Annotated in this window: 91 protein-coding genes, 3 tRNA genes, 1 pseudogene and 2 riboswitches (2 of these 97 only partly in view); of the genes and pseudogenes, 46 read left to right on the forward strand and 49 right to left on the reverse strand. The window is 39.7% G+C overall.

Annotated elements, in window-relative coordinates:
• Together QZL88_RS02535 and cbiD are read left to right on the forward strand one after the other, a co-directional pair.
• Positions 1–375, forward strand: partial view of an ABC transporter ATP-binding protein gene (locus QZL88_RS02535; RefSeq protein ID WP_296938451.1) — the 3' portion only. It extends 624 nt beyond the left edge of the window; the window shows 375 of its 999 coding nt (coding positions 625–999); its start codon lies off the left edge, out of view; its stop codon occupies positions 373–375.
• A complete protein-coding gene (gene cbiD, locus QZL88_RS02540) occupies positions 372–2,195 on the forward strand; it encodes a cobalt-precorrin-5B (C(1))-methyltransferase CbiD (protein WP_296938452.1) in 1,824 nt (607 codons plus the stop codon). The genes QZL88_RS02535 and cbiD overlap by 4 nt, the downstream gene beginning before the upstream one ends.
• On the opposite strand, the gene cobM is transcribed toward cbiD, so the two are convergent.
• The 7 genes from cobM to QZL88_RS02575 form a co-directional block, all read right to left on the reverse strand.
• On the reverse strand, positions 2,185–4,002 hold the full coding sequence (gene cobM / locus QZL88_RS02545) for a precorrin-4 C(11)-methyltransferase (protein ID WP_296938453.1): 1,818 nt from the start codon (positions 4,000–4,002) through the stop codon (positions 2,185–2,187). The genes cbiD and cobM overlap by 11 nt on opposite strands.
• A 125-nt stretch (positions 4,003–4,127) precedes the next feature.
• Entirely contained in the window at positions 4,128–5,315 is a 1,188-nt protein-coding gene (gene cbiE / locus QZL88_RS02550; RefSeq protein ID WP_296938454.1) for a precorrin-6y C5,15-methyltransferase (decarboxylating) subunit CbiE, read from the reverse strand.
• Positions 5,316–5,546: 231 nt separating this feature from the next.
• Positions 5,547–6,956 carry a precorrin-3B C(17)-methyltransferase gene (gene cobJ, locus QZL88_RS02555; protein WP_296938455.1) on the reverse strand — a complete coding sequence of 470 codons (1,410 nt, stop codon included), beginning with the start codon at positions 6,954–6,956 and terminating at the stop codon, positions 5,547–5,549.
• On the reverse strand, positions 6,947–8,449 hold the full coding sequence (locus QZL88_RS02560) for a PepSY domain-containing protein (RefSeq protein WP_296938456.1): 1,503 nt from the start codon (positions 8,447–8,449) through the stop codon (positions 6,947–6,949). Before QZL88_RS02560 ends, cobJ begins: the two co-directional genes overlap by 10 nt.
• 3 nt (positions 8,450–8,452) lie before the next feature.
• Entirely contained in the window at positions 8,453–10,816 is a 2,364-nt protein-coding gene (locus QZL88_RS02565; RefSeq protein ID WP_296938457.1) for a TonB-dependent receptor, read from the reverse strand.
• 17 nt (positions 10,817–10,833) lie between these two features.
• Positions 10,834–11,760, reverse strand: a complete 927-nt coding sequence (locus QZL88_RS02570; protein WP_194223440.1) for a sirohydrochlorin cobaltochelatase — start codon at positions 11,758–11,760, stop codon at positions 10,834–10,836.
• Between the two features lie 9 nt (positions 11,761–11,769).
• Positions 11,770–13,947, reverse strand: a complete 2,178-nt coding sequence (locus tag QZL88_RS02575) for a TonB-dependent receptor (RefSeq protein WP_296938458.1) — start codon at positions 13,945–13,947, stop codon at positions 11,770–11,772.
• A 50-nt stretch (positions 13,948–13,997) separates the two neighbouring features.
• A riboswitch (cobalamin riboswitch) is annotated at positions 13,998–14,308 on the reverse strand.
• Between the two features lie 121 nt (positions 14,309–14,429).
• Here QZL88_RS02575 and QZL88_RS02580 point away from each other — a divergent pair.
• The 3 genes from QZL88_RS02580 to QZL88_RS02590 all read left to right on the forward strand — a co-directional run bounded on the left by QZL88_RS02580 (position 14,430) and on the right by QZL88_RS02590 (position 18,827).
• On the forward strand, positions 14,430–15,728 hold the full coding sequence (locus tag QZL88_RS02580; protein ID WP_296938459.1) for a cobyrinate a,c-diamide synthase: 1,299 nt from the start codon (positions 14,430–14,432) through the stop codon (positions 15,726–15,728).
• A gap of 56 nt (positions 15,729–15,784) precedes the next feature.
• Complete coding sequence (locus QZL88_RS02585) at positions 15,785–16,279, forward strand: DUF456 domain-containing protein (protein WP_296938460.1); 495 nt, start codon at positions 15,785–15,787, stop codon at positions 16,277–16,279.
• Positions 16,280–16,427: 148 nt separating this feature from the next.
• Positions 16,428–18,827 carry a family 20 glycosylhydrolase gene (locus tag QZL88_RS02590; protein ID WP_296938461.1) on the forward strand — a complete coding sequence of 800 codons (2,400 nt, stop codon included), beginning with the start codon at positions 16,428–16,430 and terminating at the stop codon, positions 18,825–18,827.
• Positions 18,828–18,930: 103 nt separating this feature from the next.
• Here QZL88_RS02590 and QZL88_RS02595 read toward each other — a convergent pair whose 3' ends face one another.
• Positions 18,931–21,147 (reverse strand): tetratricopeptide repeat protein, encoded by a 2,217-nt coding sequence (locus QZL88_RS02595; RefSeq protein ID WP_296938462.1) that lies wholly within the window; start codon positions 21,145–21,147, stop codon positions 18,931–18,933.
• A gap of 47 nt (positions 21,148–21,194) precedes the next feature.
• Complete coding sequence (locus QZL88_RS02600; protein ID WP_296938463.1) at positions 21,195–23,486, reverse strand: cation:proton antiporter; 2,292 nt, start codon at positions 23,484–23,486, stop codon at positions 21,195–21,197.
• A gap of 509 nt (positions 23,487–23,995) precedes the next feature.
• Between QZL88_RS02600 and QZL88_RS02605 the strand changes: the two genes are divergently transcribed.
• Positions 23,996–26,497 (forward strand): hypothetical protein, encoded by a 2,502-nt coding sequence (locus tag QZL88_RS02605; RefSeq protein ID WP_296938464.1) that lies wholly within the window; start codon positions 23,996–23,998, stop codon positions 26,495–26,497.
• A 284-nt stretch (positions 26,498–26,781) separates the two neighbouring features.
• The gene (locus tag QZL88_RS02610) at positions 26,782–28,770 is read left to right on the forward strand and encodes a DUF4954 family protein (protein WP_296938465.1); all 1,989 of its coding nucleotides are present in this window, start codon (positions 26,782–26,784) and stop codon (positions 28,768–28,770) included.
• A gap of 113 nt (positions 28,771–28,883) precedes the next feature.
• Here the strand turns inward: QZL88_RS02610 and QZL88_RS02615 are convergent, their stop codons facing one another.
• The gene (locus QZL88_RS02615) at positions 28,884–29,144 is read right to left on the reverse strand and encodes a type B 50S ribosomal protein L31 (RefSeq protein WP_006799438.1); all 261 of its coding nucleotides are present in this window, start codon (positions 29,142–29,144) and stop codon (positions 28,884–28,886) included.
• Between the two features lie 649 nt (positions 29,145–29,793).
• Here QZL88_RS02615 and QZL88_RS02620 point away from each other — a divergent pair.
• Entirely contained in the window at positions 29,794–30,873 is a 1,080-nt protein-coding gene (locus tag QZL88_RS02620; RefSeq protein WP_296938467.1) for a lactonase family protein, read from the forward strand.
• Position 30,874: 1 nt separating this feature from the next.
• Here the strand turns inward: QZL88_RS02620 and QZL88_RS02625 are convergent, their stop codons facing one another.
• The 13 genes and pseudogenes from QZL88_RS02625 to QZL88_RS02685 form a co-directional block, all read right to left on the reverse strand.
• Positions 30,875–32,542: a mechanosensitive ion channel family protein gene (locus QZL88_RS02625; protein ID WP_296938468.1), complete on the reverse strand. Its 1,668-nt coding sequence runs from the start codon at positions 32,540–32,542 to the stop codon at positions 30,875–30,877.
• A 162-nt stretch (positions 32,543–32,704) separates the two neighbouring features.
• Complete coding sequence (locus QZL88_RS02630; protein WP_006799441.1) at positions 32,705–32,872, reverse strand: hypothetical protein; 168 nt, start codon at positions 32,870–32,872, stop codon at positions 32,705–32,707.
• A 134-nt stretch (positions 32,873–33,006) separates the two neighbouring features.
• Positions 33,007–34,416, reverse strand: a complete 1,410-nt coding sequence (locus QZL88_RS02635) for a prealbumin-like fold domain-containing protein (RefSeq protein WP_296938469.1) — start codon at positions 34,414–34,416, stop codon at positions 33,007–33,009.
• Between the two features lie 273 nt (positions 34,417–34,689).
• Entirely contained in the window at positions 34,690–34,914 is a 225-nt protein-coding gene (locus tag QZL88_RS02640; protein WP_296938470.1) for a winged helix-turn-helix domain-containing protein, read from the reverse strand.
• A 29-nt stretch (positions 34,915–34,943) separates the two neighbouring features.
• Positions 34,944–35,150: a hypothetical protein gene (locus tag QZL88_RS02645; RefSeq protein ID WP_296938471.1), complete on the reverse strand. Its 207-nt coding sequence runs from the start codon at positions 35,148–35,150 to the stop codon at positions 34,944–34,946.
• A gap of 78 nt (positions 35,151–35,228) precedes the next feature.
• Positions 35,229–36,146: pseudogene (locus QZL88_RS02650) on the reverse strand (UDP-3-O-acyl-N-acetylglucosamine deacetylase); the annotation flags it as partial.
• A gap of 27 nt (positions 36,147–36,173) precedes the next feature.
• Positions 36,174–37,121: a ketoacyl-ACP synthase III gene (locus QZL88_RS02655; RefSeq protein WP_296938473.1), complete on the reverse strand. Its 948-nt coding sequence runs from the start codon at positions 37,119–37,121 to the stop codon at positions 36,174–36,176.
• 19 nt (positions 37,122–37,140) lie between these two features.
• Positions 37,141–37,881 (reverse strand): lipopolysaccharide kinase InaA family protein, encoded by a 741-nt coding sequence (locus QZL88_RS02660; protein ID WP_296938474.1) that lies wholly within the window; start codon positions 37,879–37,881, stop codon positions 37,141–37,143.
• Positions 37,878–38,312 (reverse strand): thioredoxin family protein, encoded by a 435-nt coding sequence (locus tag QZL88_RS02665; RefSeq protein WP_296938475.1) that lies wholly within the window; start codon positions 38,310–38,312, stop codon positions 37,878–37,880. Before QZL88_RS02665 ends, QZL88_RS02660 begins: the two co-directional genes overlap by 4 nt.
• A 93-nt stretch (positions 38,313–38,405) precedes the next feature.
• Positions 38,406–39,302 carry a phospholipase A gene (locus tag QZL88_RS02670; protein ID WP_296938476.1) on the reverse strand — a complete coding sequence of 299 codons (897 nt, stop codon included), beginning with the start codon at positions 39,300–39,302 and terminating at the stop codon, positions 38,406–38,408.
• Between the two features lie 81 nt (positions 39,303–39,383).
• The gene (locus QZL88_RS02675) at positions 39,384–39,686 is read right to left on the reverse strand and encodes a hypothetical protein (RefSeq protein WP_296938477.1); all 303 of its coding nucleotides are present in this window, start codon (positions 39,684–39,686) and stop codon (positions 39,384–39,386) included.
• A gap of 105 nt (positions 39,687–39,791) precedes the next feature.
• Complete coding sequence (locus QZL88_RS02680; protein WP_296938478.1) at positions 39,792–40,406, reverse strand: TetR/AcrR family transcriptional regulator; 615 nt, start codon at positions 40,404–40,406, stop codon at positions 39,792–39,794.
• A gap of 162 nt (positions 40,407–40,568) precedes the next feature.
• Complete coding sequence (locus tag QZL88_RS02685; protein WP_296938479.1) at positions 40,569–40,868, reverse strand: hypothetical protein; 300 nt, start codon at positions 40,866–40,868, stop codon at positions 40,569–40,571.
• A 223-nt stretch (positions 40,869–41,091) separates the two neighbouring features.
• On the opposite strand from QZL88_RS02685, the gene QZL88_RS02690 reads away from it, so the two are divergent.
• Positions 41,092–41,715 (forward strand): ribonuclease H family protein, encoded by a 624-nt coding sequence (locus QZL88_RS02690; RefSeq protein ID WP_296938480.1) that lies wholly within the window; start codon positions 41,092–41,094, stop codon positions 41,713–41,715.
• 8 nt (positions 41,716–41,723) lie between these two features.
• Here QZL88_RS02690 and QZL88_RS02695 read toward each other — a convergent pair whose 3' ends face one another.
• Positions 41,724–42,317, reverse strand: coding sequence for a hypothetical protein (locus QZL88_RS02695; RefSeq protein ID WP_296938481.1), 594 nt, complete (start codon positions 42,315–42,317; stop codon positions 41,724–41,726).
• 396 nt (positions 42,318–42,713) lie between these two features.
• Here QZL88_RS02695 and QZL88_RS02700 point away from each other — a divergent pair, with 396 nt between their 5' ends.
• The 8 genes from QZL88_RS02700 to QZL88_RS02735 all read left to right on the forward strand — a co-directional run bounded on the left by QZL88_RS02700 (position 42,714) and on the right by QZL88_RS02735 (position 53,342).
• Entirely contained in the window at positions 42,714–44,459 is a 1,746-nt protein-coding gene (locus tag QZL88_RS02700; protein ID WP_296938482.1) for a phospho-sugar mutase, read from the forward strand.
• A 397-nt stretch (positions 44,460–44,856) separates the two neighbouring features.
• On the forward strand, positions 44,857–45,321 hold the full coding sequence (locus tag QZL88_RS02705; protein WP_296938483.1) for a MarR family winged helix-turn-helix transcriptional regulator: 465 nt from the start codon (positions 44,857–44,859) through the stop codon (positions 45,319–45,321).
• Positions 45,322–45,333: 12 nt separating this feature from the next.
• Complete coding sequence (locus QZL88_RS02710) at positions 45,334–46,446, forward strand: efflux RND transporter periplasmic adaptor subunit (RefSeq protein WP_296938484.1); 1,113 nt, start codon at positions 45,334–45,336, stop codon at positions 46,444–46,446.
• A gap of 36 nt (positions 46,447–46,482) precedes the next feature.
• A complete protein-coding gene (locus tag QZL88_RS02715; protein WP_296938485.1) occupies positions 46,483–49,659 on the forward strand; it encodes an efflux RND transporter permease subunit in 3,177 nt (1,058 codons plus the stop codon).
• 5 nt (positions 49,660–49,664) lie between these two features.
• Positions 49,665–51,080, forward strand: a complete 1,416-nt coding sequence (locus QZL88_RS02720) for an efflux transporter outer membrane subunit (protein ID WP_296938486.1) — start codon at positions 49,665–49,667, stop codon at positions 51,078–51,080.
• 550 nt (positions 51,081–51,630) lie between these two features.
• Positions 51,631–52,482 carry a GNAT family N-acetyltransferase gene (locus tag QZL88_RS02725; RefSeq protein ID WP_296938487.1) on the forward strand — a complete coding sequence of 284 codons (852 nt, stop codon included), beginning with the start codon at positions 51,631–51,633 and terminating at the stop codon, positions 52,480–52,482.
• Positions 52,483–52,551: 69 nt separating this feature from the next.
• The gene (locus QZL88_RS02730; protein ID WP_296938488.1) at positions 52,552–53,091 is read left to right on the forward strand and encodes a hypothetical protein; all 540 of its coding nucleotides are present in this window, start codon (positions 52,552–52,554) and stop codon (positions 53,089–53,091) included.
• On the forward strand, positions 53,088–53,342 hold the full coding sequence (locus tag QZL88_RS02735) for a hypothetical protein (protein WP_296938489.1): 255 nt from the start codon (positions 53,088–53,090) through the stop codon (positions 53,340–53,342). Before QZL88_RS02730 ends, QZL88_RS02735 begins: the two co-directional genes overlap by 4 nt.
• Positions 53,343–53,367: 25 nt before the next feature.
• On the opposite strand, the gene QZL88_RS02740 is transcribed toward QZL88_RS02735, so the two are convergent.
• Positions 53,368–55,077 carry a SulP family inorganic anion transporter gene (locus QZL88_RS02740; RefSeq protein ID WP_296938491.1) on the reverse strand — a complete coding sequence of 570 codons (1,710 nt, stop codon included), beginning with the start codon at positions 55,075–55,077 and terminating at the stop codon, positions 53,368–53,370.
• Between the two features lie 249 nt (positions 55,078–55,326).
• Between QZL88_RS02740 and rbr the strand changes: the two genes are divergently transcribed.
• Positions 55,327–55,905, forward strand: a complete 579-nt coding sequence (gene rbr, locus QZL88_RS02745; RefSeq protein ID WP_194226083.1) for a rubrerythrin — start codon at positions 55,327–55,329, stop codon at positions 55,903–55,905.
• A 73-nt stretch (positions 55,906–55,978) separates the two neighbouring features.
• Here the strand turns inward: rbr and QZL88_RS02750 are convergent, their stop codons facing one another.
• On the reverse strand, positions 55,979–57,100 hold the full coding sequence (locus QZL88_RS02750; RefSeq protein ID WP_296938492.1) for a glycosyltransferase: 1,122 nt from the start codon (positions 57,098–57,100) through the stop codon (positions 55,979–55,981).
• A 281-nt stretch (positions 57,101–57,381) separates the two neighbouring features.
• Between QZL88_RS02750 and QZL88_RS02755 the strand changes: the two genes are divergently transcribed.
• Entirely contained in the window at positions 57,382–58,503 is a 1,122-nt protein-coding gene (locus QZL88_RS02755; protein WP_296938494.1) for a peptidoglycan bridge formation glycyltransferase FemA/FemB family protein, read from the forward strand.
• Positions 58,504–58,548: 45 nt separating this feature from the next.
• On the opposite strand, the gene QZL88_RS02760 is transcribed toward QZL88_RS02755, so the two are convergent.
• The 9 genes from QZL88_RS02760 to QZL88_RS02800 all read right to left on the reverse strand — a co-directional run bounded on the left by QZL88_RS02760 (position 58,549) and on the right by QZL88_RS02800 (position 68,817).
• Positions 58,549–58,797 carry a hypothetical protein gene (locus QZL88_RS02760; RefSeq protein WP_296938495.1) on the reverse strand — a complete coding sequence of 83 codons (249 nt, stop codon included), beginning with the start codon at positions 58,795–58,797 and terminating at the stop codon, positions 58,549–58,551.
• A gap of 48 nt (positions 58,798–58,845) precedes the next feature.
• Complete coding sequence (locus QZL88_RS02765) at positions 58,846–60,294, reverse strand: two-component regulator propeller domain-containing protein (protein ID WP_296938496.1); 1,449 nt, start codon at positions 60,292–60,294, stop codon at positions 58,846–58,848.
• 125 nt (positions 60,295–60,419) lie between these two features.
• Positions 60,420–60,493: transfer RNA gene (locus tag QZL88_RS02770), tRNA-Ala, on the reverse strand.
• A 56-nt stretch (positions 60,494–60,549) separates the two neighbouring features.
• Complete coding sequence (locus QZL88_RS02775; protein WP_296938497.1) at positions 60,550–61,491, reverse strand: hydrogen peroxide-inducible genes activator; 942 nt, start codon at positions 61,489–61,491, stop codon at positions 60,550–60,552.
• Positions 61,492–61,508: 17 nt separating this feature from the next.
• Complete coding sequence (locus tag QZL88_RS02780; RefSeq protein ID WP_296938498.1) at positions 61,509–62,177, reverse strand: YggS family pyridoxal phosphate-dependent enzyme; 669 nt, start codon at positions 62,175–62,177, stop codon at positions 61,509–61,511.
• Positions 62,178–62,186: 9 nt separating this feature from the next.
• Positions 62,187–62,642: a DUF4494 domain-containing protein gene (locus QZL88_RS02785; protein ID WP_006799468.1), complete on the reverse strand. Its 456-nt coding sequence runs from the start codon at positions 62,640–62,642 to the stop codon at positions 62,187–62,189.
• Between the two features lie 335 nt (positions 62,643–62,977).
• A complete protein-coding gene (locus QZL88_RS02790; RefSeq protein ID WP_296938500.1) occupies positions 62,978–63,706 on the reverse strand; it encodes a helix-turn-helix domain-containing protein in 729 nt (242 codons plus the stop codon).
• A gap of 643 nt (positions 63,707–64,349) precedes the next feature.
• A complete protein-coding gene (locus QZL88_RS02795) occupies positions 64,350–67,601 on the reverse strand; it encodes a S41 family peptidase (protein WP_296938502.1) in 3,252 nt (1,083 codons plus the stop codon).
• 385 nt (positions 67,602–67,986) lie between these two features.
• On the reverse strand, positions 67,987–68,817 hold the full coding sequence (locus QZL88_RS02800) for a hypothetical protein (protein WP_296938503.1): 831 nt from the start codon (positions 68,815–68,817) through the stop codon (positions 67,987–67,989).
• A 241-nt stretch (positions 68,818–69,058) separates the two neighbouring features.
• On the opposite strand from QZL88_RS02800, the gene QZL88_RS02805 reads away from it, so the two are divergent.
• Complete coding sequence (locus tag QZL88_RS02805) at positions 69,059–70,111, forward strand: tyrosine-protein phosphatase (RefSeq protein WP_296938504.1); 1,053 nt, start codon at positions 69,059–69,061, stop codon at positions 70,109–70,111.
• Positions 70,112–70,122: 11 nt separating this feature from the next.
• On the opposite strand, the gene QZL88_RS02810 is transcribed toward QZL88_RS02805, so the two are convergent.
• On the reverse strand, positions 70,123–70,665 hold the full coding sequence (locus tag QZL88_RS02810; RefSeq protein ID WP_296938505.1) for an AAA family ATPase: 543 nt from the start codon (positions 70,663–70,665) through the stop codon (positions 70,123–70,125).
• An 882-nt stretch (positions 70,666–71,547) separates the two neighbouring features.
• Between QZL88_RS02810 and lepA the strand changes: the two genes are divergently transcribed.
• From lepA to QZL88_RS02845, 7 genes are all read left to right on the forward strand, one after another.
• Positions 71,548–73,335, forward strand: a complete 1,788-nt coding sequence (gene lepA / locus QZL88_RS02815) for a translation elongation factor 4 (RefSeq protein ID WP_006799483.1) — start codon at positions 71,548–71,550, stop codon at positions 73,333–73,335.
• A 13-nt stretch (positions 73,336–73,348) separates the two neighbouring features.
• Positions 73,349–73,813 (forward strand): hypothetical protein, encoded by a 465-nt coding sequence (locus QZL88_RS02820; protein WP_296938506.1) that lies wholly within the window; start codon positions 73,349–73,351, stop codon positions 73,811–73,813.
• Positions 73,814–73,823: 10 nt separating this feature from the next.
• Positions 73,824–74,330, forward strand: a complete 507-nt coding sequence (locus QZL88_RS02825) for a flavin reductase (RefSeq protein WP_296938507.1) — start codon at positions 73,824–73,826, stop codon at positions 74,328–74,330.
• The gene (locus QZL88_RS02830; protein ID WP_296938508.1) at positions 74,327–74,791 is read left to right on the forward strand and encodes an effector binding domain-containing protein; all 465 of its coding nucleotides are present in this window, start codon (positions 74,327–74,329) and stop codon (positions 74,789–74,791) included. The genes QZL88_RS02825 and QZL88_RS02830 overlap by 4 nt, the downstream gene beginning before the upstream one ends.
• Positions 74,792–74,812: 21 nt before the next feature.
• Complete coding sequence (speA, locus tag QZL88_RS02835) at positions 74,813–76,705, forward strand: biosynthetic arginine decarboxylase (RefSeq protein ID WP_296938509.1); 1,893 nt, start codon at positions 74,813–74,815, stop codon at positions 76,703–76,705.
• A 63-nt stretch (positions 76,706–76,768) separates the two neighbouring features.
• A complete protein-coding gene (locus QZL88_RS02840) occupies positions 76,769–77,521 on the forward strand; it encodes a hypothetical protein (RefSeq protein ID WP_296938510.1) in 753 nt (250 codons plus the stop codon).
• Between the two features lie 60 nt (positions 77,522–77,581).
• Complete coding sequence (locus tag QZL88_RS02845) at positions 77,582–78,541, forward strand: DUF3667 domain-containing protein (protein ID WP_296938512.1); 960 nt, start codon at positions 77,582–77,584, stop codon at positions 78,539–78,541.
• Here the strand turns inward: QZL88_RS02845 and QZL88_RS02850 are convergent.
• The 6 genes from QZL88_RS02850 to QZL88_RS02875 all read right to left on the reverse strand — a co-directional run bounded on the left by QZL88_RS02850 (position 78,538) and on the right by QZL88_RS02875 (position 84,609).
• Positions 78,538–79,593, reverse strand: coding sequence for a winged helix DNA-binding domain-containing protein (locus tag QZL88_RS02850; RefSeq protein ID WP_296938513.1), 1,056 nt, complete (start codon positions 79,591–79,593; stop codon positions 78,538–78,540). The two genes, QZL88_RS02845 and QZL88_RS02850, sit on opposite strands and share 4 nt — an antisense overlap.
• A 22-nt stretch (positions 79,594–79,615) precedes the next feature.
• Positions 79,616–80,128, reverse strand: coding sequence for a bifunctional adenosylcobinamide kinase/adenosylcobinamide-phosphate guanylyltransferase (locus tag QZL88_RS02855; protein ID WP_296938514.1), 513 nt, complete (start codon positions 80,126–80,128; stop codon positions 79,616–79,618).
• The gene (locus QZL88_RS02860; protein WP_296938515.1) at positions 80,121–80,693 is read right to left on the reverse strand and encodes a cob(I)yrinic acid a,c-diamide adenosyltransferase; all 573 of its coding nucleotides are present in this window, start codon (positions 80,691–80,693) and stop codon (positions 80,121–80,123) included. Before QZL88_RS02860 ends, QZL88_RS02855 begins: the two co-directional genes overlap by 8 nt.
• A 354-nt stretch (positions 80,694–81,047) precedes the next feature.
• Positions 81,048–81,998: an adenosylcobinamide-phosphate synthase CbiB gene (gene cbiB / locus QZL88_RS02865; RefSeq protein WP_296938516.1), complete on the reverse strand. Its 951-nt coding sequence runs from the start codon at positions 81,996–81,998 to the stop codon at positions 81,048–81,050.
• Between the two features lie 25 nt (positions 81,999–82,023).
• On the reverse strand, positions 82,024–83,031 hold the full coding sequence (locus QZL88_RS02870) for an aminotransferase class I/II-fold pyridoxal phosphate-dependent enzyme (protein WP_296938517.1): 1,008 nt from the start codon (positions 83,029–83,031) through the stop codon (positions 82,024–82,026).
• 99 nt (positions 83,032–83,130) lie between these two features.
• Entirely contained in the window at positions 83,131–84,609 is a 1,479-nt protein-coding gene (locus tag QZL88_RS02875) for a cobyric acid synthase (protein WP_296938518.1), read from the reverse strand.
• 66 nt (positions 84,610–84,675) lie between these two features.
• A riboswitch (cobalamin riboswitch) is annotated at positions 84,676–84,971 on the reverse strand.
• A 71-nt stretch (positions 84,972–85,042) separates the two neighbouring features.
• Between QZL88_RS02875 and QZL88_RS02880 the strand changes: the two genes are divergently transcribed.
• Together QZL88_RS02880 and QZL88_RS02885 are read left to right on the forward strand one after the other, a co-directional pair.
• A complete protein-coding gene (locus QZL88_RS02880) occupies positions 85,043–85,705 on the forward strand; it encodes a phenylalanine--tRNA ligase beta subunit-related protein (RefSeq protein WP_296938519.1) in 663 nt (220 codons plus the stop codon).
• A 321-nt stretch (positions 85,706–86,026) separates the two neighbouring features.
• Entirely contained in the window at positions 86,027–87,481 is a 1,455-nt protein-coding gene (locus tag QZL88_RS02885) for an NAD(P)H-hydrate dehydratase (RefSeq protein WP_296938520.1), read from the forward strand.
• Positions 87,482–87,484: 3 nt separating this feature from the next.
• Here the strand turns inward: QZL88_RS02885 and QZL88_RS02890 are convergent, their stop codons facing one another.
• Positions 87,485–89,170: a M23 family metallopeptidase gene (locus tag QZL88_RS02890; RefSeq protein ID WP_296938521.1), complete on the reverse strand. Its 1,686-nt coding sequence runs from the start codon at positions 89,168–89,170 to the stop codon at positions 87,485–87,487.
• A gap of 392 nt (positions 89,171–89,562) precedes the next feature.
• Between QZL88_RS02890 and QZL88_RS02895 the strand changes: the two genes are divergently transcribed.
• The 3 genes from QZL88_RS02895 to QZL88_RS02905 all read left to right on the forward strand — a co-directional run bounded on the left by QZL88_RS02895 (position 89,563) and on the right by QZL88_RS02905 (position 90,709).
• Positions 89,563–89,634, forward strand: a tRNA-Glu gene (locus QZL88_RS02895).
• Positions 89,635–89,674: 40 nt separating this feature from the next.
• The gene (rpsT, locus tag QZL88_RS02900) at positions 89,675–89,929 is read left to right on the forward strand and encodes a 30S ribosomal protein S20 (RefSeq protein WP_296938522.1); all 255 of its coding nucleotides are present in this window, start codon (positions 89,675–89,677) and stop codon (positions 89,927–89,929) included.
• 183 nt (positions 89,930–90,112) lie between these two features.
• The gene (locus tag QZL88_RS02905) at positions 90,113–90,709 is read left to right on the forward strand and encodes a 30S ribosomal protein S16 (protein WP_296938523.1); all 597 of its coding nucleotides are present in this window, start codon (positions 90,113–90,115) and stop codon (positions 90,707–90,709) included.
• 79 nt (positions 90,710–90,788) lie between these two features.
• On the opposite strand, the gene hemW is transcribed toward QZL88_RS02905, so the two are convergent.
• Entirely contained in the window at positions 90,789–91,919 is a 1,131-nt protein-coding gene (gene hemW, locus QZL88_RS02910) for a radical SAM family heme chaperone HemW (RefSeq protein ID WP_296938524.1), read from the reverse strand.
• A 55-nt stretch (positions 91,920–91,974) separates the two neighbouring features.
• Positions 91,975–93,786 (reverse strand): long-chain fatty acid--CoA ligase, encoded by a 1,812-nt coding sequence (locus QZL88_RS02915; RefSeq protein ID WP_296938525.1) that lies wholly within the window; start codon positions 93,784–93,786, stop codon positions 91,975–91,977.
• A 225-nt stretch (positions 93,787–94,011) separates the two neighbouring features.
• On the opposite strand from QZL88_RS02915, the gene QZL88_RS02920 reads away from it, so the two are divergent.
• Together QZL88_RS02920 and QZL88_RS02925 are read left to right on the forward strand one after the other, a co-directional pair.
• Entirely contained in the window at positions 94,012–95,535 is a 1,524-nt protein-coding gene (locus tag QZL88_RS02920; RefSeq protein ID WP_296938526.1) for a polysaccharide biosynthesis C-terminal domain-containing protein, read from the forward strand.
• Positions 95,536–95,575: 40 nt separating this feature from the next.
• Positions 95,576–97,696, forward strand: coding sequence for a S46 family peptidase (locus QZL88_RS02925; protein ID WP_296938527.1), 2,121 nt, complete (start codon positions 95,576–95,578; stop codon positions 97,694–97,696).
• 106 nt (positions 97,697–97,802) lie between these two features.
• Here QZL88_RS02925 and QZL88_RS02930 read toward each other — a convergent pair whose 3' ends face one another.
• A complete protein-coding gene (locus QZL88_RS02930; protein ID WP_296938528.1) occupies positions 97,803–98,462 on the reverse strand; it encodes a suppressor of fused domain protein in 660 nt (219 codons plus the stop codon).
• Positions 98,463–99,169: 707 nt separating this feature from the next.
• Here QZL88_RS02930 and recR point away from each other — a divergent pair.
• The 9 genes from recR to QZL88_RS02975 all read left to right on the forward strand — a co-directional run bounded on the left by recR (position 99,170) and on the right by QZL88_RS02975 (position 109,279).
• Complete coding sequence (gene recR / locus QZL88_RS02935; protein WP_296938529.1) at positions 99,170–99,793, forward strand: recombination mediator RecR; 624 nt, start codon at positions 99,170–99,172, stop codon at positions 99,791–99,793.
• A 100-nt stretch (positions 99,794–99,893) separates the two neighbouring features.
• Positions 99,894–100,349: a BT0820 family HAD-type phosphatase gene (locus QZL88_RS02940; RefSeq protein WP_296938530.1), complete on the forward strand. Its 456-nt coding sequence runs from the start codon at positions 99,894–99,896 to the stop codon at positions 100,347–100,349.
• An 82-nt stretch (positions 100,350–100,431) separates the two neighbouring features.
• Positions 100,432–100,959 (forward strand): GNAT family protein, encoded by a 528-nt coding sequence (locus tag QZL88_RS02945; RefSeq protein WP_296938531.1) that lies wholly within the window; start codon positions 100,432–100,434, stop codon positions 100,957–100,959.
• A 14-nt stretch (positions 100,960–100,973) separates the two neighbouring features.
• The gene (locus QZL88_RS02950; RefSeq protein WP_296938532.1) at positions 100,974–101,537 is read left to right on the forward strand and encodes an L-threonylcarbamoyladenylate synthase; all 564 of its coding nucleotides are present in this window, start codon (positions 100,974–100,976) and stop codon (positions 101,535–101,537) included.
• Entirely contained in the window at positions 101,534–102,100 is a 567-nt protein-coding gene (locus QZL88_RS02955) for a pentapeptide repeat-containing protein (protein ID WP_296938533.1), read from the forward strand. The genes QZL88_RS02950 and QZL88_RS02955 overlap by 4 nt, the downstream gene beginning before the upstream one ends.
• 78 nt (positions 102,101–102,178) lie before the next feature.
• A complete protein-coding gene (locus tag QZL88_RS02960; RefSeq protein ID WP_296938534.1) occupies positions 102,179–104,158 on the forward strand; it encodes a RagB/SusD family nutrient uptake outer membrane protein in 1,980 nt (659 codons plus the stop codon).
• Positions 104,159–104,325: 167 nt separating this feature from the next.
• Positions 104,326–105,384: a CDP-glycerol glycerophosphotransferase family protein gene (locus QZL88_RS02965; RefSeq protein WP_296938535.1), complete on the forward strand. Its 1,059-nt coding sequence runs from the start codon at positions 104,326–104,328 to the stop codon at positions 105,382–105,384.
• A 695-nt stretch (positions 105,385–106,079) separates the two neighbouring features.
• Positions 106,080–107,723, forward strand: coding sequence for a hypothetical protein (locus tag QZL88_RS02970; RefSeq protein ID WP_296938536.1), 1,644 nt, complete (start codon positions 106,080–106,082; stop codon positions 107,721–107,723).
• Between the two features lie 275 nt (positions 107,724–107,998).
• The gene (locus tag QZL88_RS02975; protein ID WP_296938537.1) at positions 107,999–109,279 is read left to right on the forward strand and encodes a glycosyltransferase family 4 protein; all 1,281 of its coding nucleotides are present in this window, start codon (positions 107,999–108,001) and stop codon (positions 109,277–109,279) included.
• A gap of 143 nt (positions 109,280–109,422) precedes the next feature.
• Here the strand turns inward: QZL88_RS02975 and aroC are convergent, their stop codons facing one another.
• Positions 109,423–110,499 (reverse strand): chorismate synthase, encoded by a 1,077-nt coding sequence (gene aroC, locus QZL88_RS02980; RefSeq protein WP_296938538.1) that lies wholly within the window; start codon positions 110,497–110,499, stop codon positions 109,423–109,425.
• A gap of 306 nt (positions 110,500–110,805) precedes the next feature.
• On the opposite strand from aroC, the gene QZL88_RS02985 reads away from it, so the two are divergent.
• Positions 110,806–112,290 carry a DUF3078 domain-containing protein gene (locus QZL88_RS02985; RefSeq protein WP_296938539.1) on the forward strand — a complete coding sequence of 495 codons (1,485 nt, stop codon included), beginning with the start codon at positions 110,806–110,808 and terminating at the stop codon, positions 112,288–112,290.
• 124 nt (positions 112,291–112,414) lie between these two features.
• Positions 112,415–112,486 (forward strand) — tRNA-Met (locus tag QZL88_RS02990).
• Positions 112,487–112,559: 73 nt separating this feature from the next.
• Here the strand turns inward: QZL88_RS02990 and QZL88_RS02995 are convergent.
• Positions 112,560–113,048 (reverse strand): hypothetical protein, encoded by a 489-nt coding sequence (locus QZL88_RS02995; RefSeq protein ID WP_296938541.1) that lies wholly within the window; start codon positions 113,046–113,048, stop codon positions 112,560–112,562.
• A gap of 191 nt (positions 113,049–113,239) precedes the next feature.
• Between QZL88_RS02995 and QZL88_RS03000 the strand changes: the two genes are divergently transcribed.
• Positions 113,240–113,629, forward strand: a complete 390-nt coding sequence (locus QZL88_RS03000) for a DUF1398 family protein (protein ID WP_296938542.1) — start codon at positions 113,240–113,242, stop codon at positions 113,627–113,629.
• Between the two features lie 17 nt (positions 113,630–113,646).
• Here QZL88_RS03000 and QZL88_RS03005 read toward each other — a convergent pair whose 3' ends face one another.
• A protein-coding gene (locus QZL88_RS03005) for a PD-(D/E)XK nuclease family protein (RefSeq protein WP_296938543.1) crosses the window boundary here: on the reverse strand, positions 113,647–115,343 show its 3' portion. Its footprint extends 1,195 nt past the window's final position; 1,697 of the gene's 2,892 nt are visible here — the last part of the coding sequence; its start codon lies beyond the right edge, outside the window; the stop codon is at positions 113,647–113,649.

The raw sequence follows: 115,343 nt of genomic DNA on the forward strand, positions 1-115,343 counted from the left end.
GCGCTCCAGATAGCTGATAAAATATGGCTGATGGACAAACAGAGCGGAATAAAGATAGGAACACCCGAAGACCTGTCCCTGGATGGCAGCCTCAGCAGTTTTTTTGCAAAAAAAGGAATAATCTTCGATCAGGATACGGGACTGTTTAGAATAGAGAATGAATCGGACAGGCAGATAAAGCTACTTGGACACGGACAAAAATATACAATGATAAGAAAAGCACTGCAACGGAATGGAATACTGGCTTCGCGGCAGTTTAACACCGATTCTTACATTGATATTACAGATAACGGGATAAAAATTTGTATACCGGAGCAACCGGACTTATTAATTTCCAGCATTGAAGAATTACTGGACAATATACATCAGCTATGATACTTATATTCGGCGGAACAACAGAAGGACGCAAAGCCCTATCGGTGTGTGATGGAGCCGCCAAACCATATTATTATTCCACGAAAGGTGATTTGCAGAAAGTGGTAAGTGTGCATGCTATTCTTCTCTCCGGAGGCCTTGATGAGGAGTCTATGATTACATGCTGTAAGGAGAATAACATTAAGCTTATTATAGACGCAGCGCATCCCTTTGCCGAGAACCTACACGGGAATATAGCTTCCGCGTCCGCAAAATTGGAAATACCCGTAGTCAGGTATGAACGCAGTTATCCGGAACATGCAGGTGATTTGCTTTGGTTCGATTCTTACAACGATGCAATCCATTATCTCGAAAGTAATAAGATAGATAATCTGCTTGCGCTGACAGGAGTAAATACGATAGCAAAACTTAAAGCGTACTGGGAACGGCACAATTGCTGGTTCAGGATTCTGGACAGGGAAGAATCCCGTTCTATTGCAGAGGCAAACGATTTTCCATGCGACAGAATATTATATTACAGACAGGGAGAGGATGAAACTCTCTTATTCGAAAGAATAAAGCCACAGGCGATTATAACAAAAGAAAGTGGCGACTCCGGCGGATTTAACGAAAAAGCAGATGCCGCCCGCAAACTGAATATACCCTTTTTAGTCGTCAAACGGCCTCCCTTATCTCCTTCTTTCATTTCCGTTTATGGCGAAAACGGACTACGCAAAGAAATTGAAAAATATACATCCGGATTCTTCGATTTAAGGACAGGATATACTACAGGAACATGTGCCACTGCTGCTACTAAAGCAGCACTCACAACCCTGCTCACCAATGAGATACTGGAAGAAATCGGCCTGACACTGCCAAACGGTGAATGGATACGCATTCCTGTTGCTACCACACGGTTTTCAGAAAATACAGTCAGTTGTTCAGTCATAAAAGACTCCGGAGATGACCCGGACATTACCAACGGATGCGAAATAGTATCTACGGTACAACTCTGCGATACTCATAAAGGCGTCCGTTTTTTACAGGGAAAAGGCGTGGGTACAGTAACACTTCCCGGACTGGATATAGAAATTGGTGAACCCGCTATCAACAAGACACCCCGAATGATGATAAAGCGGGAAATTTTCAAAGTCTTGCGTCACAATCAGGACAAATTGCCGGACGGGAATTTAAAGACAGGTGTAGATGTGACGATCTCCGTTATCAACGGAGAAGAAATCGCACTGAAGACATTCAATCCTAAACTGGGTATTACAGGTGGAATATCTATTATAGGCACTTCGGGAATAGTGAAACCCTTTTCCTCCGAAGCATTCATCAATTCTATCCGTCGCGAAATGCAGGTCGCTAAAGCCCTGGGATGCGAGCGGGTAGTGATTAACTCGGGAGCAAAGAGCGAACGTTTCGTGAAACAAAGATATCCTGATCTGCCTGCACAGGCATTTATCCATTACGGGAATTTCATCGGCGAAACAATAAAGATAGCGTCTGACCTCGGTTTCAAAAGCCTGACATTGGGTATTATGCTCGGGAAGGCCGTGAAACTTGCCGAAGGCTCACTGGATACACACAGTAAAAAAACGGTGATGAACAAAGAGTTCCTTACCGGCTTAGCTTACGAAAGCAATTGCTCCGAAAGGACAATTGCAGCAATACAGGAAATGACTTTAGCCCGGCAGTTATGGGATATTATTACTACCCAAGAGGAAGTTTTTTTTACACTTCTTATCAAACGATGTTATGATACGTGCGTTCCGCTTTTACCAAACGGAAAGCTGACAATTATGCTCATAGACGAAGATGGGAATATTATCCTCTGAACAGATGCTTGAACTGGTGAGAATATAATTTCGACAATCCTTCCCTGTTTCCGATCGCGTCACCTACTACAATCATGGTAGTCAGCGTCAGGTTATTTTCTTTGACAATCTTAGCCAGATCCTTTAGTTGCCCACGAAAAATCTTTTCATCTTTCCATGTAAGTTTATAGCATGCAGCTACCGGAGTTTCGGGCGGGTAATGTACCATCAGTTCCTTTTGTACCTGCTCCACGACAGTAGCACTCAGGAAGATACACATTGTGCTTTGTGAGCGCGCCAGTAAATGAAGCTTTTCTTTTTCCGGCACCGGAGTCCTCCCCTCTCCTCTTGTAAGTATGATAGTCTGCACCTTTTCGGGTATCGTAAACTGTGATTCCAAAGCAGCTGCAGCAGCCAGAAATGACGATATGCCCGGAGTGATATGATAAGACATATTATGTTTATCGAAAAAAGCCATCTGCTCCTGAATAGCCCCGTAAATACACGGGTCACCCGTGTGCAAACGTACTACCAGTTTGCCCTTGTCGTAAAACTCTTTCATCAAATCAAATTGCTCTTCCAGATCCATCGAAGCGGAACTACGCACAACCGCTCCTTGTTTTGCACAATAAGTAAGCTCCACCGGAACAAGGCTTCCTGCATATAAAATCAGATCGGCGGCTTCAAGAAAATAACGGCCTTTTACCGAAATCAAATCCGGGTCGCCCGGCCCCGCGCCTACTATCTCGATATGTCCTTGCCGGACTGCCATACGTTCGACAGCAATAGCAAAAGTAAAATCATTGCCCTGACTCAATACTCCTTTCTGTTTTTCCAATATAAGAGGTCCTCCGTCAGAACTTTTAATGGCTGTGGACTCGGAAACTCCGGCAACTGTTGTTACTTCTTTCACCTTATCCGATGGATTAGGTACTTCTATGTCTTTCAGTTCCTCTGCGTTATATATACGTACCGGGATATTCCCGAGATACGATTGTAACTCACGAAGCAGAGGCTCATCCTTTTTAATATCTATAGTAGAAATACTGCTTATGGAAGCGATAGCAATATGCTTTTGCAACAGAGTATCCGCAATATATCCGCTTATACCCTCAGGATTACAGTCCTTGCGGCATCCGATACCCAGATGCAATACTTTCGGATGATAGCTGATAACAGGTATGCCCGCATCAGGATAAAGGTATGGAGAAACTGCTATCAGCAATTCATACTCCTGTAAATCAACGTCTTCATACTTGTAATATATCTTCACATGCCCGGCAACTGTACGCTCCATAAATTGAGTTCCTTCGTCCATAATATCGAGCAGTAGTGCAGTGGGCTTTCTGTTTACATAAGCCGTAAGCGGTTCATTGAAATTATCTGCGTTGGTAGTCGTTACCCAATTATATTTTTCACCGATTGTATCCAGCGCCCAAAGGTTAGTATTATCGCTTTGGGTAGTGATAACCGCGTCAGCACCTGTAATGTTGGCGATCCTCTTTGTCAGCTCGTTAGCGCCTCCCACATGCCCCGAAAGCACGGACACCGCATAACGCCCGGTACTGTCCACATTTACAATGGCAGGGTCGGTATGCTTGTCTTTGATATAAGGGGCGATACTGCGGACGCAAATGCCCATAGCCCCTATAAATATGATCGCCTCCGATTGGCCGAATAAGTCTTTTACACAGTCGTTTATAGAAGAGATCCGATCCGTTCCTTTTAAGCCGGCTTTTGTGTATATATTAGTTTCACCTAATTCTTTCCTGATGGTTTCAGCTAAAGGATAGCTAGTTTCAGATGTTAGTATTATAGCGTATTTCATATGTTTTCAGTTACGAGTTACTTCGCCCTATGGGCAGTTACAAGTTATAAGATGCTTGCGCAATTATTAATTCATTCTTAATTTTTAATTTCATATACCCTCTCTGTAAGTCCCCCTCGGGGGATTTAGGGGGCTTGTGCTTTCATCACTTCAATAGCATTAAAATCATCCACGGCAACAGCGATGTTTTCCTTTATTACCAAATCATTATCCTTTGCCGCTGCCAGAAACATTTCTTTGCTTTCGGCTGATACAGAATTGAATACTATTGTTCCTCCCGGGACTAATACCGAAAATACTTTCGACATTATATCCTTCATGCGTCCGCCATGCCCGCCGATAAAAACAGCATCGGGACGGGGAAAGCCGGAAATATCCGTTTCCACAAAATCACCGATGATGGTATTTATCCCCGGTGTACCGAATTTCCGGGAGTTATTTTCCATAAGCCCTTGTCCTTCTTCCCGTTTTTCGAAAGAGAAAACATCTAAATGAGGAAATTGCATCTTGGCTTCAATAGATACCGAACCTGTACAGAAACCGATATCCCAGAATACGGACTTACTTCTCAAATCCAGCAAACTCAGTGAAAGCAGGCGCACCGGCATTTTTGTTATCATCTTAGCCCTGCCATTCAGCAAATCGAACTCGCTTTCAGGGATGCCGAAAGGGCGTGGACGTTCATATGTCTTTTGCAAAATAAGATTATTGGGAAACGAGAATGTTTTTCCCGTAACATCGGATAATTCCAATGTAGTTACATTCTCCTTTTCTTTATTCCCCAACAATTCACCTATATACATCTTGTAATTATCATACCCATAATACAGCATTCGTTCTGCGATAGCCGCAGGTGTATGTTCCTTATTGTCGGTAAGCACCCCTATCTTATTATATCCGCAGATTAACGCCTCATCGAAACGAAGCCACGGGCGTCCGGTAAGCGAAACGATATGCATATCGTGATATGGCATCAACAGGCGGTGAGCCAGTAATTGCAAGGAATTGAAATATGGATACAACAGTATTTCAGCCTCCGGTAACTCCCGCCGAATGGTGTTGGCAAAACCATAAAAAAGAGGATCTCCCGAAGCAAACACCACGATTTCGTCATAAGTCCGGTATTGCCCGAAAATCTTGTTCAGGGGAACAGTTATCTCTATCCACGAATAATCTTCCGGAAGGAAAGGCCTCACTATTTCGTGATGGCGTATTCCACCCGAAAAAACAGTATGCGAGTTAATCACATCTGTTATTTCAGGAGAGAAATGTTGCGACTGGTTATCGTCAATACCTATAGCATAGAATTTCATTCGTCATATTTTCTAATTAACGTATTATCTATTACCCTATTTGCAAGTCCCCCTCCGGGCAGGGCTGTTAAGTTCTATTTTTTTTCACCCTCTGTGTCATGTTGAACGGAGTGAAACATCTCGTTTTTCAGGGTCGGGATCCTTCGTTCCACTCAGGATGACAGCAGAAAATAACAGAACAAAGTAGAGAACTTAACAGCCCTGACCCTCCGGGGGGGGTAAGGGGCCAAGTTAAACATCCCTGCCCGGTTTCAATTGCTCTGCGTCATCGAATGTCAGAATGGAATTAACCAGTGTCGCCGCCAGATTACTTCCACCTTTTCGTCCTTCAACGATCAGTTTCGGCACATCTTTAAAGGGTTTGGTCATATGCTTGGATTCCCTGACATTTACGAAGCCGACCGGAGCAGCGATAATACCTGCCGGATGCGTTTTCTTCTTGCGTATGAGTTCGCACAATTCCATCAATGCCGTAGGGGCATTACCAAACACATACAAGGCATCGGGATGTTCTTCCGCCGCCAGACGGATACCTGCCTGAGTACGGGTAATCTCCTTATCTTTTGCCAGTTGCGCAACACGCTCATCATGCAGATAACATTTCACCTCAACGCCAAGACGCTCCAATGCTCCTTTGCGGATGCCCGAGGCAACCATAGTCACATCCGTAACAATCGTTTTTACCTTTCCCGATATAAATTGATTATGGAGTTTCTCAACAGCTCCTTCATCCGTATATAGTATATTCTCCATATCGAAATCGGCAGTCGTATGTATCGCATGCAGCAAAGCCCATTTCTTATCCAAAGGAATATCCTTCTTTTTCAGTTCGCTTTCTATGGTTCTGAAACTGCGGATCATTATATCCTGCCCGATACCGACATCATCTGTTTTAGACTCCCGATAATATCCTCTCGGTGTTACAATGTTCTGATTGTCGAAAATATAAGACTGGGAATTCCCGATAATAATTATGGTAAACATATCTATTTCCTCGGGGTCCAACTCTCCTAAAGTGGTTACGACCACCTCCTGCTCCTCCCGTCCCGCCTGACGTACATAGCCGACCGGGGTTTCGGGTGATCGTTCCTGGAGAAAAATTTCTATCAACCTGTATAGTTGCCAGTAACGGCCATTGCTCCTCGGATTATAAACTGCCGTTACAAAATCGGCGGAGGCCGCGGCTATAATGCGCTTTTCTATCCTGTCCCACGGTGTCATCAGATCGGATAAGGAAATAATACAGAAATCGTGTCCGACTGGTGCACCAAGTAGAGCCGCTGCCTTTTGGAAAGCACTGATACCCGGCAAGACATCGACAGCTATATCGCTTTGCTTTTCCTTTTTCATTTCGTACACCAGAGGAGCCATTCCGTAAATTCCGGAATCGCCCGAACTGATAACACAAACGGTACGCCCTTCTTCGGCATGGCGGAAAGCTTCTTCTGCCCGTTCCCGTTCTTTCTTCATTCCCGTGTCGATACAAAGCGTCCCGGGACGGAGAATATCTTCTACAAACCGGAAATAATATTTATAACCTACAACTACGTCCGATATCTTCAGCGCATCCAGTACGGCAGGAGTAATATCCTCCTGCGAACCCGGGCCTATCCCCGCAACAATAATTCTTCCTACTGACATATATTCGTATTGTTTTTTTTCTTTGAACAAATATACTTTTTTAATCTCTTTATTTTCCTCTTTATATACCTGAATCCTAACCACACTCCCGTCAGGGAAACCAATGTTCCGCCAATCATAGTTGTCCACATCACTATGTTCCAAAGGACAGGGCGTTCTGCCAGAAATTTAAATTTAAAACTATGTAAAGCCTGATAAGACCAACGTCTTACTTTGGTATTATTATTAAAATAACGTGTATTCCCATTCTTCGGGTTAATGTAATATATACTGTTGTCGGCATCTTCGACCTGTACTTTATATACAGGGAGAGGCAGGTGATCTGTCAATCCTACATAATAGTTGTCGTATTCGTCCATTAAGGATATAACCGCCGGTTCTTTATGAAGCAATGAGATACGGCTCTTAATAGCTGCTTCGTCCAGCTGCATGGCAAGCACAGATGTACCGGAAGCATCGATTGTATGCAAACGGTCATCTATTACAGCCTTGTATATTGGCTTTTGGCCGAAAAAACTCCATTCTATGGATTTTATCTGGCCGTGATATTTCTCATAAAGACGCCTGTAATCCAAGGTATAAGTACCGGACTCTATTTTTTGTTTTGAATACAGCCTTTTCTCAGCCGATGGATCATGTACTTTTACCATCCATCCGGGCACTTTGGCCAGAGACATCATGCCGCTGAAAACGAAGGTAAAAACAAATATACCGAACATGAAGCCCAATATATGATGCCATTTATATGCAAACTTCCGATAAGGGCTCTTCATCTTTTTCTTCCGGCGATATTCTTTTATATACGAACGGATGCCCAGTATCAGCCCGGCAATACACATAATGGAACCTATTCCCGAAAGCCATATGACAACATCCATCCATTGCTGCGAATTCTGACGGAGCGATGTAAAATATACCCAATGGGGTATCGCGCCCAGCCACGCCCAGAAGCGGCTGTCTTTGTCTGTAAACTGCAAGGCGTCTCCCGATACGGACGAAACATATAACTGCGACTTCCCTTCATCTCCGAAGTAGAATTTATAGATAGGAAAATCTTTTCGTAAGGGCCCGAAAGGAATCCATTGCTCCAATTCCCGCAAAGTATCTACCCTGACAATTTCCGCCTGACACCAACGTTGGGCATAGGCTTTAATTTCCTGATAATCCGGCGGGGTTTTCAATTCCATGTCCGGACTTGCGGGAATCCGGTAAATACTATCGGATGTTTTTACTTCAAAAAAAGGAGTTCCGGCATAGGATTTCAGCGAAAGTGCGGATATTTCCTCATCCTTCGGGATATTATTAGCCAGTATGGAATCAAGAGCCGGCATATCTCCCTGCAATGTATCCATGTGCTTGTTTTTATCCCGCTCGGTTGCTTTTGGAAATGTATGGTATATCATTACAAATCCGGACAGGAACCAAACGAGGAACAGGATACTGAGGATTGTCCCCAGTATCCTGTGAATAGAATATAGTATATTTTTCAGCATATTCTACAGGCTGTATGCCAGCGTAAACAGATAATTGCGAGGCATGCTCGGCACCATCTGAGTACCCAATGACTGATTATAATATTTCTCATCAAATACATTATTGACATTCGCCCTTAGCTGTATTCCATTTTTCAGTTTATACGAGACACCCAGATCGGTCAGCCAATATGCGGGATATACGACACCTTTGTCGACTGTCCTGTATACATTATCTGTGTATGACACTGTCAGATTGAAACCCAGATTGCTGAACATCCCTTTAGATATCCGATAGTTTCCCGCCGCAAAAAACGTATTTTTGGGAATTCCTGCCAGACGCATCCCTTTTTGCACCTCTTCTTCCATGTATTCATTCTTCTTTATATCGCGGATAGTAGCATCGGTATAACCATAACCGAAAGACAGGGCCGCATTATCTACAGGTGTAAGGGTCAGTTCCAACTCAAAGCCTTTCGATTCCGATGATCCGACAACACCTACTACACTTTTGGTTACTCCGTCTTCGACCACTCCTGTTTTCAATGTTTTCTTCTCATTGTTTTTGCGGATATAGAATGCGCTTGCTGTTGCCTGTAAGATATTATTGTGAGAATATCGTACACCGATTTCCCCCTGATATCCCGTCTGAGGTTTGAATGCCTGATCTCCGTCTTTGGGTTCGAACCTGTTACCATCGGCATTGATATAGATAATATTAGAACTTACTATATCCCGGTACGGCATAAAGAAATTGGCAAAAGATCCATATACAGAAAGATTTGTAGCAGGTAAATAAACTGCGCCAAGCCTGTATGTAAAAGAGGAAGTTGTAGTTTTGTCGAATTCAGGTTGATCTGAATATTTCCGTTCTTTTGATATTGGATTTATTGTGGCTGTGGCTGTTTTAAACAAAAAATGATCGAAACGGCCGGAAGCCATCACTTTAAATTGATCTGATAATTCCAGCAAGTTCTGTAGATAAACACCATTTGTAATATTCCGAGTCGCGGTTCCCGCGCTAAAATGAGGGTCCATATATCCCATACTGTGAGGATTATAAACAGGGACTTTAGAGTTCAAGCCGGGTCCGTCAATTAAATCAGAAAGTTGATAAGTTTTGTTTGTTTGAGGATTTGTACCTCCATAACCACGATAAGTATTGCGATGAAAATAAACGAAATTGTATCCTCCCAAATAATTATATTTCATACCGTTGTCAAACTCAATTTTCCCCGATGCTTCTAGCTGTTCGTTTATCACATGCACAGTATAAGCAAAACGCAATGGATATGTGAGTTGTACAGTATCCAGACAAATATATTGCTTTGTTTGTTCCTTTGTTTTCGCATCTACTTTCATATAATAATGATTGTATATAGGATCGGCACTCTCCATATAGGATAATGTTTCGGTACTGAAATAATCAATATTATCGTAATTATACGCCAATCTGTTTTCAATCTTCAATGACTCCGACACCTTATTGCTATAACGGACTGAGACATTCGAACCGTTATTTTTCATAAAATCCGATTCATTGTTGTACCTCCACCGCCTGTTGAGGCCGGGAAGCATATCCCCCTTTGATAAATATTTACTACCATCAGCATTATAAACATCATTCGCCATAAACTGGGGCAGACCAATCTCCGTTCCATACCAGTCACGGTTAAAGCCGGCGCGTATATCCAGTTCCTGCTTGGCATCCAATTGTCCGCCCAAAGCGAAATAGCCGGAGAAACGTTTGTCGTTAGTATATCTGTAACCTTCGTTATCCGACCAGTTAACAACAGCCCTGTAATTGAACGGACCGAAAAATTTTCCACCGAAATCAATCATAGCCCTCTTATTATCCCATGACCCGTAGCTCATCAGTGCATTTAATGTGTTCTTTGATGTCGGTGCTTTTCTAATCACGTTCAGAACACCACCGACTGTAGAATGCCCGTACAGAACAGAAGCCGGCCCTTTGAGCAATTCGATAGACTCTACCGAAGACAAATCGGGTAAAGGAGCAGAATTAGTAATAGAAGTACGTTCATCTCTCACCCCATCTATCATTATCGGTGTAAAATCGAATCCCCGAACTTCAAATTGCTGATATGCACCATAGGTAGTACGCATACGGGTGTTAGGCAAGAACTTTACAGCATCCTGCATATTCACAATACCTCTCATATCCAGGGTATTTGCCGATACTGTAGTTACAGAAAGCGGCAAATATTGGAGAGGCACGTTGAGTTTGCCTACTTCGTTCTTTTTCAGATTAGTACCCACAACCTCTACTTCCCGAATAGAGAAGATTGTGTCTGTCATATTTTTATTTTGGGCAAATACATTGCCTATCATCATGGTACCGATGATTATATATAGATATTTTTTCATTTGTTTTTTGTCTTTTATTAATGCATTACTTCCCCCGTAACTTCATAGATGGCTTTTTTCTTCATTATTCCGATTTTACGGTGTCCGGCTTTAAATTTGAGATGGGAAATATACAAGTCCTGTATCGCTGGATTTTCCCCCAAGCCTTTCAACTGAAGTTCCACTGTGAATCCTTCTTCTTCCAAATCATTCTTCCAGTCTTCGGCAATATCGTTTTTTGCATGTTCACCAGCCACAAACATAAAAGGAGTCAGCACAACTTTCTTCAGACCCGAAGCTTTCAGCTGCGCCAGCATGTCTTCAAAAGCGGGATAGCCTTCTATCGTACCCACAAAATGATTTTTATGCCCCTTTGCTTTCAGCATGTAATCGAGCATTGCATATTGAGCCGTAGTAGCATCGTATGTTCCGTGTCCTACCCAGACATAAGCTATCTGACTGTCAGTATCGTCTGTCAGTATTTCTGTTACCTTTTCATAATCTTCAGGAGTGTAAAGCAAGGGATTACCGATGCGTATATCTTTAAACAAGGGCTCCACTTCGTCTACATTCTTTTCCAGTGATTCCATTTCCACTCCGTCGATAATCGTAGATGCCTGTATCAAAACATGGGTATATCCATCTGCATGTAATTGTTTCAAAGCCTCTAACGGATTCTGTTTATTTATCCCCCGTTCGCCCAAGCGTTTGATAATTATGCGCGAGGTATAAGCTTCACGCAATTCCACTTCAGGAAATTCTTTCCTCACTTTATCATTCAGTGCATCTATGGTCAGCTCACGGGTATCGGCATGTGTAGTTCCAAAATGCACCATCAGAATAGCAGCCTTATCTCCCGGCTTCATCGTTTTGAAGAAATCGGAATGCTCATAATTTCCACCACCATGAGCAAAAAACGGTAAGACTGTAATATATAGTAATATAGTTGCTAAAATCTTTTTCATATATCCTGATTATTTGCTAAACTTTAAAGACAAACTCACATAGAAAACCCGTCCGGGAGACAGTGTAGCATAATTTGCGCCGAAAGGCTTGTCGTCCACAAAATCAAAAATATTTTCGATACCGAAGCCCGGTTCTACAACAAAACCGTTGAAATTCTTCAAACGATGGCGGGTAGCCAGATTCCATTGATTATATGCGCGCGCAGGATCTTTATCTCCCATATAACGGCTGCTCTGTATCCGTCCGTTAAAGTTTATGTTCGAATCTACAATCCACCATTTTTTATTCCAGTTTACATTTCCTGTACCAATATGCTTGCTGGAACGTACCAACGGCTTACCTGTATCGTAATCCTTGGAATTTACATAACTGTAGCCCAACCCTATACTCAGTCCTGCTCCGAGATATGAATTCACGGAGGTTTCGAATCCGTTTACACGAGCTCTGGATGAATTGGTGTATACCTGTTTTTTCTTTATCCCTTCATTCTTTTCGTCTTCAGTTATCGTTTCGGTAACATCCCTTGTCTGGATAATATTCTTTATCCGGTTAATATACCCTGTAACAGAAACTGTCAGAAAATCGTTGTGGTATTCAGTATTGAGTGAGTAATAGTTGGATGATTCCGGTTTCAAATCGGAATTACCAAGGCTTAAAGTAGAACGTGTTATAGTCCTTGTATATAGTTCTTTCATATCAGGAGCGCGGAATCCGGCTGAATAAGATGCCCTGAAATTGAAATGATCGAGTGAATACATTCCCGACAACTTTGGCGTAAGCCTGTTACCGAAAGCTTCATTATAAACATAGCGGAATCCCGGCACGAATTGCAGTTTGCTATCCAGCAGCTTTATCTCATCCTGCGCATATACCGAATATGTATATACATCTCTCGAACCGTCTTTTGTATCCGACTGGCTTTCGATATAGTCCAACTGGTATTGCGTTCCTACCGAAAGACGATTGTACTTTCCTAAATTGAATATGCCTTTCAGATTGGCATCATAGTATTTCTGTCTTCTTTCTTTCGATTCTTCTCCGTTTTTATAATTTCCATCATCCTTGATGTATTCACGGTAATATTCAAAATTGTCAGTATATAAGTCCAATGTAATTACAGCCAGATCTTTAAGCATATACCTTGCTCCCGCTCCTATATTGTAATCTTCATATTTCATATTATACGCATATGACGATACTGGTCTTTTCAGCTTCTTGTCATAGAGGCTTCCTTCTGCGTATATGCTTAGAGATTTAGCCGGCTTTACTGTGAATTTCTGACTCACCACATCAGAATAATTCGTGTTCACAGCCATTTTATCAGTATCTATCAACTTATCTCCCGATGTTTCCTGTGTGTTCAACTGCCAGCCATCGCTTTGGTTGCGCTGAAAAGAAGTTGATGAGGACAGCCATTTGTAATTCACATCAGCGTTTATAGCCTGCGAAAATTGGCCATATTCGGCATAGCGGGTATCGGATGTTATATAGATGGATTCTTTAGGATTCTCAGTGATAATATTGATAACCCCTCCCATTGCCTCGGATCCATATAATGCAGATGCAGCACCTTTCAACACCTCTATACGCTTTACATTCTTCATATTTATCCGCGACAGGTCTGTATTACCCGATACATCTCCTGCCAGTTTCTTTCCATCTACCAATACAAGGATGTAACGATTGCTTAATCCGTTCATCTGCATATACGAACCCATAGCGTTAGTCATGAAAGAGAAGGATGGACTGATGGACATCATGGCATTTTCGAATGTAGGGACATTTATATTCTCCAGTTCCTTTTTGGTTATCATATCCATTGCTACAGGGGTATTCTTTAATCTGTTGTGCGTACCTGTACCTGTAACTACTACTTCATTAAGTTTTAGTGGGGATTTTTTTAAGACGAATAAGATATCTTCGCAGGAAGATGCAATATCAATCTTAGCTCCATTGTAGTCGAGTGTCGATGCTCTTAATCTGTGTTTGCCTTCGGGTACTCTCTGCAAACTAAACTCTCCGTTCTCGTCCGTCGAAGTTCCCAGTGTGGTATATTCGATCCATACACTGGCACCCGCAACAGGTTTCTCATTTTCATCCACGACTTTTCCCTTTAAGGTCATTTGGGCAAATGCCATGTTTACAATACAGCACAAGATGGCTGTAACCAATACTTTTTTTCTCATTAAAATGCGAAGTATAATGTTAGTAATTATATTCTTGGCCCCGAGAATATTTAATTTATTGTATGCTAGGCAGGTTTCCTGACTTACTCCATCTTTGAACGGCCTTCCCGACATTCAGTTAACAGTGAGCAGTTAACAGTTAACAAAGAATTGATAACAGTTGACTGATGCACGATAACTTTCAATCAGTGGTATTTGGTCTTGTTCAAAGACTTTTTTCAGAAACATTGTTAACCGATGACTGTTAACTGTTAACTGAATAGAGCTTACAGTAGCGGGCACTGTTCCGGACTTTAACCGGATTCCCTTTTATGTAAAAAGACGGATGTCTGTTTACATCACCTTAGCGGCGGCAAAGTTAATTTTTTTAAATATCAGAAAAAAGTATTTAAGGAAATAATTTGCATCTATGTTATTTTCTATATATCGATACAGGTTTCATATCTCATATTTTATACTTTTGCTGAAGAAAAAGAAGAATCATGGCATATACATCCCATTCCCTTATCTCGGCAATAGCGTCCGGTTCCGGTAAAACTACAATTACTTTAGGTTTATTGAGGGCACTCCGGAACAGAGGTCTGAGTGTACAACCTTTTAAATGTGGACCGGACTATATAGACACCAAATATCATGTCCTGGCAGCAGGAACCGAATCAGTCAATCTCGACCTGTTCCTATCGTCTGAAAACCATATAAAGAATTTGTATAATAAATATTCATCGGGTAAAGATGTTTGTATTACCGAAGGTGTTATGGGACTATTCGACGGATACGACCGCATGAATGGAAGCAGTGCGCAAATAGCGGAGAAACTGGATATCCCTGTCATTTTAGTCCTGAATGCGAAGTCGATGGCTTATTCGGCGGCGGCCCTGCTTTATGGTTTCAAGAATTTCTCTGATAGGGTGAATATCGCAGGTGTCATTTTCAATTTTGTAGCTTCCGAAAGCCACTATAATTTCCTAAAAGATGCCTGTCACGATGTAGGACTTGAACCATTAGGCTATCTGCCCAAGAATACTGATATAGAAATTCCATCCCGCCATCTGGGTTTGAATATCGACGAACAATACCGCTTCGATGATTTCGCGGACAAGGCTGCTGACCTGATAGAAAAGCATATAGATATAGATAAGCTCTTGTCCATTACAGTAAGGAGACAACCGCATATAGAAGTAACAAAAGAAACTAATGTACCCTTACAAGGTTTAAGAATAAGTGTTGCCCGAGATTCAGCATTCAACTTCATGTACCATGAAAATATCGAATACCTGAAAAGATTAGGCACAGTATCCTACTTCAGCCCGTTATCCGACAAGCAATTACCTGAATCCGATTTTATTTACCTGCCCGGAGGATACCCCGAGTTATATCTTAGCGAATTAAGTAATAACCGGACAATGCAGGACAGTATCCGCCATTACGTTGAAGCCGGAGGTAAAGTCCTCGCCGAATGTGGAGGTATGATGTACTTATCTTCATCTATCTCCCATGAGAATGGTACTGAATACCCGATGGTAAACATTTTCGACCAAAAAGCCACAATGGAGAATATGAAGCTCAAACTGGGTTACAGACAATTCAAGTATAATGGTCTGTCGCTGAAAGGACACGAATTTCACTACTCCACAATAAATAGCGAACAACAAAGCGTTGTACAACAATACACAGCCAAAGGGCAAGCCACAGATACTAAACTATTACGCTATAAGAATGTCATCGCAGGTTACACGCATCTGTACTGGGCAGATATGGACAATCTGATGGATATATTTTAAGAAAAGAGACTCCTGTGCATCTATTTAGTTATTATATTTGTAGAAATATATAACAGATGGCTATCGATATCATTCTTACCATAATAGGAGCAATTCTCATTATCACGGGCATAGTGGGTTGTATCGTGCCCGTACTACCGGGTATTCCTCTCAGCTATGCAGGTATCTTTCTTTTACATCTGACGTCGAAAGTTGAATTTTCCACTCAGTTCTTAATCATATGGGCCATTGTTGTCATCATTGTACAAATACTCGATTTCTATATCCCGGTATGGGGTACCCAGAAATTCGGCGGAGGGAAGAAGGGTATTTGGGGTAGTGCGGTAGGGATTATCTTCGGTCTGTTCTTTCTTCAACCCTTCGGTATTATCCTTTTCCCGTTTCTAGGAGCCTTTATTGGAGAACTGATAGACGGCAAAGAACCAAAGCCCGCTCTTAAGGCCGGGTTTGGAGCTTTTATCGGATTTATGGCCGGAACTGTAATGAAACTGGCTGTAGCTTTCATTCTTGCTTTTTACTTCTTCAAAGAGGTAATTGGTATCTTTTTCTGAAACTTTTATAGACGGCACTCTCTTTTTAACATTTACATCCACATATCACCCAAATGTTAATTAACAGATTTAAAATACAACTAAGCTAAACGATCCCTATATTTGTATATTATAGAGAACCCTTAATTAAAATTAAATCGTTATGCTAATGAAAAAACTAGTTCCTTTGTTTTCTCTGACAGCTATGGTACTGATAACGTCGTGCAACGGTCCGGAACCAACTGTAGAGAAGCCTTACAACCAAAGTATAAACATTACTCCTATCCCGCTCGAACTGATACAAAAGCAAGACACTTTCAAGCTTTCTAAGAGGATTGTTTTCGTCGCAGGCAATACAGATATAGAAAAGGTTGCTGCTTATTTTTCCGCAAAGATAAAGGCCTCAACCGGATATGACCTTAAAACAGTAAAAGACAAACCGGCTTCTGATTACATAAGCCTGAATATTGTACCCGACCTCACTCTCAATGATGAAGGATATACATTAGACATAACACATCAAGGTATAGATATACAGGCGAAAACGGCCCAAGGATTATTCTATGGCATGCAAACAGTTATGCAGTTACTGCCTGCCGAAATAGAAAGTCCTACCCTTATTAAAAATATAGCATGGAATATTCCGGCAGTAACAGTCAAAGATGAACCCCGGTTCAAATATCGAGGATTGCATCTCGATGTATGCCGCCATTTTGTCGATGTGGACTTTATCAAGAAGCAACTGGACGTGTTAGCCATGTTCAAAATCAACAGATTCCACTGGCATCTGACAGAAGATCAGGCCTGGCGCATCGAGATAAAGAAATACCCTAAACTGACAGAGATGGGCGCTGTACGCACCGAAGGGGAAGGAAACACCTATGGACCATTCTTCTATACACAGGAACAGGTGAAAGAAATAGTAGCCTATGCCAAAGAACGATTCATAGAGGTGATACCCGAAATCGAACTTCCGGGACATGCTGTAGCAGCATTACACGCTTATCCGGAATTTTCATGTACCGGAGAACCAATCGAAGTACGCAATATCTGGGGCGTTGCAACGGATGTTTTCTGTGCAGGGAACGATTCCGTGTTCCAGTTTCTTGAAGATGTGATAGCCGAAGTAGTCCCTCTGTTCGAGAGCGAGTATTTCCACATAGGCGGAGATGAGTGCCCTAAACTGCGTTGGGAGAAGTGTCCTAAATGTCAGGCACGCATCAAAGAACTGGGGCTAAAAGGCAATAAAGAACACAGCGCAGAAGAAAAGCTCCAAAGCTACTTCGTTCAGCGCATAGAGAAGGTACTGCTGAAGCATAACAAGAAAATGATCGGCTGGGACGAAATACTCGAAGGTGGGCTAGCGCCATCTGCAACCGTTATGAGTTGGCGGGGAGAAGAAGGCGGCATTGCCTCGGCAAATATGGGACATGATGTAATTATGACCCCGGGAGCATGGCTATATGTGGACAAGTATCAGGGAGATCCCAATCTCCAGACAGTAACCATAGGCGGATATCTGACATTAAGCAAAGTCTATAATTACGAACCTGTTCCGGGACTAATAGATGACGATAAGAAGCACCACATACTGGGGGCTCAGGCGAATATGTGGAATGAATATAATTATACAGGAGAAGAAATGGAGTATGATATATACCCACGCATAATAGCCTTATCTGAATTAACCTGGTCTGCAAAAGAAAACAAGAGTTATGAAGATTTCGAACGACGTATCGATAACCAACGTGTACGTCTCGATATGCACGGTATCAATTACTATATCCCTATGCCTGAAGACAAAAGCCCTCATATGATAAAATACTGGGGTGATTCTGTCAGCGCGCCATTCTCCTGTAATTTTGTAGTATTTACAGATCAGGCAACACTTGATTTCAAAACAACCGAACCTGCCAGAATGGTTTATACAACGGACGGAAGCGAACCTACACTGAAATCGGAGGTATTTACAAAACCATTGACATTTACAGAAAACACAACACTGAAAATACGTTCGGTACTGCTTTCTGATAAAATGAGTCCTGTACGCACAATTACAATAGAAAAACAAACATATGCGCCTGCTGTAGAAAAAGAAAAAAATGCTAAACCCGGACTAACAGCGGAGTATTATAAAGGCTATGTAAGAACAGTTGCCGAATTGAATGGAAAAACTCCAACTGAAACCGAACAGGTAGCAACACCTCAGGACACCAAATACAGAGTCAAAGACTATATGGAAGTATATGCCGACGATTTCTATTCTTATATTCTGACGGGATATATAAATATTCCTGAAGATGGAATATATTATTTCAATACGGATAGTGAATTATGGTTGGACGCCACATACTTAATCTCTAATGAAAAAGATAATAGCGGCACAGCCCGACGATTCTCCCGCAGCGACAAGTCCATCGCTCTGGCAAAAGGCCCTCATGCTATTAAAATAGTAAGGCTAGGTGCTATATTCGGAGGCTGGCCTACACAATGGGACCCGGTAATGCTATCGATACGCAAAGCCGATCAACCGGAGTTTACTCTTATGGATGCTTCTTATTTTAAATAAAAGCTTTTGGTTAGATTTTTGAAAGCCCTTGAAGAAATATTTCTTCAAGGGCTTTTCTTTTTCTTTCAAGATTAGAAATCATTTAACAGATTCAATCTCAAGCTTATCCCATTTTGTATTTTATCTGATCGAATAAGTAAGGAAATATCCTCTCATCTACACCATGGTTAATAAGAGTAACTCTATCTGCATCGAAAAGCATCTGAAACAACTCAAAATCATTATCCTGATATAACGCTTGCTTATAATATTCGACCGCTTCCTTCTTGTTTCCCATGCACATCTCCACATGACCGGCATTCAGATAATCATGCACAGTAGGTTTGCCTGTCAGTATCCGGCTGTAATATTTTTGAGCAAGATCATATTTCTTTTGTAAGAAAGCAGTCCATGCAATCGGACGCTGAGCCTTCACCCCTTTGCTATCGAGCAATTCTACTTTGAAATAAGTGTTCAATGCTTGTTCATAATCGTTCAGTTCGAGATAGCAATGACCTATATTCAATTCTATATTTATATTATCAGGAGTCAGTTTTGCTGCTTTCTTATAATATTCCAGAGATAATTCAGGTTGTTTCTGCGAACGGTACAATTGAGCGATACGCTTAATTATCCACGAGTCGTTAGGCTTCAGTAAATCTGCTTGCAGATAAGCATCGAGAGCACCCCCCAGATCATTAATCATCTGCCTGCAATAACCAACCTTCTGCCATATATCGTCGCTTTGATTATCTATAGCTATAAGCCTGTTGAAGATATTAAGTGCTTCACCGAAATTATTTTTATCAAAACAATACAGTGCGATTTTCTTCATATCTTCTATATTTGAGATAAGCGGAGCTATAGATTTCTTATCATAGAAATTGAGGCTTAGCCTGAATATATCATAGAAACTGTTTCGGTAAGGATTCAGTTTGAAAAAACGGTACAAATCCTGAATATACTGATTTGACACCACCTCTTCATCTATAGCCGGATTCATTTCTTTAGCCTCCTTTTGCAATTGTTTGATCTCTTCCGATTCGGCACCCATACGTCCGAGCATCATTTCGCGCTGGGTAGCGGGAATCTGCAAAAGACTCAGGCAGAATGAATACTTATCGGAGTTACACATATGTCCCGAATCTACAACTGCAGCCTGTAGCAGAGCACTCTTCTTCTCTTCGGGGAACAGTGTCGAAAATTCGGAGTAAGAAGGATCGAACGGTAAGAACCAGTTACCCATATCGGAGAAAAATGAAAAGTTCTTTAATCCGGAGAAAGTAGAATGGAACACATCTGCTCCTTCCATTTGCAAATTGGAATACTCCTGTAGCTTTTTACCCAGGCCGGACTCTTCAAGTTCTTTTTGCCATTCAGGATTCTTCTCCGAAAAATCGGAATCGCCTCCCATCAGTTCATCCATATTGAGTTTTCTTCCTGCCAGATTATTGAACTTCATCATCTCGGGAAGTATCTCTTCCTTGATTTTTTTGGTTATCTGTTCCGTTTCGCGGGAACGAATAAGTTGTATGATTGTTCTTAATACGGCTTTCTTAAATTCCGGTTTTTCGGAAAGTGTATCCAGTTGACTTTGTAATTCGGGATACAATGACCAACGGACATCATACATTTGCATCACAACAACCAGCCCCACGATTGCCCTGGCCCTCAGCTGTATATTATCTAAGGCTGAAGCCTGCATCAATACCTGTATTTTCCGAAAATCGAAACGGTGAAACAGGCTCAAAGTAATCGCCGACAGAAACAGGCTTTTTTCGCGTACAGGCAAACTAAAATTGGTAATAAACGAAATATAATCGTTAAAGTCATTCACATCGGCCCGCGGTGAAACAAATACCATATTGAAGATATCAGAAGCTATACGCTCACGTTTTACGGCCAGTTCCCGTTTCTTATTTGTTTTTTCCTCGCCATCTTCGAGTAAATCGACCAGGGCAATAGAGTCAGCCACATCTTTCAGCTGCGAAGTATAGCCGGACACTGTTCCGTTTTTCAGTGAATTAATACGATACTTTTCATAAAAAACATTCGAAGACTCTATTCTCAGCAACTCATCTGCCGAGTCATCTGCCAGTTCATACAATGAACGTAATAGATTATTATACACACTCTCCCGCTCTGGGTCTTCAACACCCTCGAAGAGATAATGGAGCATGAATTTATAATTTGTCTCCAACTCACTGAGGGTTTCAGAAATTTTCCAATCCTGTGTATTTATTGTCAGTTTCATTAATGACTCAAAGGCATCTTTCAACTGTCTTTTTGACAGGTTTTGAAGAATCTCTTTCTTTAATGAAATTATGTCGCGGCTATTCATACTTTAGTTACGAGTTATAAGTTGCAAATTTACCAGAGTTCCGGCAATTAATTAGTTAGGACTAAAGTAGAGGGTGCATCTTTCATTAGTCTAGGATTTCTGCTATCCAGTTCCTTCCAGCTATTGAGGCTTATCATTATCAGATCCTGCTTTTTCAGAATATCACTATCTATAGGGATATTATTATTCCAAAGCTGGAACAGATAAGGGTTTATCGCCTTAATCGCACGGACGGATTTTATAAAATCCATCGAGGTATCCATCAGCCCGATAGCATCCCAAAGGGTAATCCGCACATACGAATTTTCGGCCAGCCGTTCCATGAAATCTCCTACAAAGATGTCGTCCTCGTCGAGTATAGGAACAAAAATATTCCTCATACTTACCAGTCCTTTATCTATACCTCTATCAACAAATATGCCAACCGGCATATCGCTCTTGGAAACAATGGTACGTTGTCCTTCGTCGAGGGGAGCCAGCAGCATGCGGCTCCATTTTTTCTGATTTCCTAATTTGGTAAGTAAATAATTAGGTAAATGAAGTATCCTGTTAGAGAAGCCAAGGAAGCGTCCCAGAACATTATCTGACAAAACAGAGCCTTGATATCCTATCAGCAGGAAGTCATATTCCCCTTTATTTGCTATCTTGGCAACACTATTATTGGTATCTCCCACTACCTTGAATACCGGAATGAAATTTTGTTGCAGGCTATGTGCTTCCTCTTCCACCGGCTTAAACATTTCCTCCTCTTCTTCCTCTATACCATATTGATACAACAGGTTTCCTTCTGAAAGATGAAGCATTGTCAACTCCGAACTCGCCTGTTTCTTCCTTATGAAACTATTAGCTACAAACATCAGTTTACGCCCCATTTCAGGGCTCTGAAACCAAACCAATATTTTATATTTATCCTCCTGAACGAGATCGGTATCTGTTTGTTTTTTCTTGAATACTTTATCTATAAGACTTAATAAAGGAGATGTCATAAAAGTAGTGGTAAGTGCCATCACAACCATCATAGCAAAGACTTCGGGTGTAAGAATACCAAGATCAAGTCCAATATTAAGTACAACCAATTCCATCAGTCCCCTTGTATTCATCAATGCGCCGATGGTAAGGCTGTCTTTCCAGTTATTCCCGACAAATCGTGCGGCAATTGCGCTTCCCATTGTCTTTCCAAAAATGGCAAGGAAAACGATCCCTCCGCAGATCATCCATAAACCGGGTTCGTTGAGTAGTCCTATTTCTGTGCGTAAACCTGTAAAGACAAAGAATAAAGGCAGCAATAGTACCAATGATACGTCTTCTATTTTTTCGGTAAACAGATTCCTGAAGTTAAGATTGGGAGGCATAATCACACCTGCCAGAAATGCCCCGAACAGCGCATGTATTCCTATTACTTCAGTAGCATAAGCGGACAGAAACAGTATTAAGAAAAAGACTCCTATAACCGACTTGCTTATGGTCCTGTTAGAAGATTGCAAATCGGCTATCCGTTTCAGGAAAGGACGCACAATCTTAAACATGGCCAGTACATATAATAGCGCCAAAAGGATGATGAACAACGAGCTGGCAAATGAGCCTGCCTTAACAACGGCAATAACGGCAGCCAACAAGCACCAGGCAGTAATATCGTCTATTGCAGCACATGTAATTATGGTAGCACCCAAGGGAGTTTTATTAATTCCTCTTTCGTGTATAATGCGTGCCATAACAGGGAATGCCGCAATACTCATCGCAATACCCATAAATAAGGCAAACGGCAGAAATACCGTACTCTGATGTGTAAAATTTCCAAACAAATAGTATGCAACAAGAACCCCTAATGTAAAACAGACGGCAATACTGGTATGGCTGATAATAAGAGCATTATTGGCCCGATTTTTTAAAGTTTTCAAATTCAGCTCCATGCCTACGATAAACATAAACAGGATAAGGCCTATCTGACTGAGAAACCGTATATTTTCCAAGGAGGAAACCGGAAAAAGGAATTCGGATATCTGAGGAAAATAATGCCCAAGAAGAGAGGGTCCGAGAACTACTCCTGCAAAAATCTCACCTACGACGGTAGGCTGTCCTATCTTTTGGCATATCCAGCCGAATATTCTTACAGCCAACAGGATAACAACTATCTGCAACAATAATATAGCTACGGGCGCGGCGAAGTCTTCGCTCAGATGATGCATAAAATCGCTCCAGGCAGAAGTGGTTGACGCCAATCCGTATACGTTTTGTTTAGCTTCGAGATTATGTCTTCCGACTCTGACGATAAAATATATCAGTGCCGAAAACAGGCCTATGATAGATGTGTAAAATACAAGGTTTCTATATTTTTTCATAAACTTAATCAGCTGTTTATGAGCTCACTTTTTTCTTTCTGATGCAAAGGTACAATTTTTAAATGATAATCCGACACTTCAATCCGGCACGAAAAAATAGCAAATATTGTTTCTGCACGATATTTATCTATATATAAATAATTTGTGATATGATAGTCTGACTATACAATATTTATATCATTATTTCGTTATTTTTATTATAAAAGATGTGTCTATAAGCTTAACAGTTAATATAGCGAAGATTTGCATAGTAACCTGTAGAGACTTAAATAAGTGATAGTTAAGGAGGGGTATAAGAAGAGGCTTTATCAAGGACTTAAAACCCTTGATAAAGTGTTAAATAGCTATACATTTGTTAAAAAATAGCTTTAAAAGTATGTATTAATCCAAATTTAAACCCGAACTTATCAGGAATTTATTATATAATAATTATCTTTGCAGCGTTTTTCTATAACTATAAATATTACAAAACTTTACGATTTCGATTTTTCGAGCCAAAAATAAACTTTATGGAGAAAAAAACTTACAAACTATTATCCGGATTATCGTTTACTAGTATGTTGTCCATCCCTATTGTGACACTGACTTTGATGTTGTCGTGTTCCACATCCAATTCAGTGCGTGAAATACGGGCTTCCCGCGACCCATACGCAAATTATGTACCTCAGACTATTAAAGTCAAAGTTCCGGTTACAAAGGATGAAGCTTTGACTAAGGATTTATTTATGCAATCCCAATCCAAGCGGCCTAATATAGAACTGCCCTATATAGAAGGACAGGATAAAGGCCAGGTTGTAGTTGCCGAGCAAGTTACATACACCAATGCAGAGGCAATAAACCAAGCTAAGCCGGATGCAAATAAAGTACTCGATCTTAGCCAAGTACAACACCTGAGTGAGGTAGTAGTTACCGCCAAATCGCGTTTTACACCGGAGCAAAACGGACGGGTAAACGTAGACTTTGTAGTGAGAGTTCCTAAAGAACTGCTTTCGACTAACTTCCGGGTAACAATGTCACCTAAGTTATTGCATAATGACTCTATAGTACCTCTAAAAACAATTGTACTGAAAGGGCAGGAGTTTTCAAACAAGCAGAAACAATCCTATAAAGATTATGAGGATTATGTAAATTCCATAGTAGATGAATCGCAATACGACAGCGTATTTGTGGATTATAAAGGAGTAGAGGAAGATATAGCTTTCCAGCAAAACTTCTATTACAACCAGTACCATAAAGAATGGAGCAGACAGGCTGATTTCGAAGAATGGAAAACCAGCAAGGAAGATGCTGAAGCGTTGATGGCTGCCAAACAGACAGGCTTTGACAAAAAACTCTACTATGAGAATGTGCGTAAAGCAAGAGAGAAAGCAATGAAAGAGGTGGCAAAAGGTAAAGATACCACAGGCTTTTTTGCAAAATATATGAAAAATGTTCCTAAACCGGATGATCTGAAAAAAGGCAGAACTGTTGTGGAGCAGAAAAATGATTATCGTCTCGATTTTTATAAAGAATATTCGAATCGTGCCAAAGAACAGGTTTTGCGCGATTGGGCCACAGGTAAGGATACAATCGGAGCGTATGCCCGTTATATGAAAAACTTCGATAAGAACCTGAAAACGTTGATGCTGGAAGGTGAAGACCTTACCCGTATTCCTGAGAGGTTCCGTGATATATACAGGGAGGGCCGGGCAATGAACCAGATCAAGAACCAATATCTGACCAATCAGGACTCAATAGAAATTGCACAAAGCCGCTATAAGTTTGAAGATATAGCGCTTAACGAGATGAAGAAAGAACGACGCGAAGAAAAGAGACGCGAACTAATTATTTTTCCTTATGAAGAAAATACCCGTCTCGATACCGTGATACAGACCGACCGTGATTTCTTCTTTGTATACAAACAGGATTATCCGGTTACTCCGGGGATGAGAAGGCTTCGTTTGGCAATGAATACTAAAATAGATGCGATAGACCGCAGTAGTTTTATTACTCCTTTGTCTGATACATTGTCTTATTTCATTTCATCCTTGTCTCAGCTGGTAGATTCTACACTCATATCCAAGACTACTACAATTCACCGGGATGTGTATAATACAATGGTTGTTTATCCTAAATTCGCAACAGGAAAATCAGCTTTCAATGTAAATTACAGGGACAATAAAGAACAGGCAGATAAAGTATTAAATACTTACCGTACATTTACCGGAGAAGGCAAATTATTGATGGATAGTGTAGTCATACGGGTATCTACAGCCTTAGACGGTTCGTATGACGATAATATAGAATTGTCGATGAAACGTGCAAATGCATTGAAGGATTATTTTGTCAAGTCGTTAGGAGGCAATAAAGCAGATGTGGCAATGGTATTCAAAACACGTTACAGTGGAGAAGACTGGAATACAATGGCTCGTTTGATTGTCAAGAGAACCGACATGCCTAACAAGTCTGAAATCTTAGATATGTTAACACAAGCGGTAAACCCTGACCAATGTGAGCAGGAAATAAAGAAAAACTATCCGGCAGACTTCAAAATCATTCAGGATTCAATATATCCATTGTTAAACAAAGCGGATATTATTTTCAATATGACCCGCCCGGGTATGGCAGAAGAAATTTCGGTGAATACCGAAGTACGCCCCGATTATGCACAGGCACTCCGCTTCTTACAAGATAGGGAATACTGGAAGGCATTGGATATATTACAGGCTTATCCGGATTATAATACAGCACTATGCCTCGTATGCATGGGCTACAATGCGAAGGCTTTGGATTTATTAAATGATTTGAAGCAGACAGGGAATACCGAATATCTGAGAGCCATACTCTCTATCCGTGCCGGTAATGATAGTGAAGCTATCGAACATTTAATAAAGGCCTGCGAATTAGATCCTACAAAAGCATATCGTGCACCACTCGATCCGGAAATTGCAGGATTGGTACGCAAATATAACCTGCAAGACCGATTGAACAGCAATGCCAATACACCTGTAAGTTTACCTGATCAGGAATAATGTAATCGAGATAAAGGAAATTGAAAACGCCTCAGCTAAATAGATAGCCGAGGCGTTTTTGTGCTGAATATTGAAATGCACTTTAGTATGCAAGTATATACCTTTCCCAATAGCCATCCCAATTCACCCCTCCCCCAACCTACCGGAATATATTCATAAATACTTTATATTACCTGACTGATACTTTTTAGTATTTTATACTTACATTCTCTTTCTTTCTTGTTATTTTTACATTTTATTAGTTATCTGAATGACTTATAAATAATAAAATTGACAATCAATATATGACTTATAGAGCTCTTACCCCTCAGGAAATAAATGTACTAAAGACACAAAACTGTATTGCCGATAATTGGGATAATATAGAAGTTGCGGATAATTTTACACCCGATTATATCAGGCATGTAAATTTTTCGGGTAAAATAAAAATGGGTGTTTTCGAGGAAGAGTTCTCTCTGCCGGGTGGATTAAAAAAGCATTCGGGTATCCACCATGCCTGTCTTCACAATTGTGAATTGGGCAACAATGTACTGATAGAAAATATTCAGAATTATATTGCAAATTATAGAATCGGTAATAATGTCCTCATTCAAAATATACACCATCTGTATGTAGATGGGGAAACATCCTTTGGTAATGGCGTGGAAGTAAGTGTACTGAATGAGACCGGAGGGCGTGAAGTTTTAATATATGATAAGCTAAGTGCGCATTTTGCATATATACTTTCGTTCTATCGCCATCGTCCGGTACTCACCAAGAAGTTGCAGGATATGATTATGGCATACGCCAGAGAAAATACCTCAACAACAGGTACCATCGGTAATAATGTAACAATAGTAAATGCCGGCGCCATAAAAAATGTCCGTATAGGAGACTATGCTGTCATAGAAGGTGCCCGCCATTTAGAAAATGGGAGTATAAACAGTAATGAACACGACCCTATACATATCGGATATAGTGTAATGGCGAACGATTTTATCATATGTTCGGGTTCGCGAGTAGAGGACGGAACCATGCTCACCCGTTGTTTTATAGGTCAGGCATGCCAGTTAGGCCATACATATTCGGCCAGCGATTCTTTATTTTTCAGCAATTGCCAGGGTGAAAACGGGGAAGCCTGCGCCCTATTTGCAGGGCCATATACAGTTACACATCATAAATCGACGTTACTGATTGCCGGTATGTTTTCCTTTATGAATGCCGGTTCGGGTTCAAACCAGAGTAATCATATGTATAAGTTGGGTCCTATACATCAAGGAATTGTGGAACGTGGAGGCAAAACAACCAGTGATTCGTATATATTATGGCCATCCCGTATCGGGGCGTTTTCCCTGATAATGGGACGCCACTATCACAATACCGACACATCGAATATGCCGTTTTCGTACCTGATAGAAGACAAGAACGAAACAGTTTTAGTTCCGGGTGTTAACTTACGCAGCGTAGGTACTATCCGTGATGCACAAAAATTTCCAAAGCGTGACAAACGCAAAGATCCTGAGATGCTGGATCAGATCAACTTTAACCTGTTAAGTCCGTATACTGTACAAAAAATGTTCAAGGCAATATCTATATTAAGGGAAATGCTAGAAACATGTGGCGAAGCCAGCGATTTTTATTCATACAAAGGTTGCCGCATCAAAAACTCTTCCCTGAATAACGGGCTGAAATTGTATGATATGGCAATCAATAAGTTTTTGGGAAACTCTATAATATCGCGTTTGAGCAATTGCCCTTGTACGAATAATGAAGAAATCAGGAGCTATCTGAAACCCGATACCAAAGTAGGATTATGTGTATGGAGTGATATAGGCGGCATGCTTGCCCCCCGTTCCGAAATAGATAAACTGATTGCAGATATAGAATCGGGGAAGATCACGCAGGTTTCGGAAATAAATGCCACTTTTGCCCAACTCCACAAAGATTATTATTCACTGGAATGGACATGGGCATGGGATAAGATACAGCAATACTACGGATTATCGCTGGAAACAATAACAGCGAAGGATATCATAAACATTGTTGAACGTTGGAAAACAGTAGTCGTAAACCTTGATCAGATGATATATGAGGATGCTAAAAAGGAATTTTCTTTGTCTTCACGTACAGGCTTCGGCCTTGATGGCGACCGCAACCAGCAGAAAGATGATTTTGAACAAGTACGTGGAGTATTTGAAGAAAATGCTTTTGTAAAAGCTGTATTGACACATATAGATACGAAAACAAAACTGGGTAATGAGATTATTAACCGACTGGAAAAGAGCGTGAAGTAATAATACGCTTAATTAAACACAAGACATAAGTCTTGGACTTAAGGATAAAAATAAAAAAGCTCTAAAGTTTTACTTTAGAGCTTTTTTTAATTCTTTTGACCGATACTATACTCTTATTTTTTAGGCTGAGTACGTTTTGCGTAACGGTTCATAAACTTATCAACACGTCCTGCTGTATCCACAAGTTTTTGTTTACCTGTGTAGAATGGGTGGGACGAACTGGTAATTTCAAGCTTTACCAGCGGATAAGTAACACCATCTATTTCGATAGTTTCCTTTGCATTGATAGTTGAACGTGAGATAAATACCTCATCATTTGACATATCTTTGAAAGCTACCGGACGGTAATTCTCTGGATGAATATCTTTCTTCATTTTATAGTAGTTTAAGTTATTTCTTCTTTTTCAGCCGACAAAGATAGGCCTTTTATCCTATTAAAACAAAATATTTCCCTCAAATTTAGGATAAATATATGAATATTTCTTTTGGATTTTTATCAATATATACAAGAGTTACAAGTAGACAAGTAATAAATTGTGCCTTGTTGTGCGTGCATTAAAAGAGTATGAATGTAAGGTAAGTTTTAAAAATTCAGATAGAGGCAATGCCTGCGATTATCTGCTATCAAAATAAAGGGAGTGGAAGCAGCTGCAGAAAAATAGAAAATGTGTAACTTTTGTCACTTTTTACCCAAAAGAGATTCCTGCGGATATCCATATGGAATATCCCTTCACAAAGAGAATAAGAATACGATAATAAAAAACAGGGTAAAAAGTGTCAAGTTTGTCAAGTTTGTCAAGTTTACAGGAATATATTTCATCTCTAATTTTATCTGCTAAATATATGCCAATATAATAAATTTTGCGTTCTTTTGTTGTGTAAAACGTTTTTGAATAAGTAAATATAGAAATTATGTGTAAATATATTTTATTATCAACAGCTATTGCATTTTCCCTATTATCGTGCAATAATAAAAAAAGCGCCTCAGATAATTTGACCGATAATCAAACCGACGTTATAAATATGGAATCTATATCAGACGAAACCAGTATGTATCTCCTTGTGGGCACCTATACTGCAGGAGAAAGTGAGGGAATATATGTATATCAGTTCGATACCGTATCGGGATACTCCCAATATAAAAGCATGGTGAAAGTAGCAAACCCATCTTACCTGACTGTTAGCAAGGACGAAAAATTCGTTTATGCCGTGACCGAAACAGGTGACAATACTGCCGCTGCCAATGCTTACTCTTTCGACAAAGCAAAAGGGGAATTGAAACATCTGAATACAGAACCAACTAAAGGAGCCGACCCTTGCTACATTTCAGTGGATGCCGCGGGTAAACATGTGGTTACGGCAAACTATTCGGGTGGTAGCCTCAGCGTGTTTGGAGTGAAAGAAGATGGCTCACTTACTACGGCATCCCAAGTTATTAGTTTTACGGGTAAAGGTGCAGACCCTGAACGTCAGGCAAAGCCACATATACACTGTGTTATGTTTTCTCCTGATGGAAAATATCTCTTCGCTGACGATTTGGGAACAGATAAGATACATAAATTCGATGTAAACCCAAATGCTACAGGCGACTATCTCAAGCAAGGAACACCTCCATCATTTAAGGTTGCCGATGCATCTGGCCCACGGCATCTTGCATTTCACCCGAATGGCAAGTATGCTTATCTTATAAATGAGTTGTCCGGTGCAGTAATCGCTTTTAATTATGACGGGATAAAGGGTGATCTTACCCAAATACAATCTATACAGGCAGATACACTCGACGCAAAGGGTAGTGCAGACATACATATATCTCCCGATGGTAAATTCCTGTATGCATCCAACCGACTGAAAGGTGATGGAATAGCCATATTTTCAATCAATCAGACAGATGGAAAGCTGACCAAAGCAGGTTATCAGGAAACAGGAGTACATCCCCGTAATTTCGTAATTACGCCAAACGGCAAATATCTACTTGTAGCGAGTCGCGACAACGATACAATCCAGATATTCCTCAGAAATAAAAATACAGGCTTATTGGAAGATACATTTAAAGACATAAAACTGGATATGCCGGTATGTCTTAAATTTGTTTCTTTCAAATAGCTTAACCTTCTCCAGAAGCGTCTTCGGTTTGAGGGTCTTCGTTAAATTCATGTATGTTTACAACCCGGTTGACACGGTAATGAGGCGATAGTATTTCTATACCTGCTTCTTTGAAAACATCCTGAATATTTTTACGGAGGTCGGAATATATATCATTCATTTTATTGGCATCTTTGGTGAATACATTTAATTGATATTCCACATAGAAGTCCTCAAAGGCAGTCTGCATGATGAAAGGCTTTTGCTTCCGGTTCAGGTTGTCAGTCTTATATGCTACTTTTAGCAACAATTCATGTACCAGCCTCCATGGCACATCATAGCCGATAGTGACTGTTGTATACAGGATTAGACCATACTGGCTCGCTGAGAAAGAGTAATTAACGGTTTTCGTGCTCATTACACTGGAATTAGGAATAGTGATCACCTCATTCTTGGCTGTTTTTACACGGGTTACCAAAGCCGTTTTCTCTATCACGTTGCCAACTGTATCGTCCATTTTCACACGGTCTCCTATTTTAAAAGGCCTCATATATGTGATTACAAAGCCGGCAATGATATTTCCTATAACGGACGTAGAGCCCAATGATATCATTAACCCCAGAAATACAGATACACCCTGGAATATCTGTGAGTCCGAATTAGGGAGATAAGGGAATATCATAATGAATGTGAATACCATCAGTATGGCTATCACAATATTGTATGTAGGTTTCGCCCAATCGGGATAAAAACCTTTGAACGTAATCTTATTATCTGATATTTTATCTGTGATGGAACGTAGGAATTTCTTTACAAACCTGAATATAAAAGCGATGACTATTATTGTAAACAGATTTGGCAGATAGTTTTTGATACTGATAGCTACTTTCTTTACCGGAGATATAACATAGTTGAGAAGTTGATCCGATATACCTGTTGTATGCGGGAATATCTTGAAAAATAACAGAGTACATACAAATAGGGATGCTACGATTAAGACAAAGCGCAGTATCTTGAGCAAGACAAATATGATTTGCTCTGCTTTCTCTGCCTCGATTATACCAAACAGACCTTTGACTTTTTTATGCCGCTGTTTGCGCACGAAGATTTTAAGTCTACGGTATCCATAGCGGAATCCCCGGAGGAAGAAATACTCTCCGGCAATTATCAGTATAACGAATAAGGCTTGCATTCCTATTCGTTTCCAACTGGTTTCGTTCTGCCGCTTTTCGATAGCGCTGATTATAATATTGCGATACGAATCGGCCAAATCGAGCTTAGCTTTGCCATATATCTGAGCCTGTAGGGTATCTATACTGATTATAATTCTTGAATTCTGGTATTTCTGATCGTCGTATACTACATTTATCTGATCACTAAACTCAACCAGTTTTAGCGAATCGGGATTAAAAAGGGGGTATTCTTCGAGCGATCTTATTTTATCTTCAATAGCTGATGCTCTTTGATCTACTGTAAATGAACCGACTCCACCATGTATCAGAAACAATGTATCGATGAAAGGTGCTACCGGCGCGCCTTTAGCCTGGGTTAATACAATCTCGGTAGAATCAACCTTGGCAATAACCGGTTCTTTCTTTTTGGAGGTTTTCTTTTGAGCTGAAGCATCTACTGTGTTAAGGCACAAAATAGTAATGCATAGCAGTGTAGTTAGGATGTTATATTTGCTCATAGCTGTCTGTTTTGCAATTTGAATATAACAAATATAAATAAGTTAACTGATAAAATAAACAATAAACAGATAATAAAATCTGAAATCTGGTTTAGAAATAGGTACAGAAATAAACTCCCTGCATTTGTTCCATGCAGGGAGTTTTGTTATACAATCTTAATATCAACCTCTACTTTTCATACTGTCCTCATCCGGATTTATCTTATTGAGAGCAGCTTTTACCTCTTTTTCGCTAATGATAGCCGGATAAGAACTATTGCTTTTATCCTTGCGGGCTTCTTCATAAGCTACAAAATCCTGTGGCGACTTTACTATTTCATTCTTTTTCATGACTGATGGTAGATTTAATTAAACATATATACTAAACACGACCACAATAATTTATGTTCAGTGGAGACAGTAAAAAGGCGGGTGATTTATCGTAAGTCACCCGCCTTTGTCATCTGAACTGTGTTTAATTCTATTTACAAGATGACACTTAAATTAGCTCTGTTTTCGTATGTATAATTGTCCTCCACATTCCTTGCATAATCCACTATTTTACTTACTGTTATCGTAGACTTTGGATTATTTAGCATGTATTGCACGTAGAATCCCCGTACATATCCATGAGGTAACTCCTTGTATCCGCTTGGAGGAGGTGTATCCAAATCCAGTTTCTTTATATCTGTCTGATTTGCGTTTATATATAATTTATAGCCCAATTCTATATCGCTAAGTCTTCTGCACCAACGTACATTCATCATATGATAGCTTAGAACATCTTTGGTATCCACATAGTCATGCAACATGACCACTCCCATCGATAATTCATCATCCCAAAGCTGCACAGCCATATATGCAGAGTAGAATAAGTGATAGATATCCCCTTTCTTCGCATCTGTATAACACCCGTTTGTAGGACCCAATCCATTACACCACGGACCATCACCGTTCAATCTGGCTCCTCCCGGCATCAGGTTGAATTTATACTTATTGGTAGTATTCTTTTGGTCAAACCAGTATGTCTTATACGGGCCACCTCCCGGATTTGCAATATCATAAGCTAAAGGATTGTCACCCTGCCTTGCACCTAATGCAAATCGTACATCTCGTTCATTTAGCCGCGTATGAGGACCATCATGCGTAGTATTGAAGGGACACATCGCAAATAGTTGCCTGTAATCTTCAGGTGCAGGTATCTTCCATCCTTTGATATTCTGATTGTTCTGATCACGCATTACACCGTATTTATTCATATACAATATACTCGGATAGCTGTAGTATCTGCCATAGCTTTTTTCAAAATCATTGATATTTTGTAACTGAAATTGTGATGGTGCTATTCTGATACGTTCTACATATTTATCCAGAACACTCTGGGTAATCGGATAGATATTCTCAAAATCATTGCCCCATTTCACCGTATGGTAGAAATTCTGATCTACCCAATAATATTCTCCTACACGTACTGCATTATATTCGCCAAGTAGCTGATTTCCCTCAGTGGTATAAAAATTGACCTTCATGGATTCGGGTAAAGCTCTGGTATTTTCGTTGATATACTGAAAGACAAAATCTTCAGAATTTTTATTGAAGTATAGATATTTCTTTTCTTTTTCGTCCCCCACATAGCCACCGGGAGGTGTAACTTCTACTACTGTATAATTTCTTGCAGGCAGGTCTGTAACCTCGGTTTTACCTTTCGAAAGAGTATATGTGGCTACAACTTCATTATTATAATCGAGTATCTGGTATGTTCCTCCACCAATAAATTCATTTGTTACAATATCTCTTGCCGAGATTGTGAAGTGAGCCATTTCCATGTCGCCATTGTCGGTGCATGCATATAGTCCGATAAATGACAATAAGTAAATTATAATATTCTTTTTCATTATCCTTTTCCTTTTATTTTATTCTATATTAAAACCGTAGCTTGTAAAATAAAATGGTAAGGTACATCGCGCATAGATGTGATAGAATCTATATATCCTTATGTCTTCCCAAGATAAACATGTTAGCTTATTTATTTGTTTTTGGAATTTAAGTTAAAATGTAAAAAAATTCATCCCAATGAACTTTTTTGTATTCTTATACACCAAACTATAAAAGCAAAAAAAAGCGTTATTGAAATAAATAACGCTTTTTTCTATAATGAATAAATTTAATCAATAATATGTTTCAGATACTGAATGATTCAATTCGATATATAAATGACCATTTTCGTCAAAGAAACGGATTTTATTTTCTCTTGATAACCAACCTAGTGCCATATTTATAAGAGAATCTTTAAAATCGGAAAATTCTCCGATTTCCCTTATGGTTAACTTACCTTTTTCTGCCAGTAAATTCCATATTATACCTGCATTAATTCCAATGTCATTTTTCAGCATAATTTACTAGTTTTAATTTATAAAATGAATCATATTTCTTTATTATCGACCAGACTTGAAGCAAACCCTCCTATTAAAGCACCATAGCTGCAATTAACCCAACATTCGGCCGATAATGGATAAGTACCCCAGTAACATGCAAAATAGAACCAATAGACAAAACCTATAATTGTACCGGCGAGTATGCCAAGCAATATGGTACTATTATTCGTAATGAAAGCCAATACCTTATTCATAATCAAAATTCTTTAGGGGCGATTCCAATAAAATTGTCCGGTATGTACCGGTTCTGCTAGCATAGCAACTTTCGTCGGCTTAGATTCCTTTATAGCTTCGCGTATAGCTCTGGCAAACAGATTATTGATTTTGTGTCCCGGGCAATTTGCGATAATTTTTCCTTTTATAAAATGACCGACCAGTGCTATGTCACCTATAATATCAAGTAGCTTATGTCTGGCCGGTTCGTTAGGATAAAGTAACGGCTTATTCATGATATATCCTAATTTATTGGCATCCTTTCTTTTCACCCCCATTACATCGGCCAGATGATCAAAATTATCTTGCTCGATAGGCTTGTCATATATCACGATAGCATTGTCCAAATCTCCGCCTTTGACCAAATTATTCTGTAGCAAAGGTTCTATTTCGCGGACGAAAACAAATGTCCGGGCAGAAGCAAAGTCTCTTGTAAATTCTGACAGGTCGTTGAGGCTTGCATCTTGCCGCCTTAATAAAGCTGAATTAAATGAGATATGCGATTGAATACTGAATGACTCATCAGGCAACAAAAGCATCGAAGATCCGGTAGCTTTATCTACCACTTTGATTCTTTTCCGCTTGAATGTTATATACTTTCTTACAGCATTCTGCTGTTGTATTCCTATCTCTTTTATTTTGCTCACATAGGCTATGGAACTTCCATCCAGAATGGGGAATTCGGGAGCATCCACGTCTATCAGGCAGTTGTCGATTTCACATGCATACAATGCTGCCAATGCATGCTCTACAGTACTGACCTGCACACCGTTGGCTGACAATACCGTGCCTCGCTGTGTAGCCGATACGTTTTCGGCCAGGGCATCTATTACAGGTTGGCCCAACACATCGGTACGTCTGATTTTGTAACCATGGTTTTCAGGTGCAGGATTGAACGTGATATTGATACTTAGTCCAGTGTGCAACCCTTTTCCACTCAGTGAAAAACTATTCTTTAAAGTTCTTTGATTAACCATAACAAATCTTTTTATTGTTTTTGTATCTTAAGGCATCGTTAATAAGCAGGCACCAGCAGAATATCCTCCACCGAACACCGATATACATACCAAGTCTCCCGACCGGAACTTATCTGTATTCTGAGCATATACCAACAAAGCGCTGGCAGAGCCTGTATTGCCTAATTCTTCTATATTGGATAATATTACCTCGTCACTCAGATCGAGCTGTCTGGTTACATTTTTCAATATTCTCATGTTAGCCTGATGGCCGATGAAATAAGTTAACCTGTCGAGAGAGTATCCGCTATTCTCCACTATTTCTTTCGTATTTTGTGAGATGTAGTTACAAGCATACATAAATACATCTTTTCCGTGTGGCATTTGTAGCCCGCCATTAGCAGGAGTAAGGTGAACTCCTTGCGGCCCTAATCCGACATGCCCCAGTCCCTGAGTTGTAATATCAATAATATGAGGATCCTTGGGGCTTTGTGCTGTGTCGGAGAAGAAATATGCAACTGCTCCATCTCCCCACAGATGCCCCGACATGCAATCGGTATCATCCGAATAGGTCGAATTCCGGTCGGCACAAATTAACAAAGCCTTACTTGCTATTTGTGACGAGAAAAACGAGTATATAATTTCCATCGCATTAATTGCAGACGAACAGGCCGATGATACATAAAATACTTTAGCATCGGATATGTTATATTCCCGTTGAATATAATGTCCGGCCGTAGCAATTGTATCGGATGGTGTATACGAAGCAAATATGATCAGATCTACTTCATTGATATTGTATGGCAGTTTACCCAAAGCATTATTCACAGCTTCTGCGCACATATAGTTCATTGTTTCTTTCTCGGTAGCTCTCGAACGTGAGCGTATACCGGTTCTTTGCAAAATCCAGTCACTTGTAAGACCGTTCACTTCTGTGAAGTAATCATTAGTAACTCTTGTGGGTGGGATATAATACCCTGTTGCATTAATATACATATTCTATATGTTTAAATTCTCAATATTGGTTTTCACATTCGGGATGACGCAGCAAATATTTTTTCCAAAAACGCCTGTTATACAGATGTATTAGTTTTTGGCATATTTTTTCATCATATTTACGGATTTTTGAATATTCTTCACCAATATAATCCAGTGTATTATCATTGGCTTTGATGCGTTTGAAGCTTCTGCAACTATCCAGCAATCTGATGTTTTTGAACGACATCCGGTTGAGGTCTACCAGATAAAACTGATAGCCTTCTTCGGTTGTTTTATAAAGGATATTGCCAGGCGAATAATCTTTATGAAATATTCCTTTTTTATGTATTTCGGCTGTGAACATCGTAAAGGCCTGTATCAATCCCTTACTTTCTTCCTCTGTTTGTTTATACACTTCTTTCATCGTACCTTGCACCTCCTCGTGTATGGAAATATAGTACGACTCCGACAACAACCTGTTTTTGCATATATCTATATATGCGATGGGTTCAGGTGTATTGATTCCCTTATCGAGAACGTATAAGGCATTATTGAAAGATCTTTCAGCCTTAGACTTTCTTATATATTTATATACAAAACGATTGATCAGTATGGGTCTTTTAAAGGATTTTACATTTACCATAAAACCATTTATCCGGAACAACTTGATTGTATTGCGTGCATTATATACCATCTCTCCTTCCTGAGAAAAAATCTCAGGGATCGAATATATAAATTCCGAAAGCCCGTTATATTTAGGATTGATGGATAGTTTCATTTTGTAACTCTGTTGTAAATGATTTTTAAATTAGATTCTGGTATAACTCCCAAAATCCGTTCTCTCTCTTTTCCTTCTTTGAATACCAGTATACTCGGAACCCCTGATATACGATACTCTGCTTCCAGAGCGGCAAATTCAGTAATATTTACTTTATAATAATTAATTTTTTCTCTATCATCTACAGGTAATTGGTTGAGATTATACTCCATTTTGTCACACAAATCTGAATTTTCTTTGTAAAAAAGAACAAATCCGGCACCTGTACTGATTGCTTCTTCAAATGTTTTATCATTCAGTTCTACAAAGCGGCTATCTTCAACATTATTCGGAATACTGTTTACTGCCCAGGTCCCCATAATATTCGTAGCTATGCTTAATATTATAAGCATCAATCCGAAATGCCATGTCTGAAGTTTAAAAGTTTTCATTACTGTTTAGTTTAATAAAAAAATTTAATGCTGCACTTCCTAATAGAAGCTATCAGCCATAGTTATGCTTCAATAGATGTGATCGTACTAAACCTAGAAAAGACTGTAAAAATCAGGTTTAATACATATTCCCACCCGGATATTCATCGAATATTTATCATAATCCAGCAAACTCTCACCATATCCATGAAAGAAACGGGCAAAAATATACTGGTTCGCTTTCTCGGAAATCCTGAAACTTGCCGTGAGTGTTGTATTGATATTCCCAAATCCTTTTTTAGGATTTAAATCTGCAGATAACCACCATTTATGCTTATCGCTTATATAGTTTATCGACAGGTAGCCTAATCCCCTATAGTCGATCAGATCTTTATTATTGCCCCCATCCACATAAGGTACCCAAAATTCACCGGACAAATTGAAGCGTGCGTTGAAATAATATTTCATGGATATGCTTAAATAATTCCAGCTACGCGAATCTTCCCCGTCGCGCCCGTTCGATTCATGCTTCAGTTGGGCAAACATTGCTCCCACCAGCTTTTTATCATGAAATATATATTTCCCCAAACCCAAACCCGGGTTATAATTTGTATCCCTGAAAGGACTGGATTCAGCATATATATCCCAAAACGATCTCTGGGTATATGTCAGGTAAGCAAATGTTTTGAACGGAAGTACACTCTTTGTCAGACGCTGCCTTATACTTATCTGAAAACTGGCATCGGCCGAACTGTTTGTAATTTCCTCATTCAACGGTACACCTGTTACAAAGTATGTATCTTTATATACTGCAAACGAAGGCATCCGGTCGGCCATTTTTATAGCTTCACTTTCCGATATTTCAAAATGTCTGGGTTTGAATATATTGGGATCCCGCATGGCTACTGTGTATTGCTCCCTGATACTGTCATTAGCATACAGCAAATCGTCCTGAGCTGATAGAGAGACAGATATTATTGCTAATAAAATAAATAAATAGATTTTTCGCATAAGTTAAAAAAATCAGCTAAATGATCCCTCACTTTTAATTTTCTGAATATTTGTTACTATTAATCGAAGATAATTCCCCTATTAGTCGAAGATAAATTGATTAATAAATCTGTCGCTATGTATATCTTCTTTACATTTTGTTTTGATTCCTATTTTACTCAGGATACTTTTTAGGTCTGAGTTGATTGTATCTGCATACACCAGACTGACTTTTTTAATGGCCATCAGTAGCGAAAAGTAGTTATCTTCGGTACTTTCCAGTTTCAGACTTTCAACACCTTTTACGTTTTCATTTTCCAATTCAAATAGGTTTACTGTTGTATTTTCTTGAACCCCTTTGCTTAGTGCTCCTTTTTGAGTGAGGATAGCTATTATTTTTTTCATAAAAGTTGTCATTTGATATATGAACAATTGTTCATTTGTTTATAAAAATAAATGCCCGATTTTTATCGCATTAATGAACGATAGTTCACAGTCCTGTAAAAAAAATTAAGCTTTGATTAAACAATATAAATAATCCATCACTTCTTTTCTTCTTTCCATATCTTTTACCACATTTGTCACAAACTGGGATTCGTCACAAGCCTGGTCCGAAGTTTCCTTTACACCCGTATTATTAAATAATATGCACATTATCTCAACGTCAATATCAGCTCTCACCTCCTTGATTTCTATACTCTTAAGCAGAGCATTGCGCCAATGATCGATCAAACGCCCATAGATAAACCTAAAGCGATTGACAAAATCCGGATAATGTTTCGCTGCTTGTATTATTAAAGCCGTGTAATTCAGAAAAACAGTATGCGTAACACCGGCTCTCATAAACGCATTTGTTACGGTTTTTTGACGTCTATGCATGGCTTCAATCAATTCGGGTAATGTAATATCCCCTTTGATACCATTAAGCATTTTGTCGAATATTTTAAAGAAATACTCGTCAATAACAGCAAAGAACAGCTCCTCTTTATTCTTAAAATATCGGTACATAGCTCCACGAGACATTCCCAATTCCTCTTGTAGAACGAAAATTGATGCACTATCATACCCCTTATTCATAAAAACGTCGAAGGCTCGTCTTAATATATATTCTCTGCTGTACTTCATTAATCAATCATTTTAAATATGTGAACAATCGTTCACAATGCAAAATTGCGACATAAAATTTAATTGCACACTATTTTTAATGTTAAAAAACATTTTTAAATAGCATCAAAAGCATACATTTCCTGTAAATATTTGATTGATAGAGAAAATTTATTTTTATTATCAGGTGTTAAACTTCCAGATTTTCTCTTCTCCATCGAAGGTAACACCGAACAGGGCAGGCGAAGGTAAGCGCAGATAACTAAACTGTATATCCAGTGCTATTTTGGCGCCGGAGAGTTTCTCTACTTTAGCATTCCATTCCAGTACTTTATCGTAAAGTTCGTTTGTTTTGGCCATATCTGATCGGGAAATTGCATTGTTTAGTGTCTCAACAAGATTGCTTATTTCCAACTCTTCAAATTTCTTTGCGAGTTCATTATATTTTTCCATGTAGCGTTTTGATAGTTCTTCGGTATCCATAAGTGTTTCATTTAGATTGTTAATAACAGTATACGTATATATGCTTTAGCGTGTCATTTTTCTCTATATTAAAATAACATTTCAATGAGAGATTAAGTTTAGGCCTGAATCAAGAATAATTGATCGTAATACTCTTTAAACATCCTATTATTTCGTATTTTCCGGCTTTCTTTGTTAATTTGCATTTATAACCAATAGCTGTTTATCTAGAATAATAAAATTAGTGGCAAAGAAAAATTTTTATGTAGTATGGAATGGCGTAACTCCCGGGGTGTACTCGTCATGGAATGAGGCGAAAGCACAAATAGAAGGGTATGAGGGCGCTATTTATAAATCTTTCCCAACCAAAGAGGAAGCCGAAAAAGCATATAACGATAATCCATGGCTATATATAGGCAAAAATGCAGAAAAGAAGAAAATATCCATTCATAATATACCCGAAATCATAAAAAACAGCTTGTCTGTGGATGCCGCTTGCAGCGGAAACCCCGGCCTATTGGAATACAGAGGTGTGTATGTGCAGACCGGAGAGCAGGTATTTCATCAGGGACCGTTTGAGAAAGGAACAAATAATATAGGTGAATTCCTTGCTCTGGTACATGGCTTGGCTTTGCTAAAACAGAAGAAATTTAAAATCCCAATCTATTCGGATAGCGCTAATGCCATAAAGTGGGTGAAAGAAAAAAAGTGCAAAACAAAATTGGAAAGACTACCCGAAAATGAATCTTTATTCTACATGATAGAACGTGCCGAGAAATGGCTCCGGGACAATACATACACTACTCAAATAATAAAGTGGAAAACGGACGAATGGGGTGAAATCCCTGCCGATTTCGGACGAAAATAATTTTAGAACTAGCTAGTCCACGGATTCACTGACATTAGAAACCTCCACTTGTCTATATCATACTTATACAGGTAATATTTTCCATATGCACATCCGTACCCGCAGGTATAAACTTTATAGATAATAACATATTCCTTATTTCGCGAAAACAGAGGTACAGAATAATAATTCACATCTGTGTAATCTTTCTTCTTGGCCGGGAGCATTTTCTTGCCGGACATACCCTTATGCCAGACTGAATCCTTTATGGATATAAACTGTTCATAAAAATAATCTTTATCAGCCTGAGTAAACAGTGTATCAAGGCCGGAAGATTTTTTGAACAGGTATTTATTGTCTGGTTCCAGATGACTGATGTCATATTCTCCTATATATTTACTGATAAAATTAGTTGTATCCCACGGCAGTATCTTAACAGATACTTTTTTGTTATCCCTAAGAAACTTTATTTCAGATTTTTGATCATTATTGGTCATCCAATTCAGGAAATCATAAATTTCTTCATCGGAAATAAGTGTACTATATGTATACGTTTGTGCCTGTACAATACCTGATTGCACAAAACAGACAACAAGAAAAATAAGTAACCATCTGATCATCATATCTATTCGAGTTTGTCTCAAAGGTAATAAAAAAAATAAAATCTGAATATATTCATATCTTAATCACAAAACATAGAGATAATGGAGTGTATTCTATATAGCTTCCAAATTTTATTTATATATAACAAGATGTTAAACCTATTATTCCTTAAAACCATCCAGTTTAAATAGAATACATAGATAGAACAAAATGATATCAGAAGGGCTAAACGATCATTTTCTACCTCCGTTCCACCCCAATAATTAATTTTTTGGAAATCATTAGATATAACTTTATATAAAAAAAATTACTTATATTTTCTTACTTTTTCTTATTCCTTAACAGCAAAAAAATGCTACTTTTGCTTTTTGTAGTATTAATATTACATAGAACTATAAATAATAAAACAAACACGCATGGAAAGTAATGATTTGCTAATGCAAGTGACAGCCAAAGCCAAAACATGGCTATCAGACAAATACGATGAAGAGACGAGAAAAGAAGTGCAAGCATTATTAGACAAAGAGGATAAAACAGAGTTGATAGAGGCTTTCTACAAAGACCTTGAATTCGGAACAGGTGGTCTTCGTGGTATTATGGGAGTCGGTACCAACAGAGTTAACATATATACTATAGGAGCAGCTACGCAAGGTCTGACCAACTATCTGCTGAAAGAATTTTCTTCACTAAAACAGATAAAAGTAGTTATCGGACACGATTGTCGTAATAATAGCCGGAAATATGCCGAAATATCTGCAGACATATTTTCTGCAAGCGGAATCAAAGCATATTTGTTTGAAGATCTGCGCCCTACGCCAGAAGTATCATATGCCATCCGGAAACTGGGTTGCCAAAGTGGTATTATGATCACAGCATCTCACAACCCGAAAGCATATAACGGATATAAAGCATACTGGGAAGACGGTGCACAGGTTATACCTCCGCATGACAAAAACATCATTGCTGAAGTAAACCGTGTAAATGTTGAGAATATCAAATTTAAAGGAAACAAAAGCCTGATAGAAATATTAGGTAAAGATATGGATGAGGCATACATAAAAGAGCTGAAGACTATATTACTTTCATCGGATGCCATCAAACGTCACAGCGGAATCGGTATCGTATACACTCCATTACACGGGACAGGATTTACAGTAATCCCGCAAGCTCTGAAAGCGTCCGGGTTTACAAACATTATTAATGTACCGGAACAAGATGTATTGAGCGGTGATTTCCCTACTGTTGTATCTCCAAATCCTGAAGATCCGGCTGCAATGGCTCTTGCCGTGAAAAAAGCTGAGGAAACAAATGCAGAGCTGGTATTTGCGACAGACCCCGACGCTGACCGCTTCGGAGCAGGTATCCGCAACGATAAAGGAGAATTTATCCTGCTGAACGGAAACCAGACAATGCTGATTCTTATCTATTATATTATTACCCGTAAAAGAGAACTCGGACAACTTACCGGAAAGGAATATACTGTGCGTACAATTGTAACCAGTGCCCTAACTCAGGTAGTGTCGGAGAAAAACGGTGTAGAAATGTTTGAGTGCTATACAGGATTCAAATGGATTGCCGCTATTATGCGCGAACTAGAAGGTAAGCGTCAATATATAGGAGGAGGAGAAGAAAGCTATGGTTTCCTTGCCGAAGACTTTGTGCGCGATAAGGATTCCGTATCGGCAGCTATGCTCTTCGGTGAAATTGCAGCGTGGGCAAAGGACAATGGAAAAACGTTGTACGAAATGCTTCAGGATATCTATGTAGAATACGGATTCTCTAAGGAAAAGGGAATTTCGGTAACTAAGGAAGGACGTAGTGGTGCCGAGGAAATAGAAGCTATGATGAAAAACTTCAGAGAAAACCCGATCAAACAGATTGCAGGCTCTAAGGTGACGCTCATTAAAGACTTTGTAACCCTAAAAGCTCAGGATTTGGCTATCAATGAAGAATACACATTGGAAATGCCTACCACATCAAACGTATTGCAATACTTTACCGAAGACGGAACAAAAATATCTATCCGTCCTTCCGGTACAGAACCCAAAATTAAGTTCTACATAGAAGTTAAAGCAAAACTGAAATCCAGAGCTGACTACGATGCCGTAGATGCCAGTACAGAGAAGAAGATAGAACAAGTCTGTAAAGACCTGGGAATCTAAAGATACTAAGCAGAGCCGGATTGTTACGATCCGGCTTTTTTGCCCGATATATTTGCGAAAATAATGTCACACAATTGATTTTAATCCTTCAAGAATTGAATTCTTAAATAAATGCTCACAGTAAACAACAATTATTGAATCAAAATTGTTATGAAATATCTAAAGGATTCACACTAACAACACATTAACAATTAAACTGGAATATTTTGGCAAAGGATTATAAAAAGACTCATATCCTCTCTGCTTCACAAAACCTCTTCTGATTATTTCGGTAAAATATGTTTTATAACAGGTTTTTTTATAAAAAATGTTAAGAAAGTAAATTTTACTTACTATCCTATAAACTTATTATAAGTACACTTACTATATTTGCACCAAAATTTTTAAAAATGAATAAATGGAAGTAAACTGCAAATTAGGGAATCCAAATGAGGAGGTGGGATATCTAATCTGGCGTGTTTCCAAATACTGGCAAAGAGGTAAACACAAAGTATTGGATGAATTTGGACTAACATCATCACAGATGGAATTATTAGGAGCTATATATCATATGTCGAGGCAACAAAAAGAAGCCACACAAATCGTTTTATCGCAAGAAACGGAAATAGATCCTATGACTACTTCCACAATATTAAGAAATCTTGAAAGAAAGGGATTGATAAGCAGACGGGAAAGCGTAACCGATACAAGGGCGCGCATTGTAGAACTTACCGAAGAGGGAAAGGAACTTTTCGAGAAAGCAATAGCCAAAGTAAAAAGCGGACAAGAGCTTCTATTCAAAAATATAGATGTAGAAGTATTAAAGACACAATTAAGTATCCTTTTACAGGAAATGGACAGATTAAGTAAATCAAACAACTAAATAAATATAGGTATGAATGTGAAAAAGATTGTTATCGGAGCAATGGCTCTATTGGTTATGGTATCTTGTGGGAACAAGAATGCTAACCCTGCGGGGGGAGGTCAAGCTGCACCTCAGAAATACACGACGGCTGTTTTGGCTGAGCAGTCTGCGCAATTGGAAACTGTATATCCTGTGACTATAAAAGGTAAGGAAGATATAGAAATCAGGCCACGTATAGACGGCTTTATCGATGCTATCTATGTGGACGAAGGCTCTGTAGTAAAAAAAGGGCAAAGTTTATTCAAGATAAATTCACCTTCGGCAGATCAGGCTGTAACTACTGCGGAAGCTGCTGTTAGCAGTGCTAAAGCCCAGGTTCAGACCGCACAATTGAACGTAGACAGAATCAAACCACTTGCCGATAAGGGTATTGTGAGTGTCACACAACTAAATACATATCAGAATGCATTATTATCGTCTCAAGCGACACTGGAGCAAGCTAACGCGCAACTAAAAAATGCGAAAGCAACAAAAAGTTGGGCTGATGTAACAAGCCCTGTTGATGGAGTTATAGGAGCAATCCCTTACCGTCAAGGCAGCTTGGTAAACAGTACTAATGCACTGACTACAGTGGCTAATACCAGTAATGTTTTCGCTTACTTTTCGATGAACGAAAAAGCTCTAACTGAATTTTTGAATACATTGGAAGGAAAAACCCAGGCTGAAAAGATTAAAAATGCTCCGGAAATTACATTAACTCTTGCTGATGGAACGGTATATCCTGAAAAAGGTAAACTGGAAACCATTACAGGTGTGGTAAATATAGCAACAGGTTCGGCTAATTTCAGAGCTGAATTTCCTAATACACACGGAGAATTGAGAAGCGGTACCAGCGGTAAAATCTCAATACCAAGAACATTAAGCAATGTATTTATAATTCCTCAGGAAGCTACATTTGCCCAGCAAGATAAATTACTTGTATATAAAGTACAGGGAGACTCTGTGGTACAAAAAACAATTACAGCATTGTCAACACCTGATGGAAAACAATTCGCTGTAACAGATGGCTTACAGTCAGGTGACAGAATCGTTCTAAAAGGTGTAGCCACACTTACAAACGGTAAAAAGATTATAGCAGAATAATTGCTTTAACTAGCTTAAAATTAAAAAAGAAACACAATGTTAAAAACATTTATAGAGAGACCCGTATTATCTACCGTAATATCCATTATCATTGTGGTATTAGGGATAATCGGCCTGGCAACATTGCCGGTAGAACAATATCCAAATATTGCTCCGCCTACAGTGCAGGTGACAGCTAACTATCCCGGAGCCAATGCCGATGTGGTGATGAATAGCGTTGTTATTCCACTGGAAGAGCAGATAAACGGTGTGGAAGGTATGACTTATATGACATCCTCTGCATCTAACAGTGGATCTGCCAATATAACTGTATTTTTTGAACAAGGGATAAATCCGGATATTGCGGCCGTTAACGTACAGAACCTTGCCGCTCGCGCAAATCCGTTGTTACCATCGGAGGTCACTCAAACAGGGGTGACGGTGAGAAAACAACAGAGTAGTACAATCATGATGATCGCGCTAACCGCTGATAATCCTGATTTGGACGCCCAGTTTATACAGAACTATGCTAACATTAACATCCTGCCTCAGATCAAGCGTGTACATGGTGTGGGAGATGCGAATGTATATGGAGCAAAAGACTACTCTATGCGTATCTGGTTCAAACCGGATGTAATGGCATCATACAAAATAACTCCAATGGAAGTTATTGCAGCTCTGACAGAACAGAATATAGAGGCTGCCCCGGGTGAGCTTGGGCAAAATAGTGATCAGGCATTCCAGTACACTTTAAAATTTACAGGCCGCTTAAAAACTACAGATGAATTCGGCTCCATAATCGTACGTTCTCAGAACGGACAAATACTTAGATTGAACGATGTTGCAGATGTTGAACTCGGATCGTTGAGTTATTCGGTAATATCCCGAACCGACGGTTTGGAATCTGTTGCGATAGGTATTAGCCAGACAGCAGGGTCGAATGCACAAGAGGTAATTGACAACATCAAAAGTGAACTATCAAAAGCTTCTGTTACATTTCCTCCGGGACTTAAAATTACTTACATGATGGACGCTAATGAATTCCTTAGCGCATCTATCGAAAAAGTAATCCATACGTTGATCGAGGCATTTATACTCGTATTTATTGTTGTGTTCGTATTCTTACAGGATATACGATCTACTCTTATACCGGCGGTGGCCGTTCCGGTAGCTATTGTGGGAACATTCTTCTTCTTACAGTTATTCGGGTTCTCTATCAACCTGCTTACCTTGTTTGCTCTTGTACTGGCAATCGGTATTGTAGTGGACGATGCCATAGTCGTCGTCGAGGCCGTCCATGCGCAACTCGATGCGGGTGAAAAAGACCCGAAAATAGCGACTATGACGGCGATGAAAGAGATTGCGCCCGCTATCGTTTCCATTACATTGGTGATGTCTGCGGTGTTTATTCCGGTGAGTTTTATCGGCGGTACATCGGGTATATTCTATAAACAATTTGGTTTAACACTTGCCATATCCATCATTATATCGGCTGTTAATGCCTTGACCCTGAGTCCGGCGCTTTGTGCCCTTTTCCTTAAAGGTCATAACGAAGAAGATGACCATAAGAAGAAAAGCTTTGTACAAAGATTCTATTATAGCTTCAACGTAGCCTTTAATGCTGCGACAATGAAGTATAAATCGTCTCTCCACTTTTTAGGTAAACGTGGACACCGTTGGATAACCGTTGCAATTATTGCTGTTGCAGTAGTGATCATGGGAGGACTGATGAAGATGATTCCAACCGGTTTCGTTCCACAGGAAGACAGTGGCGTTGTGATGGGTATTATCACACTCCCTCCGGGCGCATCATTAGAGAGAACAGATTCTTTAACTAAGGATATAATAAAACTGGCCCGTGAAATACCACATGTTCAGAATGTATTGAACATCACAGGGGTAGACTTCCTTAGTGGAGGGCTCGGAGGTTCTTATGCTGCTCTTATCATAAAAATGGAACCTTGGGCCGAAAGAAAGAATACTGTAAACGACGTTGTGGCCGAAATGACTCAGAAAACGGCATCGATAAAAGATGCTACATTCCTTTTCATGGGAGCTCCTACTTTACAAGGTTTCGGACTTGGTAACGGTGTGGAAATGAAAATGCAGGACCGTACTGGTGGCGACATAAATAAGTTTTATGATATTACCAATCAGTTCCTGGCTAAGATGCGTCAGCGTGAGGAAGTAATGGTGGCGATGACTACATTTAACCCTAACTTCCCTCAAAAACAAATCGAAGCCAATATACCAAAAATAAAAGAAGCCGGACTAACCCTGACCGAGGTGATGACTACCTTGCAGGCATATGTAGGTAGTATGTATATTTCGAACTTCAATTTATATGGTAAACAGTTCCGCGTGATGGCTCAGGCATCCCCTGAATTCAGATCAAAAGTTGAAGACCTGAACGGGCTATATGTACAGACTTCAACGGGCGAAATGGCTCCGATTACCGAGTTTATCACCATCTCCGATGTTACCGGCCCTCAGATGTTGACACGTTTCAATATGTATTCATCCATGAGTTTGAACATTATTCCAAACTTTATGACAGGGAAGAGTACCGGAGACGCGCTTAAAGCTGTAGAAGAAGTAGCAGCCGAAACATTGCCGCTCGGATACGGATACGAATTCTCGGGTATGACCCGCGAAGAGGTGAACAGTGGTAGCCAGACTATCCTGATCTTCGCGCTCTGTCTCATCTTCGTTTATTTGCTACTGGCCGCGTTGTACGAAAGTTACATTATCCCGCTGGCAGTTATATTCTCTCTACCTGTTGGTTTGGCCGGAGTATTTATATTCATATTCATAGCCATGATGGCAGGTACAGGTATTGTAAACAATATATACGTACAGATATCGCTCGTCATGCTCATAGGGCTCCTGGCTAAAAATGCGATCCTGATTGTAGAATATGCCATTCAGCGCCGTCAGCAAGGTATGAGTATCGTGGAAGCTGCAGTAAATGGTGCGGTAGCCCGTTTGCGTCCGATCCTGATGACATCTTTTGCATTTATCTTCGGTCTGATGCCACTAGCCTTTGCATCGGGTGCAGGTGCCGTGGGTAACAAGTCTATCGGTATCAGTGCCATTGGAGGTATGCTTATTGGTACTATGATTGGGGTACTGGTTATTCCGTCACTCTACATTATCTTCCAGACCATACAGGATAAGATTAGTAAATCGGGAATGATTAACTCAAATGATGAGTTCATAAACAGTAAAAAATGATGACAATGATGAGAAAACATATAAAAGGTGTAGTTCTGTTGGGAGTAATACTCTCAATAGGCCTCACATCCTGTGGAGTTCTGAACAAGAATAAATACAAATCCCCCGAAGTGGATTCAGCAGACATGTTCAGAGGAGAGAATCCAACGGATACTACTACTATAGCAAATATCCCATGGAGGGAATATTTCAGCGACCCCGCTCTTCAGGCATTGATAGATGAAGGTCTTACCAACAACTATGACCTGCGTCTGGCATATAACCGTATCCAACAGGCCGAAGCCGGACTATATATTGCCAAATCGGCATATTTCCCTACTGTTGCTTTAGGGGCTCAGGTTACACATACACAGAAAAGTATCAGCAATGGCAAGGAAAGGGTACTCGGTTATAATGGCGGCGACCAATGGGCGCTGGGTTTTGTAGTACAATGGGAAGCTGATATCTGGGGTAAACTGAATAGCAAAACAAAAGCTCAGTATGCTAACCTTGTTAGTACACATGCATACCGTAATCTTATTCAGACATCTCTGGTTGCCAATATAGCTACCACCTATTACTCGCTGCTGGCACTCGACGAGCAGTTGAAGATTACATTGGAAACGATTGAATTGCTAAAGGAAAGTACTGCAACAATGCAGGCCATGATGCAAGCCGGACTCCTCAATCGGGCCGGTGTAAAGCAAAGTGAAGCTTTACTCTATAGTACTCAGGTTAGTGTGCCGGATCTGCAAATGCAAATCAATCAGTTGGAAAATTCCCTTAGCCTGTTATTAGGACGTAAACCGGGACCTATCACAAGGACAGCTATTGACAACCAGGCAGTACCAGCCGAACTAGAAGTTGGTATTCCGGCTCAGATGTTGGCAAAACGCCCGGATGTATTGCAAGCCGAGATGGGATTCAGGTATGCGTTCGAGATGAAGAATGTAGCTCAACGGTCTCTGTATCCGTCTTTGACCCTAGGAAGTTCTTCTTCGGTAGGATTCGCATCCAATACACTTTCACAGTTCTTCAAACCGACAAACATTCTTGCTAATATCGTAGGTGGACTTACACAACCTATATTTGCAGGGAATCAGTTAAGAGGACAATATAAGATAGCTAAAGCTCAACAGGAAGAAGCATTACTTACTTTCGAACAAACAGTATTAACTGCAAGTCAGGAAGTATCGAATATTATGTTTACATACGAAACTTCACTCCGCAAGAATGAAGACCGTGCTAAACAAGTAGATGCTCTTTCCCTTGCGGTGGGTGATACCCAACAGTTACTGAAAGCCGGTGAAGCTAACTATACAGAAGTGCTACAGGCAGAACAAAGTTTACTGCAAGCACAACTTGGACAGGTAAGCGATAAACTTGAACAACTACAGGCATCTGTAAATCTTTACAGAGCACTTGGAGGAGGTATCGAGTAACAACAATCTGATAACATTCTTATTTATGAAAGAGGATACTTCCACAGGGAAATATCCTCTTTCTTTTATTTCATTTTTGGGGGAATACTTTATCTATGTATATAGCTGATAACTTTTAGGTATTAGCAGATAGCTCTTTGAAAAGTTTTAAGTAATAAGTAAAAAGTCGACAGGCGAAAAACAAGAAAAAGTCGTTAGTTTGTGTCAGGTTTGTCAGATTTTTATACAGTGTCCTTCGTGTAGACCTTTGTGCCCTTTGTGGTAAGGAGTTTTTAATCATTAAGTACACAAAAAGAAATCACAAAGGGCACAAAGGTGGAAAAATCCGTTACGTTTGTTACTTTTTTGAAATAGTTACAGGTTACTGCGCCCTTCGGGCAGTTACAAGTTACGGGTTGATGGCTGTTTACTGTTTACTGAAAAGTGTCAAGTTTGTAAAGTTTCAGATTCTCTGAAATATTTGATGCGGTTAGTATGACAGAAATAAATAGTTGCCGCTAAGTTGAAAAAAATAGCTATATTAGAAGTGAAATAATAAGGAAATAAAGGAATGGAAATAAAATCTCTTAGTGAAACTGACTTCGGTGTCATATTCCATGCTTTTAATCAGGCTTTTGCCGATTACGAAATTCAACTGGACAGGCAACAACTCCGGACGATGGTAAAAAGGCGGGGTTTTAATCCCGGTTTATCTTTTGCTGCATTTGAAGGAAATGAAATCGTAGCTTTTACGCTTAATGGAACAGGAAATTTCAACGGAATTGCAACAGCCTACGATACAGGTACGGGCACATTGAAAGGATACAGGGGAAAGGGTTTGGCTACAAAAATCTTCGAATACTCGATTCCTTTCCTAAGGGAACAGAATATCAAACAATATTTACTCGAAGTTTTACAACATAATACAAAAGCTGTATCTGTTTATAAAAATATAGGGTTTGAAGTAAGCCGGGAGTTTAATTATTTCAGACAGGAAAACGAAAAGATCAAGAATGATATTAAAACTTCCGATATACCCTGTTCGATAAAACAAATCAATATCCGGGATTTTGACTTCCTGCCGGATTTCCGGGATTTTTATCCATCATGGCAAAATAGCTTCGAATCCATCAACAGAGCGAGTAACGATTTCGTGAGTCTGGGTGCATTCATCGAAAATAAATTGGCCGGATATTGCGTATTCGAACCTGCTTCGGGAGATATTACCCAAATAGCGGTTGATAAGCAATGCAGACGCGAAGGAATAGCCTCGCTGCTACTGAAAGAAGTAGTCTGCTTAAACAAAAATGATGCTGTAAAAGTTATAAATACAGATATATCATGTAGCTCGATTACAGCGTTTCTGAAATCAAAGAATATAGAGATTACGGGGATGCAGTATGAAATGATAAAAGAGATGTAACCCCCTAATCTTGAACGACACAAGCAACTAGAGATATATAGTTATTAAGGATTCCAAATATCTTGGATTATGAAAATATATATTGCAATATTTTACTGTCTCCTCTTTTTTTCATGCCATAGTTCAAACGATACAGAAATTGCTCAGGATAAAGTAGAAGATTATCTGACAAGGATACAAAAAACAGGGAACTATGAGCCAATTCTTTACGGAGAATTGGATTCATCATTTACATCGGTAAAAGAAACGGAACTGTATAAAGAATACGATCAAAGACGGGGAGCTTTCGAGGCTCTTGAAATATTAAAGAGACAACACCCTGATATATTTTCGGACGAAGAGTCAAAATCCAATATAGAAAAAGGAAAATATTATCAGGTAATTTGTGACTCTTTGGAGTCAGTATTTGTTGCAGAATTTAACGGATGGAAAATACAGCATATTTATAAATTAAAAAATGACAAGAATGAATTAGTTGTAAATAACTATATTTTTTTCTTAGATAAAGATTTACAAACAGTTATTAAAAAAGAACAAGTATACCGGAATTTACCTTTTAAGACTTATAATCAGAATACTGACTATTATGGAATAAAAAACAAACAATGATAAATAAACAGAAAATAAAAATATATCTGCGATATCCGGATATTGACTTTTTAGCCCGTGCAGGCAAAAAAGGACATAAGGCGCTATTAAGTGATGAAGATTGGTTTCTTATAGACAATTTAGTTCAAGATATTCACTTAATGAAAAATAATTTAGTTTCCGATAAAATGAGAGCCGAAATAGAACGCAGGGTCAAAGAATATACTGAAGGTGATAGCGAATTGGCACTAAAGCTTTCTTTAGTAAAATAACAAAATCGATATTATTGCAATCTATCTATTCCTGATTTCCTGCCTCACTGAGAATCTCATTCGCCCGGGCTATTGCAATATTGATATTATCGCATATATTCATCTCACCTATCATAGTAGGTATATCTGAAGTTTCTATCATGGCGTGCACCTTGAACCTTACCCCCGACAAAATAACCTGTATGCCGTCTTTCATTGACTTCTGACAGAGGCTTTCCAGATTATGCAGTCCAGTGGAATCTATAAACGGAACTTTACGCATCCGTATAATGCGTATCTTCGATTTATCTCCAATTACACGCATGCTTTCCTCAAACTTGTTGGCAATGCCGAAAAAGAAAGGACCATCGATCTCATAAACCTCTACCCCCTCAGGCAGGGTAAGGATTTCTTCATCCTGGGTAAATTCGCTTTCATCTGTCAAATCCAGTTCGTTCTTTATGACAGAGACATGTGTTACCTCGTTGATTCGTTTCATAAAGAGTACCACAGCCAGTAATAAACCCACCTCGATAGCAATGGTAAGGTCGAATATTACCGTCAGGAAAAATGTTATAAGCAATACTGCGACATCCGATTTCTGATTTCTCAGCAGAGCTTTGAATGTACGCCACTCGCTCATATTATATGACACAATAACCAGTACTCCGGCAAGGCATGCCATCGGTATATATTGAGCCAAAGGCATCAACAGAAGCAGAATAAGCAATAAGACAACGGCATGGATTATACCTGCCACCGGTGTCCGTCCCCCGTTATTGATATTCGTCATAGTGCGCGCAATGGCACCGGTAGCCGGAATACCGCCAAACAGAGGGGTAATGATATTTGCGACCCCTTGTGCAATAAGTTCGGTATTGGAATTATGTTTTTCTCCTCCTATTACACCGTCGGCCACTGTAGCCGACAATAACGACTCAATAGCTCCGAGAAGGGCGATGGTGATCGCGACAGGAAGTAAGTCGGTAATGGCTGCCATATTGATATCAGGCATTACAGCATCAGGCAGTTCCGCATTTATTCTGAAGCGGTCGCCAATAGTATCTATAGCGTTTATTCCAAAATATGTTTTCATGAAATAAACGATGGCTGTAATCAAGATAATGGCGACAAGCGAACCCGGCACTTTTTTTACTATACGTGGCGTAAGCACAATTATCAGTATACTGCCTATACTTACAGCTGTGTTCCACCAGTTGATAGTATCGAAATGCTTAATGTATATAATCCATTTTCCGATAAAATCTCCGGGAACTTTCTCCCCGCCGAAGCTGAGTCCGAAAATGTCGGCAATCTGTGTAGTAAAGATAGTGACGGCAATACCACTGGTAAAACCGACTATGATAGGATACGGGATAAACTTGATGATCTTCCCTAATTTAAAAATACCTAACAATACCAGAATAACCCCTGCAATAATAGTAGCAATGAGTAACCCTTTTATACCATGCGTTTGCACTACCCCATAGACAATAACGATAAAAGCGCCCGTAGGTCCCCCTATCTGTACACGGCTACCTCCCAGAAAGGATATGATAAACCCGGCGATAATAGCCGTGATTATACCTTGTTCAGGAGTTACACCCGACGCAATACCAAAAGCCAGAGCCAGAGGCAGGGCAACAATACCAACAATAAGACCTGACATGAGGTCGTTTATGAATTTTCCTTTATCGTACGTCTTCAGTGAAATAAATAACTGGGGCGTGAAATCTTTGAGAAGATCTTTTTTCATATCAAAACAAAAAACACTATTAACTCACATTAATAATCAGTTCGCAAACATACAAAATACTAATAAATAACCGGTTATTAGAATATAGAAACGACTAGTTTAGAATGCATCTAATTTACTTATTCAAAACAGGTTATTGATTACGTATTTTTAAGGTGACAAAGTTACAAAATGATTTGGTTTCATTTCTTTTGATTGATAATAATTATTAATTTTGTAAAAACTATCAATTTAAACTATCAAAAAGTTATGGAAAAAAGTATCAAAGGTACTGAGACCGAAAAGTGCCTGTTAAAATCATTCGCGGGAGAATCTCAAGCTAGAATGCGTTACACAATGTTTGCCAGCCAGGCGAAAAAAGAAGGTTTTGAACAAATCGCAGCTATCTTCCTAGAAACTGCTGATCAGGAAAAGGAACATGCAAAACGTATGTTCAAATTTCTTGAAGGAGGCATGGTAGAAATCACAGCGATGTACCCTGCCGGTAAGATAGGGACAACTGCCGAAAACCTTATAGAAGCCGCAGCCGGAGAACATGAAGAGTGGGCTATTGACTATCCTGCTTTTGCTGAAATAGCAGAAAAGGAAGGCTTCAAAGAAATAGCCGTAATGTACCGCATGATAGGTAAAGTAGAAAACATGCATGAAGACCGCTATAAAGCTCTTCTTGCCCGCGTGGAAAGCAATGGTGTATTTACCCGCGAAGAAGCTATCGACTGGCAATGCCGCAATTGTGGATTCGTTATCAAGAGTAAAATGGCTCCAAAAACTTGTCCGGCCTGCCTGCATCCACAAGCTCACTTCGAACCATTGAAATGGAATTTCTAAGTAAAAATCAGCGATAAACGAAAAGCCTCAGAATATATCTGAGGCTTTTCTCTTTATCGGGGAAGTTATATCTTCAGCTTTGCAGAAACTTGATGTAATTATAAATCGCATTGAACGGATTCTTGCTTCTCTTGAGCGGAACAGTCCTGTATAAATCAAGGAATGCGCCCATATGTCGTTCTAAGGTATACGAATTTGCATATTCTACCTGCTGTTCAATGAATGAAGTATCCTCATAGAATCTATTAAGATTTTTCTCTACGACTTCTTTCATATGCTTAGCATCGAAATTATCCCAGAAAAAAGCGTATTTATTACCGACTTCGGGCAAACTTGTATATCTGGACGAGAAAACCGGCTTACCAAACAACATGGCCTCAATAAGCGGTAATCCGAACCCCTCAAATTTGGACGGGAAGAGGAATGCTTCACAATTTCTGTACATCCAGACCTTCTCTGCAGCACTGATTGGACCTGTAAGAAAAACATTACAGATCTGCTCTTGGGCTATACGCGTTTCAATATATTTTGCATATTCGAATGTATTATCACCACTTATATATAGATTATACGCAGGCATGAGCTTCATCATATCTAGCAACACATGAAAGTTTTTCTTCTCTAAGACCTGTCCTATTGTAAAAAAGAATTTCCGGCTCGAATCTATACTTTCCGGCCTCACGGCTTCATCATCAGCAATACTTCGTTTCCCCACATAGTTCAATAGAACAGTTTTTCCTTTCAGATCGATATGTTGTTCGAGTTCGCTGATCGTAAAATAGGATATGGCTGTAATAATATCGGCAATATCCAGTATCGCCTGTTGCCTTTTCAGCTTCCTTTTTGCCTTAGCTGTACCCCTTTCGTACAGGAAGTTCAAGTCATGTACGCTGATTATCCTTACTGTATTGCTGTGCAATGAGATAGTTTTTACCTGCTGGGTTATACTGTGCCATATGTCATAATGTGGCAGTAGAAAAGGATATACCTTGTAATTACGCTTATATTCAAGGTATTTTATATTATTTCCAAACTTATTGATATATTCTTTGGGTACAAGAAGTGTTATATCCAAATCCTGTATTTTTTCTGGATTATCCTTAAAATAGTTACCGTAATTCAAAGCCAGTTGTCCGAAACCGTTGTTGAGGTATGCCAGATATCTTAAATCGATTAAAATACTTCTTTTTTCCATAGTTATTATTTACAAAGGTCAAATGTAGTAAAAAGCGATTAGCTATTAGCCTTTATAAATAGGATAATAATAAACAATCCCCGCTTCGTAGCCTCCTTTATGGGGAGGATGGTAAGGAACAAATCTTTAATATGATATTAACAACAAAATCACAACCTATTCTCTGAATTTTGCTAGATACTTGGAGTAATGGCTCCCCAATCGTTAAATAAAGGTAGATACCAATACTTAGATTGTTTATCCTCTTTATATTGGCTATCTTTGCGGCTATTTTGTAAATTATGACTATCGATATATTAGAAAAAGCTACACGGGATATTAATAACACGCCCATTGTACAACAAACTGCCTTTTGGTCGGAAGTGAAAACTCATCAGGGATTAGAAACTAAAGCCTTCGATTTTAAGGTGAAGAACCGTGATATATATACCAATGTGGGAGGTCATTCGTATACCTATGCAGATTTACTGGTATTACAGAAACCCCTCGATTCGCAATATAGTATAGCATATGTACCATACGGGCCGGAAATAGAACCCTCTGAAGAATATCAGGGCCGTTTTTTGGAAGAATTATCGGAAATTATGCGTTCATATTTGCCGAAAAGCTGTATTGCAATACGTTACGATCTCAATTGGCAGTCCCACTGGTGTGATGAGAGTTATTTTGATGAATCAGGCCTGTGGACAGGGCCTCCGGATAAGAAATTCCAGGAATTCAATTTAAATTACAATACAATAGAGTGGAACCTACGCAAGAGCAATTCGGACATTCTGCCATCTACAACGGTTTTTCTGGATTTATCCCTTTCGGAAGAAGATATGCTGATGCAAATGAAGCCTAAGACGCGTTATAATATACGGTTAGCCGAAAAGAAAGGTGTACGTGTATTTCAAGCCGGCATGGATAAAATATCCGTCTGGTACAAATTGTATAAAGAAACAGCACTGCGCAACGGACTTTTTATAAATGATATCGAATACTTCGTTTCAGTACTTACGGCGCGTGCGGATGATACGTCTTCTCCTGCCCATGTAGAGTTGCTGATAGCAGAGCACGAAGGAGAGCCTCTTGCCGCAATATTCCTGGTAATGTCGGGACACCGGGGGACATATCTGTATGGCGCCTCGTCGTCACATAAGCGGAATTATATGCCTGCTTATGCCTTGCAATGGGAAGCAGTAAAGATAGCTAAAGCAAACGGTTGCACGGAATATGACATGTTTGGGGTATCTCCCGGACCGGACAGATCACATCCGATGTATGGTCTTTACCAGTTTAAAACCGGATTTGGCGGAGAGCTGTTTCATCATTTGGGTTGTTGGGATTATTTGTTGGACGAGGAAAACTATAAATACTTACAGATAAGTGAGATGAATGCACAAGGGTACTATTTATCATAATAATTAATCTTACAGGATATACTCTTTATATTAATTACTCAATAGTTATTCAATGTTTTTCCTCTTAATCCACTTAATTCCAAATAAAATCAAAATACTAACTAGCACTATAATGAACATTTGCCCTATAAAATGTCCGAGGGTTAATCCTGTTTCATAATCATTTAATTCTCCTGAGAACATTTTTATCGGACCAATAATATTCCCAATAACTTCCGGCAGCCTAATTATCTCTGTAATACTAATAATAAATGCGAAGATCAGGAAAATAATACCAAATATTTTTTTTATCATTTCAATACAATTTTTCAGGTATATACCTTTCGTTTATCAACTATTGATTCACCGATTCATCCATATCACACCATTATATGTTGCAATCCATTTATTACCTTCACGGTCAAAGGCTATAGTGCTGACATAATTATCAGGAATAAATGAATTAGAGCTATCATATATCTCCCAATCATTTTTTTCAAGACGTACTAAATATTTACCCGTGCAAATCCAGACTATTTCATCATTCTCCCCTTCAAACTTTATATCAGAGACTGTAGGATTCGGTAATTCTGAGTTCTTCATCGTGTAAACAATCCATTTATTATCAGGGGTAATTTTGACTACACCACCTATATTATCATGTTTATCTGTACTTACACCTATCCATATATTTCCCTGTTTGTCACCGGTTACCATTCTCCCTCCGTCTGCAGGCATCTTTGAATTCTTACTCGTATATGTTTTCCAGTTTTTACCATCAAAGAATGATATTCCTTTATCTGTTGCAACCCATATATTACCGGATTTATCCCGGTATACACCACGTGTTGTATTACTTACCAATCCGGAATTACTTACAGTATATTCGCTCCATTTTCCATCAGTAAACTCGTAAAATCCATTGAATCCTGTTATCCAGACCGTATTATCCTGTACTTTTATTTTACCAGATCTTTTAATGGGTGAATTTGTACTGTCAATAATACTCCAATTCTGCCCATCATATACTTTAATTTTAGACATTGTTTCCGTCCAGATTCTATCGTCTTTATCAACTGCCAAATCCCACGTGACTGTATGTCCGCTTTGATTACTTTCCAGACCGCTATTATCAGCGTCGAACACTGTCCATTTTTCTCCATCAATTTTCACGATCCCTCTGTCTGTACCAATCCACACATTTCCTTTACTATCAGTTTCGGCACTCCAGCAAAGATTGTCAGGAAGCATTGAATTATCGAAGGTATATAATTTCCATGTTGAATTGGTTTTCTCAACCTTCATAACTTTAGGATTATTTGAGGTGTTCTTGTTTTTTGTATTTTGAGGTAGATCATATAATGGATTTCGTTTATCCGTTATTTCATGTATTCCCAGATTATTATCCATACCTAAACGTCGTACTTCAGCTTTACCATTTTTGAAAGTTATGTGAACTATCGCACATACAGAACTCATATTCCCCGTCCACTTGGTTGTTTCAATGACTTTACTTAGATTAAACTCCTTAGTTGGAATATTAGTTTTATTGTCTGCACTTATCAGACAAGCCTTTCCGTTCTTGTCAACATATATTTGCATCATCAGTATACCTTCAATCTTGGATAGAGAATGCCTTTTCAACAGAGACGTTAACAAGTCCTCATTCGAAATACGCGCTGAAGTTATCTTACTTTCTAATCCAAAAGCTTCGATTTTGCAATTATCAAATTTCTCCGGAAAGATGTTTTGAGCATGCATTACTCCTATAACCAGAGTAAGGAATAGAAATATGGATATGATCTTTTTCATTATAGTATTTTTTAACTTAAGGCTTGTGGTGTCTACTAAAATAAGTATAGAATATTGTAATGGGCTTGTCGTTTATAGGCCAAATATAGAAATCCCCACATTATATGCAGGGATTTAATCTTCTGTGGAGAATATCGGACTCGAACCGATCACCTCAACACTGCCAGCGTTGCGCTCTAGCCAGATGAGCTAATTCCCCGAATCGGATACAAAGATAATATTTTTTGTTATCCAATTATACTTTTACAGAAAATCTTAGATATCCACCACAAACTTTTTCAGTTCAAGGTTCAATAACGGCTGAGGTACAGACTGTTTTATCTCGGAGACAATGATGTCGAGTACCCGTTCGCGTAAGAATTCCTTACGGGTAACAAGACTCACCTCGCGCACAGGCGATACCCCTTTCAAAGGGCGTACGTTGCGTCTCTGCTTTTCATTCAGTTCCTCTATCGCCATTTCAGGGATTATGGTCAGCCCGCTGTTATTGTCTACGATATTGATCAGGGTGCTGATGCTTCCTGCTTCGTATGAGAAGAGCGAATGAGAACTCTTGCGCTTACGCATATTGCATATACGCAATATTTGCCCACGGAAACAATGTACTTCTTCGAGTAACCACAGGCGGTTGATATTCAAATCTTCCTCCTCCAGTTCTTTCTTGGCATACAGCGATGTTTCACGAGGCGAAACATAAGCATAGAACCGTTCATAATAAATCGGATGCTCCGTGATCTTTTCGTTTTTAAGCGGAGTGGCCAGTATTGCACCATCCAAAGCCCCATTGAGAAGCTTTTCTATAATCTGTCCTGTAGTGGTCTCTTCTATTACCAATACAATATCGTAGCCATTCTGATCATGCACCTGCATCAGCTTAGGCAGCAGGTAAGGAGCAATGGTAGGGATAATACCCAGTTTGAATACACCTTGCACTACACCTTTTTCTTCCTGGATGATCTCTTTTATTTGTTTCACCTGTGAAACGATTACCCGGGCCTGATTAATAATTTGCGTGCCTATTACTGTAGGCTGAACTGGCAGTTGGCTGCGGTCGAATATCTTTACACCCAACTCATCTTCCAACTTCTGAATCATCATACTCAGCGTAGGCTGGGTAACAAATGAAGACTCTGCTGCTTTAGCAAAGTGGCGGTGATTATCCACTGCTATAATATATTCCAGTTGCTGTATATTCATTTTCTTTATATTTTGTGTTAATATTCGCGTTCTCCAAAAATAGATGAGCCTACCCTTATCATTGTAGACCCTTCTTCGACTGCTATTGTATAGTCTCCCGACATACCCATTGATATTTCAGAGAAGCAATCATCCTCTGCAAAATAGTCTTTTTTTATTTCATCGAAGAATAATTTTAAACTTTTAAATTCTTCTCTGATTTGCGATTCCTCTTCGACATTCGATGCCATGCCCATTACTCCTCCAATATAAGCAAATTTATAATCTTTCCATTGGTTTCCCGATAAGAAACTTCGGCATTCTTCAAAAGAAAACCCAAACTTGGCTTCTTCCTGCGCAATATGAATTTCCAGTAAACAGCAAATCCGTTTTCCGATACGGGCTGCGGACTTCTCTATTTCGGTCAGCAGTCTCCAGCTATCGACACTGTGTATCGTATGCGTATAAGGTATAATCGACTTTACTTTGTTCGTTTGCAGATGTCCTATAAAATGCCATTCTATATCCTGTGGCAGCAAGGGATGCTTTTGGCTGATCTCCTGCATCCGGCTTTCTCCAAAAATATGCTGACCGGCATTATAAGCCACCCTGATAGCATCAACAGGATGGAATTTAGATACTGCTACCAGTTTTACATTTTCCGGTAAACGTTCCTTTATGGTATGTATATTTTCGGATATGCCCATTCTGTATATTTATACAAGAACTATTTTTTTCTTCTGGTCTTCCGAATAAGGGAATACATCCATTATCATTGTTTCACTCAGGGAGGCTATGGCATAATCGGCCAAAGTACCCTCCATGCCTTTTTCTACAACTTTCAGCGCCTCCTTCAGGTCCGAAGCCTGAGCCAGCATGTTTACGGCCGTTTTCTTCTCCGTGCCACTCTTTTCGTCCAAAGAGATAAACATCACTTTAGCTTTGAAGAAGCGGTCGCCATTGTCGTTAAAAAACAACTCGGACAATTTAGCGCGTTTAATATCCGTGATGGTAAATTCACCTGTTATATAAGGTTTTATTTCTTCTATGATACGTGCTTCTGCTTCTGTAAATGATAGAGCATCTACAAGATAAGGTTCTGTAACTTTTTTCTGCATGCCGTTTTCCAGCATTTTTTCGTAGCTTACCTTGCATTCAAACCAATTGTGCATATACTAATGTATTGTTATTATTAAAATCTATAATTTGTCGTTGCAAATTTAACAAATTTAATTTATAAAATCTATCATACAATAAAAGTTCTCTATTTAATTGATTTAAATATTGTTATAATTCGTATTCTTTGTACATACATACATATATAATCTATGTTGGCTGTATGTTTTATTTACTATATATTATAATTTGTTTTTAGCCGTTAGCTCTAGTTATAGCGTAAGTTACTCAATACTTATTTCTTTGGAACTTACTGCCTGTTAAAACCTGACAAACTTGACAACTTTTGCACTATTTCTATATTTCGACTCATAACCTTTTATCTTTCAACTCAATCCGTTCTCGATGTATATCCCGGCGGCAGAATTGGATAAGGATTCAGCCTAGGCTTTTCTACCAGAGCGGCAGATGGTTGCGTGACAGGAGGCTGTTCTGCCGCTTTATCCTGTTTGTCCACCTGCTCACTTTTCTCTTTTAGTTCTTCACTTTTTGTTTTCCGTTCTTCATTTTTCACTTTATCTTCCTCTTCCAGTTTCCTGTCCACAGCCGCCACTATCTCCGGATCGAGCGCACCGCCCGAACGGAAGCCGTTCTCCTCTAATATCATCAGTTGCCGTCTGGTTTCCTCGTCCTGTACCTCTATGATCAAGGGACGTTTTTCCTTGCTTTCCAATCGTTGCTGCTCTTTCCTCCTTTCCTCACGGTCGAGTACGTACTTTATCGCGCGGATGCTTGGCGGGCAGAATTTCTTCTCCACTACGCGGCATTTCTCCACATCCTCCACCGGATTGTTCTTGTCAGGGACGTATGTGATTTTTTCTTTTTTCTGTACATACCCTTCAAGTAATTGTTTCAGCCCGATACGGGCATTTACTATCAGCACTTCTTCCCTGCGGATAAAGGCTTCTTCCACTTCTTCCTTAAATTCCGGTTTATTCTTTTTCCAGTCGTAAAAAGTCTGGCGACTGATCCGTAATATTTTACATATTTCAGATACTCCGTAAAGATCTTGTTCAATCATTTCTACAATGCGTTCGGCGGTTTTGTTGTTATATTTCATAATGTTAAAGGTTTGCCCCTCTCATTCTCCCCACAAGGGTAGGCTACAAAAAGGGTATTGTTTGTTAATATACTATTTATAATAGCTAATAGCGATCAGCTTTTTAGTATAGATAAATGATTTGGATTTTGATAATATGAATTCGTAGTAATGTTATTAAAATATTGTTATATAAAAAACGTTGGATTTGTTCTAACGCGCCATCCGGCTCGTTTTCTTAACTTTTTCTTGATAAAAAGTTACAAAAATCAAGGCTGCATCCCCCGGTGACCCAAAACCGCAGCTCCGGTGGGGCAAAATAATACGGAATCATCTATAGCCGGATTATCAGCCGGGTATAGCAGCTACCGTATTTTGCCCTACACCTCCGCTTTGCGGATTGGGTGCCCCGCCTGAGGGACGAGGCCGGGATCGCGATGCGGCGACAAGACAGAGGCTCTTCATGCTTTAGCCCCACGTGCGTCAGCCGACTCGTAACTCGTAACTGCCCGCAGGGCGTAGTAACTTGTAACTAAAAAACGAATAATTTTATACTACAATAATCGCTTTAATGGCAAATTAGCACCAATTTAGCAGATACAAAAAAGCAGAGTCACAAATTTTCATTTGCGACTCTGTAATTACAATGTATAGTAATTATTCCTTATTTTCCTTGTAACAGGACTTCCACTGCTTTTTCCAATTGGCTGTCCTTCCCTTGTAATGTAGAAGCAGGATCATTATATATTTCAATATCCGGCTGTAATTCCTGATTTTCCAGATACTGCCCGCGCATATCTTTCACTGCTACCTGCGGAATACCGAAAACAATACCCGGATCGATCTGTGATTCCCACCATACTGCGGTCATCGTTCCGGGAACAGGCGTTCCTATTAGCTTACCTACTTTCAGTTCTTTATACAGCCACGGGAATCCATGCGCATTCGAATAATTATCTTCACACATCAATACGGCTGACGGTTTAGTCCATTTATTATACGGGTCACTGCCTATATATTGCCCGCGAGGCTCGAAACGCTGATATTCTTTTCCACTGAGGAGAGTAACCAGATCGTCGTGCAACCAGCCACCCCCGTTATGCCGTGTATCTATCACTACAGCATCTTTGTTGCGGCAACGGCCTAGTAATTCGGAATATACTTCCCTGAAACTGTCGCTATTCATGCCACGCACATGTACATAACCGATTCTTCCGTTCGATAGTTTATCTACCATCTGACGACGCTGCTCTACCCAACGCTTATAAAGCAGGTTATTTTGTTCACCGTAAGAAACGGGTTTTACCCATTCTTCTATCTCACTACCCGATTCGGATGTTTTAAATGTAAGCAGCACCTTTTTTCCGGCTTTTCCTACCAGCAAAGGATAATAATCCTGTCCCTTCACTATCGGCTTGCCGTCTATCTTCAATATAATGGTCCCCGCTCCTATTTTCGTATTCGCATTGGTTAATGGTCCCTGACTAATGATTTCCTTAATCTTGATACCATCTCCCGGATAAGTTTCATCGAAAAACGCTCCCAGAGAAGCCGTAGGCATCGGAGAACCCTGACCGAAACTTCGTGCCCCTGTATGAGACCCGTTTAGTTCACCCAGCATTTCCGACAACATTTCGGCAAAATCATTATTGTTATTGATATGAGGAAGAAAACGTTCATAAGCAACTTTATAGCCATCCCAATCCACACCATGAAGGTCTGTCACATAAAACTTGTCTTTAACCTGCTTCCAGGCATGGTTGAAGATATAGCTGCGTTCCTCTTCTGGCTGGTATTCAAACTGCGCGTTGATTTTGATAGGAGTCACGGTTCCGTTTTCCATATCTATTTTCTTGAGCTGACCGCCTCCCAGCAACAGGATATTCTTCCCAATGCTATCTGTATTCAATTCGCCCGCTCCTGCTTCTTTTACCAATATCTTAGACGACTTATCTTTCAAGTCATACACCCACAAATCATAACCTTTCTCGAAACTGGTCAGGTAATAAAGTTTATCACCCTTTTTATTGAGCATGGCATCTGCCAGAGACGAAGAATTCGGCGTCAGGCGGATAACCCAGTCCCGTCTGTTATCCAGATTGAATTTCAGAGGTTTCACTTCTTTATCTTTCTTGTCATCCTTCTTATCATCCTTCTTTCCCTTGCTGTCTTTCTTATCCTTATCTTTTCCCTCTTCTTTTTTCTTATCTTTCTTTTCCAGCTCTTCTTGCAAAGCAAGTTCTTCTTTGCTCATCCTGAACTTGTCGTATGCTTCCCCGTCGAAGAACATGATGTATGCATCCATGTATGCGCCCCAACTGCCATGACTGCGGTATCCGGCCCTGTCAGAGAACCAAATCATAGCTTTCCCGTCTTGTACAAAGCGTGGGTTAGCATCGCTATAGCCGCTCTCTGTCAGATTGGTGAGTTCCCCGCTACCGTCCGCTTTTACCAAAGCCGCATCCGTACTGTTCCAGCCTCCTATACCTATATACTGGGTCAAAAGCCATTTACTATCCGGTGCCCACCTGAACCACTGGTCCCCATCAGCGTACGAATAATTGAACTTACCATCCAGTACTGTGCGTATTTCTTTACTGGCCAGATTTAACACCCGCAAAGTCGTGCGATCTTCGAGATATGCTATCTCCTTTCCGTCTGGCGAATATAATGGCTGAAAAGAGGCCAAAGTGGAATTTGTCAGTTGTTCTTCTTTAAAATCCTTAGCATAAACGAAAGATTCGTCTTCTTTGTGTGTGAGTGTAGACTGATATACATTCCACAATCCGTTCCGCTCGGCAGCATACAATACCGAACGTCCGTCCGGACTGAAAGACACATTGCGTTCCTGTTCCGGCGTATTGGTTATCCGTCTTGTAGTACCGTATTCCACAGAAGCAACAAACACATCGCCGCGTATCACAAAGGCAACTTCTTTTCCACTCGGTGAAACAGCCATTTCTTTTGCTCCCGTAGAAAAATTGATATATTTCAATTTATTTTCCTGATTGTCGGTAGCAATCTGAATGTTCACCTTTTGAGGCTGCTGCCCCTCATTCATCGTATATATTTCACCATCATACGAAAAACAAAGCTTTCCCTGCTTACTCGATGAAAGAAAGCGTACCGGATGTTTTTCCATACTCGTAAGTTTTACAGGTGTAGATACGTTCAAACCGCTTTTATAAATATTAAACGATCCGCTTTGCTCACTCAGGTAATAAAAGTTTTGTCCGTCCGCAGCCCAGACCGGGTTACGGTCTTCTCCCCTGAAAGTCGTCAGTTTCTTATATGTTCTTTCACCACTCAAATCACACAACCACAAATCGCGTGTTATAGACGATTGGTGGTGCTTACGCCACGGGTCTTCATATCCTTTCCTGTCGTGGTAAAGGATCTTTGTCCCGCTGGGGTCGATGGATAAATCTTCCATTGTCAGCGATGAGAATAAAGACGGACGCCCTCCCGATGTATTAATCTCATAAATCTGAGCAAATAGCCCTGATGGGAACTCTCCGTCTTTTACATCCTGTATGATACTGGCCGAATAAAGCAATCGTTCATTATCGCGGAAAGCAACCGGATATTCACCCGCGGAGTGTGTAGTCAGACGCCGGGGTGCACCTCCTTCGGCCGACACGAGATATACATCAATGCTGCCCTCCCTGTCGGAAGCAAAAGCAATACTTTTGCTATCGGGCGACCATACAGGGCGGGTATCGTATCCCGGATGAGTCGTGATCTGCAAGGCACGACCTCCGGAAGCGGATACTTTATAGATATCTCCCTTATAACAAAACGCAATCTGATTACCATCCGGAGATATTGCGCAATACCGTAGCCACAAAGGGGGCTCCTGCGCTTTCAATCCGACTATGAAAAAGAGGAAAAAAGCAGTAAATAAAAGTTTTCTCATAATATTTTAATTAAATAAGTAATAATAAGCATTTGACTCTGTAGTAATCCATTATCTCCAATAAATATCATAGCATTGAAATAAAATAATAAGAACGCTAAACCTGAATATCCTATATTTTAACGTATCAAATATAGCTAGATACTAGCTATATGACGAAAGAAAAACGAAAATGTTACAAAAAATTATTCAGGAAGGGAAATACAGGATAAATGGAATCTGTTATTTTGCAGGAATAAAGCTTCCATCCTATTTTATCAAATTATTTCAGATTCAATATGGTATGATTCCCAAGGCGTTTGAATAACAAAGCAGGCCTAGAATCTTTATAAAAAATGAAGGCTGTCAGAATTTCTGACAGCCTTCTTTAAAATATATAAATGTGTTATACAGGTTTGCTATTTTGAGTTTTACGCGCTTCTTTGATTATCTCTTGTTTTTCTTTTCGGAAATTCTGACGTAAATCAGCAATTTTTTGTTTTTGTGCATCAGGAGCAATACGGCTCAATTCCACAGCTTTCTTCTCCTTCTCAAAGTTTTCACGCAATGATTTCAATTTAGTTTTGCTTGCTTCATCAAGCTTGGCCATTCCTCTCCTTCCATCGAAAGCGAAACGACGGTCTTTATTAAAATCTTTTCTGAATTCCTTCAGTTTGTTTTGTTGTTCGGGAGTATATACTTTATTCAATTCCTCACGATGTTGCTTAGCCAGATCTCTCGATTTTGTCTTAAAGTCTTCATTCAATGCCTTGATCTTTTGTTTCTGATCGTCTGTCAGATTTAAATCCTTCATACGGTCGCCTCTTCTGTCTGCCCTCAAGTCTTGGCTACGGCCATCTTTTTTGCCACGCATGCCCAACTCCTTGCCTCCTTTTTTCATGTCTCTGGTTCCCCTCTGAGCCATGAGTTCTTTCATTTTAGTTTGTTGGTCGGGAGTCAGTATATTATTTACCGCTGTTTGATGCTGCGTTCTCAATTCCTTTGCTTTTGCCTGCCGATCCTCTTTCGACAAATCAGACTTAGCCCTTAGTTCGGCCATTTTAGACTTAAAGTCCTTATTGGTAGACTCTACTTTTTCTTTCTGTTCAGCAGTCAGATTCAATTCTTTCTGAAAATCTGCACTACGCTTTCCATCCCTTTTTCCTCCCTGTGCACTAACTGATGCTGTAAGAGAAATAGATGCTATTATAGCCAATGATAAAAATAATCTTTTCATAATCTTTATTTTAAATGTTTTATAGTGGTTAGATGCGATTTCGAGACCGGGGTTTAATCCATATTTATTATTTAACTTTTCATTACATTCTGTAACCTATATATAATCCATATAGAATCAATACCATACAAAATGTTAAATAAAGGAATTTTCAATCATATAAAGACCGAAAACAAATTCTTTGTCTTGCTTACTATAACAAAGCGGAGTACCTTTGTTATCTGATAAATTACACACACAAATGAAAAAACTTATTATACCTATGATTTTAGCTTCACTCATTGCCACATCATGCGACAAGAAAGCGACGCAGAACCAAGCCGGATATACCGGGGAAGACATTTCAAATGATGTATCCATCATCAGAGACAAAACCACCAAATCTGCAACTATTCAGATATATACACAAGGTAAATGGACGCTTTATGCGGGCAGGTCTGTCGATGGCATAGACTTTTCCCAGCCTGTAGCACAAGGCATAGACAGCGGCACATTCCCGCTAAATATTACAGATTCGATACGTTCTTATTTTGAAATAATTACAGAAAAAGGAAGCGCCATCGTATCCGACAGGCATTTACCGATGACGGGAGGCTATAACTTCCGAGATTTAGGCGGATACAAAACCACTGATGGCAAATATGTAAAATGGGGTAAAATATTCCGTTCCGATGATTTACACAAGCTGACCGACTCCGATCTGGATTATCTCGCTGCCATACCGTTAATCTCCATTGTGGATTTCCGTTCGGGCGAAGAAATGGAACAGGCCCCCGATAAGAATCCTTCTTCGGTAAAGAGTAATTATCCTTATTCCATCAGTCCGGGAGACCTGATGGCAGCAGTAAAGCAAGATATAAGCAAAATTACTGCTGAACAAGCCGACCGGATGATGAAAGACATGAATATTCTTTTAGTTACCAATTCGGCTTGTATACATCAGTACAAAGAATTCTTCAAATTATTGCAGAACGGCGATAATATTCCGCTAATGTTCCATTGTTCGGCAGGAAAAGACCGTACCGGAATGGGTGCAGCATTGGTTCTATCGGCACTAGGGGTTGATGAACAAACTATATTGAAGGATTATTTATTATCAAATACATATTTGGCTAATAAATATGCGGGGTTAAAATCACAATATCCGGCCATATCTTCACTTTTCGAGGTAAAACCTGAATTTCTTCAGGCAGGACTGGATCAGATAAAAAAAGACCATGGTTCGGTAGAAAACTATCTGACAAAGGTTTTAGGTGTTGACATACAGAAAGTGAGGGAAATGTATTTATACTGATGCAATAACTTCTACTTCAATTCCCGTATTACAAAATCAGCTCTTTCCGATACAGGCAGCAGAGGTACTTCAACTGGTATATAACCTAAATCCTTATATACTTCCATCATTACTTTGTATGTATCAATAGCTGTCCGGAAATCCTGTTTTCGTTCGCTGTCTGTTTCATATATTTCTCTCCATGGTGGCAGAATAAAAACAAGAGGATTGTAACGATATTGCTCAACTGCATTTTTCAATACATCGCCAATATTAAACCCCATCAATACCTCGTATCCGTATGTATCAGGGATACCCCTGTCAAAAAAGTAAATATCCTCCCTATCTTTCAAGTTGATAAAATCCAGGACAGAACGGAAAAGCATCAGATCGGAATATGCTCTGGTATCACCCCATGGCAAAGCACGACCTCCGGCCTCGACCTGTTCTCTGATTATATTCCGGGCAGTTTCCGGAACACAGTTACAACCATTTTTCCGAAGTTCGTTCAATAAGGTAGTCTTACCGGAACCAGGACCTCCGGTAATTATATAAAAGTTATTTTTTACTATCATATTTTACACTATTTAAGTTTACTTAGTAATGAATAATGCGAATCAGTAGTTGACATTTAATGTTCATTTTGGCATTGCCCAAAACGAAGCAAAAGGCTAGCGCTTCGTCCCTCGGCGACCTGTCAACAGTTTGCCGGCTGAAAGTGACACACGGGCTATCGCCCCGTTTGATTCCTCGTCGACTTCACCGAACAGGTGCCCGCCTGGGGAACTAATGCGCGTCCGCTGACTCACAAGTGGGGCTAAAGCCTCTTAACTAAATTGGCGTACAGTTTATCAGGCGTCAGCCCGGCGCTGTATGCTTCATGGACGGGCACCCGTCAGAAGAGAAAGGCTAAAAAACGAAAACGTGTTTGAGCTTTTCTGAGTTTTCGGATATCAGAAGTTTTCCAGCGAGTTTTTTCGTTTAGCCGTCTCTGCTGTTAACGGGTCGGCCTTTGAAGCGGGCGCTAAAGCGTTTTTGGTTCCTTTTGCGGCTTTGGGCAAAAGAAACACAAGCAATCTTTGATTGCGCGTAGAAAAAATGTAGAAAATAATTGAACATTAAAATACGTCATTCATATTTATTACTTAATACAGAAACAAATTAAGTCTTCGTTATCAGGATTAAGCATACAGGATCGTATATGGGCAGGTAATTGAATTTGCTTTATAAAAGTGGGGATAAAAACAGGTGGACATCTTATAAGTAAGTCATACAAAGAAACATATTTATTTAATAAAATCAAAACCGATGAAACAATTTTTAAAAATTACCAGTTTACGCTAAGCTTGCAATGTCTGATAATTAAAAGTTGATATTTCTTTTGTATATTTGCACTCTAATTTGGGGTAGTGTTTCTATCCCGGTTTGAAGAAGATTAAAAGAATCAAATTATATAGATGAATAAAATACGGAATTTTTGCATTATAGCACATATCGACCATGGTAAGAGTACGCTTGCAGACAGGCTTTTAGAATACACACGCACTGTCGAAGGTAAAGATATGCAGGCGCAGGTACTCGATAATATGGATTTGGAGCGAGAGCGTGGTATCACCATCAAAAGCCATGCCATCCAGATGGAATACACATATAAAGGCGAAAAATATATCCTCAACCTGATAGATACTCCCGGACACGTCGACTTTTCGTACGAAGTCTCACGTTCCATAGCGGCTTGCGAAGGTGCTTTGCTTATTGTAGATGCCGCACAGGGTATACAGGCTCAGACCATTTCTAACCTCTACATGGCTATAGAAAATGACTTGGAGATTATACCGATTCTGAATAAAATAGACCTGCCCAGCGCAATGCCGGACGAGGTGGAAGACCAGATTATAGAATTACTTGGAGTAAAACGTGAAGAGATAATCCGTGCCAGTGGAAAAACAGGAGAAGGAGTATATGATATAATCGATGCTATCATCGAACGTATTCCTGCACCAAAAGGAGATCCGGAAGCCCCGTTACAGGCCTTGATCTTCGACTCGGTATTCAACTCCTTCCGTGGTATCATCGCATACTTTAAAGTGGTAAACGGCACAATCCGTAAAGGAGACCTGGTTAAATTCTTCGCCACCGGCAAGGAATACGACGCTGATGAAGTCGGAGTCCTAAAACTCGAAATGTCGCCCCGCAATGAAGTGACATGCGGAGACGTTGGCTATATCATATCCGGTATTAAAACATCGAAAGAGGTAAAAGTAGGTGACACCATTACCCATGTAAAGAACCCGTGTAAAGAGGCTATCGACGGATTCGAAGAAGTGAAGCCGATGGTATTTGCCGGAGTATATCCCATCGAGAGTGAGGATTTTGAAGATTTGCGCGCCTCACTCGAAAAACTTCAGTTGAATGATGCCTCCCTTACTTTCCAGCCTGAATCATCGGTTGCCCTTGGCTTTGGCTTCCGTTGCGGATTCCTCGGGCTACTGCATATGGAAATCATACAGGAGCGTCTCGACAGGGAATTCAATATGGATGTGATAACCACCGTGCCGAATGTATCCTACATTGTGCACGATAAAAAAGGAAATACGAAGGAAGTGCATAATCCGGCCGGATTGCCCGACCAGACATTGATCGACTATATAGAAGAGCCGTATATACGCGCGTCCGTGATTACAAACACGACCTATATAGGCCCTATCATGACATTGTGTCTCGGTAAGCGTGGTATCTTACTGAAGCAGGATTACATATCGGGCGACCGTGTGGAAATCACTTACGATATACCTCTGGGCGAAATTGTAATCGACTTCTATGATAAACTAAAAAGCATATCGAAAGGTTATGCCTCGTTCGATTATCATATGCACGACTACCGCGAGGCGAAACTTGCCAAGTTGGATATCCTGCTTAACGGCGAATCGGTGGATGCCTTATCTACGCTTACCCATGTGGATAATGCCGTAACGTTCGGACGCCGCATGTGCGAAAAGCTGAAAGAACTGATTCCCCGCCAGCAATTCGACATTGCCATACAGGCGGCTATCGGCGCTAAGATTATAGCCCGTGAGACAATAAAGGCCGTCCGTAAGGATGTAACTGCCAAATGTTATGGCGGTGATATTTCCCGCAAGCGCAAATTGCTGGAGAAACAGAAAGAAGGTAAAAAACGCATGAAGCAGGTGGGTAATGTGGAAGTGCCTCAGAAGGCATTCCTTGCAGTATTAAAACTGGATTAAAAGATTGGATATTATGAATAAGTATATTTATATTCTTTTTCTTTTTTGTATGATATTTACAAATTGCAAAAAAGAAGTAAAAGCTAATGATGAATTCAGAAATGAAATCCTTTCAAATATAGAAATACCGGCAGATACTGCACACGTATTTTATACTCTTTTAAACAAACTTGACTCAAAGGGTATTACATATGGAGCATTTTACAAAAAAAGGCTTTACGAAATAGAAGATTCTTGTTACAATGCAAATAAAATTCTGCTGGATTCATTATCTAATATAAACTCTGATTTATATAGCAATTACATAGATAGCATCAGAAACAAGGCTGCAAAAGAATATCAAAATTATTTGTCCATATCCGATGATGAGTTGGATGCTGCCATATTTGTCACAACTGTCAATACATCTATAAAACATTATTTAAATCAGAGCTATAATTTAAATTTATATATTCCTGAAGACATTTCAGAAGAATAAAGATTCGTATATGAACCAATTCAAAGAAATAAACATAAAAGACTTCTCCCCCAACCCATTTGAAATAAAAGACAAATGGATGCTGATCTCCGCTGCCAAACCCGATGGTACGGTAAATACAATGACCGCAAGCTGGGGCAGTTTCGGCATCATGTGGAACAAAGAAGTGGTTTTTATCGTTATACGTCCTCAACGTTTTACAAGGGAATTCGTAGAAAGTTCAGAATCATTGTCGCTAACATTCTTCGACGACAGCTATAAAAAGGCTCTTGCTTATCTGGGAAAAGCTTCGGGAAGAGATGAGGACAAGATAACAAAAGCAGGATTATCCGTTGCGATGGACAATGATGTACCTTACTTCGAACAAGCAGAAAGGGTAATCTTTGCAAAGAAACTTTTCGTACAGCGTATCGAAGAAGCGGCTTTCCTTGATGAAAAGATAATAGACAGATGGTATCCTGAAAAAGATTTCCATTATTTATATATTGCCGAAATAACTAAAGTTTTGGAAAAATGAAACAAGAGGAAGTAGTCTTGGACAAATTCTCTGTTGTTGGCATCTCCGTAAGGACTACCAATCAGGATTATAAGTCGCAGAGTGACATAGCCAAATTGTGGGAAATATTCCTGAGAAACGGCTATTTGGAGTCGATGCCGAAGGTATCGGATGATATTTACTGTATCTACACCGATTACGAGAGTGACTATACAGGTGAATATACCACCGTACTGGGCTATAAGGTTGCGGATGCAGAAAGTATCCCTACCAACCTGAGCCTGACTATCAAAGAGATTCCTTCCAGCAAATATTATAAATATATATCCGAAGGTGAATTGCCATATGCCGTTGGTAAAACTTGGGCGCACATCTGGCAATCGGATATAGACAGACGATACCAGGCTGATTTTGATGTATATGGTAAGGAAGCAAAAGATCCTGCCAATGCGAAAATCACCACATTTTTATCCATTAAATAATTTATCACTTTACAAGAAAGAATGAGAAAATGGCGCATCGAAGACTCATCCGAGCTGTATAACATCCCGGGATGGGGAATTAATTACTTTTCTGTCAACGAGAAAGGTAACGTTGTCGTAACTCCTCGTAAAGACGGAGTGGCTGTTGATTTAAAAGAACTGATGGACGAGCTGCAACTTCGCGATGTATCGGCTCCCGTATTGATTCGCTTTCCGGATATTCTGGACAACAGAATTGAAAAGATATCGACGTGTTTCAAGCTGGCCGCCGAAGAATACGAGTACAAAGCGCAGAACCATATCATATATCCTATCAAGGTAAATCAAATGCGCCCTGTGGTCGAAGAACTTATCAGCCATGGTAAAAAATTCAACATTGGACTAGAAGCCGGTTCTAAGCCCGAACTTCATGCTGTTATTGCCATCAATACCGACTCTGACTCGCTGATTATATGCAACGGATATAAAGACGAAAGTTATATCGAACTGGCCCTGCTGGCGCAGAAGATGGGTAAGCGCATTTTTATTGTAGTGGAAAAGCTTAATGAGCTACCACTGATAACAAAAGTTGCCAAAAGACTGAAAATAAAACCGAATATAGGTATCCGTATCAAATTGGCCAGTTCCGGCAGTGGCAAATGGGAAGAATCGGGAGGTGACGGCAGCAAATTCGGATTGAATTCGAGTGAACTACTCGAAGCTCTAGCCTATCTAGAGAAAGCAAATATGCAGGATTCGCTTCGCCTTATCCATTTTCATATAGGTAGCCAGATCACAAAAATACGCCGTATCAAAACGGCACTGCGTGAAGCCGCACAATTCTATGTTCAATTGCATACGATGGGCTTCAAAGTAGAATTTGTGGATATCGGTGGCGGACTAGGTGTAGACTATGACGGCACACGTTCATCATACAACGAAAGCAGCGTTAACTATTCCATACAGGAGTATGTGAATGACTCTATCGCCACAATGGTAGATGCTGCAAATAAGAATGATATCCCCCACCCTAATATCATTACCGAATCGGGGCGTTCGCTTACGGCCCATCATTCTATATTAGTGTTCGAAGTGCTGGAAACAGCTACTTTACCAGAATGGGACGAAGACGAAGAATTGTCGGACGATGACCACGAACTGGTTCGCGAACTCTATCAGATATGGGACGACCTCAGCCAGTCGCGTATGTTGGAGGCATGGCACGATGCCCAGCAAATCCGCGAAGAGGCACTGGACTTATTCAGTCTGGGATTACTTACACTGAAAACAAGGGCGCAGGTAGAACGTCTATATTTCTCCATTGCCCGCGAAATATTCCATATTGCAGGCCGTTCAAAGCATGCTCCGGAAGAGCTGAAGCAATTATCGAAGCTGTTACCGGATAAGTATTTCTGTAACTTCTCATTGTTCCAGTCGCTACCCGATTCGTGGGCGATAGACCAGGTATTCCCTATTATACCGATCCATCGTCTGGATGAAAAACCCGACCGCACTGCCACATTACAGGATGTAACCTGTGACTCGGATGGCAAGATCGATAATTTCATCTCTAACGGCAACCAGTCTTCTTATCTGCCTGTACATGCGAAAAAGAAGAATGAGCCGTATTATCTGGGCGTGTTCCTTGTAGGTGCATATCAGGAAATACTGGGAGACCTACATAATCTGTTCGGCGATACCAACGCCGTACATATATCGGTAGACGAGGGAGGATATAAGATAGAGCAAATGATAGACGGTGAAACGGTGGCAGAAGTACTTGATTATGCCCAGTACAATGCCAAGAAACTTGTACGCACAGTGGAAACATGGGTTACCAGCTGTGTGAAGCAAGGTTCGATAACAGTAGAGGAAGGGAAGGAATTCCTCTCCAACTATCGCTCTGGCCTCTATGGATACACATATTTAGAATAAACAATTTTATTATATTCCCTCTCCATCGGTATGTGGAGAGGGATTGTTTTTTAAACCGAAACTATGAAAAGATATTTATCCATTCTTTTTCTACTCATTACGGTATTTTTTAATAGCTGTGCCATATACGAAAATATATATTTTCAGGAAGACGGAAGTGTAAAATATGATATGTCTATCGACGCCAGCGAGATATTGTCCATGACATCGGATATGAACATGAGTATGGCAGACAAAATACCGACAGACAGTGTCATTTATCTGTCCGACATCCTCAAAGATACACTGAATATCACTGATGATATGAAAAAAGACATGATAAATATAGCTCCGTTAGCTATCAGAATGCAGAATGATGTGGCAAACAAGAAGCTTGGGATCTCCTTGTCGGGTAGCTTCAAGGATGCAGAGGCTTTCAATAAGGCTTTTGTTTCTATGAAGAAACTGGAAGACAAAATAAAATCGAAAGATGAAGAAGCACAATCACTGAGTCAAAACCTTTCTATTGATAAACTATACAATCTAACGTCACTTACATGGGATGGTTCGGTTATGACTAGAACCGTAGAAACAAATAAGGATATAGAGCCTGAAAATGGGGTGGATAATCTGTTGAAAGGCAATAATCCGTTCGGCATGTTTTTGGAAAAAGGAAAGATGGTGGTAAAATATCATTTCCCTAAAAAAATAGAAAAGATAAGCAATCCTAATGCAGTATTCTCTCAGGACGGAAAAACTGCTATAATCGAATATAGCGGCTCTGTTTTCACTAAGCCTACGACTGAGTTTTCAGTAGAAATAACGACAGAGAAATAAAATACGATTACAACCTTTTGTTGCCGACATTCCTTTACTTAGTTATTTTTTGGATAGAATATGAGTAAACATAAAATCAGACATAAGAAGACCTGCTTAAACTGTAGTGCCTTTGTAGAAACTCATTATTGCCCTAAATGCGGACAGGAAAACAGTGAGAGCCGTCAATCTTTTCACCATCTGTTTACACATTTTGTATTCGACTTCATTCATTACGACAGTTCCTTTTGGAGAACTGTTAAGTATCTGTTCCTCTCCCCGGGAAAACTTTCGATAGAATATATGAACGGCAAACGGAAATCTTATGTCAATCCGTTTACGCTTTATATATTCATCAGCTTCATCACGTTTTTTATCCCTTCTGTTTTACCGGACGCTTCTAAAAGCAATAAAAACATAGAGGTAGAAGCCGAAGTCACTGAAGCAATGAAACTAAGAGATAGTCTGATAGTTACTGATCCGCAAGGTAAACTTACAGCAGAGAAAATAGATTCTAAATACAAGACTCTGCCCAAAGAAAAGCAAATACTGTCTCCTGATGGTATAATGTATAAAACAGGACTTGCCATAGTAGAGAACTCCAAGGATAAACAAAAAAACAAAGAGGCTATTGAATTTTTAATCCACAATATGCCAAAGGTTTTATTTCTCTATATGCCTATATTTGCCTTCTGGCTGTGGTTGTTCCATAATAAAAGAAAACGCTTCTATTTCGATAGTGGCATCTTCACCCTCCACTTCTTTTCCGTAGTGTTGCTATCTATTACTATTTGCAATGTTTTCTCCTGCCTTTGTGACTGGATAGGCATAGGTTGGCCTGCAGGCCTGTTATGGACATTTATGGTCTTTTATATTACGTTCTATTTTTTCAGGGGATGTCGCCGCTTCTATGATGACAACCGGTTTATATCCAATTTGAAATCGGGAGTCCTGGTTATGATAAACAGTTTCATGATTATATTGATAACTACCCTGTATGCTATTCTGGGAATCTATATGGTTTATATTTATCACCATTAAGAGCCTGTTAAATAAGTACCAAAGTCCTCTGAAGCCTTCCTTATCAGCTTCTCCAACGCTTTATCTGGTTGAGAAAAAAATTCGGATGAAACATTCCTCTTATTCAAGAATTTTTTCCAGAGGCCAATAATCTCTCCATTATGGGAAATAGCAGGCTTGAATATTCCGTTGCTTGTTATCACCTTTTTGTGGTGAACAAGAGACAGAATCTCTTTCCGGTCTTTATAGCTCACCAATAATTCATCGAATGCAGGAAGGAAATGCACGATATCGTCTCTGTGCTTATAGCCTGATGAAGATTGATGGAATATATATGTTTGCTCGCCTGCCGTTTCGAAGATAAAATCCGGTTTTATCAATGCTACTGCGCTTCTTGCCTCGGTGGCTGTCAGTCCCGACCACCAGATAAAATCCTGTATTGTAGCCGGACCATGGCTCTGAAAATACTTATATGCCAAACGGTACAATGTTTCGTCCATGTTATAGTTCGATGTCTTTGGCACACGCTGTTCCAACAGAGCATAGGTCAGTTTCTTATCTTTTATCGCACCATTACATACCAAGCCATCTAATTCGGCGTGATACATAATATGGCTCAAACGGCGGCTATCACATTCTACATCCGCCTTCTTCAATATTACACCAAGCTCCTGGCGGGTCAGATTACTTTCTTTTTCTAATGCTTTACGGATAATAGCCTTTGTCTTACTCAGCAAATCATCGGAAAGCTCCAATTCCCTATCACTTGAACGAATAGCCAGCTTTACCCGAGGTGCACTCAACTGAAGCATCCAATGTATATCGTCTCGTGACACAAAATGCCATGTAGGGCGTAAAATATGAGTACGGATAAGCTCACCTTCGTCCACCGCTTTTTCCACCTGCTTATCGGTTATTCCCGGCAACCGTACACCAATAGCCCATTTTGCCATATTAAAATCCTGAGCCTGCATGGCGCCCATCCATGATACTATCTCGCGTGGTGTTTTATATCTGGTCTTAACAAGTTGCTGGTTAGCAAGTCGCATAGTTGTGATGTCCGCTATATTCATTGTTTGTCTATTATCTTTTTATTCACTTCGCCATCAATGGAATACCTGAAACCATCAGATAAACCTTGTCGGCTCTTTCTGCAATATACTGATTGAGCCATCCCTGCAAATCAGCAAATTTGCGCTGCACCTCATTTTGCGACATCTCCCCCATGCCTATCTCATTAGTAACAATGATGAAACGCGCATCCTGTCCTATCAGTTTATCGAATTCCGTTTTTAATGCCTGTAAGGAAGATTGAACATCTGCTTGCATATCGAAGAAAAAGTTTGTTGCCCACAGGGTCACACAATCTAACAGCACAACCCGTCCTGTGAGATCATGCAGGCTCAGTTCTTTTTCCTCTTCTATATTAGTCCATTCACAGCCCCGTTCGGCCTTATGCCGGTCGATACGCTTGCGGTGTTCATCATCCCATACACGGGACGTAGCGAGATAGACAGGGTTTGTAGAAAGGGACAATACCAGTTTCTGGGCATAACTGCTTTTTCCCGAACGTTGCCCTCCTGTAATAAGAATTATCTGTTTAGCCATTCTTCTTTCTTTTGTACAAAAAGTCCTTCCAGCGTTCTTCTATATTTCCGGCCTTATACATATCGTATCTAGCCATAGTAAAGAAAAGGTCGGACAGGCGGTTAATAAATCGCATTACCGATGCCGGAACTTCATCCTGCTTGTTCAGTGTCCATAAGCGGCGTTCCGCCCGGCGGGCAACAGCCCTTGCCAGTTGCAGGTGTGCCGAAACAATAGTGCCGCCCGGCAGTATAAAAGTTTCACTGGGCCCCATCTCATCGGTCATTCTGTCCATCCATTCCTCGCAAAGTTTATCCAAATCTTCATCCAGCGTATTTGTGTTGGTATCCCTGATCGCAGAAGGGGTTGCCACTTGTGACATGACGGACATCATTTCGGTTTGAATTTTGAATAAAAGGGGCTGCCATTCATGGTCTGCCGGAAGATTGGCTCTTACAACTCCTATTACCGAGTTGAGTTCATCGATTGTGCCGTTGGCTTCGATGCGTACATCATCTTTATCAACACGCTGTCCTCCAAAAATTCCGGTTTTTCCTTTATCGCCACCACGGGTATATATTTTCATAGGTATATTGTTTTATTTATATTTTGTTTCTTATTAAATAACTGTTATTCGTAATAACTCGAATTCTTTAGTTAATTACTGCCGCGCCCTCCCGGGCTTGTCCTTACTTTTGGCATTGCCCAAAAGTAAACAAAAAGCTAGCGCTAAGTTCCTCGGCGACCCAAAACCATTTTGCCGGCTGAATCAAACAAACGGGCTAATGCCCCGTTTGATTCTACGCCGTCTACAACGGATTGGGTGCCCCTCCTATGTCACTAATGCGCGTCCGCTAACGCCTTAGTAAGGCAAAGCCCTAAAAAAGATTATGCTTTTCATCGTCAATTGTCCACTGTCAATTTTCAACTTGCAACTAAATTATTTAAAATTTATATAATAAATAGTTTCAATCGCTACAATCAAAACCACCATTAATATTTCTGTCCAAGTATTTACCTGTATTGCCTTTTTCATATCGGCGGTGGTCAGTTCTTTTTCTTTATAACCTATATAGGGCTTATCTACCAGTTCACCAAAATAGACGTTTGGTCCACCGAAACGACAATTAAGTATTCCTGCCAGAGCAGCTTCGGGATAACCCGAGTTAGGACTGGCATGCTGCCCTCCGAACTTTTCGATAAAGGGAACCAACGATAGTCTACCACTAACTATAATCATCAGTAAAGAGGTAAGACGGGCGGGAATATAATTGGCAGCATCATCAATGCGCGCAGCCCAGCAACCGAATTGTTTATATCGCTCGTTCTTATAGCCGATCATCGAATCCAGCGTATTTATCATCTTATAGGCAAACATACCCGGAACGCCGAGTATCATATACCAGAATAGCGGAGCAATAACGCCATCGCTCAGGTTTTCGGCCAATGTTTCCAATGCAGCCGTACGGATCTGCTGTGGCGACAGGTTGGATGTATCACGTCCTACAATACGTGCAACCTGCATCCTACCCTCTTCTTCTGATGAATCTACTGCTATAAACACTTTCTTGACTTCATCTATCAGCGTTTTTCCGGCAAGGCAATAAAATACAATGATTGTAGAAAATGCGATGGAAAGCCAAGGGTATGCTTCATTCAAACCATCTGTTATAAAATAGATAAGAAAATAACACGCAAAGATAAGGACAATGGAAAATAATGCGCCTTTCAGCATCTTACTCTTCCCTTTATTCAATATTTTTTCGCCCCATGCTATTATCTTACCTTTTGCCACCACTGTATGCGGCAACCAAGCAGGGTCACCGATGAGCTTATCGATAATCCAGCCCAGAACTAAGGGTAATAGAATATATAGTAAATTCAAATCCATTTAGCTCCAATTTCAAGGCTTATTTTCAACACTGAAATTCTGATACCCCCTTCACTAGCATCGTGTTCTCTTCAAATGACTGTGTGGCAATACGAAAGTAAGACTCATCCAGTCCATAAAAATTGGCAGCATCGCGAATAAGGATACCATATCCGTCTATAAGGTACTTTTTCAGTTCAGACGCTTTCCCATCTTCAAATTTACACAAAAAGAAATGTGTATCAGTAGATTGAACGACAATTTTTTTTATTTTTCTCAGAGACTCTTGCAGTTGTATAGTATCTCGTAAATATTCTTTGATATTTATTGTTTCCATACCGTTATTCAACAAGAATTTCCCGGCTTCAATTGCTAATCCGTTTACAGACCACGGCATACGGTATTTTGCTACCTGAGCCAAAGTATCCGCATGTGCCGTAATATATCCTAGCCGCAACCCGGGTATGGCAAAATGCTTTGTCATGGAATGCAATAATATCACATTCTTATATTGCGCCGCCTCTTCAATAGTGAATAAATCACTGAGTGTGAAGTGCTCATACGACTGGTCGATAATAATATATTGAGACGGATGATTTTCAATATATGCTTTCAGTATATTTTTATCAGTTACTGTACCAGTCGGATTGTTTGGATTACAAAGCCATACCACACGGGTATCCTGAGGTACCTCGCTGAGAGATGCAGACCAGCATATCGTATGATTGTTGATAGTTGCGGCATCGCCATATTCACTGAAAGTAGGGTATATTATAGCCGATTGGGCATTGTTAAACGCCTGTGCGATCAGATAAATGGCTTCCGTGGCTCCATTGGTCACACATATATTATCCGTATTAACCTTGTACTTCTCAGCCAACAAATGAACCAGAGAAGATGCATCGGGTTCGGGATAAGAATGTATAGCACTGATATGAGCGCACAGATGCTCCTGCAAGGTGGATAAATCCTGTCCGCTGCGTATATTGGAACTGAAATTGCTTACAATCTTCTTTCCGTGAGTATATATATCGTCACCGTGTCCGAGTATCATATAGTTACAATTTATTAATGTGCCAATATTGTAAATGACAAATTAAAAAAAACATCTTTTTGCCGCTTTGCTCCATTGGCATATTAGCACATTACCTCACTAGCTAATTATCTTATACACCAGCTCCATATCCACATAACTGCGCACATGATCGGCCAGCTTATTATATTGCTCTTCTTTAAAAGCCTTGAAGTCGAACGCCGTATCCGACAGCTTATCAGCATAGGGAGCCAGCAAATAATCTATAACAGCCCCATTATCAAGAATACCATGTATATATGTACCAAAACATTTCTCATTCAGGAAGTAGCCGTCAGTACGGCCGTCCTCCAATATATTTAATGGTGAAAGGCTGGTATCTTCCATGGGAATAGTTGCCCCCATATGTATCTCATATCCTTCGCAAACGGTGTCGGAACCGAGAAAAGAAAACTGCACCTGACGGGTCACTTTTTCTCCTTCCATCTGTGTAGTTACAGGCAGCAAGCCCAATCCGGGCAGACGCTCAATATTGCTTTCCACATGATTGGGGTCACATACCTCCTGCCCCATTATCTGATAACCACCGCAGATGCCTACTACTGTAGCTCCGTTCTTATGGGCTTTCACAATACTTTGCGCTACACCGTTGCGACGCAGTTCGTACAGGTCGGATAGAGTACTCTTGCTTCCGGGAACAAGCACAATATCCGCCTTTTCTATTTCATCCGTATTATTGGTATAATACAGATGCACGCGGGGATCACGTTCCAGCACATTGAAATCGGTAAAGTTAGATAAATGACGAAGCAGGATAACAGCCACATTCACCTTGCCATGTGTTGCCTGCAAATTCTTGGTTTGCAGCATCACTGAATCTTCCTCTTCAATATATATATCCTTATAATAAGGTACCACCCCGATAACAGGGATGCCGCACAGGTCTTCAATCATTTTCACTCCCGATTCGAAAAGCCTGATATCACCCCGGAATTTATTGATAAGGATGCCTTTTACATGTTTACGTTCTTCCTCGGTAAGTAACATTACAGAACCATACACCGAAGCGAATACTCCGCCCCTGTCTATGTCCGCTACCAATATTACATTAGCCCCGGCATGTATCGCCATCGGCATATTCACAAGGTCTACAGCCCGCAGATTGATTTCGGAGATACTGCCCGCCCCTTCCATTACAATAGGGTTGTACCGCCGGGCCAGACGGTCGAATGCATCATTTACTTCCTTCCGTAATTCTTCGCGCCCTTCCACCCTGAAATACTCATAAGCATGCTGGTTTCCCACCGGTTTGCCATTCAACACAACCTGACAAACCTTATCCGTTGTAGGCTTCAGTAGCAAAGGGTTCATATCGGTATGGCATGGAACACCCGCAGCCTCGGCCTGAACGGCTTGTGCACGCCCTATCTCAAGCCCTTCGGGGGTAGCATATGAATTGAGAGCCATATTCTGCGCCTTGAATGGAGCCGGCTGATAACCGTCTTGCAGAAATATGCGGCAAAAGGCCGATGTAATAATACTTTTACCTACATCGCTGCCTGTTCCCGCAAACATAATGGGATTGAGCCGTTTCGTCATTATTTTAGATCCTCTGATATTTTAGTTCTTATGTATTTTAATATATCCCTGACCCCGGGGATATAAAAACTGAATATTTTGTCCGGCAGGTTTCCTGACTTGCTCCATCTTTGAACGGCCTTCCCATTTTCAGTAAACAGTTAGCAGTTATCAGTAAACAGTCAAAAAAAACTGTTAACTGATTACTGTATCACTGATTACTGTGAAACAGTGGTATTTGGTATTGCTCAAAGACTTTTTTCAGAAACATTGTTAACTGAATAGAGACCACAGTAGCGGGCACTGTTCCGGATTCTGACCGGATTCCCTTTTCATGTAAAAGACGAGTGTCTGTTTACATCACCAAAACAGTTACAAAGATAGCTTTTTATTGAGGTTATACAATACGAAAATTGTAACTTTGAAATTCTGTTAATCGAGATATATTATTAAAATGGTAGAAATAAAGGTATCGGAGGAAATAAGGAAATCCTGCCCCGCTTTTGCCGGAGCAGCCATTTGTGCCAAAGTAAATAATACCCCTCACAATAAAGAATTATGGAAACTGATAGATAACTGTGTCGCTGAATACAAGGCAAATCACCAGATAGAAGATATAAAGAAGAACCCGGCTATTGCCGCTACCCGTGCGGCATATAAAAAGTTCGGAAAAGACCCGAACCGCTACCGTCCATCGTCTGAAGCCCTTTGCCGCCGCATCGTCAGAGAATTACCCTTGTATCAGATAGATACACTGGTAGACCTCATTAATCTGGTTTCTATCCGTACAGGTTATTCTATCGGAGGATTCGATGCAGATAAGATAAAAGGCAACACGCTGACATTGGGTGTCGGGATGACCGATGAACCCTATGAAGGGATTGGGCGGGGTATGCTGAATATTGAAGGAATCCCGGTATATCGCGATGCTATCGGTGGTGTGGGAACACCGACAAGTGACAATGAGCGGACAAAGATAGAACTAAGCACAATAAGTTTTCTGGCTATTATAAACGGATATAGCGGAAAAGAGGGTTTGAATGAAGCCGTAAAATATATGCAATCCTTACTTAAAGATTTTGCAGATTCGGATGGTGGGGAAATTATTTTCTTCTAGTCATTTTTTTGTTCAGACTTTCAGAAAACTTTATCTATATAAATAGGTTATAATAAAATAAGTATGATCGCATGCGAGAAAAAGTAACAGATAAAAACAGAGGTAAAAGGTGTTACTTTTGTTACCCTTTATAAAAAGTGACAGGTATAAAAGTGTGTAAAAAGTGTCAAGTTTGTCAAGTTTTTTATATAGTGTCCTTTGTGCTAAGGAGGTTTAACCTCTAAGAACACAAAGAAAATCACAAAGGGCACAAGAACTGAAGATTCGTTCCTTTCGTTACTTTTTAACGAAACGAAGTTAATTAAAATAAACCTTTGATATATGAAAATACTAACAGGCGCACAAATAAAAGAAGCTGACCGCTATACTATCGAGAATGAACCTATCAGTCCGATAGAATTAATGGAAAGAGCATCCAATACCATCGCACAATGGATATGCAACAATGTAGAGAAAGATTATCCCCTGCTCTTCCTTATCGGAAAAGGTAACAATGGTGGTGACGGACTGGCTGTAGCCCGTATCCTGTACCATGCAGGATACAACTGTTCTGTGTCTATGGCATTTGATAAAGAACAACTCACCGAGGAGTGCAGATATAATCTGGAGCGCCTACCCTCCGGTGTCGCCAGCAGTGGTTTAGAGAATATAAGCAGGAATACTGTCATTATCGACTCCCTGCTGGGTACGGGAGTAAAAGGAGAGATAAAAGAGCCCTTATTATCCATTATAGACAAAGTTAATTCTCTACAAAGCAAGGTTATATCTATTGATTTACCATCCGGTATGATAAGTGAATACGGAAACAAAAACCAAAAGATTATTAAAGCTGGCATAACCCTGACCCTTGAATTTCCCAAACTGGCGATGTTATTGCCCGAAGCCGGGGAATACTGCGGAGAAATCAATATATTACCGATTGGACTCAGTTCACAATACATATCCAATGAAGAAACTTCCTATCATTATATAACACCCGGTTTCATCGGGAAAATAAAATTGACAAGGGATAAATTCGCTCACAAAGGAACTTACGGACATGCTTTGCTCATATGCGGGTCGAAAGGAATGGCCGGAGCCGCAATACTGGCGACAGGCGCCGCTTTGCGCTCTGGGTGCGGACTAGTAACCACACACATACCTGCCGAAGAACGGTATGCCGTAAATATGGTGTATCCATCTGCCATACTAAGTCTGGATGATGAATCTTATTTTTCCGATCTGCCCGCGAATGCTTCCAAATATTCATCCATAGGTGTCGGTTGCGGATTGGGGTTAGCCCCGCAAACAGCCGATGCCCTCAAGCAATTATTGGTTTCGGTTTATAAACCGGTTGTGATAGATGCCGACGCTCTTAATATCATATCGGAGCATTACAAGATGAGACACCATATTCCCGCCGGTTCTATCCTTACACCGCATATCGGAGAACTGAAAAGGCTGATCGGGGAATGGACCAGTGATGAGGAAAAAATAGAACAGGTGAAAAGGCTTGCCGCCAATCTAAAATCCGTCATTATCGTAAAAGGGGCGCATAGTATGGTATGTTTACCGAATGGTAACTGCTATTTCAACTCTACAGGTAACAGCGGCATGGCAAAAGGCGGTAGCGGCGATGTACTCACCGGTTATATTACAGGCCTGCTGGCACGCGGGTATAGTAGTGAGCACGCTGCTATCTTAGGCGTATATATGCATGGTCTGGCTGGAGATAAAGCGGCTAAAAAATATGGAACGGAGGGAATGAATAGCAGGGATTTGATAAAATATTTATGAATTTCAATATTTGAACTCATATTCATAACTACTCTCATTTCCACAGGCATCCGCAGCAGTAAATACCAGCTTATGGATTTGTCCCCGAGTCAAACGTTTCGGATCGAATTTGTAGGTATAAACAGGAGATTTCACATCATTCTCAAACAGGGCGAACGCTCCGTCGATAGTTCCACGATAAGAAGCTATACCGCTTTTATTATCCGATAGTCTTATCTTTATTTCTCCTTTAGCCACCCATTTGGCAGGGAGTACAGGAGTGATGGTGGGGGCTTGAGTGTCGATACTTACAGCATAGGTATTACCCAATTCCCTGATACGGGCGGTAATAGCGCCGTTGTTGTACTTACCACCTATCCACGATTCACGGCTGCCGGTGATGCGTACGATACCATACTGGGATTTGTTGGTCATACTGTCTTTGGTCATCTTGATGGTTATGTCGCAGGATTTATCAAGAGGGACATAACTATCGTTAACCTCATAGATGGCAGACATATAATTCTTCGACAAGGTTCTCTTCAGATTGAAGCAGAGGTCTTTATATAGTGATCCGCCGGCAATGAAAATAGAGAACATATTGCCTTCATAATAATTATCCTTGTCCCATGCCATTAGTTGAGTACAGTCTTTCCGCCGGGGGATATCCTGCTTTTTGCCGTATACATCGAAAGAATGGGTGGTCTCGTTGCCATAGAGGTCTTCGAGTTCGTATTTCAGCTTATATACCTTTTCCTCGTTTATGTCGATATAACCGTTATTGACGGTCTTATATATAGAGAGCTTATTACCCGGCTCAACAAATGACTTCTGATAGAAACTCTTTTTACGATACCAATAGTCGAAATCGATCATACTGTTTATCATCCTCGTATTCCCGAAGTCTACAGATGATATATCCGAGAAGAATATCTCCTTACCGTCGCAGAACAGGCGTACAATCTTTACTCCGTATATATTGCTTGTTCCTGTCATCCGGTCGTTTGCATAAACACCTACGCCAATCTTACCCCACACCTTTATTGAATCGGGGACGGTTTTCACTCCTTTTTTCTTTGGCGCTGCTCCAATAATACGACGAAAGGGTTCATAATTATTATTGACCGCACCTCTGCCCTCTATAGGATACACAGCAATACCTTTTATCGCAGGTGAAACATTATCTGTGATCTGACCCTTATAATATTCAAGCGCATCGAGAGCCAACTGGCTCTCAGTATCTCTTATTTCGAAATGAACATGAGGCCCGCCGGAAGAACCGGTGTTACCACTATAGGCTATCAGATCTCCTTTTTTAACGGGAAATACCGATTGATCCAATGATAAATCTACTCTGTAAGACTCCTGCTCGTATTGCTTTTCCTTCACATATTCGGCAATCTTAGGCGCAAATCTTTCTATATGGCCATACACACTTGTCTGTCCATTGGTATGAGCGACATAAATAGCCAATCCGTAGCCCGAAGGAGATACAGAAATACGCGAAACATATCCGTCTGCAATAGAATATACAGGCTTATTAATCACACCCTGAGTTTTCAGATCAATGCCCGAATGAAAGTGATTAGGACGCAACTCCCCGAAATTTGCACTAAGAATAAGCGGAATATCGAGGGGTGAACGGTATGTATTCTGGGCATTTAAGTTAAAAGTATATATAATGAGTAAAACCGAAAGAATCTTTTTCATTTGTAAATTGTATTAATAATAAATTAGAGCCGTATTTAAACGGCTGCTAAAAGTGAGATACAAAAATAGCCTTTTTTTGTATAAAGCCAATTATCATTTATCTATATATGGAAAGGAAAGAGCTCAAATTTATTTCTCGTTTTTTTACTCTTTTAGACCCTTTCATCGTTCTTTGACAATTTTATTTTAAATAAATTTCGTTTTTGCACAAATGAATTTGTATTTTCGCGACAAATAAATGACATTGAAAATCAATATCATAATAAAATAACTAAAATTAATTTCAAAAAAATAGCATCAAACATTTGCAAGTAATCAAAAATGAATTACCTTTGCATCCGCAATCGAAGGAGAAAGCAGCTGTAAAAAACAGAACAAAAACTCCGCAAGATGGCCCATTCGTCTATCGGTTAGGACGCAAGATTTTCATTCTTGAAAGAGGGGTTCGACTCCCCTATGGGCTACAAAATAAAATAAAAATTAAAAAAATAAGGATTAGTCAACATGGCAAATCATAAATCAGCAGAAAAGAGAATCAGACAAGCAGAAGTAAGACGCTTGAGAAACAGATATTCAGCAAGAACAACCCGTAATGCAGTTAGAAAGTTCCGTACGCTGACTGATAAGGATGAAGCACAAAAATTGTACCCTTCGGTATGTTCTATGCTTGACAGACTGGCTAAGAAGAACGTTATCCACAAAAACAAAGCGGGTAATCTGAAATCTAAATTGGCTGCTCACGTTAAATCATTAGCATAAGATACTAATATAAGAACTGTCAATATAAAACAGAGGCTAAGCTCCACGGAGTTTGGCCTTTTTTAAATTCACACCCGGCAGAATAAACAGACAATATTTCATTGTATTCCAAAAACTTATTCTTATCTTTGCACCCGCTAATAACAATTATGTATTAATTAATAATTAACAAAAGAAAGAAAAATGGCTACAAAGATCCGTTTACAAAGACGAGGACGTAAAGGTTATCCTTTTTATCACATCGTCATTGCAGATAGCAGAGCTCCACGTGATGGAAAATTTATTGAAAAGGTTGGTTCATATAACCCGAACACAAATCCTGCTACAATAACTATAAATTTCGACAGGGCTTTGTACTGGTTACAAGTTGGTGCTCAACCTACCGACACTACTCGTAACATCCTTTCTGAAGAAGGAGTATTGTTAAAGAAACACCTCCTTGGTGGTGTTGCTAAAGGTGCATTCTCAGAAGCTGATGCAGAACAAAAATTCGAAGCATGGAAAGCAGATAAAGAAAAAGGCACTCAGGCTATCATCAACAAAAACGAAACAAAAGCTAAAGCCGATGCTAAAGCCCGTTTAGATGCTGAAAAAGCTGCAAACAAAGCTAAAGCAGAAGCTGTAGCACAAAAGAAAGCTGAAGAAAATGCTGCTCAGGCACAAGCTGAAGCAGAAGCTGCCCCGGCTGAAGAAGTTGCTGAAACTGAAGCTCCGGTTGCAGAAGCAGAAGCACCAGCTACTGAAACAGAAGCTCCGGCTGAAGAAAAAAGTGCTGAATAATAATATTGAAAGATAATATCACAGCATAAAAAAAGAGCTCCGAGAATTCGGAGCTTTTCTATTTTATATGAGTGGCCGGTCATTCGACCCACATCAGATCGCTCATAATACCATCAGAGATAAAGATACCTTCGCGGGTCAGCTTCAACACATTGCTTTCATTAACAACAAAACCCTGATTGATATAACGCTGTACATTCTTCATACAGTAATTCTTCATTGAAGTATCAAAGCGGCTCTCTAATTCGGTTAGATTCACACCCCACATGGTACGCATACCTGTAAGGATGAAATCATTATAACTGGTATGCTTATCTAAATATTCCACTTCAATGACAGGGCTCCCCTGTCCTATTCCTTCTACATATTTTGATATAGAGGCAACATTCCACGCTCGGTTTTGTCCATCGAAAGAATGTGCGGCAGGCCCTAAGCCCAGATATCTATCTCCAAGCCAATAAGAGCTGTTATGTTTAGAATATAACCCGATCCGTGCAAAGTTGGATATCTCATAATGCTCGAAACCGGCAGCAGCTAACCGATCGATCATCGTTGAAAACATTTGCACACTCAAGTCTTCGTCTACAGCCTTTACATCGCCTAGTTTAAACAAACGGTACAGCCGTGTACCCTGTTCATAAATAAGGTGATAAGACGAGATATGCTGCACATCAAGATTTATAGCTTGTTCCAGGTTTCGTTGCCAGATATCCATTGTCTGATTTGGCAGGCCGTACATCAGATCGATACTGATATTGTTATAGCCTGACGACTTACATAAGCTGACCGCATCTATTGCTCTTTCGGCAGAATGCCTACGTTTGAGGAATTTCAGCTCATTGTCATCGAAACTCTGGATACCAATGCTCAGGCGGTTGAAGGGTAATCCCCGGAGCATTTCCAAATATTTTGTATCCAGATCGTCCGGATTGGCCTCCATTGTTATTTCAGCATTTGGAGCAACTGTAAAATTAGCCCTGATGGTGTCAAATATTTTTTGGAAGTCACCGTATGACAATTGGGAAGGTGTTCCTCCTCCGAAATAGATTGTCTTTACTACCTCATTTGAGATATAATCTTTACGCAATTCTATTTCCCTGCATACGGCCAATACATAGTTATACTTGGGAGACATATCGGTGCGGGTGTAAAAATCGCAATAAATGCACCTTGTCTTGCAAAAAGGAACGTGTATATAAATGCCTGCCATAATCAGTAAACAGTTAACAGTAAACAGCTAGCAGCCATCGATAAGAAAGCAGAATTCATTCTTTATACATCTTATCAATGATATCTTTATATTTCTCTGCTACAAACTTACGTTTAACTTTCAATGTATTGGTGAGTTCACCGCCTTCCATTGTGAATGGCTCTGGCAGCAGCCAGTACCTTTTAATCTTTTCGTAAGGAGCAAAGTTTGCCTGTAGCAATTCGATACGGCCATCCAGCATACGCAGAATATCTACATTCGAGAGCAATTCTTCCAATTTATCATATTGAATATTGTGAGCCTCTGCATATTCTTCCAATGCTTTATAGTCCGGCACGATCAGGGCGCTCACAAACTTGCGTTCATCCGCTATAACAGCTATCATGTCGATAAACTTATCTTCAGACACTTTTGTTTCTATCGCCTGAGGAGCAATATATTTTCCGTTAGCCGTTTTGAAAAGGTCTTTTATACGCTCGGTCAGGAACAGGACATCGCCCTCCAGTCGTCCGGCATCACCTGTGCGGAAATAGCCATCTTCGGTAAATACTTTAGCCGTTTCTTCCGGTTTTTTATAGTATTCGCGCATAACTGTTTTTCCTTTCACCAGTATCTCGTTGTTTGCAGGATCTATCCTTACATCCACCTCCGGCATAATAGTGCCGATAGAACCTATTCTAAATCCTTTTTCCGGATAGAAACTAACGGTCGCGCTGGTCTCTGTTAATCCGTAACCTATTATTATAGGTATATTTACCGATTGCAGAAACTCATTTATAGAGTCTGACAGCGGTGCTCCGGCACATGGAAATATATTACCGTTCTGGATGCCAACCACCATCTTCAACACGCGGAATACAGTATTATTATATAAGAAGAACTTGATCCTCAAGCCAAAAGGCGCACGTATCCCATTATTTTTATAATCGAGGTTATATCTCTTGCCTGTTCTGATCGCATGAGTATACAACCACTTCATAACTCCCTTCGAATCTGAAATCTTCTCATGTACCCCGGCGTATACCTTTTCCCAAAAGCGGGGAACACTGCACATAATACTTGGCTTAACCTGCTGTATAGATTTCTGTATTTCTTTTGCATCCTGATTGATGGCAATAGTCATACCCTTATGAAGGGCATAACATGTCCATGCCCGCTCGAAGATATGTGCCAGCGGCAAAAAATTCATGGAAACATCTTTGTTGGATGTCATTGTCAACCGCATATCGTGAATACGGAATACCTGCAAGAAACAAGAGTGAGGTATTACAACGCCTTTAGGTTCTCCTGTTGTACCCGAAGTATATATTATGCAGGCAATATCGTCTTCTTGTCTCGATTTCATCCGTACACGTACAATAACTTCCGTATTGGAATTCTCTCCTGAAGCGATAAAATCATCGAAATAAATAGATGTCTTATCTTCAGGATGAAACTTTACTTTGTTATCAAATACAATTATCCTTTTCAGGACTGAAGATCCGCTCTGCTGTACCTTAAAAGCATTATTATACTGAAACTGCTCTCCGGCAAACAATAATTCAACATTCGCATCATTGACTATATATTCTACCTGCGTAGGTGAAGATGTCGCATATATAGGCACCGATACGCATCTGTTGGCATACGAAGCAAAATCGGCAAAAAGATACTGAGGCATATTTTGGGAATAAACCGCTATTTTATCACCTTCATTTACACCTATTTCAGCCATAGCCCATGCCGTCTTCATTACATTATCAGAAAACTTCTTCCATGAAATACTCTTCCACTTTTTCTCGTAAGGGTTCCTATACTTCAGGGCTGTTCTTTTCCCATATCTGATGGCTTGGCGATGCACCAAAATAGATAAATGATAATAGTTCATGGAAATTCTTTTTGATTCGTAATTGCTACAAAGGTAGTCTTAAATATGGAAAATATATTATGTAATTGCAATTTTTATAGTTGCACAAACACCCATTGTCGGGCCAATTAAACAAAGATGTATAAACGGTTTGCCCTCTTGTTTTCGGCAATATGGCAAAAAGTTATAACCCATAGCTTATAACTCATAACTTATTTTACTACTTTTGTAGCCAAATAATTTTCTATGGCAGGTAGTGGAATGAAGAGTTTGGCGAAAGATACTGCAATCTACGGATTGAGTAGTATTCTCGGCCGTGTTCTCAACTGGTTTCTGATGCCACTACACATCAGCATTTTCACCAATACTATCGAATATGGGAAAGTCAGCCGGATATACGGGCTTACGGCCTTATTTCTGGTATTGCTGACTTATGGTCTGGAAACGGGTTTCTTCCGCTTTATGAATAAAAAGGAAGAAAACGCGGATAAGGTATATTCTACCTCATTGATAACCATAGGCTGTACCTCACTGCTCTTTATATTGTTTTCTATCTGCTTCATCACACCTATTTCCGAATGGCTCAGGTATACAGATCACAGGGAGCATATAATGATTATGGCAATCGTGGTTGCTTTGGATGCCTTCATGACCATCCCTTTCGCATATCTGAGACAACAAAAAAGGCCGAAACGGTTTGCTGCACTGAAACTCGCCTTTATTTTCTTCAATATATTTTTCAATCTGTTCTTCTTAGTATTTTGCCCGTGGATAAAAGAGGCTTACCCCGATTTTATACTCAATAAGTTTTATCATCAGGATATAGGTATAGGGTATATATTTCTGGCTAATCTTATATCAACGCTGGCTGTACTAATCCTGTTGATACCGACAACGATGAAAGGATTGAAGATAGACTTCGACAAAAGCCTGCTGGGCCGCCTGCTAAAATATTCCTTTCCACTGTTGATGCTGGGACTGGCAGGAGTTATCAGTCAGACTGTGGCGCAATTGGTGTATCCTTATCTTCCTTTTGACAGTGTCGAAGAAGCCGACCGCCAGTTAGGAATATACAGCGCCTGTGTCAAATTCTCGGTCATAATATCTATGTTTATACAGGCTTTCCGTTACGCATATGAACCCTTCTTCTTCGGGAAAAACAAGGATGGGAAGGATAATACCAAGTCATACGCGGACGCAATGAAGTATTTCATCATATTTGTACTGTTGATATTTCTGGTAGTGATGTTCTACATAGATATTATCCAGTATATTATGCATAGAATAGGCCGTAATTATGCCATAGGGCTGGACGTTCTGCCATACGCCATGATGGGTGAAATATTCTTCGGTATCTATTTCAATCTTTCGGTATGGTATAAGCTAACGGATAAGACCAAATACGGTGCATATTTCTCCATACTGGGATGCATCATACAGGTAGTAATGAATATTGTGCTAGTTCCTGTTTACGGCTATATAGCCAGTGCGTGGGCAACATTCGCCTGCAACCTGGTAATTGCTGCTATATCATATTTCATAGGACAAAAGTATTTCCCTATAAAATATGACCTGAAGAATATATTCCTTTATTTCGTTCTGGCAACCGTATTTTATATAGCTGCCATGTATCCGCAGATAGACAATGAGCTGTTACGTATGGGATACCGTACATTATTCCTCATCGCTTTTGCAGCGGTTGTGATCAAAAAGGATTTGCCTTTGAGTGAAATACCTGTTATCAACAGATATTTCAAGAAAAACAAATAAACTGAAAAACAATCAATTAATCAATAATAATTATAAACTAATGAGAAAGATATTTCTATTTTCTATCCTCTTCCTCTCGGCCCTGCTGGTAAAGGCTGACGAAGGCATGTGGCTACTGAAAGAGCTGAACAAACAAAGTCTGGCTCGTATGAAAGAACTGGGTTTTTCGTTTCCGGCCGATAGTATTTACAGTGAGACAAACCCATCGCTGAAAGATGCGGTGGTAATCTTCGGTGGCGGATGTACCGGAGTTGCCGTTTCTGATCTGGGATTGATTTTCACAAATCATCACTGTGGCTACGGAAACATTCAGAAACTTAGTTCGGTAGAGCACGATTACCTGAAAGACGGATTTGTCAGTCAGGCATTTGCTGATGAATTACCTGCAGAAGGATTAATGGTTGCTTTCCTGCAAAAGACAGAAGACATTACAGATTTCGTGACCTCTACTCTGTTGCCTGATGACAGCGAAGATGTGCGCGATCAGAAGATAGATTCATTATCGGAAGTATATCTGCAAAAATACAAAGGAAATGAATTTATACGTGCGCAGGTAGTACCGTTCTATTCCAACAACAAATATTATGCGGTTATATACGATGTCTTCCGCGATGTAAGACTTGTTTTTACTCCGCCTTCATCCGTAGGTAAATTCGGAGGTGAAACAGACAACTGGATGTGGCCGCGCCACACAGGCGACTTCTCTGTATTCCGCGTATACGCGAACAAAGACAATCAGGCTGCACGCTATAGCGCCGACAATGTTCCTTACAAACCTAAATATTCTGTTCCTGTGTCTATCCAGGGATTCAAGGACAAGGATTATGCCATGACCATCGGCTATCCGGGAAGCACTGAACGCTACATGTCATCGTGGGGTATTAACCAAATGGTAGAATCGGAACACAAACCACGTATCGAAGTACGCGGAGCAAAACAGGATATCTGGAGAAAAGCGATGAACGCAAGTGACGCTGTACGCATCAAATATGCAAATAAATATGCAGGTAGCTCCAACTATTGGAAAAATGCAATGGGAATGAATGAAGCTATCGCAAAGCTGGATGTAATAAAAGATAAAGAAGATCTTGAAACGAGATTTGCACAATGGGTATCTTCATCGAACAATCAGGCTAAATACGGCGACGTATTACCAATGCTGAAAGAAGGGTATACTTCTACAATGGATGCCGCTAAAATACAGACATACCTGTTCGAAACATTCTATAATGGTATAGAGATAACCCGCTTTGCCAATACAGCACTGTTTGTAAGCAAAATGGATGAAGGGGATAAAGGAGACGAACTGAGAAGCCGCATGACTAATGTGTACAAAGACTACGAACCGTCTCTCGACCGTGAAGTAATGCCTGTATTGCTGAAACTATATGCGGAACGTGTGCCTGCCGCTTACCAACCAGCCATATATGAGACTATCAACAAGAAGTTTAAAGGCGATTACGATAAATACGCCGACTGGTTCTATAAAAATACGAAGCTGACTAGTCTGGACGGAATAGTAAGCCTCATTACCAGCGGTAAGACTAAAGATATAGAAAAAGATCCGGCTATAGAACTGGCTAAAGCTCTTGAGCCATGCCTGAAATTGCTTCAGAAAGACTCTGCCCCATATCATGCGCAAATAGATAAAGGTGGACGTCTGTTTATGGCGGGATTGATGGAAATGGAACCGAATAAAGTATTCTCTCCGGACGCGAACTTCACCCAACGTCTGAGCTATGGTTCTATTGGCGGATACAAACCTGCCGATGCTGTAACATACGACTATTATACTACATCGAAAGGAGTTCTGGAAAAAGAAAATCCGAACGACCCCGAGTTTGCCGTACAGGAATATATCCTTAACGATCTGAAAGCCGGTGACTTCGGCCAGTATGCTGACGCAGATGGTAAAATGCATGTAAACTTCTTGTCTAATAATGACATAACCGGAGGTAACTCAGGGAGTCCTGTTTTCGACGGAAAAGCTCAACTTATCGGTCTGGCTTTCGACGGAAACTGGGAAGCGCTGAGCGGAGACATTGTTTTCGAGCCGGAAGTACAACGTACTATCAGCGTGGATATTCGCTATGTACTTTACACAATAGATAAAGTAATGAAATGTCCCCGTTTGATTCAGGAACTGAAAATTATAAAATAAGGGATAAGCTAAAATAAAATGGCTGCCGATTATTTTCGGCAGCCATTTTTATTTTATACAAACCGGCATTTTGACTGTTTTATGCCATTTCTGAAAACACACTTTACTATCGCCGGTCTAAATCTGTTATCATTAAGGGATTATTCACCCTCATTTCCTCCAGTACTTTCTTTACTTCTTCATTAGCCAAGTCGTTCGACTTTATCCTGTCCATCTCCTTAGAGGTAAGTCCGACCATCTGCAAGAAGGCCACTTCTCCATGCGGAGTCTGTATTTTTCCCATTTCGGGATCAAGCGTAAAGGCAACGCCTACGATATCGATCTCCTTTTTCCCACCTACCCGTATAGGTCCGTTGGCCGGGATTACATGATTTTCTTCAAACCATCGGCCGCTTTTTATCACATAGCGTGCCAGGTTATTCATCAGGTTGACAACCCATGTAGGATCTTCTCCGTCTTCTTCGAAAGGCTTGAGACGAAAAGTAAATTCAAAACCCCATTTACTAAACTCACCACCCGCAGCCTCTTCATTATAATAAAGTTCCGACATGCCATAACTCACCAGATGACGGTGAAATTCCTGGCTACGGGAATCGAAAATGCTGACTCCGTCCAAAGGGTCTTGCCCTCCAACCATATAATGCAATTGTGGAGCATAATGACGGGGTTCAACATCTCCATATAGCTTTTCTATTGCCTTGTCTATTTCCCACCAGCCCACGGCATCATCTTCATCGAAGAGATTTTTATATTCTTTCTGTGTCATATGTGTTTAATTGAAGGTTTAAAGATATAAAAAATTAAAGAAGTAGTAATCCTGATTTTTTAGTGCAAACGCACGAAATTATTTAATTTAGTCAGTACGATTGTTCCGAAATTTTATCTATATACCGAAGAAGCTGTTGGCTCTTTGAAAATTCGCCCTAATAAAAACATGCCTGTGAAGTTGTCTAGACTTTTCAAATCTGATAACATCATGAAACAAATACCCTCTTTGTCATTTTGAACAGAGCGAATTGAATTGAAAATCGACGGAGTCAAAATCGGCGGAGCGAAGTGTAGCCAAATATCTCTTGAGAAACGAGATGCTTCCTATCGTCAGCATGACAAAAAGATATGAAAATAAAAAGTCTAGACAACTTCTACGAAAAAACATAAAAAAGTGTCAAGTTTGTCAAGTTTTATACTTAAAACCTAAATGTGAAAAAATAGAAAGTTAAAAGTAAATGATGGATTAAAAAAAGTTACAATGGAAAAATATGGTGAAAGCTGTCAAGTTTGTCAGGTTTTAACAATATGCTGCAAACATAGGTTAATTCAATACTGTTTAGAGAAAGTATTCGTTAATAAACAACTCCGGAATGTTACTCATTAAACATCCGGCGATGAGTTTCTTTTATCATGCAACTAAATATGATAAATGAAAACTCTCAAAATATTTCTATCTTTGAACTTCTATTTTGAGTAATATCTATGAATCAAAAATATCCTTCCATACTGCTGGAGAATGCAGTAAATGAATTTGCCCGCCTACCCGGTATAGGCCGTAAAACGGCACTACGCCTTATCCTACATCTGCTAAGGCAGGATGATGCGATGGTAGACGGTTTTGCACAATCGCTGGTCGCGCTGAAACATGAAGTAAAATACTGCAAAGTATGCCACAATATCAGTGATGCCGAAGTGTGTCCTATTTGCCAGGATAAGTCACGGGATGCCACAACAATCTGTGTAGTGGAAAACATAAAGGAGGTAATGGCTATCGAAAACACCATGCAGTTCAGAGGACAGTATCACGTACTTGGCGGCATCATTTCCCCTATAGACGGGATAGGCCCTGCCGACCTGGAGATAGAAAGCCTGGTGGAACGTGTATCGCAGGGAAATATCAATGAGGTCATTCTCGCCCTGAGCACGACAATGGAGGGTGATACCACTAACTTCTATATCTATAAGAAACTGGCACCTTATGATGTAAAGGTGTCCATGATAGCCAGGGGAATCTCCATCGGAGATGAAATAGAATACGCCGACGAGGTCACTCTCGGACGTTCGATACTGAACCGGACGTTATTCAATGAATCGTACAAGATGTGAAAGTGAAGAATTATCCAACAACCCGCAACTGTAATTTATTGTTATATTTGCATTATTCTTAACAACAATACAATGTTGAAACTTGTAATCAATCAAACATATGGTAATCGCAGTAGATTTTGACGGAACAATTGTAGAGCACGAATACCCTAAGATAGGTAAAGCAATACCTTTCGCTATAGAGACATTGCTCCAACTACAGAAAGAAGGGCATATTCTCCTCATGTGGACAGTACGCGACGGCGACTTACTTCAGGAGGCAATAAACTATTGTGAAAAGAAAGGCCTGAAATTCTATGCAGCCAACAAGAACCATCCCGACGAAGATGTATCGACCGCCTCACGCAAGTTGAATGCCGAAATGTTTATCGACGACCGCAATCTGGGCGGGTTGCCCGACTGGGGAGTTATCTACCATGCAATAAAAGCAATGGAAAGAGGTGAAACTTCATTTGAAAGGATAATGATGTCATCAGGTGAAAACCAACGTATACGACGCAGGAAGAAGAATTTCTTTATCCGTCTGGGGGAAATGTTTGAGAACAACAGATACTGAAATAATTAAGAATGAATAATTAAAAATTAAGAGTGGTGCAGGCGATTCGTAATGCATCATTTATAACTCATTATTAGAAAACATGTTGCTGAAGAATACACATATATCGTTAAGGGCTGTGGAGCCTGAAGACTTAGACCAACTCTATTGCTGGGAAAATTCTACTGCGCTGTGGGTGCATGGCAATACACTTGCCCCGTATTCAAAGCTCGTATTGCGGCAGTATATAAATGATGCATTGGAAATGGACATTTTCCAGAGCAGGCAACTACGCCTGATGATAGACCTGACCGACGACAAAACCACTATCGGAACAATAGACTTGTATGAAATAGATGCACATAACCGCCGGGCCGGTATCGGAATACTGATAGACGAAACATATCGCAAGAAAGGCTATGCTTCGCAAGCTCTAAGCCTGATGGCCGATTACGCCTTCAATTTTCTATACCTTCATCAGTTGTATGCATACATATCCGTCAGCAATATAAAGAGTATCGGGCTTTTCGCGAAAGCCGGATACAAAGAAGTCGGTATACTTAAAGAGTGGATACAAAGAGGTGATAAGTTTGAAGACGTACAATTATCTCAATTAATTAACAACAAGTAGTTTAAACAATTACAATGAACGAAGATATAAAAAAGGCTTTCGACGTACTGGTAGCAGGAGGCCTTATCCTTTACCCAACCGATACTATCTGGGGAATCGGTTGCGATGCAACCAATGAGGAGGCAGTACGGAAAGTATATGAATTGAAGAAGCGTGTAGATAGCAAAGCGCTTATTACACTGGTAGACAACCCTGTGAAGCTCGATTTCTATATAGATGGAGTGCCCGAAATAGCATGGGACCTGATAGAAATATCTGATAAGCCTCTTACCATAATATATGATAATGCCCGCAATGTGGCACCCAACCTGATAGCGGAAGATGGCAGTCTTGCTATCCGCGTTACAAAGGAAAGCTTTTCACAAGAGCTTTGTAAACGTTTCCGCAAAGCGCTTGTTTCTACATCCGCCAATGTAAGTGGAGAGCCATCTCCTGCAAATTTCAGTGAGATAAGTGATGAGATCAAAAACGGAGTGGACTATATTGTCGAATACAGACAAGACGACATTTCCAAATCAAAAGCTTCAAGCATCATTAAACTAGGTAAATCGGGGGAAGTAAAAGTAATAAGGGAATGACAGTTATACATGAAGATAAGCTATTGGAAAGTATATCCTACGCCAATGGGATAAGTAAAGAAACATTTGACCAATGTACATTCTCGAAATGTGATTTCTCCAATGCCAGGATTACAGGTTGCAGTTTTACCGATTGTGTCTTTACCGACTGTAATTTCGCCATGACCGATCTATCGCAAACCACATTGAATAACGCAGAGTTTAGAAACTGTAAAATACTGGGTGTGAAATTTAACCACTGTCACGATTTTATTTTTCAGGTGGGTTTTGATAAATGTATGCTGGACTACAGTTCGTTCGAGAAACGGAAGATGATAAAAACACATTTCAAAGATTCATCGCTCAAAGGTGTAGACTTCGCAGGTGCTGATCTCAAGCAATCGAAATTCATCAACTGTGACCTGAACGAAGCTATATTCTACAATTCTAATATACAAGAGGTAAACTTCACCTCTGCATTCAACTATATAATAGACCTTAGCCAAAACCAGATAAAAAAAGCCCGTTTCTCGAAAGACGGATTAGCCGGATTGCTGAGCCAGTTTGACATTGTGATTGAATAGAAATATAAATCAGTATTGCCTTATCCTATTCTTTTACTATCTTTATTACCTAACTACTAATATTAACCCTAAAAGACAATGAAAAAAGCCCTTAACCTATGCATTGCCATGCTATTCCTTTCGTTTATAATGATAGCCTGCGAGGATAAAGAGAAAGATGAAAACCCACTTCCTTCGGCCGGCCAAAAAGAGATGCTGGAAGTTGTAAAAGGCCTGGAGAAGATATCCGAAGTATCGGGCTTCACGAATGCACTGAAGAAATTAACTCCCGAGCTCGACTTTGAAGAAACCCAGCTAACTGTGTTAGCCATAAAAGATCCTACAGTCAAAGCAACCGAATCCGGCTACTATGGGTATACAGCAGAGGCACTGAAACGTCACATAGTAAAGGGTAATCAAGATTTCGGGCAACTTGGAAGTGATACTCTGATTCTTAAAAGCATATCAGACGATGTCTTATATGCAACAAAAGTGAATGGACAAATACAGATCAATGGAATTCCACTGGCCTCAAATGCTCCGGAAAAAGCGGGCAACAGTTATATATATGTTGTTTCAAAAACTGTACCCGAAGTAAAGGATATCCCGGATACAAAATATAAAATGACCTTTACTATCCATGAATGTAATGAAAAGTGGTCTTCTGAAAACAATAAGGAAAGTTCCGTTTCGGAAAATTCCACTATTACTTTTTACAAAAAGAACGGGGAAATATATGCTGCCATAGATAGCATAAGAACAGACGATAAAGGTATAGGTATATATAGGCATAACTATGCAGAAGGACTTTATTATACTGTAAGAAAAGATCTGAAAGGGCCTATATTTAACGGGTATCTGGTAAGAGGAATATTTACATCCCAAAGTCAAATAGATTCATATGCCCAGTACAGAACAAACACATCTCTTGATCTAGTAAAGCCAGGAACACTAAAGCTATCTGATATCAATGGTGACGGAATCATCAATAAAGAAGATATGCTCTCTACTAAATACTTTTTTGCAGAAAACAATGAAACTGACGATATTTTCATCGTTTCAAACAATTTAATACTGCCTGAGGGTTTTATTACGATAGAGAATCTGCCTTTGATAAAAGAAAGCCTCGATGAGACATTTACGTCGTTTGTCTCTTTCAATTATACCACCAATAAACGACTATCCGCTCCCGAAGAAAATAATTTACGGTATCCGGATTTATATAATCTAAGATCGTCAGAATTTATGTATGACAGAGGATATAGATATATCAATAACTTTCTCAAAGTAGCTACAATCATCGAAGAGCCGGGTTACCCCGAACATATCAAAAAAGAATGGAACAAGATGGCAGCCAGGCTTTGGGCTCAATATGCTTATGTATATACAGTAATGACCAGCTATTATGGAGACTTGGTAATCGTTACCAGACCTCTCACTGTAGACGAAGTTCTGAATGTAACACGAAATCCGAAAGCTGAAGTATTGCATTATATAGAAAGCCTTATAGATAAGGTATCTCGTCCCGAAGCCGATGTGGTAAGAGCTCTTGTTGCACGGTTGTATACGAATGAACATGAATACGCGAAGGCTCGTCAATTGGCACTCGATGTCGTTAACAGAGGAAATTATTATTTACCGGATAACAGTAACAGCTCCGATCATGAAACCAATGCAGAAGTTATGCTGGGAGGCTATGTAATCACAGATATTCCTGATCAAAAAGGGAAATATACCCATCCGGTGAGATTTACCGAAGTAATGCTCACTTTAGCCGAGTGCGAGTTGGAGTTAGGTAAAATTGCTGATGCAACCTTAAGTATCAATGAGATATTAGCAGCAAAAGGAAAACCTTTATACTATGACGGTATAACAGCCCAAACACTGAGAGACGCCATTCGTAAACTGTGGAAGGATGAAATGAATAAAGAAGGTTTTGATTATATGCTCCTCAACCGATGGGATATACTGATAACCACGCTTGGCCAATTCGGAGCACTGGACTATAACAAATTACTCCCTATACCTCAAAGAGAAATTGATAACAATCCGAATATTAAACAAAATCCGGGATATTGATCAGAATACAAGGAACAGATAGAAGAAAAAGGTGGCTTTATGAGCCGCCTTTTATATGATTGCCAGATAATGAGTCGGCTGGTCGAGAATAAAAGATTATAAAAGGTTGTTCTACCTTATCTTTTTTATATTTTTGTGCTCGGAATGATAAATTGATGCCTGTATTCATGAAGAAGTATTTGTTTTTTGTTTCCCTATCGTATTCATACACCATCCTTCGTCCTTTACAAAACGAAATATGGAGAAGAGGCGACGACGTAGCATGGTATATCGAAGATTCTGCTCCCGTATGCCTATATGACAACGAGAAACAATTGAAAACAATCAAAGAAGTCATGGAATACAACCCCATTGCAGTATTTGTTCCGGGGGTACGTGTTTATGACTTTTTCCCGGGGCTGAAAGTAGAAGTATTTCACGGATTATACTACAAACGGGGTGATTATGGCGACCACTACAAAATCCGGGGATTCTTCGACATTTACTGTACCACCAGCCCAATGTTTACACCGCGTTTTAAAGAGTTGGAACAAAAATACGGATTCTTTAAAGTATATGAGACCGGCTGGAGTAAGTTTGACGGATGGCTTCCCTCTCCCGAAGGCGAAACTTCAAGTACGAAACCAACTATTGTATTTGCACCCACTTTTACTAAAAATATGGAATCGGCCTCAGTCCTTCATGATAAGATAGAAGAACTACTGAAAAAGAAAGACTGGATATGGTTGTTTTCTTTTCATCCTAAGATGGTTAAAGAAACTGTTGACCGTTACAAAATTCTGGCTCAACAATATGGCAATGCTGTTTTTTGTGAAACGGAGGATAAAGCGGACCTATTCCGGCAATCAGATGTAATGTTAAGCGATACCTCATCTGTTATTTATGAATATCTCTGGTTTAACAAACCGGCTGTAACATACAAAAACACGTTTCCGGCTAACCATCTTATAAACATAGATACCCCTGATCTGCTCGAAGAGGCATTGGAGAAAGCCCTGAAACGACCAGCTGATCTGATGGAAAATATCAGGCTGTTTATGGAAGAAGTACATCCTTTTCGTGATGGTAAATCATCGGCTCGTATTCTCGATTCTGTCGACGACTTCATTGCACACTATAAAGGTAAGATAAAAAAGAAGCCTTTAAACCTGTATCGCAAATACAAGCTTCGCAAAAAAGCCGGATACTATCCCTTTGGCCCGCGCTACAAAAAGCTATCTGAATAACCTGTTTATACGTCTGGCTATTTATATCGGGACGGAATATTCTTTACAGGGATTCATTCTATACCCTAACAATCCCTTTATACTTTTTCCGATCAATCGGCCAGCATACCTTTTCTGACAATATTTAACACATAAAAAGTCCATTTTTCGACCAACCAACTATACCGTAACACAAATAAATCACAAAATAGACACCTTCACTCAAAAAGCATGTCAACTATCGACACTACCTTTAAGAAAACACACATACATCGCTTACGGAAAGAGTTAATACACTTAAATATCCCCTTTTTATAAGTTTTGATAAATTACTTTTACTGCCGAAGATTTAATAAAGACAAAAGACTCAAATTCAAAACAATTTGACTTTAGCAGCAATGAAATGAAGCAAACAAAAGCTATCATATATAATTTGCGTCTGTCTGTTTTTTTAGGAAACAGTAACAGTTAGCAAGTTAATTGTAATATGAGAGTAGTAATAAGTAAAAGTATCTACACAACTGAGAAATTTGTCTCCATCTTATCTTCTTAATTATTTAGTTCACTATTAAAAAATTATGCATTGAATACTTAATCATAAAATTTACAATATAGGCTTACCAAACTTAGCACATTTATTATACTATTTTTGAATAGACATTAAGGCAAAAAGACATAAGACAAATTGATAATAAAGAACGTTAATAAATTTTGACATGAAACTACAAACACACAGATTTTTGTACCTGTTGCTGTTGGCTATAATTATTTCAGTACAGGTCGACGCACAAGTAACTGTTGGCTCAAATCTTACTCCTTTAGATGGAGCTTTACTTGATTTGAAGCAAAACGATAATATCAACTCCAATTCTACAAAAGGCCTTTTGAATGCCCGCGTATATCTGATAGGACTAGATAAGATGGATCCGTGTATCAAAACTGAAGACCTTCAGGCTGGAGACAAAGAGTCACACATTGGTTTATTAGTTTACAACATTACAGATTCATTGGAGGTCGGCTTATGCCCGGGATTACATGTATGGGATGGCATTCAATGGATAAGATTACCGGAACCATGCTATAATCCACTTGATCCGGAATTGATAAATTCTCCGAATTGTTACATTGTCCCGCCTAACGGAGGAGTGTCTGAAGAAATACCAGTAGGTAAGCCATATCTGGTATGGGAACAGCGTTCCGATTTAGGGACTTTCGATGACAAAGCAAAAGTTTTTGTTGATCTGATTTGGCAAGATAAAAAAGACCTCATAGAAAAAGTTGAACTATCGACTGGAGATAAAGGCGGTTTTTCTAAATTTAAAGTTACCACTAAGGCAGGAAGCACCGAAGGCAATGCTCTGGTGGGTATACATATAGGCCCCAACGGAGATGCCACAGATCCCATATATTGGTCATGGCATATATGGGTAACAGGTTTTGATCCTGAAGCTACATCCTATACACATGATAACGGAGAGGCTACTTATATTTTTATGGATCGTAATCTGGGGGCTGTAAAAATGGATGCAGGAGCTGCACCTTCCGAACCTTATTTCGAGGATGCCATGGGATTATTATATCAGTGGGGAAGAAAAGACCCTTTCACAGCTTCCACATCATTTTATAATGATCCTGATATACGTGAGTTATATGACATTAACAATAATGTACTGACTGAACAAAATGAATTTGACTTTTCGGGAGCTTCGGGAAATGGAATAAAACATGTAGAAGTTGCAGCAAACACAACTTCCAACCTGAAAAAATCAATACAGAATCCTACGACTTATTACTATGGAGAATATAAGTCTTCATTTCCTCCTTTCGACTGGTTTACATCGGACGATACGGGAGCTGGAGGAGACAACTCCTTATGGACTGAAACGGGTAAAAAATCAATGTTCGATCCTTGTCCTGCAGGATGGCGTGTACCTGCATATAGCAGTGCCAGTAAATCTCCTTGGGCTAAGTTTGAATCAGCCGGATGGGATCCTGCTCCAAATGTAACCAAAGCCGGAACAGGCGGAGGATATGGAATCGGGCTTATGCTCAATGCATATGCTTCTACCAGCAGGACTGAGCTGGGCTTTTATCCGTATGGCTTCGAACGTATAGCCAGACAATTCTACAAGCCCGGAAGTGTAGGTAGTCAGACAGGAGCTGTTTCCGGGGGGCTTTTCACCTATTCCATCGAAGTGTCTAATCCGACAGGATATTATTGGACTGCGACTCCAAAAACCGGAGAATCTTCGGCCAAAGCTGAAGTTATTAACTATTCTCCATTTCAAGGACCTGTTGTATCTGCGACAACGGCTTCCAGATCGATGGGAGCATCTGTAAGATGCGTTAAAGATCAATAGAACACAACTTTTATATATTGTATTATATCCGGAAGTTTTCGATAACCTTTATCAATGACTTTCGGATATATTCGTAAATGAAGCTTAGTTTTCATGGGTAAAGTTTTGCCTACGCTCTCTTTATATATAATAAGGCTCTCATGAAAGCAACTTTACAATCTATTATTTTACTTCATTCAGATCGATTAGGGAGTAAAGACTTCAGTGCCTAATTGTAATATAATTCGCTCTAATAGTTTTTCCGTATATTTGTAATTACAAAAAGCGATCCTTATATGCGTAAATATAAACATAAACTATCCGACCTGACCGAAAATGACATTTGGAGAGAACCTATTATTCCTTTCTATGGGAATATGGGGCAACCGGAAACCGTACAGGATTTAGAAGACAGGAAAGCATATACTGAAAAGATAAAAGAAATACGCGAAGATATAAAGCATGGTACTCTGGCAATAACATCTAATGGAAAAATTATTGCGATAAAAGGTGAACCTGTGGAAATAACATTTATCCTGCCATTCAAGCCTCGACGCCCGGCTGGAGGATTCCGGGTGATGTATGAATATGCGAACCGGTTGGCAAAGCGGGGTTTTAAAATACATCTTATATATCCCATAAGAACCCGGCATATGAAATACCGCCTACCCTATTCCATCCGTTGTATGCTATCCAAAATAGAAGGCTTCAAAAGAGATATATGGTTCGATTTTGAACCTAATATTAGCATGTCTTATGTCCCTCGTATAGAGGATAAATATATACCCGATGCCGATGTTGTAATAGCTACATGGTGGTCTACAGTGTTGGAAATGGGTAGTCTGAACATCAGCAAAGGTAAGAAGATAAACCTGATACAGGGATTTGAGAACTGGGAAGGACACGAAGATCTGTTGTTTGCTTCTTATGACATGAAAGATACTGTAAATGTAGTTGTGGCATCGTACCTGAAAAATACTGTGAGTAAGTACACCAAAAACAGGATAGAACTTATTGAAAATGGAATAGACAACACAAAATACTATATAAAAGACAAGATCGAGGACAGATATCCGTTATCTGTAGCCATGACTTATTCTATACAGGAAATTAAAGGTTCTAGATACGGATTGGAAGCATTAAAGCTTGTGAAAGAAGCAATACCCGAACTGCATGTAGAATTGTTCGGTATCTCACCTTGTCCGGACGGACTACCCGAATGGATACGATATTTTCGCGAACCGGACGACCTTTGCGATCTTTATAATCGTAACGCTATTTTCATTTCCAACAGTTTTACAGAAGGCTTCGGATTGGTATCCGTCGAATCCATGTTTTGTGGATGTGCGTTAATATGTACTGATATAGAAGGGCATCAGGAATATGCCTTTGAAGGCAAGACCGCATTACTTGTAGAGGTGAGAAATGTAAAACAGATGGCAGACAGGATCATCTGCCTGATTAGGAATAATGATTATCGTATATCACTGGCTAAAAATGGCAACGAATATGTACAACGCTTCAGATGGGACAATGCGATAGAGAAGATGGAAAAAGTGATAGATAGTTTGTTGTAAAAGAGGGATATTGAAGTCCCCTACGACTGATATAAAAAGGTAAAGCAACCTCAAATGAGATTGCTTTTATTTTATTTGCAGAGACCAAATTCGCTCTTTATATATAAAATTGAATTATCCCTTTACCAATATACTATCTTTTCTTATAAAAAGGACTTATTCACCTGACTCAACAAATAATAATCGAGAATCGTCATCGCTGCCATAGCTTCAACAATAGGCACAGCTCGGGGAAGTACGCAAGCATCATGACGCCCGCGGGCTTTAAGATCGGTATGCTCACCCTCTTTGTTTATAGTTTCCTGATGCATCAATATAGTCGCTACCGGTTTAAATGCCACACGGAAATAAATATCCTGCCCGTTGGATATACCGCCCTGTATACCACCTGAATGATTCGTATGCGTTTTTATCTGTCCATTATCGTTATAGAATACATCATTAACTTCGGAACCGCGATGATTGACATCGAAACCATCTCCATATTCGAATCCTTTTACAGCATTGATCCCAAGCATAGCACTACCTAATGCTGCATGAAGCTTACCGAAGACCGGCTCACCCAAGCCTACGGGAGTTCCTGTCACAACACAAGTAATAACACCTCCAATTGTGTCTCCTTTCGATTTAACTTCTTCTATCAGAGAAATCATTTCTGCAGCCTTTCCCAAGTCGGGGCAACGTACTGGTGTAGATTCTATCAAGGAAAAGTCATATCCATTATATGCTTTCTCCACTTTGATATGACCTACTTGCGAAGTATAAGCCGTAACCTCAATATTCAGCTGTTTCAGAGCCAACTTAGCCAATGCACCACCTACACAGCGGGCAATAGTTTCACGGGCCGATGAACGCCCTCCGCCGCGATGATCACGGATACCATACTTTTGAGTATAGGTATAATCGGCATGAGACGGGCGATATATATCTTTCAGATTGTCATAATCGGATGAATGCTGATTGTTGTTACGAATAATAAAACCAATCGGGGTTCCGGTGGTCTTACCATCATATATTCCCGATAAAAACTCTACTTCGTCGGATTCTTTACGAGGTGTAGTAATTTTTGATTGCCCGGGACGCCTGCGATTCAGTTCATTTTGTATGAAATCCATATCCACTACAATTCCCGCAGGACATCCGTCTAAAACTCCACCAATAGCAGCACCATGTGATTCGCCGTACGATGTGAGCCTGAAAATATTGCCAAATGTATTCATATCCGCTTGTTTCTCTAATATTTTACAAATTTACATCAAAATATTCAAACGACATGCAAATCGATATATTTAGCATTACAATTACATTTTTTGTTTATCTGTGTACTCTGAATCGGAGACAACTCATTTAATATAAATTAAAATGAAAATTAAGATTAAATTACTAAATTTGCAACTTAGTAAGTAGAGGAAAGTATTTATTGCCCTATCTCAATGAACAATAGCGATTTGGAAAGACAGTTAATAAATAAATCCAAGACCCCGTAAAACAGTCGAATGTTCTTTTATAGAAAAAAGATAAATGAAATGAGAGTATTCAAGTTCTTTTTCAGTTTTATTATATTTTTTATTGTGTTCGTATCAGTTAGTGCCCAACAAACAAATAATACGAAAATCAATAAAGACAGCCTGTTGAATAAAATAACAGATATTGATACCAGGCTGAAAGAAATCTCAGCCAAAGATACAACAAAAGGATTTTCAGCCCCTCTGAAAATAGATACTGCATATATCAATCAAATACACGAAGCAAATCTGCAACCACTTAGAGACAAAAACGGTTTATTGATAGTAGAACCGGACTGGATTCCTTTCGATAATTATAAATCATTCAGGGATACGGTTATTTTCGAACCGGCCTTTCTTCCTGTTGTATTTGACGGAAAGATACTTCCCTCAAGCTTAGATTTTATACCGAAAGATACGGTCTCTACCGAGACGGAACCATTTTATCTGATATCACCCGATAGTACATTTGCTCCTTTGCTTAAGCGAACAGAAGAAATAGAAGCTATGAGACGGAGATATTATATGAATAATCCGCAACAGATAAGATTAAATGCGATGGCATTCAAGGATGCTTCTGTTATAAAAGAAAAGGTAGTTGAACAACGAAATCCTTGGAAAGAGCTGATAACCGCGGACAATCCAGTGGAATTAAGTACACCTGAGATAGAAAAGATAAGAATTAAGCCTGTATATTGGCTCAAAAACGGTTCTCACAAATTAGACTTAAGTCAGAATAGCTTTTCCGATAACTGGTCAGGAGAAAACAACTTTAATATATATAGTGAGCATAAAGTAAATTTGAATTATAAGAAAGATAAGATATATTTCAATAACCTACTGGAATGGAGACTTAGCATTCAACAAATGAAGGCAGACACAGTAAATAAAGTAAATATATTGGACGACTTGTTCAGAACATACAGCTCTTTTGGGGTGAATGCATTTAAAAACTGGTCCTATTCTTCAAACCTGGAAATGAAGACTCCATTGTTTAACAGATATAATGTAAATGATGCGAGTAAGGTAAGACAGAGAGCCTTTCTATCCCCGTTTGAACTGAATCTCGGAGTCGGTATGAGATATGCAAAAGAAATAGTTTCTAAAGCAGACAAGTACAGGAAATTTAATATAACTGCAGATATCTCGGTACTGTCTCTCAACTACAAATATGTAAGGAGTGATAAGGTCAATGAAACATGGTTTGGTATAGATGAGGGAGACAAAGCTAAAACTGAGTATGGTTCTACATACAACCTGAATGTTAGTTATAGCCGTAACAGGTATACAAATTTCACCTCCCGCCTGAAATATTTTACAAACTATGAAAGAGTCTATGTCGAATTTGAAAACTCCGTAAATTTCAAACTTAACAGCTATTTTAGTACTTCGCTTTATTTATATGTGAAGTATGATGATAATATTCCATATGATAGAAAAGATTCCAAATGGGGATATTTCTCGTATTATCAGAGAGTGGGATTTGGCTTATACTATAGTTGGTAAAAAAACATCTACGCTAATGCATTTTCAATCAGCACATAACAAAACAAGCAAAAGTTTTTTATTTATTAATGCCATTTTTATTTGGAGCGTTATAATAAAATGCATACTTTTGCACTCACAATATCGCGGGGTGGAGCAGTGGTAGCTCGCCAGGCTCATAACCTGGAGGTCATCGGTTCGAATCCGGTCTCCGCAACTAAAGAGAAAGCAATTGAGGAATCAGTTGCTTTTTTTTGTTCTGTAGCAGTTGATTATTGAGTTCAATAAAATCAGAATTCTGGTATTTTTGTCTTTTCTTTTAGTAAACTATACAATCGTTTTGTTGAAGGAGATATTGTAGTCCAATTTCCAACTGAATTGTATTTACATATTTGAGAGGTATTTCCTATACTGAATCCAATAGAAATATTACCTGCATAGCAGGTTGCAAATTGTTCTGTATAAATAGGATTAGTGACAATATCGTAAATGTATTTGAATAATGAATCTTTTTCTTGTTGGCTTATATTAAAATACTCTTGACCTCTATTTATCGGTTTATATTCAATTACAAACTCATTAATTTTCACTTCTTCAAAGTCACAAGTATCTCGTACCCCATATTCTTCATATCTATTAATTATAATAGTTTGGCTTCTTGATTCTATTTTAAGGGTTTCCCAATACATCGGTTTGTCTTCTTTTTCTATCGACATTTGCGAATAGTTACAAGAAATTAAAATAGATAGTAGAGCAAATGTTATTATAAAAATTTTCATGATCAATTATTCATAGTTTTTCAATTAGAGTTAAATTTTCCACAAATTCCATAATCTTTCTCCAATCCTCAATAAAATTGTTCTACAATTCAGCCTACCATCAGCTAATAATACCAGTTGTTTTCCCTCCTACAAAACTTTATATTCCAAATCATTGTTCTATCCATATCTAATCAATAAAACCGGATACCATGTTTACATTAGCCCAAATAAAGGAAGCCCATTCAAAAATGAAAAGCGGCGCTGATTTTCCGCAATATACCAAAGAGTTATTATCCCTCGGAGTGTTAAAATATAGTATTTATGTCTATGACGGACATGCTGAATATGTCGGAAAAGATGATCATACCATTGTGTCGAATAGCGAGTATACAGATTTGCATATTTCACCTGAAATAGACAGTAAAAAATTCAAACATCAGTTAAAAGCCCATCAACAAGGAAAAACTGATTACTTGACTTTTTGCAGAGATTCTGCTGAAACAGGAATAGCCAAATGGACAGTAGATATACTTACTAAAACGTGTACTTACTATGATAAACCCGGAAACTCTGTTCTGGAAGAAAAAATATCTATATAAAAGAAGTACTTATAATCCTACTTCTTGCATATATTCGTAAAAATACACCATTTACACGCCTCACCTGTCGGAGTCTGACTAAACGGCACCTGAGGATCGAATATCTCTTCAAGGCAGGCATCAAAATATGCTGTAAACTCCGCCCTGTACTCCGAAAAATCGGTAATACGCCCGTCTCCCCTACCCGATTTACTGATCACATCAGGGTCAAACTTATTATCGAAAAGGTTTCGCAAGTAATAGATCCCCGGTTCCAGTATTTTATCAGGGTGGTCGAGCATATACAGGTGTGAGTACATGAACACCTGCATAACAGCCTTCGGACGATCTTTCATCTCCTTGTCGAACAAATCCTTCATTTCCTTATAGCGTAGCACTCCTTTTCCCGTCTTGTAGTCGATAATACGGGTATGACCTCTCACCTCATCCACACGGTCGATAATGCCTTTCAGCGAGACTACTTTACCCGAAGGCAGGAGATAGTCTTTTTTGACACGCTCCTCTGAGTCTATATAGATAAATGGCGTAAGTTTAGCGTCAGTGGCCAGCACCTGCCTGATATATTTGCGTAAAACCTCCCCTGTCAGATAGTTCTGACCTGTCAGCCGTTTTACTTTTTCACTCTTAAAATAGTTTTCGGCAAACGACCGTTCAATCATTTCTGTCAGCAACTTATTGTTCTTACTGATATTATGAAGTAAATCGGCTGTTATCATTTTACCTTTAAACGGCTCGTACAACCATTCCATAATAGAGTGAAATATAGTACCGAATGTACTGGCTTCAATCGTTTCCGCGATCTCGTCCTCTTCTTCCATATTCTCCACTACGGAAAAATAGAATTGTAAGGGGCAATTCAGGTATGTATTAATGGAACTGGCCGACAATCGTTTATCCCCGCCTTGCAGAAAAACATTCATTTTTTCCATTATTTGAGGCGTTTTCTGTATGGAAATGGCAAGGCTTTCGGTAGACGACACTTTATATACAGCGAGTTTTTCGCGGATATCGAATGAGTCGTTATATAAATGCTTTATCTGGTTATAGTAGCGGCTGACTTCACCAGTTTGCAAACCTTCGGTACGGGTATCATAAAGCAGATAAATACGTTTAGCCCTGTTTATCATCCTGTAAAAGTGATAGGAAAAGATACTGTCCTGATGCTCGTATGTAGGCAGGTCAAAACCTTTACGCAAATTATATGGGATGAACGAACTGGCGGCCTTCTTCAACGGAAATATACCTTCATTCATGGACAGGATGATCAGATTGTCGAAATCGAGGGCGCGTGTTTCCAATACACCCATTATCTGCAAGCCCGACAGAGGCTCTCCTCTGAAAGGCACACTAATACCGACAATCAGTTTCCGCAACAGTTTGAAATAAGTATCTACCGACATTTCTGGCGAAACATTTCTAAGAGCTTCGTCCATCTTGTTTATCGTCTTATAATACTCTACAATAAATTCACATTCAATATCGATAGAACGTGCATTTATATCCTCATCTTTTTCTTCGCTTTTCTCATTCACGGATAATGTCCTGTTTAATGCTGACAGTATCGACTGTAAGTAACCGGGTATATCCTGCCAGTTGAACACTGGTCTGAAAATGAGTTGGAAAAGAGGATGACTCTGTAAATCCTGGGATGAAACTGTTGTTTTATTATATTGGATAATATTTGTCCGCAACACTTTGGCTTCGTCACTTGCCA

It is taken from the genome of uncultured Dysgonomonas sp. (assembly GCF_900079725.1).
Taxonomy (GTDB): Bacteria; Bacteroidota; Bacteroidia; order Bacteroidales; family Dysgonomonadaceae; genus Dysgonomonas.

What these genes read in the sequence shown, in the direction of transcription:
- QZL88_RS02750 (WP_296938492.1), bottom strand. Translation starts at nt 57,100, where the DNA reads ATGGAAAAAAGAAGTATTTTAATCGATTTAAGATATCTGGCATACCTC.
- QZL88_RS02870 (WP_296938517.1), bottom strand. Translation starts at nt 83,031, where the DNA reads ATGATACTCGGACACGGTGACGATATATATACTCACGGAAAGAAGATT.
- QZL88_RS02920 (WP_296938526.1), top strand. Translation starts at nt 94,012, where the DNA reads ATGGCAGGTAGTGGAATGAAGAGTTTGGCGAAAGATACTGCAATCTAC.
- QZL88_RS02890 (WP_296938521.1), bottom strand. Translation starts at nt 89,170, where the DNA reads ATGAAAAAGATTCTTTCGGTTTTACTCATTATATATACTTTTAACTTA.
- QZL88_RS02720 (WP_296938486.1), top strand. Translation starts at nt 49,665, where the DNA reads ATGATGAGAAAACATATAAAAGGTGTAGTTCTGTTGGGAGTAATACTC.
- QZL88_RS02735 (WP_296938489.1), top strand. Translation starts at nt 53,088, where the DNA reads ATGATAAATAAACAGAAAATAAAAATATATCTGCGATATCCGGATATT.
- QZL88_RS02590 (WP_296938461.1), top strand. Translation starts at nt 16,428, where the DNA reads ATGAAAAAACTAGTTCCTTTGTTTTCTCTGACAGCTATGGTACTGATA.
- cobM (WP_296938453.1), bottom strand. Translation starts at nt 4,002, where the DNA reads ATGAAATACGCTATAATACTAACATCTGAAACTAGCTATCCTTTAGCT.
- QZL88_RS02880 (WP_296938519.1), top strand. Translation starts at nt 85,043, where the DNA reads ATGGTAGAAATAAAGGTATCGGAGGAAATAAGGAAATCCTGCCCCGCT.
- QZL88_RS02760 (WP_296938495.1), bottom strand. Translation starts at nt 58,797, where the DNA reads ATGATAAAAAAAATATTTGGTATTATTTTCCTGATCTTCGCATTTATT.
- QZL88_RS02605 (WP_296938464.1), top strand. Translation starts at nt 23,996, where the DNA reads ATGGAGAAAAAAACTTACAAACTATTATCCGGATTATCGTTTACTAGT.
- QZL88_RS02685 (WP_296938479.1), bottom strand. Translation starts at nt 40,868, where the DNA reads ATGGATACCGAAGAACTATCAAAACGCTACATGGAAAAATATAATGAA.
- QZL88_RS02630 (WP_006799441.1), bottom strand. Translation starts at nt 32,872, where the DNA reads ATGAAAAAGAATGAAATAGTAAAGTCGCCACAGGATTTTGTAGCTTAT.
- QZL88_RS02790 (WP_296938500.1), bottom strand. Translation starts at nt 63,706, where the DNA reads ATGAAATATAACAACAAAACCGCCGAACGCATTGTAGAAATGATTGAA.
- QZL88_RS02795 (WP_296938502.1), bottom strand. Translation starts at nt 67,601, where the DNA reads ATGAGAAAACTTTTATTTACTGCTTTTTTCCTCTTTTTCATAGTCGGA.
- QZL88_RS02965 (WP_296938535.1), top strand. Translation starts at nt 104,326, where the DNA reads ATGAAGAAGTATTTGTTTTTTGTTTCCCTATCGTATTCATACACCATC.
- QZL88_RS02960 (WP_296938534.1), top strand. Translation starts at nt 102,179, where the DNA reads ATGAAAAAAGCCCTTAACCTATGCATTGCCATGCTATTCCTTTCGTTT.
- QZL88_RS02725 (WP_296938487.1), top strand. Translation starts at nt 51,631, where the DNA reads ATGGAAATAAAATCTCTTAGTGAAACTGACTTCGGTGTCATATTCCAT.
- QZL88_RS02930 (WP_296938528.1), bottom strand. Translation starts at nt 98,462, where the DNA reads ATGACACAGAAAGAATATAAAAATCTCTTCGATGAAGATGATGCCGTG.
- QZL88_RS02560 (WP_296938456.1), bottom strand. Translation starts at nt 8,449, where the DNA reads ATGCTGAAAAATATACTATATTCTATTCACAGGATACTGGGGACAATC.
- QZL88_RS02700 (WP_296938482.1), top strand. Translation starts at nt 42,714, where the DNA reads ATGGAAAGTAATGATTTGCTAATGCAAGTGACAGCCAAAGCCAAAACA.
- cobJ (WP_296938455.1), bottom strand. Translation starts at nt 6,956, where the DNA reads ATGTCAGTAGGAAGAATTATTGTTGCGGGGATAGGCCCGGGTTCGCAG.
- QZL88_RS02620 (WP_296938467.1), top strand. Translation starts at nt 29,794, where the DNA reads ATGGAATCTATATCAGACGAAACCAGTATGTATCTCCTTGTGGGCACC.
- QZL88_RS02975 (WP_296938537.1), top strand. Translation starts at nt 107,999, where the DNA reads ATGCGTAAATATAAACATAAACTATCCGACCTGACCGAAAATGACATT.
- QZL88_RS02625 (WP_296938468.1), bottom strand. Translation starts at nt 32,542, where the DNA reads ATGAGCAAATATAACATCCTAACTACACTGCTATGCATTACTATTTTG.
- QZL88_RS02570 (WP_194223440.1), bottom strand. Translation starts at nt 11,760, where the DNA reads ATGAAAAAGATTTTAGCAACTATATTACTATATATTACAGTCTTACCG.
- cbiD (WP_296938452.1), top strand. Translation starts at nt 372, where the DNA reads ATGATACTTATATTCGGCGGAACAACAGAAGGACGCAAAGCCCTATCG.
- QZL88_RS02860 (WP_296938515.1), bottom strand. Translation starts at nt 80,693, where the DNA reads ATGAAAATATATACCCGTGGTGGCGATAAAGGAAAAACCGGAATTTTT.
- QZL88_RS02615 (WP_006799438.1), bottom strand. Translation starts at nt 29,144, where the DNA reads ATGAAGAAAGATATTCATCCAGAGAATTACCGTCCGGTAGCTTTCAAA.
- QZL88_RS03000 (WP_296938542.1), top strand. Translation starts at nt 113,240, where the DNA reads ATGTTTACATTAGCCCAAATAAAGGAAGCCCATTCAAAAATGAAAAGC.
- QZL88_RS02655 (WP_296938473.1), bottom strand. Translation starts at nt 37,121, where the DNA reads ATGTATATTAATGCAACAGGGTATTATATCCCACCCACAAGAGTTACT.
- speA (WP_296938509.1), top strand. Translation starts at nt 74,813, where the DNA reads ATGAGAAAATGGCGCATCGAAGACTCATCCGAGCTGTATAACATCCCG.
- QZL88_RS02850 (WP_296938513.1), bottom strand. Translation starts at nt 79,593, where the DNA reads ATGAATATAGCGGACATCACAACTATGCGACTTGCTAACCAGCAACTT.
- QZL88_RS02765 (WP_296938496.1), bottom strand. Translation starts at nt 60,294, where the DNA reads ATGAAAAAGATCATATCCATATTTCTATTCCTTACTCTGGTTATAGGA.
- QZL88_RS02875 (WP_296938518.1), bottom strand. Translation starts at nt 84,609, where the DNA reads ATGACGAAACGGCTCAATCCCATTATGTTTGCGGGAACAGGCAGCGAT.
- recR (WP_296938529.1), top strand. Translation starts at nt 99,170, where the DNA reads ATGAATCAAAAATATCCTTCCATACTGCTGGAGAATGCAGTAAATGAA.
- QZL88_RS02595 (WP_296938462.1), bottom strand. Translation starts at nt 21,147, where the DNA reads ATGAATAGCCGCGACATAATTTCATTAAAGAAAGAGATTCTTCAAAAC.
- cbiE (WP_296938454.1), bottom strand. Translation starts at nt 5,315, where the DNA reads ATGAAATTCTATGCTATAGGTATTGACGATAACCAGTCGCAACATTTC.
- QZL88_RS02925 (WP_296938527.1), top strand. Translation starts at nt 95,576, where the DNA reads ATGAGAAAGATATTTCTATTTTCTATCCTCTTCCTCTCGGCCCTGCTG.
- QZL88_RS02905 (WP_296938523.1), top strand. Translation starts at nt 90,113, where the DNA reads ATGGCTACAAAGATCCGTTTACAAAGACGAGGACGTAAAGGTTATCCT.
- QZL88_RS02575 (WP_296938458.1), bottom strand. Translation starts at nt 13,947, where the DNA reads ATGAGAAAAAAAGTATTGGTTACAGCCATCTTGTGCTGTATTGTAAAC.
- QZL88_RS02845 (WP_296938512.1), top strand. Translation starts at nt 77,582, where the DNA reads ATGAGTAAACATAAAATCAGACATAAGAAGACCTGCTTAAACTGTAGT.
- QZL88_RS02840 (WP_296938510.1), top strand. Translation starts at nt 76,769, where the DNA reads ATGAAAAGATATTTATCCATTCTTTTTCTACTCATTACGGTATTTTTT.
- QZL88_RS02780 (WP_296938498.1), bottom strand. Translation starts at nt 62,177, where the DNA reads ATGGGCATATCCGAAAATATACATACCATAAAGGAACGTTTACCGGAA.
- QZL88_RS02640 (WP_296938470.1), bottom strand. Translation starts at nt 34,914, where the DNA reads ATGCTGAAAAATGACATTGGAATTAATGCAGGTATAATATGGAATTTA.
- QZL88_RS02635 (WP_296938469.1), bottom strand. Translation starts at nt 34,416, where the DNA reads ATGAAAAAGAATATTATAATTTACTTATTGTCATTTATCGGACTATAT.
- QZL88_RS02610 (WP_296938465.1), top strand. Translation starts at nt 26,782, where the DNA reads ATGACTTATAGAGCTCTTACCCCTCAGGAAATAAATGTACTAAAGACA.
- QZL88_RS02715 (WP_296938485.1), top strand. Translation starts at nt 46,483, where the DNA reads ATGTTAAAAACATTTATAGAGAGACCCGTATTATCTACCGTAATATCC.
- rbr (WP_194226083.1), top strand. Translation starts at nt 55,327, where the DNA reads ATGGAAAAAAGTATCAAAGGTACTGAGACCGAAAAGTGCCTGTTAAAA.
- cbiB (WP_296938516.1), bottom strand. Translation starts at nt 81,998, where the DNA reads ATGGATTTGAATTTACTATATATTCTATTACCCTTAGTTCTGGGCTGG.
- QZL88_RS02945 (WP_296938531.1), top strand. Translation starts at nt 100,432, where the DNA reads ATGTTGCTGAAGAATACACATATATCGTTAAGGGCTGTGGAGCCTGAA.
- QZL88_RS02710 (WP_296938484.1), top strand. Translation starts at nt 45,334, where the DNA reads ATGAATGTGAAAAAGATTGTTATCGGAGCAATGGCTCTATTGGTTATG.
- hemW (WP_296938524.1), bottom strand. Translation starts at nt 91,919, where the DNA reads ATGGCAGGCATTTATATACACGTTCCTTTTTGCAAGACAAGGTGCATT.
- QZL88_RS02995 (WP_296938541.1), bottom strand. Translation starts at nt 113,048, where the DNA reads ATGAAAATTTTTATAATAACATTTGCTCTACTATCTATTTTAATTTCT.
- QZL88_RS02915 (WP_296938525.1), bottom strand. Translation starts at nt 93,786, where the DNA reads ATGAACTATTATCATTTATCTATTTTGGTGCATCGCCAAGCCATCAGA.
- QZL88_RS02820 (WP_296938506.1), top strand. Translation starts at nt 73,349, where the DNA reads ATGAATAAGTATATTTATATTCTTTTTCTTTTTTGTATGATATTTACA.
- QZL88_RS02740 (WP_296938491.1), bottom strand. Translation starts at nt 55,077, where the DNA reads ATGAAAAAAGATCTTCTCAAAGATTTCACGCCCCAGTTATTTATTTCA.
- QZL88_RS02580 (WP_296938459.1), top strand. Translation starts at nt 14,430, where the DNA reads ATGGCATATACATCCCATTCCCTTATCTCGGCAATAGCGTCCGGTTCC.
- QZL88_RS02660 (WP_296938474.1), bottom strand. Translation starts at nt 37,881, where the DNA reads ATGAAACTATCCATCAATCCTAAATATAACGGGCTTTCGGAATTTATA.
- QZL88_RS02950 (WP_296938532.1), top strand. Translation starts at nt 100,974, where the DNA reads ATGAACGAAGATATAAAAAAGGCTTTCGACGTACTGGTAGCAGGAGGC.
- QZL88_RS02645 (WP_296938471.1), bottom strand. Translation starts at nt 35,150, where the DNA reads ATGAATAAGGTATTGGCTTTCATTACGAATAATAGTACCATATTGCTT.
- QZL88_RS02565 (WP_296938457.1), bottom strand. Translation starts at nt 10,816, where the DNA reads ATGAAAAAATATCTATATATAATCATCGGTACCATGATGATAGGCAAT.
- QZL88_RS02755 (WP_296938494.1), top strand. Translation starts at nt 57,382, where the DNA reads ATGACTATCGATATATTAGAAAAAGCTACACGGGATATTAATAACACG.
- QZL88_RS02775 (WP_296938497.1), bottom strand. Translation starts at nt 61,491, where the DNA reads ATGAATATACAGCAACTGGAATATATTATAGCAGTGGATAATCACCGC.
- QZL88_RS02585 (WP_296938460.1), top strand. Translation starts at nt 15,785, where the DNA reads ATGGCTATCGATATCATTCTTACCATAATAGGAGCAATTCTCATTATC.
- QZL88_RS02670 (WP_296938476.1), bottom strand. Translation starts at nt 39,302, where the DNA reads ATGCGAAAAATCTATTTATTTATTTTATTAGCAATAATATCTGTCTCT.
- QZL88_RS02885 (WP_296938520.1), top strand. Translation starts at nt 86,027, where the DNA reads ATGAAAATACTAACAGGCGCACAAATAAAAGAAGCTGACCGCTATACT.
- QZL88_RS02695 (WP_296938481.1), bottom strand. Translation starts at nt 42,317, where the DNA reads ATGATGATCAGATGGTTACTTATTTTTCTTGTTGTCTGTTTTGTGCAA.
- QZL88_RS02785 (WP_006799468.1), bottom strand. Translation starts at nt 62,642, where the DNA reads ATGCACAATTGGTTTGAATGCAAGGTAAGCTACGAAAAAATGCTGGAA.
- QZL88_RS02855 (WP_296938514.1), bottom strand. Translation starts at nt 80,128, where the DNA reads ATGGCTAAACAGATAATTCTTATTACAGGAGGGCAACGTTCGGGAAAA.
- QZL88_RS02805 (WP_296938504.1), top strand. Translation starts at nt 69,059, where the DNA reads ATGAAAAAACTTATTATACCTATGATTTTAGCTTCACTCATTGCCACA.
- QZL88_RS02675 (WP_296938477.1), bottom strand. Translation starts at nt 39,686, where the DNA reads ATGAAAAAAATAATAGCTATCCTCACTCAAAAAGGAGCACTAAGCAAA.
- QZL88_RS02680 (WP_296938478.1), bottom strand. Translation starts at nt 40,406, where the DNA reads ATGAAGTACAGCAGAGAATATATATTAAGACGAGCCTTCGACGTTTTT.
- QZL88_RS02730 (WP_296938488.1), top strand. Translation starts at nt 52,552, where the DNA reads ATGAAAATATATATTGCAATATTTTACTGTCTCCTCTTTTTTTCATGC.
- QZL88_RS02955 (WP_296938533.1), top strand. Translation starts at nt 101,534, where the DNA reads ATGACAGTTATACATGAAGATAAGCTATTGGAAAGTATATCCTACGCC.
- QZL88_RS02810 (WP_296938505.1), bottom strand. Translation starts at nt 70,665, where the DNA reads ATGATAGTAAAAAATAACTTTTATATAATTACCGGAGGTCCTGGTTCC.
- QZL88_RS02940 (WP_296938530.1), top strand. Translation starts at nt 99,894, where the DNA reads ATGGTAATCGCAGTAGATTTTGACGGAACAATTGTAGAGCACGAATAC.
- aroC (WP_296938538.1), bottom strand. Translation starts at nt 110,499, where the DNA reads ATGAATACATTTGGCAATATTTTCAGGCTCACATCGTACGGCGAATCA.
- QZL88_RS02985 (WP_296938539.1), top strand. Translation starts at nt 110,806, where the DNA reads ATGAGAGTATTCAAGTTCTTTTTCAGTTTTATTATATTTTTTATTGTG.
- QZL88_RS02825 (WP_296938507.1), top strand. Translation starts at nt 73,824, where the DNA reads ATGAACCAATTCAAAGAAATAAACATAAAAGACTTCTCCCCCAACCCA.
- QZL88_RS02830 (WP_296938508.1), top strand. Translation starts at nt 74,327, where the DNA reads ATGAAACAAGAGGAAGTAGTCTTGGACAAATTCTCTGTTGTTGGCATC.
- QZL88_RS02970 (WP_296938536.1), top strand. Translation starts at nt 106,080, where the DNA reads ATGAAACTACAAACACACAGATTTTTGTACCTGTTGCTGTTGGCTATA.
- QZL88_RS02665 (WP_296938475.1), bottom strand. Translation starts at nt 38,312, where the DNA reads ATGAAAACTTTTAAACTTCAGACATGGCATTTCGGATTGATGCTTATA.
- QZL88_RS02800 (WP_296938503.1), bottom strand. Translation starts at nt 68,817, where the DNA reads ATGAAAAGATTATTTTTATCATTGGCTATAATAGCATCTATTTCTCTT.
- QZL88_RS02705 (WP_296938483.1), top strand. Translation starts at nt 44,857, where the DNA reads ATGGAAGTAAACTGCAAATTAGGGAATCCAAATGAGGAGGTGGGATAT.
- rpsT (WP_296938522.1), top strand. Translation starts at nt 89,675, where the DNA reads ATGGCAAATCATAAATCAGCAGAAAAGAGAATCAGACAAGCAGAAGTA.
- QZL88_RS02600 (WP_296938463.1), bottom strand. Translation starts at nt 23,486, where the DNA reads ATGAAAAAATATAGAAACCTTGTATTTTACACATCTATCATAGGCCTG.
- lepA (WP_006799483.1), top strand. Translation starts at nt 71,548, where the DNA reads ATGAATAAAATACGGAATTTTTGCATTATAGCACATATCGACCATGGT.